The sequence below is a fragment of the Streptomyces sp. NPDC045956 genome (assembly GCF_056430705.1).
On sequence record NZ_JBWKKZ010000003.1, the window covers coordinates 121,363 to 225,039 of the forward strand.

Below are 103,677 nucleotides of genomic sequence, written 5' to 3' on the forward strand. Positions count from 1 at the left end.
ACGTTGGCGAGGATCAGGGCGTACGTCACCCACGGGGTGTGCCGCACGGGGTTCACGTCATGTACCGGGATGACCACGAGAGCCATGTGCCCGCCTCGCGGACGGTGAACCGGCGGGTCCCCTGAACGCCGCGGCCGGGGTGCGCGTATCTCCCTGCAACCGCCCGCGGTCCGGGGAAGGCGGGGCGCGGGGACGACGTGAGGAACAGGCGATGAGTGAACGGGTCACACCGGCACCGGTGATGCACGCCCTGCCCGACGGCGAGGCCGAGGTCGCCCTCGTGCTGCGGCTGCCCTGGGAGGACGTCGCCCGGCTCGGTCAGGAGGCCGGGCGGCTGGCCGCGCGGATGCAGCGGCCGGTGACGCTGGACGAGGCGGTGAGCCACCGGCTGCGCTCCGCGCGGGGCGCGGCGCACGCCAGACCGGCCGGCGAGCAGCCGCCCGTGGCCGGCGGCCCGGCGCCGCTGCCCGCACAGGCGCCGGCGACCGCCCCGGCGTCGGTCTCGTCCCTGCCGTCACGACCCCCCGCCGAGCAGGCCCGGCAGGCCATCGACCGGATCAACGGCACGGCGTAGCGGACCTCTTCAGGTCTGCTGCCCCACCGCCCTGGTCGCCTTGCGGGCGGCCACCAGCACGGGGTCCCAGACCGGGGAGAAGGGCGGCGCGTAACCGAGGTCCAGGGCCGTCATCTGCTCCACCGTCATCCCGGCCGTGAGGGCCACCGCGGCGACGTCGACGCGTTTCCCCGCGCCCTCGCGGCCGACGATCTGGACGCCGAGCAGCCGGCCGGTGCGCCGCTCGGCGAGCATCTTCACCGTCATGGACGAGGCCCCCGGGTAGTAGCCGGCGCGGCTCGTGGACTCGATGGTGGCCGTGACGAACCGCAGCCCCGCCCGCAGCGCGTCCTTCTCGCGCAGCCCGGTCCGCGCGATCTCCAGGTCGCAGACCTTGCTGACGGCCGTGCCGACCACGCCCGGGAAGGTGGCGTAACCGCCGCCCACGTTGGTGCCGATGACCTGCCCGTGCTTGTTGGCGTGCGTGCCGAGCGGGATGTGCCGATCCTGCCCGGAGACCAGGTCGAGCACCTCCACGCAGTCGCCGCCGGCCCAGATGTTCTCGTGCCCGCGCACCCGCATGGCCCGATCGGTCAGCAGCCCTCCGTGCGCCCCGAGCGGAAGACCGGCCGCCCCGGCGAGCGCGGTCTCGGGGCGCACGCCGATGCCCAGCACCACCACGTCCGCCGGGAACTCGGCGTCCTCGGTGGCCACCGCGCGGACCCGGCCGTCGTCGCCGGTGAGCACCTCGGTGACCTCGGTGCCGTTCACCATGGTGATGCCGAGGCCCTCCATGGCCTCGTGCACCATGCGGCCCATGTCCGGGTCGAGGGTGGACATCGGCTCCCGGCCGCGGTTGACGACCGTCACCTCGTACCCGCGTTTGATGAGCGCCTCGGCCATCTCCACGCCGATGTACCCGGCGCCGACGACCACCGCGCGCCGGCCGCGCGTGTGGTCCAGCGTGTCGAGCAGCGCCTGCCCGTCGTCCAGGGTCTGCACCCCGTGCACGCCGGGCGCGTCGACGCCCGGCAGACCGGGGCGGATCGGGCGGGCGCCGGTCGCGATCACGAGCTTGTCGTACGGCGTCCAGGCCTCCGCCCCGGAGTCGAGGTCCCGCGCGCGCACCCGCCCGCCGGCGACGTCGATCTCCGTGACCTCGGTGCGCGTCCGCAGGTCGATGTCCCGGGCGCGGTGCTCCTCGGGAGTCCGGGCGATCAGCTGGTCCCGGTCGGTGACGTCGCCGCCGACCCAGTACGGGATGCCGCAGGCCGAGTACGAACTGAAGTGGCCCCGCTCGAAGGCGACGATCTCCAGTTCGCCGGGGTCCTTCAGCCGGCGTGCCTGTGACGCCGCGGACATGCCCGCGGCGTCACCGCCGATCACCACCAGTCGCTCCCCGGCCCGCCCGTTACCGCTCGCAGCGTTCATGCTCATGAGGAACACGCTACGGGGGCGGGGCATGTCAGTCCTGGCCGCCGGTCCCCTCCCGGCGGCCGGGGCCGCCCTCCGGCGCGGGACGGGCCGCCGGCAGCGGCGCCGGGGCCGCGGGAACCCCGGCGGCGGGCACCGCGGGCTCCGGCGCCGCGCGGCGCGGCAGCCGGGGCCGCAGCACCCGCAGCCACAGCAGCACCAGCACCGCCGCCACCACGGCGAACGGCAGCACCGCGCCGAGCGCCACCGCGAGCCAGCGCAGCATCGTCACGAAGGCGTCCCAGCCGCCGGCCAGCGCGTCGGTGAAGCCGGGGTCCTCGTCCTCGTCCGCCCGCTCGACCGGCGTCTCGGACAGGGAGAGGGTCAGAGTGGCGAGGGCGGTGCGGTCCGCCAGGGCCGCCTGCCGGGCGAGCAGCGCCTCCAGCTCCGCCTGACGGGTGCTCAGCTCACCCTCCAGCGTCACCACGTCGGCGAGCTTCGTCGCCCGGTCCATCAGCTCACGGACGCGGGCCACGCTGGCGCGCTGCGACTTCACGCGGCTGTCCACGTCCACGACCTGGTCGGTGACGTCCTCCGCCTTCGCGCGGCGTTCGAGGAGCTTGCCTGCGCCTTCCAGCTCCTCGAGCACCTCCTCGTAGCGCTCCACGGGCACCCGCAGGACGACCCGGGTCCGCTCGTGGCCCTCCTCGTCCCGGGTGGTGGTCTCGTCCCCGACGTACCCGCCGGCGTCCTCGGTGGCGGTGCGGGCCGCGGCCAGGGCCTTCGGCGCGTCCTCGACCTGGACGGTCAGGGAGGCGGTGCGGATGACGTGGGCGGGCGCGAGCCGCGGCGGCGCGGTCTTGGCACCGTCGGCCTCGCCGCCCGCCGCGCCCGCCCGGTCCTCGGCACCGCCCTTGGCGTACGAGCCCTCCTGGGGCGCGGCCGCCTTGGCGTCACCGCCCGCGTCGGAGTCGGCGCCCGAGCCGGTGCAGCCGGTGAGGACGAGGGCCGCGGCCAGCAGCAGGCCGGCCAGGGCGCGGGCGGGCGGCGCGGAACGCCGTACTGCTCGTCGTGCGTGCATGTGGGTACCCCCCGGGGTGTGTGACGACTGACGCTCCTTCGACGCGCGGAGGGCCCCCGGCGACGGCGCGGAACGGTCCCGAACAGGTCACGGTCCGGACTCGCGGGGCCCGAACGGGCTACCGGCCTGGCGGCGGCGCCGTCGGTGCGGTCTGAGACGCTGGGTGCATGTACGAGAGCGAGACCGGCGCGGACGCGACCTCCGCGGACCCGGGGCATGTCGTCGTCGTCGGAGCCGGCATCGCCGGACTGGCCGCCGCCCACCGCCTGCTGGCCCGGGGTGCGCGGGTGACCGTGCTGGAGGCGTCGGACCGCGTCGGCGGCAAGCTGCTGCCCGGCGAGATCGCCGGTGTACGCGTCGACCTCGGCGCCGAGTCGCTGCTGGCCCGCCGCCCGGAGGCCGTGGGCCTGGCCCGCGAGGCGGGCCTCGCCGACCGCCTCCAGCCCCCCTCGACCGCGTCGGCCTCGCTGTGGACCGGCGGCACCCTGCGGCCCATGCCCAAGGGCCACGTCATGGGCGTCCCCGGCACCGCGGCCGCGCTGTCCGAGATCCTCTCCGCGGAGGGCCTCGCCCGCATCGAGCGCGACACCGAACTGCCCCGTACCGAGGTCGGCGACGATGTCGCGGTGGGGGAGTACGTGGCGGCGCGCCTCGGCCGCGAGGTCGTCGACCGCCTCGTCGAACCGCTGCTGGGCGGCGTCTACGCCGGCGACGCGTACCGCATCTCGCTGCGCTCGGCCGTGCCCCAGCTCTTCGAGGCCGCCCGCACCCACACCTCCCTCACCGAAGCGGTCCGCGCCATCCAGGGCAGGACGGCCGCCTCGCCCGCGACCGGCCCGGTGTTCATGGGCATCGAGGGCGGCATCGGCACCCTCCCGCTCGCGGTCGCCGAGTCGGTGCGCGCCCGGGGCGGCGAGATCGTCACGGGCGCCCCCGTGACGGAGCTGCGCCGCACCGCCCCGGACGGTTGGCGGATCGTCGCCGGCGACCGGGTGCTGCACGCCGGCGCGGTCGTCGTCGCCGTCCCGGCCGGCCCCGCCGCCGAGCTGCTGCGCGCCGAGGCCCCCGCCGCCGCGGCCGAGCTGGCCGCCGTCGAGTACGCCTCCATGGCCCTGATCACCCTCGCCTACCGCCGCTCCGACGCCGCCGCCCTCCCCGACGGCAGCGGCTTCCTCGTGCCGCCGGTCGAGGGACGGACCGTCAAGGCGTCGACCTTCGCCTCCCGCAAGTGGGGCTGGATCGCCGACGAGGACCCGGACCTGGTCGTCCTGCGCACCTCCGTCGGCCGCTACGGGGAGACGGAGATCCTCGGCCGCGACGACGCCGGCCTGGTCGCCGTCTCCCGGCACGACCTGGCGGCGGCCACGGGTCTGACGGCCGAGCCTGTCGCCACCCGCGTCACCCGCTGGCAGGACGGCCTGCCCCAGTACCCCGTCGGCCACCACGCCCGCGTGGCTCGTGTCCGCGCGCACGTGGGCGCGGTCCCGGGACTCGCCGTGTGCGGCGCGGCCTACGACGGCGTCGGGATCCCGGCGAGCATCGCGAGCGCCTACGCGGCCGTGGACCGGCTCGGGGGCGACCCGCGGGGTGTGGAGCGGCTCACCGCCCACCCGGTGCAGAGCCTGCACGGCGGAGCGGGAGAATAGGGCCATGAGTGACGACGCCTCCACCCCCGCCGCCGAGCGCATCCCGAACAAGGGCAAGCTGGCCAAGGACCTCAACGAGGTCATCCGCTACACCCTCTGGTCCGTCTTCCGGCTGAAGGACACGCTGCCGGAGGACCGGGCGGGCTGGGCCGACGAGGTCCAGGAGCTGTTCGACCAGCTCGCCGCCAAGGACGTCACCGTCCGCGGCACCTACGACGTGTCCGGTCTGCGCGCCGACGCCGACCTCATGATCTGGTGGCACGCGGAGACCGCCGACGAGTTGCAGGAGGCGTACAACCTCTTCCGCCGCACGAAGCTCGGCCGCGCCCTGGAGCCCGTCTGGTCGAACATGGCGCTGCACCGCCCCGCCGAGTTCAACCGCTCGCACATCCCGGCGTTCCTGGCCGACGAGACGCCCCGCGACTACATCAGCGTCTACCCGTTCGTGCGCTCCTACGACTGGTACCTGCTGCCCGACGAGGACCGCCGCCGCATGCTCGCCGACCACGGCAAGATGGCCCGGGGCTACCCGGACGTGCGCGCCAACACGGTCGCCTCCTTCTCGCTGGGCGACTACGAGTGGATCCTCGCCTTCGAGGCCGACGAGCTGTACCGCATCGTCGACCTCATGCGTCACCTGCGCGCCTCCGAGGCCCGTATGCACGTCCGCGAGGAGGTCCCCTTCTACACCGGGCGCCGCAAGGACATCGCGGAGCTGGTGGCCCAGCTCGCCTGATCAGGACGCCGTCGCCGCGGCCCCGGCCGGCCGCGGCGCCGGACGCGGGGCGCACGACGCGTCCCGCGCCGGGAGGCGGCCCTCCAGCAGGTACGCCTCCAGGTGCCCGTTGACGCACGCGTTCGCCCCGCCGGCGATGCCGTGCGTACCGGCGTCCCGCTCGGTCACCAGCACCGAGCCCGACAGCCGCCGGCGCAGCTCCAGCGCGCCGTCGTACGGCGTGGCCGCGTCCCGCTCGGCGGCCAGGACCAGCGTCGGCGGCAGCTCACCCGGACCGGTGCGCACGTCCAGGGGCCGCTGCCGGGGAGCCCGCCAGTAGGCGCACGGCAGATTGGTCCACACGTTGTCCCACGTCTCGAACGGCGCCCGGCGCGCCAGCCGCGTGTTGTCCCGGTCCCAGACCTCGAAGTCGGTGGGCCAGGGCGCGTCGTTGCACTCGACGGCCGTGTACACGGCGTTGGAGTTCTCCGCCCCGACGGCCCCCTCCGCGGTGCGGCTACCCGCCTGGTCGACCAGCGGCCCCGGGTCCCCCCGCAGATAGGCCGACAGCGCCTCGGCACGGCGCGGCCAGTAGTCGTCGTAATACCCGGCCCGCAGGAACGCCCCCTGCAACTGCGCGGGCCCCACCGTCCCGCCCGCCGGCTCCGCGGCGAGCCGCTCGTTCGCCTCCTCGTAGCTGTTCTGCACCTCCCGCACCGAGTCCCCGAGCCCGTACACGGCGTCGTGCTCGGCCATCCACTCCTTGAAGTCCGTCCAGCGGTCCTCGAACGCCTCGGACTGCTCCAGGTTGTTGCGGTACCAGACCTGCTCCGGGTCGGGGTTCACCACCGAGTCGAACACCATCCGCCGCACGCGCGAGGGGAACAGCTCCGCGTACAGCGCCCCCAGGTAGGTGCCGTAGGACGCGCCCACGAACGTGAGCCGCCGCTCACCCAGCGCGGCCCTTACGACCTCCAGGTCGCGGGCGTTGTTGAGGGAGTGGTAGTGGCGCAGCGCCCGCCCGGCCCGGTCCGCGCAGGCGCGCGCGTACGCCTCGGCCTCGGCGGCGCGCTCCCGCTTGTAGGCGTCCGACGGCCGCGTCGGGGCCGGCCGGGGCCCCTTGAAGAAGTCGCCGGGGTCCTGGCAGGACAGCGGCGCGGAGGGCGCGACCCCGCGCGGGGCGTACCCGACCAGGTCGTACGCCGCCGCGATCCGCTTCCACTCGGGCACCGTCCCGACCAGCGGGAAGTACAGGCCCGAACCGCCGGGACCGCCCGGGTTGTACAGCAGCGCGCCCTGGCCGGGCACCTTGCGCCTGCCGTCGTCCGGGTCCTCGTGAGTGGCCCGCACGCGGCTGACGGTGAGCCGGAGCTGCTCCCCGTCGGGGTCGGCGTAGTCCAGGGGCACGGTGACCGTGCCGCAGCGCACGATGGGCGGCAGGCCCTCGGCCTCGGGGCACCCGCCGAAGTCGATGCCGGCCGCCGCCGCGCGCTCGGCGGCCACGGCGGTGCCGCGCGTCTCGGCGGCACCGGGCGCGGCCGGACCCGCCTGCGCCGGACCGGCGGTCAGGGCGGTCAGCAGCAAGGACCCGGCGGCCGAGTAGAGGGCGGCAGCTCGCATCGCGTATCCCTTCCATGCACACGGGGTGACACAAGGGATGGTTGGTTCGAGGGCGGGGCGGGGCAAGCACCGACGACGGGTGTCGCCCGCGCGTGCGCCCGTGCGCCCCCGGCGCGTCAGCCCCGCGGGTCGCCGTGCCCCTCGGGGTGCCCGCCGACGTGGCGCTCGCGGTGGGCGAAGGCCGCGCGCAGGTCCGGTTCGCCGATCGCGTGGACCCCGCGCACGGCGACCGAGGTGAGGTACGTGCGGTCGTCGGCGGTGCCGTCGGCCTGCCGCACCAGGCTGCCGATCAGCCGCTGCCCGGCCGGTGAGGCCCACCGGGAGTACGGGTGGACCTCCATCCGCGTGATGGCAAGGCACCCGAGGGTCAGGGCGAGGGGCAGCGCGAACCACAGGGCGATCAGCAGGCGCGGCTGGTCGGCGGGGAGCGGCAGCGCCAGCGCGGCGGCGCCCAGCGCGCACACGGCGAGGGCGGCGACGCGCACCCGCCGCACCCCGGCCGCGATGCCGCGCCCGTCGTCCGGCACGGCGAGGCCCGCGCCGACCAGCCGGTCGGCCAGGACCCGCACCGCGTCCGCGGTGGCGGCGGTGGACCGCACCGGCGCTATCCGGGACTGCCCGCCGGGGCCTATCGCCCCTATCACCGACCGCTCCATGTCGTCGCGCCCGCACGGGTCGACGACGGTCGCCCAGCCGGTGTGCGCGAGCAGCAGGCGGCGCTGGCGCGCCATGGAGACCAGGGTCAGGTCGGCGACCCGCCCGGGGCCGCCGGAGAGGAACGCCGCCTCGTACAGCGTCAGCGCGTGCTCGCGGTCGGCGGTGTGCGGACCGACGGCCGCCGCGCGCACCGCGGCCAGGCACAGCCGCAGGCACGCCAGACCGGCGATCGACCAGGCCAGCAGGAGGAGAAGCACCCAGAACATGCCGTACTTCTATGCCACAGGCTTTCGCCGGCGCCATGGCCTGTTCACATTTCGGGACGCAGTGTTGTGGGTATGTGACGTTCCGTTTGAGATGTCGGGCGCCCTGTGAGCGACCTGTCAGCGACGCAGCAGAACCCGCCTGGTCGCACGGGCCAGCCGGGCCCCGGGCCGTCCCGCGCGCGGCACCGGCCCCGACCGCTCCAGCCACCACCGGCGCAACGCCTGGCGCGCCCGTTCGTCCTCCGGCCGGCCGTCCCGCAGCAGGTGCTCGGCGAAGTCGAGGGCGTCCCGACGGTAGCCGCCGGTCATCGGCCGGCGCTGGGCGTGGGCGAGGAAGGCCGGACGGTACTCCGCGCCGAGGATCACCGGCAGTTCGGGCGCGACCTTCGCGACCACGTCCGCCCGCTTGGCGGCGAGCGCCCGCGCCTGGACCCCCAGCCGCACCCGGTCGAACCCCTCGGGCACCGGGGTGCCGGCGACCAGGGCGGACAGCAGCGCGGTCTGCGCGAGGGCGAGCCGCTGCCGTACGGCGTCGGTGGCACCGCGCTCGGTGGCCGCGGGGCGCGGCGGGGCGGGCCGCTCCGCGCCGGGCCGCCCGTCGGCCGCCCGGCCCTTGCCCACCGCGACCCGGATCGCCTCGACCTCGCCCTCCAGCTCCGCCGCGTCGGGGAAGTTCTCGTCACGTTCCAGCAGGACGCCGGGCGGTGCGACGCGCGAGGCGAGGTCGGTGAGGATGTCGAGCACCGGCTGCGGCACGGCATGGGCGTGGCTGTCGTGCCAGACGCCGTCCCGTTCGAAGCCGCCCGCGACATGGACGTAGGCGAGGGCTTCGAGGGGGAGTTCGGCGAGGGCCCGGGCGGGGTCCTCGCCGCGGTTGACGTGGTTGGTGTGCAGGTTCGCCACGTCGATCAGCAGCCGCACCCCCGTCCGGTCGGCCAGCTCGTACAGGAACTGTCCCTCCGTCATCTCCTCACCCGGCCAGGAGAAGAGCGCGGCGATGTTCTCCACGGCGAGTGGCACGGGCAGCGCGTCCTGGGCGACGCGCACGTTCTCGCACAGCACGTCCAGGGCGTCGCGGGTACGCGGCACGGGGAGCAGGTGCCCGGCCTCCAGCCGCTCGGACGCGGTCATCGGCCCCCCGGCCCGGACGAACGCGATGTGCTCGGTGACCAGCGGCGACCCCAGCGCCTCGGCCCGCTCGGCCAGCGCCGCCAGGCGTCCGGCGTCCGGCCGCCCGGCGTCGCCCAGGCCGAGCGAGACCCCGTGCGGCACCACGGTCACGCCCCGCTCACGCAGGCGCAGCAGCGAGTCGGGCAGATGCCCGGGGCAGAGGTTCTCCGCGACGGCCTCGACCCAGTCGATGCCGGGCATCCGCTCGACGACGTCCGCGATCTCCGGACGCCATCCGACTCCCGTTCCCAGTCGCGTCATGCGATCCATGGTTCCGTCCCCCTCCTGCGAACATGTCGGGGGTATCGCCCACCCCGCCGGGCCCGAACCCCCGCCGGGGCGTCTTCAGAGCAACATCTGAGGTTCGCGGCGGAGGCGCCGGTCAGCGCAGGTCGAGCCGCATCAGCACCCGGGGGTGCCCGGCCAGCACCGAGGTGGTGTCGGCGGCGTGGACGAACCCGGCCCGCTCGAAGTTGCCCCGGATGCCCGCGTACGCCATGGTCAGGTCGACCCGGGCGCCCCCGTTGTCCAGGGGGTACGCCTCGACGGCCGGGGCGCCCCGGGAGCGGGCGAAGCCGGCCGCCCCGGCGATGAGGGCGTGCGAGATCCCCCGCCCCCGGTGACCGGGGCGTACCCGCACGCACCACAGCGACCAGACCGGCAGGTCGTCGATGTGGGGGATCGTGCGGCTGCGTGCGTAGGAGGTGTCCGCGCGCGGCGCCACGGCGGCCCAGCCGACGGGCTCGTCACCGTCGTACGCGAGGACGCCCGGGGGCGGCCCGGCACGGCACAGCTCCTCGACGTACGCGCCGCGGGCCGGGCCGCGCAGCGCGTTGTTCACCTTGGAGGGGACGCGGTGGCTCAGGCACCAGCAGACGTTGGCCGCGGGCGACTTGGGGCCGAGCAGGGTCCGGACGTCCTCGAAGACCGAGGCCGGGCGGACATCTATGGTCATGGGACCCACGATGCCATGGCGCACGGGGCGACGGCCGGGAACCCCCCGCCCCGCTGCCCGCTCACCGCAGCGCCGGATGGTCCGCCACGACGGTGCACGATCCCGGCGCGATCTCCGTGTACCCGGCGTCCCACACCACCGGCAGACCGCTCCTGGTGAGGGCGGTCCAGCGTGCCGGCGCCGGGGTGCGCACCGCCAGGGGGTAGCCGGCGTCCCGCCAGGCGGCCCGGGCCGCGTCGTCCAGCTCCCACCAGGCGAGCTGGGCGCCGTGCCCGGCCTGCGCCATCGCCTTGCCGGCCGACATGTCCAGGCCGGGATTCATCCACAGGACCGGCACGGCGGGGTCGGCGTCGCCCGGCGGCTGCGGGTCGTCGAGGTCGGTGCCGGAGACCTGGAGGCGGGCCAGGTCCTTCGGCCAGCCGTCCAGCGGGACCGGCGGGAAGACCCGCACCTCCGCCGTCCTGCCGGAGACCGTGATGCCGGGCAGTGCCTCGGCCCGCCGCCACTCGGCGCCCCGCGCCCGTCGCACGACCTTGCGGATGCGGGCGTCCTGCCAGTCCCGCATGGCCTCCGCCCACACGCCGTCGCCGCTCGACCGCTCGTCGCCGAGCATCACCAGCACCGCCCGGGCCGCCGTCTCCAGCGCGTCGGTACGGGGCGGCGGTGCGGCGCGCTCGATGCGGACGACCAGCGGCAGGACGAACTGCGGTGCGAGGTCGCGGTCGCCGGGCTCGGGGCGGAAGGGGGAGTCGGGGAGGGGCGTCGTCGGCTCGTTGCTCACGCCCACCAGTCTGCCAAGTGCCCGGGGCGCGGGCGGACGGCCCCGACGATCAGCCCGAGCAGGCCGTCCGCTGGGCCTCCTGCCACTCGCAGCGCGGGCACATGGTGATCCCCTTGTACGACTCGGCGTACTCGGTCGGCTCCCGGCACAGCACGCACTCCGCGTACGGCGGGCCGTCGGCCCTGGGCGGTCGGGAGCCGTCGATCAGGCAGTAGTCGTTCGGGTCGGAGTCGTCGTCACCGCTCATACCTCCAGCGTAGGCCCGTCAGCCGCGGCCGTTGCCGGCGCCGATCAGCTCCGACACCTTCACGAAGCGGTAGCCCCTGCTCCGCAGCTCGGGGACGATCGCGCGCACCGCCTGTTCGGTGACCGGGGCGGCGCTGCGGGTGCAGTGCATGACGACGACCGACCCCGGCCGCACCCCGTCGAGCACCTGCCGGGCCACCGCGTCGGCGTCGGTCGCGAAGGCGTCCCCGCTCACCACGTCCCACTGCACGGCGGTGACACTGGTGGCGGTCAGCGCCTTGAGGGCGCCGTCGTCGTAGCAGCCGCCGGGGAAGCGGAAGTACGGCATCGCGTTCGCCACCCCGGCCTTCCGGAACGCCGTGTACGCCCGCTCCACGTCGGCCCGCATCCGGTCCTCGGGCACGGTCGGCAGGCCGTAGCAGTCGTCGGTGTAGGCGTGGTGGCTGTAGGAGTGGTTGGCGACCTCGAACCGCGGGTCCCGGCCGATGGACCGGGCCGCGTCCGGATACTCCTCGGCCCACCGGCCGGTCATGAACACGGTCGCCGGCACCTTCAGCTTCCGCAGGGCCTCGATCAGCCGCGGGTTGTCGAACCGCTCGCCGGCCGCCGCCCGGGGCCCCTGGTCGGCGGTCATGTCGGCGTCGAAGGTGAGGGCGACGGTCTTGCCCGCGGCCCGCGGAGCGTGCTCGAAGACGGGGGTCAGGCCCGCGGGGCCGGGCGCGAGCGTCGGAGGCCCCGACGGGGCGGCCGCCTTCGAGGGATCGACGGAGGGCGCGGACGGGGCCGGGCGGGGCGCCTGCGGGGCCTCGCCGGTCCCGCAGGCGGCGAGGGCGGCGCCCGCGAGGCAGAGAACGGTGGCACGTCGTACGAGAGCGATCACCGTACGAACGTATGAGTGCGATGTTCGGTATGTATGACTATGCGGGGTGACGTGCCCGGGAGGTCACCCTCCCGGGTCAGATGTCCCGCCGCTCCAGCGGCTTGGTCGCCGGCCCCTCGAGCACCTTGCCGTCCGTGTCGAAACGGGACCCGTGGCAGGGGCACTCCCAGGCGCGCTCGGCCGCGTTGAAGTCGACCAGGCAACCGAGGTGGGTGCAGCGCGGCGAGAGGGCGTGCAGCGCGCCGGCCTCGTCCCGGTAGACGGCGAGCCGGTCACCGCCCGCCCGCACGACGGCACCCTCGCCCGGCGGCAGGGCGTCGACCGGGGGCGCGGGCTTCAGCCGGTCGCCGACGAAGTGTCCTGCCACCTGGGCCTGCGTCTTGAGGAACGTCGGCGCCTCGCGCACCGCCGTGCGCAGTCGGCGCGGGTCGTACAGGGCGCTCCACGCGCACTCCTCGCCGGTGATCTGCGCGGTGAGCAGCCGGCCCGCCATCATGCCGCCGCTCAGTCCCCAGCCGCCGAACCCCGTGGCGACGTACGTGTGGTGCGCGCCCGGGTGCAGCGGGCCCACCATCGGCACGGTGTCCGTGGGGTCGATGTCCTGCGTGGCCCAGGCGTGGGTGAGGTCGACGCCCGGGAAGTGCTCGCGGGCCCACGCGGACAGGCGGTCGAAGCGCTCCCGGGTGTCGCCCGTCCCGGGGGTGAAGTGCTCCCCGGTGACGACGAGCAGCCGACGGCCCGGGTCGTCCAGGGGCGCCGTACGGACCGAGCGCGTGTTCTCGTCGGGCGTGATGTACATGCCCTCCACGTCGCGGCCGGCCTCGACGGTCCCCGCCACCACCAGTTCCCGGCGCGGGGAGAGGCGGGCGAAGAGCAGGGCCCGGTCGAAGATCGGGTAGTGCGTGGCCACCACGACGTCCCGCGCGGTGACCGTCGCTCCCGCCTCCGTCCGCACCCGGCACGGCTCGCCCTCGTCCAGGCCCTGCACGGTGGTGTCCTCGAAGATCCGCCCGCCGTGCGCCTCCAGGTCGTCGGCGAGGGCCAGCAGGTACTTGCGCGGGTGGAACTGCGCCTGCCCGGTGACCTCGACCGCGCCCGCGACCGGGAAGGGCAGCCCCGTCTCCGTCACGAACGACGCCGGCAGCCCCGCCTCCCGCGCGGCGGCGGCCTCGGCGCGCACTTCGTCCACCCGGCTCTCGTCGCGGACGTAGGTGTAGGCGCTGCGGGTCTCCCAGTCGCAGTCGATGCCCAGCTCGGCCACGATGCCGGCCGCGTGCGCGATCGCCTCCGACTGGGAGCGGGCGTACAGGCGCGCGCCCTCGGGACCGCGGGTGCGGCGCAGCTTGTCGTAGACCAGCGAGTGCAGGGCGGTGAGCTTGGCGCTGGTGTGGCCGGTGACGCCGGCGGCCACCCGCCCGGCCTCCAGCACCGCCACGCTCCGCCCCGCCCGGGTCAGCTCCCAGGCCGCGCTGAGTCCGGCGACGCCGGCGCCGATCACGGCGACGTCGACGTCGAGGTCCTCCGCGAGGGCCGGCCGGGGCGCGCCGCCCGGCGCCGTCTGCAACCAGTACGAGCCGTTGACCTGCGCTTTCTCCGTCATGAGGTCCTGAGTACCCCATTGTCACGGCTTCAGTGACCGGGCGTGCGTCCGCCGGGGGCGAGTCCCCCCGGGCGGACGCGTCCGGCGGCCGGCGCGCTCTACCGGCGCCAGGGTCCCGTCACCGCGAAGGTCGTGCCGGGCGTGTAGCAGTTGACGTACATCGTGTCGCCGTCGGGGGAGAAGGTGACCCCGGCGAACTCGCCCCACTCCGGTTCGTCCGGCGTCCCGATGTTCTGGGCGCCGCGGGCCATCGCGTAGACCTCGCCGCGCCGGGTCACGCCGTAGACGTGCTGGGCGCCGTTGCCGTCCTCGCAGACCATGAGGCCGCCGCTGGGGGCCAGGCAGATGTTGTCGGGGGACTCGCCGGGCAGCTGGACGTCGGTGTCCGGGCCGAAGACGATCACCAGGGTCAGGCGGCGCCGCTCGGGGTCGTAACGCCAGATCTGGCCGTAGTGGTCGGCCGCCGACCCCTCCGCGCTGCGGGCGAAGGAGGACACGAAGTACACGCTGCGGCCGCCCCAGTAGCAGCCCTCCAGCTTCTGCGCGTGCGTGACGCCGCCCCGGCCGAAGTCCTGGTGCCGGATGGGCGTCCCGGCGGCCAGCGGGTCGGGTACGTCGATCCACTGGACGCCGTCGAACTCGGCGCCGGTCTCCTGGATCGACGACAGGTCGGGCACCCCGGGCACGCGCATCGCCTGGAGCCGTCCGCCCGCCCGCAGCGAGCCCCTGCCGCCCAGCGGCTTCTCGGGCAGGAACCGGTAGAAGAGGCCGAAGGGACGCTCGAACGCGTCCTCCGTCTCGTACACGACGCCCCGCCGCGGGTCCACGGCGATCGCCTCGTGCTGGAAGCGGCCCATCGCGGTCAGCGGCACCGCGCCCGTGCGGCGCGGGTCGGCGGGGTCGACCTCGAAGATGAAGCCGTGGTCCTTGGTGTAGCCGTTGGTCCCCGCCTTGTCCTCGGTCTCCTCGCAGGTGAGCCACGTGTGCCAGGGGGTGGGCCCGCCGGCGCAGTTGACCGCCGTCCCGGCGATCGCGACCCGCTCGTCGCGGACGTGGCCCCGGGAGTCCAGGGTCAGGGCCGTACAGCCGCCCTTGCCCTCCGGGTCGTACGTCAGGCCCTCGACCGTGGGGACCGGGATGCGGCCGTCGGCGCGGTTCTCGTGGTTGCGCACCAGGTGGACGCCGCCGGGCCGGCCGGTGGAACGCGCGGGGAAGGCCGCCATGCCGTCGTGGTTGGACGGCACCGGGCCCTCACCCGAGCGCAGCTCGTCGCCCTCGCGCGACAGGACCCGGTAGCGGAATCCTTTCGGCAGATCGAGGAGACCGTCGGGGTCGGGGATCAGGGGGCCGTAGCCGGTGTGGCCGAGGGACTGCGCGGCGGCGGTGCCGGCGAAGAGTTCGGAGAGGGCTCCGGTGAAGGCGATGCCTGCGCCGAGGGCGCCGGTGCGGGCCAGGACCTGACGTCGTGTTGCGGACATGGGGCGACCTTCCTGTTGGCGGACAGGACTGTGACCCGCTGTGTCTATCACCTGACCGGAGTCCCGGGAACCACGCGCGTAGAACGTGTCCCCGGTGTCCTCGGTGTCCCCGGTGTCCTCGGGGGTCCTGGGGTGTTCCACGACCTCCGCGGGTGTCTCACCGCTCCACGGAGTGCTCCTGCGCCTTCTCCAGGAACCGGAGCAGTTCCACCGGGAAGGGCAGCACCAGCGTGGAGTTCTTCTCGGCGGCGACCGCCACCACCGTCTGCAGCAGCCGCAGTTGCAGGGCCGCGGGTGTCTCGGACATCTCCCGGGCGGCCTCGGCGAGCACCTTGGACGCCTGGAGCTCGGCGTCGGCGTTGATGACCCGGGCCCGGCGTTCCCGGTCGGCCTCGGCCTGGCGGGCCATGGAGCGCTTCATCGTGTCCGGCAGGGACACGTCCTTGATCTCGACCCGGTCGATCTGCACACCCCAGCCGACCGCCGGACTGTCGATCATCAGCTCCAGGCCCTGGTTGAGCTTCTCCCGGTCGGACAGGAGGTCGTCCAGGTCGCTCTTGCCGATGATCGACCGCAGCGAGGTCTGCGCCATCTGCGAGACGGCGAACCGGTAGTCCTCCACCCGCACCAGCGCGTTGGCCGCGTCGACCACCCTGAAGTACACGACGGCGTCCACCCGCACGGTGACGTTGTCCCGGGTGATGCCCTCCTGGGCGGGCACCGGCAGCGTCACGATCTGCATGTTCACCTTGTGCAGCCGGTCCACGAACGGGACCACCATCGTGAAGCCCGGCTCCCGCACCCGACCCGCGAGCCGCCCGAGCCGGAAGACCACCCCGCGCTCGTACTGCTTGACGACCCGGGCGGCCGAGGCGAGACAGAGGACACCGGCGCTCCCCACGGCGGCGGCCGCGGTCAGCAGTTCCTGGACCATGACGACCTCCTCGTCCTGAGGCGGACGGTGCCCCGTGCCACGTGACGCACAGGAGCCCGTTTCGTCCGTCTTTGACACGATAGGCCCGATGCCCGGTCCGAGGCCATGCCCCGGACCGGGCGCCGTCACCGCAGGGGTGGTCCCGCCGGCGGGACTACACGGCCGCCTTCACCGGTTCGGTGACCTTCACGGGGTCCGTCCCGGTCGCGCTGTGCCGCTCCGCCCAGTTCTCCAGCGCGGTGCGGCAGGCGTGGTCCAGGTGGTGCAGGCCGGACAGGTCCAGCTCGACGGGCCGGTCCTGCGGCAGCGCCTCCAGGCTCTCCAGGATCTTCGGCAGCCGCAGGAAGGTCGCGTTGCCCGACAGGTGCGCCTGGACGGGACCGGCACCCTTGTCGACGACCTCCAGCTTGAGGTGCGAGGCCTCCCAGGCGGTCTTGGCCACGGACAGGGCCAGACCGATGAGCACGCCCTCGAACATGTTCACGGCGACGATGGACACGGCCGTGACGACCAGGATCAGCGCCTCGCCCCGGTGCCCCCGCCACAGCGAGACGACCCCGCGGAAGGGGATCAGCTTCCAGCCGGCGTGGACCAGGATGCCGGCCAGCGCGGGCAGCGGGATCAGCGCCAGCGCGGACGGCAGCAGCGCGGCGAACAGCAGCAGCCACACCCCGTGCAGCACCCGGGACGCCTTGGTCCGCGCGCCGGCGCTCACGTTGGCGGAGCTGCGCACGATGACCGCCGTCATCGGCAGCGCGCCGAGCAGACCGCATACCGTGTTGCCCGCGCCCTGCGCCATCAGCTCCTTGTTGTACTCGGTGCGCGGGCCGCTGTGCAGCCGGTCCACCGCGGCGGCGCTGAACAGGCTCTCCGCCGACGCGATCAGGGTGAAGGCCACGATCGTGCCGAGCAGGCCCACGTTCAGCAGTTCGCCGAAGGCGTCGGCGCCGGGCGGCTGGATGGAGTCCAACAGGCCGTTGACCTCGACGGTCGCGACCGACAGACCGAACGCCGCGGTGACCGCCGTGGCCAGGACGACCGCGGCGAGCGCGCCGGGCACGGTCTGCGCCCGCCGGGGCAGCCGCTTCCACAGCACCATCACCGCGACGGTGCCCGCGCCGAGGGCGAGCGAGGTGAGCGCCGCGGTACTGCCGAGCGCGTCGGCCACGGCCCCGGGCAGCCCGGTGATCTTGTCGAGGCCGGAGGCGGGAGCGGTCAGTCCGGCCGCCGAGTACAGCTGGCCGGCGATGAGTACGAGGCCGATGCCGGCCAGCATGCCCTCGACCACGGACAGGGAGATCGCCCGGAACCAGCGCCCCAGCCTCAGGGCGCCCATCACGAGCTGTATGAGACCGGCGGCCAGCACGATCACGCCGAGCGCGGGCAGCCCGTACGCGTCGACGGCTCCGAAGACCAGCACGGTCAGGCCGGCGGCCGGCCCGGACACCTGGAGGCTGCTGCCCGGCAGCAGTCCGGTGACGATGCCTCCCACGATGCCGGTGACGAGGCCGAGTTCGGCCGGGACGCCGGAGGCGACGGCGACGCCCACGCACAGCGGGAGGGCGACCAGGAACACCACCAGGGAGGCGGTGACGTCCTGCCGCAGGTGCGGGAACCTGCGGAGGTTCTCGGTCATGGTGCTCATGCCGGCGCTCACAGCGTCTCGAACGCGTCGGTGGCCGCGCGGTGCGCGCGCACGGCGCCGGTGTGGACCTCGTAGTACCAGCCGTGCGTCCGCAGCCGGCCCTCCGCCAGGCCGCGTTGCACGCACGGGTAGGAGCGCAGCCGCTGGAGCTGGGCGAGGACGTGGCCCTGGACGGCGTCGGAGACCGTCGGGTCGGCGGGGTCGCACGGCTTCGGCTCGTCCGCGGCGTGCGCGAGCCAGTCGCGCACGGCGGGTACGGCGCTCAGGTCGTCGCCGCGCACCAGCGCGCCGACGGCGCCGCAGTGCGAGTGGCCGCAGACCACGATGTCCGCGACCCCGAGCACCTGCACGGCGTACTCGATGGTGGCCGCCTCGCCGGAGGGGCTCGGGGCGCCGTACGCCGGGACGATGTTGCCCGCGGTGCGCAGCTCGAAGAGCCGGCCGGGACGGGCGCCCGTGATCAGGGCCGGTACGACCCGGGAGTCGGAGCAGGTGATGAACAGGACTTCGGGCGACTGGCCTTGGGCGTGCCCGGCGAACTCCTCAGGGCGCTGTCCGTATGCGCGGGCGTTGTCGATGAGGGGCTGCATGATGCGGTGATTCCTCCTGGCGCGCGGTGGGGAGCGCGTCGGATGGGCAGGACGGTGGTGGGGGGTGCCGCCGGGCCCTCAGCAGCGGAAGACCTGGAGCGCCGCCGGCGAGAGGTCCGCCGCCCGTCTCGGCCGGTACTCGGCGCCGCCGCCGGACGGGGCGGGGGTGGGCTCCGCCGGCGCGGCCTGCCGCGGCGGCGGCCACAGGGCGGCCTCGGGCTGGGGTGCGGCGGCGGTGCGGTGGCGGTCGCGGACGCGCGGGGCGGGGGCCGGTTTCCCGGAGTGCCCGGCGGTGTGGCAGGTGACGGTCTCGTCGTGCGGCACCGTGCCGGAGGGAGTGCTGTCGGCACGAGCATTGGCCACGGCATCGCGTTCTGTGTGCGCGGATGCGAACGATGTTCCGAGGGTGAGGAACGGGAGTGCGATCAGGACGGCGGCGAGGAGCGGAATCAGGGTCCGGGCCGTCGTGCCTCGGAACATGTGCCCCCCTCCAGGCCGTTCGTGCCGCTGGTCCATGACGGCGCAGGGTCAACGGATCGTCAACACAAGGTCAATGCGCGGTCAAGAAGCACGTTAACCCTGCAAAATCGTTTGCAGGGTTAACGGAACGTTACGAGCAGGAGAGAGCCCGAAAATGGCGGGTGGGTTGGCGGGAACCGACCGCTCGTCAGGCCGTTTCGACCAGCCGGGCGGCGTCCCGGGCCAGTGCGGTGAGCCGGGAGATCGCCCGGAAGTACTTCTTGCGGTACCCGCCGTTCAGCATCTCCTCGCTGAAGAGCCGGTCGAAGGGCAGCCCGGAGGCCAGGACGGGCACCTCGCGGTCGTAGAGCCGGTCCGCCAGGACGACGAGCCGCAGCGCCGTCGACTGGTCCGGCACCGGGCGCACCCCCGTGAGGCACACGGCCGTCAGACCGTCGGTCAGGGCGCCGTAGCGGCTGGGATGGACGCGGGCGAGGTGGTCGAGGAGCGCGGGGAAGGCGTCCAGGGAGGCGCCCTGGGCGGTCTGTGCCGCGCGGGTCACCTGCTCGTCGGAGTAGGGCGACGGGGCCTCGGGCAGGCCGCGGTGGCGGTAGTCCTCGCCGTCGATGCGCAGGGCGCGGAAGTGGGCGGACAGGCCCTGGATCTCGCGGAGGAAGTCGGCTGACGCGAACCGTCCCTCGCCCAGCTTGCCCGGCAGAGTGTTGGAGGTGGCGGCGAGCGCCACGCCGGCCTCCACGAGGCGGCCCAGGAGGCTGGAGACGAGGACGGTGTCGCCGGGGTCGTCCAGCTCGAACTCGTCGATGCACAGCAGGCGGTGCCCGGAGAGGGTGCTCACGGTCTGCTGGAAGCCGAGGGCACCGACGAGGTTGGTCAGCTCCACGAAGGTGCCGAACGCCTTGCGGGAGGGTTCGGCGGGGGTGGCGTGCCACAGGGAGGCCAGCAGGTGGGTCTTGCCGACGCCGTAGCCGCCGTCGAGGTAGACGCCGCGGGGGCCGGCGGGGGCCTTGGGGGCCTTGGCACGGCCGAGACCGAAGAAGCCGCGCCTGCCGCCGCCGTCCGTCCTCTCGCCGCCGAGTCCCGTGGCGAAGCCCTCCAGGACCCGTACGGCCTCGCTCTGGCTGGGCTGGTTCGGGTCCGGGATGTACGTGCCGAAGCGGACCGAGTCGAAGCGGGGCGGGGGCACCATCTCGGCGACCAGGCGCTCCGCGGGCACGTGCGGCTCGCGGGCGCACAGGGACAGCGGGGCGGAGGCCGCCCCGGCTATCGGGGTGGGGCCGGAGGGGCTGGAACCGGAAGCGGCGGAAGAGGAGGGCGACACGGTGGTCCATGGTAGGGCCTGTTCACGCTGCGCCCCGCTGGCCACCGGGGCGCGGGGCCGACCCGCACCGGGCGGTGTGCGGACCCGCGGCACCACCCGCCGGCCGCTCCCACCGGCGCGGCCGCCCACGGCCGGCACGCCACGCACGGCCGGCACGCCATGCACGGTCGGCACGGCTGCACACGGCCACGCACGGCCACGCGCGGCCGCCCACGGCGGGGCGGCAGGCGCGGTCGCCGGACGTCGCCCGTCGGCCCGTGCTCCGCCGGTACGGTTCGGGGACCGGCCGCGTGGAACACTGCACCGCATGCGACGCCTGTTCCCTGTGACCGATCAGACAGCCGGCCCGGACCCCGACGGGACCGACCGGGAGTGGAGCCTCGCCGAGCTCGCCGCCGCCTACGCCTATCCCGAGCCCGAGGGGCGGCCGGACGGACGGCCGGGGGCGTGGCTGCGGGCCAACATGGTCTCCACCCTCGACGGCGCCGCCCAGCACGACGGCCGCTCCCAGCCCATCTCCAGCGCGGCCGACATGCGCGTCTTCGGCACCCTGCGCGCCCTGGCCGACGTGGTGGTCGCCGGCGCCGAGACCGTACGCCAGGAGGGGTACCGCCCGGCCCGCGAGCGGGCCGACTTCGCCGAGTCGCGGCGGGCTGCCGGTCAGGCCCCCGTGCCCGCGATCGCCGTGGTCAGCGCCGGTCTGGAGCTGGACTTCAGCCTGCCGCTGTTCACCTCGCCGCTGGTGCCCACCCTGGTCCTGACCGGTGCCGCCGCGGCACCGGAGCGGATCGCGGCCGCGGAGAAGGCGGGCGCCCGGGTGGTGATCGCCGGCGACGGTGTCGGCGTGGACCCCGCCCGTGCCGTCGACGCGCTCGTCGCCCTCGGACACACCCGGCTGCTGACCGAGGGAGGTCCCCGGCTGCTGGGCCAGTTCGTCGCGGCCGGGGTGCTCGACGAGCTGTGCCTGACCGTCTCGCCCCTGCTCACCGCCGGGGACGCGCAGCGGATCGCCGGGGGGCCGTCGGTCGAGGTGCCGCGGCGGTTCGTCCTGGCCTCCCTGCTGGAGGAGGAGGGATTCCTGTTCAGCCGGTACCGGCGCGACCGACCCGGCCTGGACCGACGGGACTGACCCGGCCGGTACCGGCGGGACTGACCCGGCCGGGACCGGGCTGATCGGCGGAACAGGCGGAGTCACTCGTTCCGCCCGGTCCGCGCCGGGCACACTGAATCCGGCAGTACCCGTGCGATCGCGGGGCAGGATGGTTTCCGCAGGGTCCGGTACGGCCTACGGAGGGTGGGCCCCACGGACCCGCGAAGGAGAAGGGGCGCCTGGTGTTCACAAGCGTTTTGATGATCGAGAAGGCCCTGACGTCCGCCGACGTGGAGTTCGTCACCACCTTGCACGGCGAGGAGCGGGTCGCCTTCCACGTGCTGCTCCAGCCGCGCGGCGATCAGGCGGACAGGCTGCTGAGAGCCATCGACGACGTCGCGCTCGGCGAGCTGGACGACGCCGTGCGCGAGGGCGAGACGCCCGAGGGCGAGGAGGCGCAGAGCGTCGGGCAGCGGGCCCTGGAGGTGTCCCTCACCGCCCTGCGCGCGTCCGGCGCCCAGGCGGTGGGCCGGCTGATCGAGGACCACCCGCTGGACTCGCTGAAGTCGCTGGTCACGGAGACCGGGGCCGACGAGGTGATCGTCCTGACCGACCCCCACTACGTGGAGGAGTTCTTCCACCGCGACTGGGCCTCGCGCGCCCGGCACAAGGTCGGCGTGCCGGTCCTGAAACTGTTCTCCCACAGCAAGGCATAGGCTGGGGCGGCGCCCCCGCCCAGGGGGCGCGCCCACCGACAGAGCACCTCTCGTACACCCGTCGCACCTCTGGGGAGAACAGCGCATGGCACCCGGCCTTCCTACCGCCATGGACCGACCGCACTTCATCGGCATCGGCGGCGCCGGAATGTCGGGCATCGCCAAGATCCTCGCCCAGCGGGGCGCCGCGGTGGCGGGCAGCGACGCCAAGGACTCCCCGACCGCCGAGGCGCTGCGCGCCCAGGGCGCGACCGTGCACGTCGGACACGCGGCCGAGCACCTCGCCGACGACGCCAGCTGCGTGGTCGTCTCCTCGGCCATCCGCGAGGACAATCCGGAGCTGGCCCGCGCCGCCGCCCTGGGCATCCCGGTGGTGCACCGCTCCGACGCCCTCGCCGCCCTGATGGACGGCGCGCGCCCGATCGCGGTCGCCGGCACGCACGGCAAGACCACCACCACCTCCATGCTGGCGGTCGCCCTGTCCGAGCTGGGGCTGGACCCGTCGTACGCGATCGGCGGCGACCTGGACGCGCCCGGCTCCAACGCCCTGCACGGCGAGGGCGGGATCTTCGTCGCGGAGGCCGACGAGAGCGACCGCAGCTTCCACAAGTACGCCCCCGAGGTCGCCATCGTCCTCAACGTCGAGCTGGACCACCACGCCAACTACGCGTCGATGGACGAGATCTACGAGTCCTTCGAGACCTTCGCCGGCCGGATCGTCCCCGGCGGCACCCTGGTGATCGCGGCCGACCAGGACGGCGCCCGGGAGCTGACGCGGCGGCTGGCCGGGTCGGTGCGGACGGTGACGTACGGGGAGTCCGAGGACGCCGACGTGCGCATCCTGTCGGTCGTCCCGCAGGGGCTGAAGAGCCAGGTCACCGTGGTGCTGGACGGCACCGAGCTGACCTTCGGGGTCTCCGTCCCCGGCCGCCACTACGCCCACAACGCGGTCGCCGCCCTCGCCGCCGGCGCGGCCCTCGGCATCCCGGCCGCCGAGCTGGCCCCCGCGCTGGCCGCCTACACGGGCGTCAAGCGGCGCCTCCAGCTCAAGGGCGAGGCGGCCGGCGTCCAGGTCGTCGACTCCTACGCGCACCACCCCACCGAGATGACGGCGGACCTGGAGGCCATGCGCGCCGCGGTCGGCGACGCCCGCATCCTGGTCCTCTTCCAGCCCCACCTGTTCTCCCGCACCCAGGAGCTGGGCAAGGAGATGGGTCAGGCCCTGGCCCTCGCCGACGCGTCGGTCGTCCTCGACATCTACCCCGCCCGCGAGGACCCGATCCCGGGCATCACCAGCGAGCTGATCATCGAGGCGGCCCGGGCCGCGGGCGCCGACGTGACACCGGTCCACGACAAGGCGGCGGCGCCGGCGGTGGTCGCGGGAATGGCGAAGGCCGGTGATCTCGTTCTCACCATGGGCGCGGGCGACGTCACCGACCTCGGACCGCGCATCCTGGACGAGCTGTAGAGAACCGCATTCACGAGGGGCTGAGACTCATGTCGTACGACGTCGAGAAGCCGGACGAGCAGTGGCGCGAGGAACTGGCCCCGGCCGAGTACGCCGTGCTGCGCCAGGCCGGTACGGAGCCCGCCTTCACCGGTGAGTACACCGACACCAAGACCGAGGGCGTCTACTCCTGCCGGGCCTGCGGCGCCGACCTGTTCACCTCCACGACCAAGTTCGAGTCGCACTGCGGCTGGCCGTCCTTCTTCGACCCGAAGGACACCGACGCGGTCGAGCTGATCGAGGACCGCTCGCACGGCATGGTGCGCACCGAGGTGCGGTGCGCCCGGTGCGGCTCGCACCTCGGGCACGTCTTCAAGGGCGAGGGCTATCCGACCCCGACCGACCAGCGGTACTGCATCAACAGCATCGCGCTGCGCCTCCAGCCCGCCGAGGGCTGAGCCGGCCGGGTCAGCGGGCGGCGGCCGGCAGCGTCACGGTGAACACCGTCACGCCCGGTCCGCCGCCCAGCTCGATCGTCCCGCCGTGCGCCCGCACCAGCGACCCGGCGACGGCCAGTCCGAGGCCGCTGCCGCCGCGGTCCCGGCTGCGGGCCTTGTCCACGCGGTAGAAGCGGTCGAAGATCCGCTCCCGGTCGGCGGCCGGCACGCCCGGGCCCCGGTCCGCGACGGCCACCCGCGCGGCGCCGGGCGCCACGGACAGCGTGACCGAGACCTCCGTGCCCGGCGGCGTGTGCACGGCGGCGTTGGTGAGCAGGTTGTCGATCACCTGCCGCATGCGCTGCGGGTCCATTCGCAGCGTCAGCGCCGCCGGCCCGGCCGCCACCGTCAGCGGATGCTCCGGATGCCCGGCCCGGAAGGCGTCCGCCGCCTGCCGCACCAGCTCCGTCAGATCCGCCTCCTCCCACCGCAGCGGTGCCTCCACCTCGTCCGCGTCCAGCCGGGCGAGCAGCAGCAGGTCGTCCAGGAGCACGCCCATCCGGGCCGCCTCCGCGCGCAGCCGGGCCAGGTGCCGCTCCCGTTCCCTGGGCTCGTCGGCCGCCGCGTACTGGAAGAGGTCGGCGTAACCCCGCACGGACATCAGCGGGGTGCGCAGCTCGTGGGAGGCGTCCGCGACGAACCGGCGCAGCCGCCGCTCGGCCTCGGCGCGCACCGCCAGCGAGTCGTCGATGTGCTCCAGCATCGTGTTGAACGCGGTCCGCAGCTCGGCCACCTCCCGGCCGCCGTCCCGGCCGTCCACCCGCAGCGGCAGCCGGGCCGCCGACTCGCTCAGGTCGTGCGAGGCGATGCCGTGCGCCGTGCCCGCCATGTCGCTCAGCGGCTTCAGCCCGCGCCGCAGCATCCGCCGCCCGAACACCACCAGCGCCAGCAGGGCCAGGCCGAACGCGACCACCTGCACGGTGACCAGCTGCTCCACGGTGTCCTCGACGTCCCCCAGGGGCGCGGCGCTGACCAGCACCACCCCGGGCTCGACCTCGCAGGCCCGCAGCAGATAGGGGCCGTGCCCGCCGATCCGGACGGTGCGGGTGAGGTCCTCGTCCGAGCGGGCCATCGTCCGCGCGAGAGCGGTGAGCGCACCGCTGTCGGCCGGCACCTCGGCGGGCGTGCGCAGCTCGGCGGAGCCGGCGGAGACGTCGTACACGGCCGTGTACCAGCCGTAGTAGGGCTTGCGCCGGACCGTGCCGTGCTCGGCGGCGTCCTTGGACTGCACCACCTGCACCAGCTTCATCTGGTCGGCGAGCTGGCGCTCCAGGTAGTCCCGCATGTACGCGGTCAGCACCGTGCCGACCACGGCGAACACCACCAGCGACAGCACCCCGAGGCCCAGCGCCAGCCGGGTCCCGAGCCGCAGCCCGCGGTAGGCCCGCCACAGCCGGCGTATCACCGGGCCGGCTGCCGGATCACGTACCCGAACCCCCGCACCGTCCGGATCAGCGGTTCACCGGCGCCGTCGGCGTCCTCGGCGTCACCGAGCTTGCGGCGCAGCCGGCTGACGACCAGCTCCACCACGTTGGACCGGCCGCCGAAGCCGTACTCCCACACGTGGTCCAGGATCTGCGCCTTGGTCAGCACGGCCGGCGACCTGCGCATCAGGTAGCGCAGCACCTCGTACTCGGTCGGGGTCAGCGACAGCCGCCGCTCGCCCCGGCGCACCTCGCGGGTGTCCTCGTCCACCGTCAGGTCCCCCACCCGCAGCACCGACCGCCGGGAACCCGGCCCGGCGCTGCGCCGCAGCACGGTCCGCAGCCGGGCCATCAACTCCTCGACGGCGAACGGCTTGACCAGGTAGTCGTCGCCGCCCCGGGTCAGACCCGCCACCCGGTCGGCCACCCCGTCGCGCGCGGTGAGGAAGACCACCGGCACCATCGTGCCGGCGCCGCGCAGCCGGTCCAGGACACCGAAGCCGTCGACGTCCGGCAGCATCAGGTCGAGCACCACGATGTCCGGACGGAACCCGGCGGCCAGCCGCAGCGCCTGCTCGCCGGTGTTCGCGGTGACCGCCTCCCAGCCCTCGTAACGGGCGACGGTGGCCACCAGGTCGGCGATGGGCGGGTCGTCGTCCACCACGAGCAGTCGTACTTTCTCCACCCGCTCATACTGCGCCACGGTCCTCCCGCACCCCTATACCGCGTGGGCCCGCGGACCGGGATCGACAGGAGAACGACAGGTACCCGGAGGCGGACGCGGAACGCCGGGGCCCGGCACGGCTGGGCCGCCCGCGGCGGGGTAGGTGGCCTCACGCGGCCGCCACGGGCCCGCAACACCGGACGTCTAGACTCTCCCGGCAACGACCCGTAGCGACCTGGCCAGAACTTTCCGCCCACCCGAAGGGTATTCGGCGTTTTGATACGGATGGATTCAGTCACCAAGCGGTACCCGGACGGCACCGTGGCGGTCGACCGGCTGTCGCTGGAGATACCGGACCGCTCGATCACGGTCCTCGTCGGACCCTCGGGCTGCGGCAAGACGACGACCCTGCGGATGATCAACAGGATGGTGGAACCCACCGAGGGCACCATCTCCCTGGACGGCGAGGACCTCCAGCGGCAGCCGGTCACCACGCTGCGCCGGTCGATGGGGTACGTCATCCAGAACGCCGGGCTCTTCCAGCACCGGACGATCCTCGACAACATCGCCACCGTGCCCCGCCTGATCGGCTGGGGCAAGCAGAAGTCCCGGGACCGGGCGGCCGAACTGATGGAGCGGGTGGGGCTCGACGCCTCCCTCGGCAAGCGGTACCCGTACCAGCTCTCCGGCGGACAGCAGCAGCGCGTCGGTGTGGCGCGGGCGCTCGCCGCCGACCCGCCCGTGCTCCTCATGGACGAGCCGTTCTCCGCGGTCGACCCCGTCGTCCGCAAGGGCCTCCAGGACGAACTGCTGCGCATCCAGGACGAACTGGGCAAGACCATCGTCTTCGTCACGCACGACATCGACGAGGCCGTCAAGCTGGGCTCCATGGTCGCGGTGATGCGCACCGGCGGCCTGCTCGCCCAGTTCGCGCCGCCCGCCGAGCTGCTGTCCGACCCGGCGGACGACTTCGTCGAGGACTTCCTGGGCGCCGACCGCGGCATCCGCCGGCTCTCCTTCTTCCCGTCCGCGGGCCTGGAGCCGACGACCGGCCCGGTGGTGCGGATCGACGCCACCGCCGAGCAGCTCGCCGCGGCCGACGCCCCGTACCTGCTGGTGACCGACGCGGACGGCAGGCCGCTGGGCTGGGCCGAGCCGCGGGACCTGACGCCCGGCGCCATCCGGCCCGAGCGCCTCCTGTCGCACGGGCGGCCGTTCCGGCCCGGCACCGACTCGCTGCGGGCGGCCCTCGACTGCGCGGTGCTCTCGCCGACCGGCTGGGCCGTCGCCGTGGACGCCGACGGCCGGGTGACCGGCGTCGTCTCCCAGCAGGCCGTCGGCGACGCGATCCGCGCCGCCCACGTCGCGGGGGACGCGGACGGGAGACCGGCGGCGCGGCCCGCCGCCGTCTCCGTCACCGAGGCCGCCCCGTGAACGGCTTCTTCGACATCCCGAGCGACCTCGACAACACCTACTTCGGGCTGATCGGACTGCACCTGCGCGAGGCGCTGCTCCCGGTGCTGGCCGGACTGCTGCTCGCGCTGCCCGTCGCCCAGCTCTGCGTGCGGTTCCGCTGGCTGTACCCGCCCGTGCTCGGTGTGACCACCGTCTTCTACGCCATCCCCTCGCTGGCGGTCTTCGTCGTCCTCATCGACTACACGGGCCAGACCGAGCTGACGGTGATGATCCCGCTGGCCGTCTACAGCCTGGTGGTGCTCGTCCCGGCGATCGTCGACGGCGTGCGGTCGGTGCCCGAGGAGACCCTCGCCGCCTCCACCGCCATGGGCTTCGGTCCCGTACGGCGCTACCTCCAGGTGCAGTTGCCGATCGCCGTGCCCGCCATCCTCGCCGGGCTGCGCGTGGCGGTGTCGGCGAGCATCTCGCTGGTCAGCGTCGGCGCCCTCATCGGCAACCAGGGCGCCCTCGGCAACCTCCTCGCGGACGCCCAGAAGTACGGCCGCCCCGAACTGGCGGTGAACTCCGTCCTCACCACCGCCGTACTGGCGATCCTGTGCGACGCGGCACTCGTCCTGCTCCGCAACCTGCTGACGCCGTGGATGCCGCGGGGCGGGACCAGGCGCCCCAAGGCAGCCGCCGTCCGGCGGGACCGGCCCGAGACGGAGAAGGCGGCGGCCCGGTGAACGTGATCAACTTCGTCAACGCGTTCTTCAGCGACAGCGCCCACTGGCACGGCTACGACGGCATCCCGCAACGCCTGCTGGAGCACGTCCAGTACTCGCTGCTGGCCCTCGGCCTGGCCGCCGCGATCGGGCTGCCCGTCGGGCTGCTGACCGGGCACACCGGACGCGGTGGCAACGTGGTCGCCTTCGTCGCCACCGCCGCCCGCGCGCTGCCCAGCTTCGGACTGCTGGTGCTGATCGCCGTCGCGGTCGGCATCGGCCTGCTGCCCGTGATGATCCCGCTCGTCGTGCTCGCGGTCCCGCCGATCCTGGTGACCACCTACGAGGCGGTCCGCTCCGTCGACCCCTCCCCGGTGGACGCCGCCCGGGGCATGGGCATGCACGAGTCGAGCATCCTCTTCCGGGTCGAACTGCCCGTCGCCCTGCCGCTGATCCTCAGCGGACTGCGCTCGGCCGCCATCCAGGTCGTGTCGACGGCCACCATCGCCGCGTACGTCAGCCTCGGCGGAATCGGCCGCTACATCATCGACGGGCTCTACCAGCGCGACTACGAGAAAGTGGTCGGCGGGGCCACCCTGGTGGCGCTCCTGGCGCTCGTCACGCTCGCGCTCTTCTGGGCGGCGGGGCGGCTGGCGGTCTCGCCCGGGGTGCGCAGGCGCTGACCGAACGGCAAGGAATCGAACACAGTTGTGGAAAACGTAATCATGCTGTTCTTGACTGAGCGACAAGTGGCTCGTTTGGATCGGTGGATGACTTCCACCGCCAAGAGCAGCAGGTCCAGGACGAGGCACACCGGCGCGGCGGCCGTCGCGCTCACCGCCGCCACGGCGCTGCTCGCGGGCTGTTCCTCCTCCTCCGACGACACCTCCGACAACCCCCTCGCCGGCGAGAAGGCGGAGGCCGGCACCGTCGTCGTCGGCTCGAACAACTTCGCCGAGAGCACCCTGCTCGCCGACATCTACGGGGAGGCTCTCAAGGCCAAGGGCCTCAAGGTCACCTACAAGCACAACATCGGCAGCCGCGAGACGACGTACGGCCTGATGAAGAACGGCTCGGTCACGGTGCTGCCCGAGTACAACGGCTCGCTGCTGGCCTACCTCGACTCCGAGGCCGAGCAGAAGTCCGCCGAGGCGGTGAACGAGGCGGCGAAGGGCAAGCTCGACCAGAAGCTGACGCTGCTGGAGTCGTCGCCGGCGGAGAACAAGGACTCGGTCAGCGTCAACGCCGCGACCGCGAAGAAGTACGGGCTCACCGCGGAGTCGACCCTCGCCGACCTGAAGGAGGTCGCGCCGGACCTGGTGATCGGCGGCTCGCCCGAGTTCCAGACCCGGCAGCAGGGGCTGAAGGGCCTGGAGTCCGTGTACGGCCTGAAGTTCAAGTCCTTCAAGGCGCTGGACGCGGGCGGTCCCCTCACGCAGTCGGCGCTCACCAAGAACACCGTGCAGGCGGCGGACGTGTTCACCACCGACCCGACCATCATCAAGGAGAAGTTCGTCGTCCTGAAGGACCCGGAGAACCTCTTCGGCTACGCGAACGTGACTCCGCTGGTGTACAAGGAGGGGCTCTCCGAGGAGGGCGTCGCCGCGCTGAACGCGGTCTCCGCCGAGCTGGACACCAAGACGCTCCTCGACCTGGACGCCCAGGTGCAGCTGGACAAGAAGGACCCGCTGGACGTGGCCAAGGAGTGGCTCGCGTCGGCCGGACTGGGCTGAGCCCGGTCCCCGGCCGCCGTCACGGCGCCGCGGCCCCGGCCGCGGCGTCGATCAGCTGGTCGATCAGTGCGACGAGGACGTCCCGGCAGGAGGCCCGGTCCCGCGCGTCGCACAGCAGCACCTGCACGTGGGCCGGCAGCGCCAGCGCCTCCCGGACGGCCTCGGCCGGATACGGGTGCCGCCCGTGGAAGCCGTTGACGCCGACGACGAACGGAATGCCCCGCCGCTCGAAGAAGTCGATGGCCGCGAAGCTCGACTCCGGTCTGCGGACGTCGACCAGGACCACGGCGCCCAGGGCGCCGATCGCCAGGTCGTTCCACATGAACCAGAACCGCTGCTGACCGGGTGTGCCGAAGAGGTACAGCACCAGTTCCCGGCCGATGCTGATCCGGCCGAAGTCGAGGGCCACGGTCGTGGCCCGCTTCTCCTCGATCCCGGCGAGGTCGTCCACGTCCAGGCCCGCCGCGGTCAGCGCTTCCTCGGTCCGCAGCGGCGCGATCTCGCTCACCGACCCGACCATGGTGGTCTTGCCGACGCCGAAACCCCCGGCGACGAGGATCTTCACGGCGTCGGGCGCGGCGGCCGGGGGCGCGGGTGCCGTGGGCGCCGGAGCGGTGCGGTCAGAGCCGGCCAAGGCCGTCCCTCACTTTCTGCAGCAGGTCCAGATCCGGGTGGGCGCGGGAGACGAGGTGCGGCGGCCGGGCGGTGATCCGGCCCGCCTCCAGCAGGTCGCAGAGGAGGATCACGACCACGCTCACCGGCAGGTCGAGGCGAGCCGCGACCTCCGCGACGGCGACGGGCTCGGCGCACAGCCGCAGTATGCGCAGGTGCTCGGGCTGCGGCCGGGCGGCCCGGGTGGGCTGCGGATCGACCGCGGTCACCGTCGTGATGAGGGTGAAGTCGGCGCGGCTGGGCCGGGTCCGGCCGCCGGTCAGGGTGAACGGCCGCACCAGCCGGCCCCCCGCGTCGCCTCCGGTCACGTCACTCGCCGGGGGCGGCGGTGGCCCGCGGTGCCGCGCTCAGATGCTCGCCGATCTTCTTCACCAGCATGTTCATCTGGTACGCCACGACACCGACGTCGGCGTTGGGTCCGGTGAGGACGACGAGGTGGGCGCCCGGACCCGCCGAGGTGAGGATCAGGTAGCCGCCCGCCATCTCGATGAGTGCCTGGCGCACCGGGCCGCCGCGGAAGTCCATGCTGACGCCCTTGCTGAGGCTCATCAGCCCGGACGCGGTCGCCGCCAGCCGCTCGGCGTCGTCGCGCAGGAAACCGGTGGACTTGCTGACGACCAGTCCGTCCTCGGAGAGCACCACCGCCTGGTTCACGTCGGCGACCCGCTCCACGAGTCCGGTGAGCAGCTGGTCCAGCTCGGTGTGCGTGGCGGGGGAGGGTCGGGTCATGGCGTGTCCTTGATCGGCGGTCGTCGGTCGGCGGTCGGGGTCGGGGTCGGGGGCGGGGGCGCGGCGGAGGGGAGAGCCTGCTCGTCGTCGGGGAGACCGGCGGCGGTGTCGCCGACGGTGGTGTCGTCCTCGGCGGCCTGGGCCCGCAGGGTGCCGCGCTGGAAACCGGCGAGGGACGAGGCGGCGCGCTCGGCGGTGAAGTCGGCGTAGCCGTCGTCGGCGGCGTCCGGGCCGTCCGGGCCGGCGACGGGGCCCTCGTCGCGGAGTTCGGCGGCCAGGCTCGTCTGCGGCACCCGGCGGGGCAGCGGGACGAGTCCGTCGGCCTCGGCGGGCGAGGCGGCCGGCACCGGACGGGCCGGCGGCGAGGTCCGCTTCACGGGAAGGGGACGGCCCTCCCCGGCACCGGACGCCACGCTCGCGAGAGCCTCGGGAACCGGCGCTCCGCCGTCGGTGCCGGACTCCGCGACCGGGTCCGGCACCACGATGTCGTGCGGGACGAGCACGATGGCGGTGGTCCCCCCGTACGGCGAGGAGCGCAGCGTCACGGTGATGCCGTGCCGGTGGGCGAGCCGGGCGACGACGAACATGCCGAGCCGCAGGTCGTCCGCGAGCGCCACGACGTCGAACTGCGGGGCCACGGCGAGCTGGGCGTTGAACGAGGCGTAGTCCTCCTCCGACAGCCCCAGGCCGCGGTCCTCGATCTCCACGACCAGGCCCTTGGCGACCATCGCGGCCCGCACCCCGACCGGCTGGGGGGCGGGGGAGTACGCGGTGGCGTTGTCGATGAGTTCGGCCAGGAGGTGGATCACGTCGGCCACCGCGGGCGGGGCGAGGGCCACCTCCTCGTCGGTGTGCAGCTCCACCCGCTGGTACTCGGCGACCTCGCCGACGGCGCTGCGCAGGATGTCGACCAGCGCTACGGGCTCGCGCCAGGTGCGCCGCGGCTGCTCGCCGCTGATGATCACGAGGTTCTCCTCGTACCGGCGCAACTGGCTCGCGGTGGAGTCCAGTTCGTAGAGACCCTTGAGGATCTCGGGGTCGGTGTGCTCGCGCTCCAGGGCGTCCAGCTTGCCGAGCTGCATGTTGACGAGGTTCTGGCTCTGCCGGGCGATGCCGAGGATCACCTTCTGGAAGCCGCGCCGGGTGTCGGCCAGTTCGACGGCGGTGTGCACGGCGGTGCGCTGCGCCGTGTTGAACGCCTGTGCCACCTGGCCGAGTTCGTCGCTCCCGTAGTCCAGCGGCGGGGTCGCCGACTCCACGTCGACCTTCTCGCCCCGCTCCAGCCGGGCCACCACCTCGGGCAGCCGCTCCTCGGCCAGGCTCAGGGTGGCGAGCCGCAGCCCGCGCAGCCGGCGGGAGAGCGAGCGGGTGATGCGCCAGGACATGCCGACGCACAGCAGCAGGGCGACCAGGCCGCCCGCGCTGAGGGAGGCCGCGGTGATCAGCAGTCCGCGCGCCTCGGCGGCGCTGCGGTCGAGCAGTCCGTCCGTCTGCTGCCGGATCAGTGCCGCGTACTGGTCGGAGACCTTGTCCAGGGCGGTCGTCCAGCGCTGCCGCGCGTCCGGCAGGTCGATCCGCCCGTCACCGCCCGGCGCGCGGGCCGCGAGCACCTGGTCCTCGACGGACTGCACGGCCGCCCACTCGGGGCTCGCGAGGATCCGCTCGGTCTGCGCCTTCGCCTCACCCCGCAGGGAGGGGACGATCTGGTCCTGGACCAGCCAGCGCCGGGTGTGGACCAGCTGGGCGAACTCCGCCCACTCCTCCTCGCCCATCCGGTCGGACGGCCAGGCCAGGGTGAGCCGGGCGTCCTCCTGGGACACCAGTTCCGCCGCGTGCTCCAGGGCGACCAGCGGTCCGGCCTGCGAGGTGAGGTCGCCGTCGTCGACCTGGGAGAGTTCCTCGAAGGCGTGGATCTGCTCGTCGATGATCGACGTGTACTGGTCGAGTGCCTGGTCGGCGGTGATGTCACGGGGGTCGTCGACCTGGTCGCGGTAGTACTCGAGGCTGCCCACCGAGCCCAGCACCGAGTACAGCCGGTCCGCGACCCGGTCGGGCGCCTGCTCGATCGTCTCCGACCGGCCGACCAGCTGGGCCACCGCCGCGTCCGACTTCTTGCGCTGGGCGTCCAGTTCGGTCCGGTCGCCGCCGGGGCCCGCGAGCCACGCCGCCGACAGACTGCGCTCCTTCTGCAACGCGAGCGCCGCCTCGGTGCCCATGGCGCCGGTGGACCGGCTGAGTTCCGTCTGCGCCCGCAGCCGCAGGCCCTCGGAGAACATCTGGATCGTCGTCACCCCCCACACCGTGGCGAGGGTGACGCCCGGGACCAGGGCCAGGAGGATCAGGGAGAGACGTATGGAGCCGAGGCGGCGCCGGGCACCCGTCCGTGCAGACATCGTCGTCCTAGGCGATCAGTGGGGAAGGCTGTCAGGTGTGCGCCGACGCGTGCGGCCGCGGGGCCCGGTCACCGGGTGCCGCCCGCGGCGAAGCGTGCGACCGCGTCGGCGTTGGCCCGGGTCACGAAGGCGGGGCCGGTCAGGACGGGCGCCACTCCGCCGCCGCTGACGTTGCCGTTGGTGCGGTACAGCCAGAGCGCGTCCACCGCGAGGTACCCCTGGAGATACGGCTGCTGGTCCACCGCGAACTGCACCTCGCCCCGCTTGACCGCGGCGACCAGGTCCTCGTCCAGGTCGAAGGTGGCGACCCGGGCCCTGCTGCCCGCCTCCGCCACGGCCTCGACCGCGGTGAGCGCGAAGGCCGCGCCGTTCATGACGACCTGGTCGATGCTGGAGTCCTGCCGCAGCCGCGCCGTGACGGCCGCGCCCACCGCCTCCATGTCGGTGCCCTCGACGTAGAGCATCTCGGTCTCGCCCCCGAAGGTCTTCTTCACCCCGGCGCAGCGGGCCTCCAGGGCGACGTTGCCCCGCTCGTGGATGACGCACAGGGCGTGCCGGGCCCGCAGGTCGTCCAGCTTGTCGCCGACGGCCCGGCCCGCGACGCTCTCGTCCTGCCCGAAGTACTGGAGGAGCCCGGTCGACCGCCAGGCGTCGATACCGGAGTTGAGCCCGACGACGGGGATGCCGGCCGCCTCCGCCTCGGCGATCGGCCCCTTCATGGCCTGCGGTTTGGCCAGGGTCACGGCGATGCCGTCGGCTTTCTCGCGAATCGCGTCCCGCACCAGGCCGGCCTGGTCGGCGGTGTCGGCGTCACCGGCGTACGTCAGGTCGACGCCGTCCTTCGCGGCGGCCGCCTCGGCGCCCTTGCGCACCCGGTCCCAGAAGGCGTCGCCCTCACCGCCGTGGGTGACCATGACGATCTTCATCGGGTCGCCGCCGGACCCGGCCGCGGCGCCGGTGGCCGAGCCGTCCTCGTCCGCGCCGAGGGCGGAGCAGCCGGTCGCCAGCAGGCAGAGCGCCGCGGCGAGGGCGGCGGCGCGCAGACGTCCGGGCGTGGGGGTGGACGGGGGAGGAGTACTCATGGGGGTCGCGGCACCTCGCTGTGCGGCCGAGCAGGAGGAACGGGGCGAGGGGGACCGGAGCCGCGTGAGGGTGCGCCAACCGGGTGAATCTCGCCTGGCCGGAGCAAACCGTGTGTGACCGCCGGTAGTCAAGTGACCCGCGACCTGCCACCAGTTGTCGGTGCCGCATCGTGATGAACGGGACGGGTGAAACGTGAGTGAACGGATGAGGTCGCTCGACGCCCCTCGTCCGCGCCCCGGCTCCCGCGGTGGCGCACCCGGTGTCGAGGTCCGGACCACCGGGGGGCCAGGAAGGGGCAGCTGACGGTGCGTTATCTTGTACGGGGGGTTAAGACAGGCGGCACGGCCTGTTGAGTTCCAGCCCGGAAGGTCCAGCCGATGGCGAGGCAGCTACGCGCCGAACAGACCCGCACGACGATCATCGGGGCCGCCGCCGAGCTGTTCGACCGTCAGGGCTACGAGTCGACCAGCCTGAGCGAGATCGTGGCCCACGCCGGAGTGACCAAGGGCGCCCTGTACTTCCACTTCGCGGCGAAGGAGGACCTCGCGCACGCCATCATGGAACTCCAGTCCCTCACGTCGCGCCGGCTCGCCACGGAGCTGGACGGCAGGGGGTACACCTCCCTGGAGGCGCTGATGCGCCTGACCTTCGTGATGGCGCGGCTGTGCGAGGAGGGGCCGGTGCTGCGGGCCGGTCTGCGGCTCGCCACCGGGGGAGTGACGGTGCGCCCGCCGCTGTCGCACCCCTTCACCGAGTGGCGCGAGATCGCCTCGTCCCGCCTCCTGGACGCCGTCCGGCAGTCCGACGTGCACCCGGACATCGACGTCGACTCCGTCGCCCACACCCTCGTCTGCTCCATCGTCGGCACCCGGGTGGTGGGCGGCACCCTGGAACCCGACGCGCGGCAGCCGCGCCGCCTGGCCGGGATGTGGCGCCTCCTCATCCGCGGCATGGTGCCGGTCACCCGGCGCGCGCGCTACCTCACGCTGGCGGCACGCCTGGAGCGGGATCTGACCTCCGCCTGACCTCGGCGGCCGTCTTGGGCCCGGGACGGCCGGCCCCCTCGCCGTGCCCCGCCGCGGCCCCCTCGCCGTGCCCCGCCGCGGCCACCTCGACGGTGCCGCCCGGCCCGAGCCAACGGTCCGGCCGGTCCCGGACGGCGATACGGTGAGCCGCATGCCCGACACCCCGCCGGAGTCCGCCCCGGTCATCCTCGGCAACGCACCGGGGTCCTTCCCCCACAGCGTGCTGGCCGAACGGCACCCCGCCATCGTCCGCCAGGTGCGCGAGGCGTTCCCCTACGACCCCGAGCGGCAGGCCGCCCTCGACGCGCTGCTCGCGAGCTGCGCCGACGGGGCGATCGAGCCGCTGCCCGACACGGCCGACGCCGCGGACCGCCGCCGCTGGGCGGAGTGGGGGACGGACCGGTACGCGGGCCGCTCCTGGTTCGACGTGCCCTGGCTGTGGGCCGAGAGCCACTTCTACCGCCGGCTCCTCGACGCCGTCGGATACTTCGGCCCCGGTCCCTGGCGAGGCATCGACCCCTTCCGGCCCGCCAAGCTCGCCGAACTCCGGTCCGCGGAGACGGACGAGGAACTGGCCGCCCTCGACGACCTCGCCGGCCTGCCCGCCGAGGAGCGGTCCCGGGCACTGCTGCACGGCTCGCTCTGGGGCAACCGCGCGGACCTGAGCTTCCGCCTCTCCGGCAGTGGCGGCCGCGCCGAGGACCGGGCGGCGGCCCTGGTCGCCGACGACGGCGACGCCCTCTGGTCACTCCTCCCGCCCCCGGCGCCCGGCACCCCGGCGCCCGGCTCCCCGGCCCCGGCCACCCTGTGCCTCGTCGCCGACAACGCGGGCCGCGAACTCGTCCCCGACCTGCTGCTCATCGCCCACCTCCTCGCCGAGGGCCGTGTCGGACGGGCGGTCCTGCACGTCAAACCGCACCCCTACTACGTCTCCGACGCCACGCCCGCCGACGTGCTCGACGCCCTGCGGCGGCTGGTGGCGGCGGGCGGAGCTGCCGCCTCCTACGGCGAGGGACTGTGGACCGCACTGGCCGACGGCCGCGTCACCGTCCGCGCCCACCCGTTCTCCTGCGCCCCGTTGCCGTACGCCGACATGCCCGGCGACCTGCGCGCCGAGTTCGCCGCGGCGACGGTCACCGTCCTCAAGGGCGACCTCAACTACCGCCGCCTGGTGGGCGACCGGTACTGGCCGGCGACGACGCCCTTCGCGGACGTGACCGGCTGGTTCCCGGGCCCCGTCGCCGCGCTGCGCACCCTGAAGTCCGACGTGGTCACCGGCCTGACCGCGCGGACGGAGGCCGCGCTGGAGGCGAGCGGGGAACGGCGCTGGCGCACAAGTGGCACCCATGCGCTGATCCAGGTCAAGGGCTGAGCGGACGGCGGCGCGGGCTGAGCGGACGGCGGCGCGGGAAGGACGGACGGCGGCGCCGGAAGGACGGACCGGCGAAAGTTCCCGCCGTCCGCCCTGATTCACGCGATGGTGTGATCATGTGCCGCTGCGCGGATGTGCCCGCGGGGCCATGGGTAGGGCCCGGCCATGACGCAACAGCCCTTCGCACTCCCGCACTTCTACCTGCCGCATCCCGCGCGGCTCAACCCGCATCTCGACGAGGCCCGCGCCCACTCGGCGACGTGGGCGCGGGAGATGGGCATGCTGGAGGGCTCCGGCGTCTGGGAGCGGTCCGACCTCGACGCGCACGACTACGGCCTGCTCTGCGCCTACACCCACCCCGACTGCGACGGGCCGGCGCTCTCCCTCATCACCGACTGGTACGTGTGGGTCTTCTTCTTCGACGACCACTTCCTGGAGAAGTTCAAACGCACCCAGGACCGCGTCGGCGGCAAGGCCCACCTCGACCGGCTCCCCCTCTTCATGCCGCTCGACGTCTTCGCCCCGACGCCCGAACCGGAGAACCCGGTCGAGGCCGGCCTCGCCGACCTGTGGAGGCGCACGGTGCCGGCGATGTCGGCCGACTGGCGCCGCCGCTTCGCCGTCGCCACCGAGCACCTGCTCAACGAGTCCCTGTGGGAGCTGTCCAACATCAACGAGGGGCGGATCGCCAACCCCGTCGAGTACATCGAGATGCGCCGAAAGGTCGGCGGCGCCCCCTGGTCGGCGGGGCTCGTCGAGTACGCGACGGCCGAGGTGCCGGCCGCCGTCGCCGGGTCGAGGCCGCTGAGGGTGCTGATGGAGACGTTCTCCGACGCCGTGCACCTGCGCAACGACCTCTTCTCCTACCAGCGGGAGGTCGAGGACGAGGGTGAGCTGAGCAACGGGGTGCTGGTCCTGGAGACCTTCTTCGGCTGCACCACCCAGGAGGCCGCCGAGCTGGTCAACGACGTGCTCACCTCCCGGCTGCACCAGTTCGAGCACACCGCGTTCACCGAAGTGCCCGCGGTGGCCCTGGAGAACGGCCTGACCCCGGCCGAGGTCGCCGCCGTCGGGGCGTACGCCAAGGGCCTCCAGGACTGGCAGTCCGGCGGCCACGAATGGCACCTGCGCTCCAGCCGGTACATGAACGAGGGCGCCCGGCCCACCGTCGGCCCGCAGGCGCTGACCGGCCCCGGCACCTCCGCCGCTGACGTCGGCGCACTCCTCGCCGCGGCGGCCGCCGGACGCGCGCGCCCCTACGCGCACGTGCCCTACCGGAAGGTCGGCCCCTCGGTGATCCCCGACATCCGGATGCCCTTCCCGCTCGGCCTGAGCCCGGCACTGGAGGGCTCCCGGCGGCACCTGTCCGAGTGGTGCCACGCGACGGGCATCCTCAGCGAGGGCGTCTGGGACGAGGACAAGCTCGCGAGCTGCGACCTGCCCCTGTGCGCCGCCGGCCTCGACCCGGACGCCACCCAGGAACAGCTGGACCTCGCCTCCGGCTGGCTGGCCTTCGGCACCTACGGCGACGACTACTACCCCCTGGTCTACGGCCACCGGCGCGACCTGGCCGCCGCCCGGCTCACCACGGCCAGGCTGTCGGCCTGCATGCCCCTCGACGGTGAGCCGGTCCCGCCGCCGGCCAACGCGATGGAACGCTCCCTGACCGACCTGTGGACCCGCACGACCGCCGGCATGACCCCCGACCAGCGGCGCCCGCTGAGGGCAGCCGTGGACAAGATGACCGAGGCCTGGGTGTGGGAGCTGGCCAACCAGATCCAGGGCCGCGTCCCCGACCCGGTGGACTACCTGGAGATGCGGCGCGCCACCTTCGGCTCCGACCTCACGCTGGGCCTGTGCCGCGCCGGACACGGCCCGGCCGTCCCGCCCGAGGTCTACCGCAGCGGCCCCGTCCGCTCCCTGGAGAACGCGGCGATCGACTACGCGTGCCTCGTCAACGACGTCTTCTCGTACCAGAAGGAGATCGAGTACGAGGGCGAGATGCACAACGCGGTCCTCGTCGTGCAGAACTTCTTCGGCGTCGACTACCCGGCCGCGCTCACCGTCGTGCAGGACCTGATGAACCAGCGCATGCGCCAGTTCGAGCACGTCGTCGCGCACGAACTGCCCGTGGTGTACGACGACTTCCGGCTCGGCGACGAGGCGCGCGGCGTCATGGAGGGCTATGTGACCGACCTGAAGAACTGGATGGCGGGCATCCTCAACTGGCATCGGGAGGTGCCGCGGTACAAGGCCGAGTACCTGGCCCGGCGCACCCACGGCTTCCTCCCGGACCGGATCCCGGCCGTGCCGGTGCCCCGGCGCAGCCCCGTCCCGACGGTCTGACCGGCGTCCAGTCTCACTCGTTCGTGGCTCGTCACGCGCCGGTGCGCCGGGTAGAGCACCAGCCGGAGGCGATCCATGGAACAGACAGCGTTGCGACCCAAGCCGATGCCCGGGCGGGAACCGCGGGCCGGTGCCGCGTCCGCCGACGTCCGGCGCCCGCACACCGGCCGTCGGCGCCGCCGGCGGCTCACCACCGTGCTGCTCGGCGTGTGCGCCGCCACCGCCCTGCTTCTGGCGGGCGTGGGACTCGGCACGGTGGGCGCCACGGTGATCGGCATGAGCGAACTGGCCGAGATGCGGCGGCAGGCGGGCGTCCCGGGATCGGCGGCGGGGGCCCCGGCGGACCCCCGGGCCGCCGGGACGCAGCCGCTGGGCGGTCGGTCCCCTTCCCCGGCCCCGGCCACCGCGACCCTCGGAGTGGAAGCCGTGGACGCCGAGAAGCCGGGGGCCCTGGTCGTGGGCGTCCACGTGCCCGGCCCCGGATACGCGGCCGGCCTGGTCCGGGGTGACGTGCTGCTGGCCGTCGGCACGGACCGCGTCGACTCGGCGGCCGACCTCGCGCACGCCGTGGCCCGCGTCCGACCGGGCAAGGAGGTCAAGCTCACGGTGCGCCACCGCAGCGGCGGCTACCAGCAACTGACGGCCTCGCCGGGCGTCGTCACCTGAGCCCCGCGGGCCCGCTCCCGGCGCGAGCCCCGCGGGCCCGCTCCCGGCGCACCCTTCCCGCGCACGCTCCCGGGCAGCCGGGCAACCCACCTGCCGTCCGGCACGGACCCGGCGTCCCCCGCGTCCGCGGGGCCCGCGGCGCACCGCACGCGCCCGGTCGCCGGGGCGTCCGAGGGCCCGGACGGTGCGCCCCGGACGCCGTGGGCCCTCCCGCGCCCGGTCGCCGGCGTGCGATTACCCGTGCGAATCGGCTCGCGCCGCTCCCGCGCCGAGGGCAGGATGCTGCTCACAGCCCCATCCTCGTCGCCCAGGAGGCCCGGATGACCGGCAGCACGCCCGCTGCTCACTTCACCACCGACGACTACCGGGCCCGCATGGAGCGCGCCGCACGGACGGCCGCCGACGCGGGCCTGGCCGGGTTGCTGGTGGCGCCGGGACCGGACCTCGTGTGGCTCACCGGCTACGCGCCCACCGCGGCCACCGAACGGCTCACCCTCCTCGTCCTCGTCCCCGGACAGGACCCCGTCCTCGTCGTGCCGACCCTGGAGGCCCCCGACGCGGAGAAGGCCGTCGGCGCGCCCGCCCTGACCCTGCGCGACTGGACCGACGGCAAGGACCCCTACGCGGCCACCGCCGCCCTCCTCGCGGACTCCGGGCGGTTCGGCATCAGCGACAACGCCTGGGCTATGCACCTGCTGGCCCTCCAGCGGGCGCTGCCGGGCACGTCCTACGCCTCCCTCACCGAGGCGCTGCCCATGCTGCGGGCCGTCAAGGACGCGGCCGAACTGGAACTGCTCGCCGCCGCGGGCGCCGCCGCGGACGCCGCCTTCGAGGAGATCCGGACGGTCCGCTTCGGCGGGCGCCGGGAGTCCGAGGTCGCCGCCGACCTCGCCGGTCTGCTGCGGCGGTTCGGGCACTCCCAGGTGGACTTCACCATCGTCGCCTCCGGTCCCAACGGCGCCAACCCGCACCACGAGGTCGGTGACCGCGTCATCGAGGACGGCGACATGATCGTCCTCGACTTCGGCGGCCTGAAGGACGGGTACGGTTCCGACACCTCGCGCACCGTCCACGTGGGCGAGCCCACCGACGAGGAGCGCCGGGTGCACGACCTCGTCCGCGAGGCGCAGGAGGCGGGTTTCCGGGCGGTGCGGCCCGGTGTCGCCTGCCAGGAGGTGGACCGGGCCGCCCGCGCGATCATCGCCGAAGGAGGCTACGGCGAGTACTTCATCCACCGCACCGGGCACGGCATCGGCGTCACCACGCACGAGCCGCCGTACATGATCGAGGGCGAGGAGCAGCCGCTCGTGCCCGGGATGTGCTTCTCCGTCGAGCCCGGCGTCTATCTGCCCGGCCGGTTCGGGGTACGCATCGAGGACATCGTCACCGTCACCGACGACGGTGGCCGCCGCCTCAACGACACCACGCGGGAGCTGGTCACAGTGGAGTGAGCGGCGACCGAGAGAGCCCGAAACGCCCCGGCGGTACCCGCCCGCCCCGGCAGACCCGGAAGACGACGGCGCGACCATGACCCAGGCACCGACACCCACCGCGGACACCGTCCGCCGACTGGTCCGCTCCCTGCTGGGCGGGGACGCGGAACCCGCGGCCGTCCGGCCGGCCGCGGAGGGCACCGTCTCCGCCACCTGGTGGGTCGGCGCCCGGCACGTGCTCCGTCTGGCGCCCGACCGCGAGGCCGCGGTGCGGCAGCGACGCGAGCTGCGGCTGCGCGAGCTGGTCCGCCCGTACGTCCCGGTCGCGGTGCCGGTCAGCGTGGCGCACGGCGAGTGGGCGCCGGGCCTGACCTACACGCTGGACGCCAGGGTGCCCGGCGGATCGGGCGCGGAGCACGAGGTGTCGGCGCTGGGGGAGGCCGACCTGGCGGCGCTGCTCGGCGGGCTGCGCGAGGTGCCGGCCCGCCAGGCGGAGACCCTCGGCGTGCCCCGGGCCGCCCCGCGCCCGCTGGAGACGCTGCGGCAGGCCGCCGAGCGCGTCGCCCCGCGCCTGGCGGAGGCCGACGAGTTCGACCCCGCCCGGCCGGAGCGGCTGACCCGGGCGGCCACGGCCCAGCTCGCCGCCCAGCCCGGCGCGGCCGTCCTCGTCCACCGCGCGCTGGCCGGCGAGCACCTCGTGGTCGGCGCCGACGGCCGGGTGCGCGGTGTCCTCGGCTGGTCCGAGGCGGTCCTCGGCGACCCGGCCGAGGACATCGCCGCCCTCGCGCTGTCCATCGGTTCGCCGGCCGCCGTCCGCGCCGCCACCCTCGCCGGTTACGGCGCCCGGCCCTGCCTGCGCGGCCTGTGGCTGGCCCGCTGCGACGCCCTCGTCGACCTCGCGGACGCCCTGCCGGGCGGGCCGCCGACACCGACGGGCGCGGGCAGGCGGACCCCGCCCCTGTCCCCGCTCAGGCTCCGCCTGCGGCGGGCCTGGGAGCCGATCCTGCTGGAACGGGTGACCGAGCTGCGCGAGGACGACGACGGCACGGGCGGCACCGGCCCGGGGAAGTGACGCGGGCGACGCCTCACTCCTGCACGAGCACCACGCTGGACTCACCGGGCAGGCGCAGCACCCCGTCCGCGCCCGGCCCCTCCACGGGCTCCCACGCGGCGAGCACCCGCGCCGGGCGGGCACCCAGCGGGATCGCCACCGGCGCGGAGCCCAGGTTGACGGCCACCCGCAGATCACCGCGCCGGAAAGCCAGCCAGCGCGCGTCGGCGTCGTACGCCACCCTGGTGTCGGCCAGATCCGGAGCGGTCAGGTCCGCCCGCTCGCGGCGCAGGGCGATCAGCCGGCGGTACCAGTCCAGTACGCGCGCGTGCGGCTCGCGTTCCGGCTCGGACCAGTCGAGGCAGGAGCGCTCGCGCGTCGCCGGGTCCTGGGGGTCGGGCACGTCCTCCTCGCGCCAGCCGTGCGCGGCGAACTCCCGGCGCCTGCCGCCTCGCACCGCCTCGGCGAGTTCCGGGTCCGTGTGGTCGGTGAAGAACTGCCACGGTGTGCCGGCGGCCCACTCCTCGCCCATGAACAGCATCGGCGTGAACGGCGCGGTCAGCACCAGCGTCGCCGCGCAGGCCGCCAGCCCGGGGGAGACCAGCGCGGCCAGCCGGTCGCCCTGGGCGCGGTTGCCGACCTGGTCGTGGGTCTGGCTGTAACCGGTCAGCCGGTGCGCGGCGACGCGGCCCCGGTCCAGTTCCCGGCCGTGCCCCCGGCCCCGGAAACTGGAGTAGGTGCCGTCGTGGAAGTAGCCCCGGGTCAGCGTCTTGGCGAGCGCCGCCAGCGGATCCCGCGCGAAGTCGGCGTAGTAGCCCTGCGCCTCCCCGGTCAGCGCGGTGTGCAGGGCGTGGTGGAAGTCGTCGTTCCACTGCGCGTGCACGCCCAGGCCGCCCTCCGCGCGCGGGGTGATGATCCGCGGGTCGTTGAGGTCGGACTCGGCGATCAGGAACAGCGGGCGCTCCAGGTCGGCGGCGAGGCCGTCCACCGCGGTCGACAACTGCTCCAGGAAGTGGCACGCGCGGGTGTCGACCAGGGCGTGCACCGCGTCCAGGCGCAGTCCGTCGAGCCGGTAGTCCCGCAGCCAGGCCAGGGCGCTGTCCACCAGGTAGGCGCGGACCTCGTCCGAGCCGGGGGCGTCCAGGTTGACGGCGACGCCCCAGGGAGTGTGGTGGGTGTCGGTGAAGTACGGGCCGAAGGCGGGCAGGTAGTTGCCGGAGGGTCCGAGGTGGTTGTGCACCACGTCCAGGACGACGCCGAGGCCCAGTTCGTGAGCCCGGTCGACGAACCGTTTCAGCGCCTCGGGCCCGCCGTACGGCTCGTGCACCGCCCACAGCGAGACGCCCTCGTACCCCCAGCCGTGCCGGCCCGGGAAGGGGCACAGCGGCATCAGCTCCACGTGTGTGACCCCGAGCCCGGCCAGGTGTTCCAGTCGCGCGGCGGCGGCGTCCAGGGTGCCCTCGGGCGTGTACGTGCCCACGTGCAGCTCGTACAGGACGGCACCGGACAGCGGGCGCCCCGCCCACTCGGTGCGCCACGCGTACCGTCCCTGGTCGACGACCGCGCTCGGTCCGTCCGGTCCGTCCGGCTGCCTGCGCGATCGGGGGTCCGGCAGTACCGGCCCGTCGTCCACCGCGAACCCGTACCGCGAGCCGTCGCGCGCCTCGGCCTCCCCGCACCACCACCCCGGCCGCTCGGGATCGCGTTCCATCGCCCGCGTGACGCCGTCGCACTCCAGCGTCACCCGGCCGGCCTGTGGTGCCCACACCTCGAACTGCACGGACGGTTCCCCTTCGTCTGCTCACCGTGATGTAGCCCGTCCATGGTCCTGCAAAAGCGATCTCCCCGCTGGTGAAAACCGCCGTTCGCGCCAGGTGTCGTGTCGCGCCGGGGGCCGGGCGGCCTTTTCCCGTCTCCTGGACACCCCGGCCCGGCTGACCGACAATCACCAGCGTGACGTCGTCCTTCGAGTTCAACACGTACCCCGCGCGGTTGTCCGACGCCGAGCGCGACCAGGCGTTGAAGGTGCTCCGGGACGGCGTCGTCATGGGGCGCCTGTCGCACGACACGTTCGTCCGCAGGATGGAGCTGGCGCTCGCCGCCCGCCGTCTGGAGGAACTCGCCGCGCTCACCGCCGACCTGCCCACCGAGGGCCGGCTGTCCAGGATGGTGTTCGGCACCGTCGAGGCGGTGTCCGGCTTCGGCGTACGCCTGCGCAGGGCCTGGCAGGCCGAGCGGCTGCCCAAGCTGCTGCTGCCCCACCCCGGCACCGGTCATCCGCTGCGCATAGGGCGCGACCCGGCGAACGGGCTGCGGCTCACCCACGAGACGGTCTCCCGCGTGCACGCCGAACTGAGCCGCCAGGGCGGCATGTGGGTGCTGCGCGATCTGGGCTCCAGCAACGGGACCACGGTCAACGGCCGGCGGGTCATCGGTGCGGCGGTGGTCCGCGAGGGCGACCTGATCGGTTTCGGCCAGATGGCCTTCCGTCTCGCGGCGACCTGAGCCGGGGACGGGGCGGTCGAAGCCCAGCTCTGGCCTGGACCTCACTCGGAGTCGCGTGTTCCGGTGAGCCGGGCCGATGGCGCAAATGCCTTTGCCTGTAGCGGTGTTGACGTGCCCCGCAAGTCGTGACTGACTGTGCGTACACCGCGCACGCCAGGTGAACCGACGGACCGCATCGTGGAGGTGTGCCCTGCCGCCCCTCCTGCGCTACCCGACCGTGGACGAGCTGGGCGCCCGGGCCGCCGCGCTCGTCGCCCGCCACCCCCGGCAGGCCCGTCTGCGCCGCGTCGGCACCTCCCGCGGGGGCACCCCGCTGCTGCTGCTCTCCGTCGGCCACGGCAGCCGCCACGCCCTCGTCGTCGCCGGACCGCACGCCAACGAACCCGTGGGCGGCGCCACCGTCCTGCGGCTCGCCGAACGGGCCCTGGCGGACCCCCGCCTCACCGAGGGCGCCGACGCCACCTGGAACCTGCTGCTCTGCGCCGACCCCGACGGCCTGCGCCGCAACGAGGGCTGGCTGGCCGGCCCGTACACCCTCGGCCGCTACGCCCGGAACTTCTTCCGGCCCGGCTTCCTCGAACAGCCCGAGTGGCTGCCCGACGGCCCGGACCACGCCACGCTGCCGGAGACCCGCGCCCTGCTCGCCCTCCAGGACGAGCTGCGGCCCTTCCTGCACTGCTCGCTGCACGGCGTCGACGTGGGCGGCGGCTTCGTCGAGCTGACCCACAACCTGCCCGGCATGGCCCAGCGCATCGCCCATGCCGCGGCCCGGCTCGGCATCCCCCGGGAACTCGGCGCCTACGACACCCTGTACTGGCCCGACCTCGGCCCCGCCGTCTACCGCATCCCACCGCCCCGCCGCGGCGACCTCACCGCGGCCATCACCGAGGCGGCCGTCGAGTCCACGTGGTGCCATCCCCGGCGGTACGGGACCGTCACCGCCGTCGTCGAGGCGCCCATGTGGGGCGTGGCCGCCGTCGCGGACGGCTCGATGCCGGCCGACCGGGACGCGGTGCTGCGCGCCGTGAGCCGCACCCTGCGCCAGGACACCCGCCGGCTCCAGCGCGTCCTCGCCCGCATCCGGCCGCACGTCGCCACCGACCCGGACGCGGCCCACCTGCTCGCTCCCGTCGACGACTACCTTCTGGTCTGCCCCCGGCTCGCCGACGCGTGGGACCCCGACACCGACGACGGTTCGGGCCGGTCCCTCCCGCCCATGAGCACCGCCCACCTGGTCGCCCTGCGGCTGGCCGGCCGGCGGCTGGCCCTGCGGACCGCGGGGCTGCTGCACCAGCTGGTGACCCGGACCGGGGACGATCCGACGGGCGTCCTGCCCGAACTGGACCGGCTCGTCGACGAGGGCTGCGCCGACTACCGCGACGGCTGTGCGGCCCACTGGATACCGGTCGCGCGCCAGGTGGAGTACCAGACACGGGTCGTCCTCGCCGCGTTCGAACTGGCCGCACGGCGCCCCACCACGGTGTCCCGTTCGGGTGAGCCGGGCCGGGGTCCCGAGGCCGCGGTGCCGATGCACCTGGAATGACCCGTACGCCTACGGCGGGCCGGTGACCCGCCGGTGCGGCGGACGGCGTCGACCGCCCCCCGCCGCGCCGTGACCGCCGCTCAGCCCTCTTCCTCCTCCGTCGCCCCCACCCGCTCCAGCAACGCCACCGGTACGCCCGCGAAAAGCTCCTCCACGCGCGCGTGCCCGGAGAACTCCCGCCCGGGTGTCAGCGCGTCGGCCCACCGGCCGGGCGGCAGCGGCAGCGTCGTACCGTGCCAGCCGCCCGCCTCCGCCAGCCGCAGGGACAACCGGGTCACGGCGGTCACGACCTCCCCGGACCGGGCGAACGCCAGGCAGTGCGCCGCGGCGGGGCCCTCGGCGGCGAGCGGCTCGTACGTCGCCGCCTCGCCGAACACCTCCGGTCGCCGCGCCCGCAGCGCCAGCGCCGCCCGGGTCACCGCGTCCTTCGTCCCGGCGGTCCCGCGGTTCTCGTCGGCACCGGTCGTCCCGGTCGCCCCGTCCGCGGGGGGCGGGAAGCGTACGGGCCGCCGGTTGTCCGGGTCCACCAGGGCCAGGTACGCGTGCTCCGTGCCCTGGTAGAGGTCCGGCACCCCCGGCATCGTCAGGTGCGTCAGGGCCGTGCCGAGGACGTTCGCCCGGATGTGCGGCTCCAGGGACTCCCGGAAGGCGGCCACCCGTTCCCCCGGCGTGCCGCACGGACCCGCCGTCACGAACGCGGCCACCGCGTCCTCGTACGCCGGCTCCTGCTCCGTCCAGCTGGTGTACATGCCCGCCTCGCGGACGTGCTTCAGCAGTGCCTCCCGCACCCTCCCGCCCTCCGCGGGCCCCAGCCCGAAGACCGTCTGCCAGGCCGCCCACGCCAGCTGGCCGTCCGGCACGTCCTCGCCCGAGCGGGCGGCCTCCGTCAGGACCTCCGCCCAGCGCTCGGGAGCCTCCGTGAGCACCGCCAGCGCGGCCCGCACGTCCGCGCTGCGCTTGGTGTCGTGGGTCGAGACGACCGTGCCGGTCGCGGGCCAGTCGCGCTGCACGCGCGCGCAGTACGCGTGGAACGCGTCCGGGGACAGAGCCGGGTCGCCCGGGTTCCCGCCGACCTCGGTCGCCGACAGCAACGGCACGTAGCGGTAGAACGCGGTGTCCTCGACGGACTTGGCGCGCAGTGCCGATGCGGTCTGGGCGAACCGGTTCCGGAACTCCGCGTGCTCCGGCCCCTCCCCGTACCGCCCGAGCACCAGGTCCCGTACGACGTCGACCGCCCCGCCCTCCTCCCGCACCGGGAACGCGCGCCGCGCCTCGGCCGCCGCCTCCTCGGTGAGGACGGACGCCGCGTCCACCGAGCCGTAGGGCCGGTACACCTCCAGCCGGATCAGCAGTTCCCGCAGGGCCGTGCGCAGCGCCCACGGCGCCCGGTCGCGCAGGGCGGGCTCCGGGGAGGCGACGCACAGCCGGTGCGCCACCCGCGTCAGCCGGTCCATCTCGGTGGCCAGCTCGAACGAGAGCACCTTGTGGGCCGCGCGTCGCACCGTCGCCGCCCAGTCCCCGCCCCGGTCCGCCTGCGGGGTGGCGAACCGGCGGTAGTGGCCGAGGAGTTCCCCGTACCCCGCCGGGTCCACGAAGAGCGCGTCGATGTGCCGCAGGGCGTCGTAGCCGGTCGTGCCCGCCACGGGCCAGGCCGCCGGCAGCCGTTCGCCGTCCGCCAGGATCTTCTCCACCACCGTCCACCGGCCGCCACTGGCCTCGTGCAGCCGCCGCAGGTACGTGCCGGGGTCGGCGAGGCCGTCCGGGTGGTCGACGCGCAGCCCGTCGAGCACGCCCTCGTGCAGCAGCCGCAGCACCGTGGAGTGCGTGGCCTCGAAGACCTCCGGGTCCTCCACGCGGACGCCGATCAGCTCCGAGATGCTGAAGAAGCGCCGGTAGTTCAGTTCGGTGCGGGCGAGCCGCCACCACACCGGGCGGTACCACTGCGCGTCCAGGAGCTGCGGCAGCGGCAGGTCTCCGGTGCCGTCCCGCAGGGGGAAGGCGTGGTCGTGGTAGCGCAGCACGTCACCGTCGACCCGGAGGTCGTCCAGCACCTCGCCGACCGGGGCGCCGAGCACCGGGAGCAGCACCTGGCCGCCCTGCGCCTCCCAGTCGATGTCGAACCACCGCGCGTAGGGCGACTTCGGGCCCTCGCGCAGCACCTCCCACAGGGCGCGGTTGTGGCGGGGGGACATCGCCATGTGGTTCGGCACGATGTCCGCCACCAGGCCGAGGCCGTGCTCCCGCGCGGTGCGCGCCAGCGCCCGCAGTCCCTCCTCGCCGCCGAGTTCCGCGCGCACCCGCGCGTGGTCCACGACGTCGTAGCCGTGCAGTGATCCCGGCACGGCCTCCAGCACCGGGGACAGGTGCAGGTGCGAGACGCCGAGCGAGGCCAGGTACGGCACGGCCGCCGCCGCGGCCGAGAAGGGGAAGTCGGGCTGCAGCTGCAGCCGGTACGTGGCTGTGGGCACCGTCGGTTCGGGTCGCTCAGGTGTCATGGAAACCTACGTACCCGTCTCACCGCCTTTCGTGTCATCGGCCCCTCCACGGGTGGACGCGCGCGTGACTAGCTTCGAGCGATGGGAACCAACCGGAGCACGGGTCGGAGCGGGGCGCTGGAGTCGTACCGGGAGGTGATCGGCCTGACGGGGCCGCTGCTGCCCGTGGTGTCCTTCCTGGGGCGGCTGCCGACGGCCACCGTCCAGTTCGGCAGTGTCCTGCTGGTCGCCCGCACCAGTGGCTCGCTGGCCGCCGCCGGGCTGACCGGGGGAGCGCTCGCCGTCGGGCAGGTCGCCTGCGGTCCGCTGGTCGGCCGGCTCGCGGACCGGCACGGACAGCGCACCGTCGTCCTGGTCTTCTGCCTGGTCAACGCCGTCGCCATCGGCGCTCTGGTGGCGGGCGCGCTCGCGGGAACGACGCCGCCGCTGCTGGCGCTCCTCGGTGCGGCGGCGGGGGCGAGCACGCCCCTGATCGGCCCGCTGGCCCGGGCCCGCCTGGTGGCGCTCGCCCGCCGGGCCGATGCTCCGGAGCCCACCGTGGGTGCCGCGCTCTCCTTCGAGAGCACCCTCGACGAGGTCTCCTTCGTCCTCGGCCCGGCGCTGGTGGGCCTCGCGGCGGTCCTGGCCCACCCGGCGTACGCCCTGACCGGTGCGGCCGTCCTGGTCGCCGGGTGCGGCACCGCCTTCGCCCTGCACCCCACGGCCCGGGCCACGGCCTCCCCGGCCACCGGGACGCCCGGCGGCCCGCGCGCCCGCCCCCGCATGCCCCGCGCGGTGCACGCCCTGCGGGTCTCGCTCGCCCTCCAGGGGGCGATGTTCGGGGCCTGCCAGGCGGGGATCACCGCGCTCACCGAGCGGCTCGGGAAGCCGGAGCAGGCGGGGCTCGTCTATGCCGCCATGGGAGTGATGAGCGCGGTCGCGGGGCTCGCCATGGCCGCCGTGCCCGCCCGCCTCGGGCTGCGGGCCCGCTGGCGGGCCGCCACGGCCGTCGCGTGCGCCCTGTCGCTGCCGCTGCTGTGGACGGACGGCCTGACCGGCCTCTACCTGGTGGTCACCGTCCTGGGCGTCGCCTACGCCCCGCACCTGATCACCGTGTTCGCGCTCACCGAGCGGGCGGTGCCGCGGGCCCGGCTCGCCGAGGCGATGGCCTTCGCGACCAGCGCCCTCGTCGCCGGCCAGGCCCTCGCCCTCGCGCTCACCGGCCGCCTGGCCGAGTCCCACGGCCCGGTGGCGGCGTTCGCGACGGCGAGCGGGGCCGCCGCGCTCGCCTGCGCCACCGCGCTGGCCGCGCGCCCGGCACCGTACGCCGGACCCGCGGGGGAGGCCCGGCACGCGCGCGTGGACGACGCGCGCGACCGGGCGCCCTCCTAGACGGGGCGCTGGAGGACCGTCATGCTCCGGTCCACCAGGGTCAGCCGGTCCCCGGCCTGTACCTTCGTCCCCGTCTCCCGCGGCACGCCCTCGGCCCGCGCGGTGTCGACGACCACCTCCCACTGCCGCCCGTGGTCGACCGGCACCACGAAGTCCAGCGGTCTCGGTGAGGCGTTGAACATCAGCAGGAACGAGTCGTCGGCGATGCGCTCCCCGCGTGGTCCCGGCTCGGAGATCGCGTTGCCGTTGAGGAACACCGTGAGCGCCGAGGCCCGGGCCGAGTTCCAGTCCCGCTGGGTCATCTCCCCGCCCTCGGGGGTGAACCAGGCGATGTCCGACAGCTCGTCGTGCGTCCCCTCCACGGGCCGGCCGTGGAAGAAGCGCCGCCTGCGGAAGACCGGGTGGTCCTTGCGCAGCCACACCATCGCGCGGGTGAACTCCAGCAGCTCGCGACCCACCCCGTCGTCCTCGGGCCACGCCACCCACGCCAGCTCGTTGTCCTGGCAGTAGGCGTTGTTGTTGCCCCGCTGGGTGCGGGCGAACTCGTCGCCGTGGCTGATCATCGGCACGCCCTGGGAGAGCAGCAGCGTGGCGATGAAGTTCCGCATCTGGCGGGCCCGCAGCTCCAGCACCGCGGGGTCGTCGGTGTCGCCCTCGACGCCGCAGTTCCAGGACCGGTTGTGGCTCTCGCCGTCCCGGTTGTCCTCGCCGTTGGCGTCGTTGTGCTTCTCGTTGTACGCCACCATGTCGTGCAGGGTGAAGCCGTCGTGGCAGGTGACGAAGTTGATGGAGGCCAGCGGACGGCGGCCGTCGTCCTGGTACAGGTCGGACGACCCGGTCAGCCGGGACGCGAACTCGGCCAGCGTGCGCTGCTCACCGCGCCACAGGTCCCGCACCGTGTCCCGGTACTTGCCGTTCCACTCGGTCCACAGCGGCGGGAAGTTGCCCACCTGGTAGCCGCCCTCGCCCACGTCCCAGGGCTCGGCGATCAGCTTCACCTGGGACACCACCGGATCCTGCTGGACCAGGTCGAAGAACGACGACAGCCGGTCCACCTCGTGGAACTGCCGGGCCAGGGTGGCCGCGAGGTCGAAGCGGAACCCGTCGACGTGCATCTCGGTGACCCAGTACCGCAGCGAGTCCATGATCATCTGAAGGACGTGCGGCGACCGCATGAGCAGGCTGTTCCCGGTCCCCGTGGTGTCCATGTAGTAGCGGGGGTCGTCGGTCAGCCGGTAGTAGGAGGCGTTGTCGATGCCCTTGAAGGAGAGCGTCGGGCCCAGGTGGTTGCCCTCGGCGGTGTGGTTGTAGACGACGTCCAGGATGACCTCGATGCCGGCCTCGTGCAGCGCCTTCACCGCCGACTTGAACTCCAGCACCTGCTGGCCGCGGTCGCCCCAGGAGGCGTACGCGTTGTGCGGGGCGAAGAAGCCGATCGTGTTGTAGCCCCAGTAGTTGTTCAGGCCCATGTCCACCAGGCGGTGGTCGTTGACGAACTGGTGGACCGGCATCAGCTCCAGCGCGGTCACCCCCAGCTCGGTCAGGTGCTCGATCACCGCCGGGTGCGCCAGGGCCGCGTAGGTGCCGCGCAGCTCCTCGGGCAAACCCGGGTGCCGCATGGTCAGGCCCTTCACGTGGGCCTCGTAGAGCACCGTGTGGTGGTACTCCGTCCGGGGCCGCCGGTCGTCGCCCCAGTCGAAGTAGGGATTGACCACGACCGAGGACATCATGTGGGGCGCGGAGTCGAGGTCGTTGCGCCGGTCGGGGTCGTCGAAGTGGTAGCCGTACACCTCCTCGCCCCACTGGATCGAGCCGCTGATCGCACGTGCGTACGGATCGAGCAGCAGTTTGGCGCTGTTGCAGCGCTGCCCGCGCTCCGGGGCGTACGGCCCGTGCACGCGGTAGCCGTACCGCTGCCCGGGCATCACGCCCGGCACGTACGCGTGCCGGACGAACGCGTCGCTCTCCCGCAGCTCGACCGCGGCTTCCGAGCCGTCGTCGTGCAGCAGACACAGCTCTACTCGGTCGGCGGCCTCCGTGAAGACCGCGAAGTTGGTACCGGCGCCGTCGTACGTGGCACCGAGGGGATATGCCTCTCCAGGCCAGACCTGCATGAACACGACTCTTTCAGGTGTGGGGCGCCGGTGCGGACGCCATGGCTCCGAGTCTCCCCGAAAGTGAGGCGACCACCTAGCACGTACGTCCTCCTACCCACCCGTCGGCGATGTGCTCGATCCACGCCCCGGGGAGGGCGCCAGGGATTCTTCCCCGTACCGTGCGGCGTCACCGCTATGAATCCGCTCACTCCACGGTGTCCGGGTGACCGGAACGCGCGTGTGGATCACGGAGGTTGGGGAAACCGGCCCGTCCATCGGGCTGCACCGCGGACCGCTCGCGGAGTACCCTTCCTTGATCGTTGGGACGGGGTCTCCCCGAAGGTGCTCCGGGGGAGCGGAAGGCGGTGCGCGGGTGGGCTCGGGAGGGCTGGAGCTGCCTCCTGGTGACGACGGTCACCAGGGGACCTCCACGGACGTCCCGCCCGGTGCGGTGTCCCTGGCACGGCCGATGAGCGCGGGCGCGATCGGCCCGGAGCTGGACTGGGACGCCGACTCCTGGCACGAGGTGCGCACCCGCGCGCAGCGTGCGGGCCGGGCCTACATCTGGCTCAACCTCGTCGAACAGCGGCTGCGCGCGGTCGTGGCCGCCGTCCTCCGGCCGGTCTACGAGCCCGTCCACGGCGACGACTGGGTGGTCGCCGCGGCCGGACCGGCGGGCCAGGAGTGGGTGCAGCGGGCCGTCGCCGTCCGCGAGGTCAGCCGCCGCAAGGGCTACCTGCTCGACCCGGCGGACGACAACGTCCTCAGCTTCCTCACCCTGCCGCAGCTGCGCGAGCTGATGGTGCAGCACTGGCCCTGCTTCGAGCCCTACGTCGACGAACGCCGGGACGTGGAACTCGCCCTCGACGAGCTGGAGGTCACCCGCAACGTCGTCTCCCGCAACCGCGCGCTGTCCGAGGCCGTCCTGAACCAGGCCGAGCGGGCGTCGGCGCGGCTCCTGGAGGTGCTGGGCGCGGGCAGCGACGTGCCGTCCGCGCGGCGGCTGCCGGTCGACGCGGTGGAGGACCTGGTCGGCGACCGGTACGCCGACGTGGTCGCGGTCCACTCGGACCGGGTCCGGCTGCTGCGCCAGTTCCCCGCCGAGGACCTCTTCGGCAACGCGCGCCGGGTGGACGCCCTCGGTATCGGCCTCAACCTGCTCGTGCAGAACTTCTCCGGCCGGCGCCTGCTGCGGCTGGCCGAGTCCGGCGGACGGGTGCGGCTGCTCTTCCTGAACCCGGCGTCGAGCGCGATCAAGCGCCGCGAGCGCGAACTCGGCATCAAGCGGGGCGAGCTGAGCCGCGCCGTGGAGATGAACATCCTGCACATGCGCCGGGTACGCGCCCGGCTGCGGGACCCGGGCGCGTTCGAGATCCAGGTCTTCGACGAGACGCCCCGCTTCACCGCCTACCTGGTCGACGGGGACGGCGTCGACGGGATCGCCGTCGTCCAGTCCTATCTGCGCCGGACGCGGGGAATGGAGGCGCCGGTGCTGGTGCTGCGCAACGGGCGCAACGGCGGCAAGGTCGTGAAGTCGGACCAGCTCGACGAAAGCGGACTTTTCCCCACCTATCGCGAGGAGTTCGAGCTGATGTGGGCGGATTCGCGACCCGTTTCGTGAACGCCGACGCCGGGCCGGGCGCCGGCGCAAGCGGAATGCGATCCTCTGATTGTCAGTGGCCCGTGGGAAGGTGGGGACCACTGGGGGACGCACCACCAAGAAGGGGGACCGCCCATGGGCTGGCACCGACAGCTGCTGATCGGCTTCGACCTGGAGACGACGGGCACCGACCCGCGCGAGGCGCGCATCGTCACGGGGGCCGTGATCGAGGTCGTGGACGGGGAGCCGCGCGGACGCCGGGAGTGGCTGGCCGACCCCGGCGTGGAGATCCCGGCGGACGCGGTGGCGGTGCACGGCATCAGCAACGAGCGGGCGGCCACCGAGGGCCGCCCCGCCGACCAGGTCGCCGACGCCATCGCCGGTGTGCTCGCCGACCACTGGCGGACGGGGGTCCCGGTCGTCGCCTACAACGCGGCCTTCGACCTCACCCTGCTCTCCGCCGAGCTGCGGCGCCACGGACTGCCGTCCCTGCGCGACCGCTTGGGCGGCCTGGACCCGGCCCCCGTCATCGACCCGTACACCATCGACCGCTCCGTCGACCGGTACCGCCGCGGCAAACGCAACCTGGAAGCGGTCTGCCAGGAGTACGGCGTCCCGCTCGACGCCGCCCACGACGCCACGGCCGACGCCCTCGCCGCGGCCCGCCTGGCCTGCGCGATAGCCGACCGGCACCCCAAGGTCGCCTCCCTCGGCCCGGCCGACCTGCACCACCGTCAGATCGAGTGGTATGCCGAGTGGGCCGCGGACTTCCAGAGCTTCCTGCGCCGCAAGGGCGACGCCACGGCCGTCGTCGACGGCAGATGGCCGGTGCGCGAACCGGCCGACGAACGGGTCTGAGCCGGCCCCGGCGGGCGAGGAGGCGTCAGAAGGGGTGCCAGCGCACCGCAGGATCGCCGTCCCGCAGCGACGCCACCCGGCGTTCGAACTCGGCCAGGGCCCTGGGGTTGCCCGGTGCGTGCTGGGCGACCCACGCGCAGCTGGCCGTCTCCCGGGCGCCGCGCAGCACCGCGCAGCCGTCCCACTCGCGCACGTCCCAGCCGTAGGTCCCGGTGAAGCCGTCGTACGCCTCCGCGGGCAGCCCGTAGCGGTCCCGGCTGAGGGCCATCACCACCAGATCGTGCTCGCGCAGGTCGCTGGAGAAGGTCTCCAGGTCGACCAGGACCGGACCGTCGGGGCCGACGTGCACGTTGCGGGGCAGGGCGTCCCCGTGGATCGGGCCCCGCGGCAGGCGGGGGGTGAGCGCGGCGGCGGCCGTCGCGAAGCCGTCGCGCCGCTCGCGCAGGAACGCGGCGTCCGCCGGGTCGATCACGTCACCCGCCAGCCGCAGCCAGCGTTCCACGCCGCCCAGCAGTTCGCGGGGCGGCAGGTCGAAGGAGGGGGAGGGCAGCGCGTGGACCAGCCGGAGCAGGGCGGCCACGTCCCGCGGCTCGGTGGGCCGCACCGGGTCCGGCAGCCGTCGCCACAGCGTCACCGGGTGCCCGTCGACGAACAGCGCCGCGGGGTCGGCCGCCCGCACCGCCGGCACACCGGCCTCCTCCAGCCACACCGCCACGGCCAGTTCCCGGCGCGCCCGGTCGAGCAGCTCGGCGTCGCGGCCCACCTTGACCGCCAGGTCACCGGCGACGAACACCGCGTTCTCGCCCAGGGCGAGCAGCCGCGCCTCGCCCACCGGCCCGGAGAGCACTCCCGCCGCGGCCAGCACCTCCCGAGCCCGTGCCTCGTCCATCGTCCCGCGCCTCCGTGTCCGTGTCGTCCGTCGGGTCCGCCGTGCCGGCCGGGTCCGTCCGGCCCGCGGGGCCCGTCCGGTCCGCCGCAATCCCGCCATCCGTCGGCCAGTGTCGCATTCGCACAGGTGGGAGGGTATGTCCGGGCCCTTGACGGGGCCCGGCGCCTTCACGACCATGGCCAGGCCCGTCCCGGCCGCGCGAAGGGGCTGATCATGTGACACCGGTGACCGATCCGAGGGGCCCGGCGCGCCGCGCGTCCGGCCCGAAGCGGCCCCGGCCCGGTCCCGACCACGGCGCCTGGTTCCTGGTGCTGCCCGCCCTGATCCCCATCCTGGTGCTCAGCGTCGGGCCGCTGCTCTACGGCGTCCTGCTGGCCTTCACCGACGCGCAGTCGGGGCGTACGGAGCCCACGCAGTGGATCGGCGCCCTGAACTTCCAGGACCTGATGCACGACACCCTGTTCTGGGAGTCGTTCCGCATCGGGCTGGTGTGGGCCGTGGGGGTGACGGTGCCGCAGTTCCTGCTCGCCCTCGGCCTCGCCCTGCTGCTCAACCAGAACCTGCGGATGCGCTGGCTGGCCCGGGCCCTCGCGATCGTCCCCTGGGCGATGCCCGAGGTCGTCGTCGGCATCATGTGGCGGCTGGTCTACAACCCGGACGCGGGCATCCTCAACGAGACGCTGCGCGACCTCGGTCTCGGCGACGGCCGTGACTGGCTCAGCGGCCTCGCCACCGCCCTGCCCGCCGTCATCGTCGTCGGCGTCTGGGCCGGCATGCCCCAGACGACGGTCGCCCTGCTCGCCGGGTTGCAGAACACCCCGCGCGAGCTGCACGAGGCCGCCGCGGTCGACGGCGCCGGAGCCTGGCGCCGCTTCCGCACGGTCACCTGGCCCGCCCTCAGACCCGTCGCGCTCGCCATCACCGCGCTCAACCTGATCTGGAACTTCAACGCCTTCGCCCTGGTCTACGTGCTGACCAGCGGAGGCCCGGGCGGCCGGACCCGGCTGCCCATGCTGTTCGCCTACGAGGAAGCCTTCCGGTACGGGCAGTTCGGCTACGCGGCGGCGATGGGCTGCGTCATGGTGGCCGTCGTCTCGGTGCTGCTGGCGGTCTTCCTCGCCGGCCGGCTCAGGGGCGGACCCAAGGAAGGCGGCGTCGCATGAGGACCTCGACCGGTGCCCGCGCCGGGCAGTACGCCGCGCTGCTCGCCTACCTCGTCTTCCTGGTCTTCCCGTTCCTCTGGCTGATCTCCACCGCGTTCAAACCGCCGCAGGAGCTGGCCAGTCTGCACCCCACGTGGATCCCCAAGGACCCCACCCTCGACAACTTCCGGCAGGCCTTCGACGAACAGCCGCTGCTGCGCGCCGCCCTCAACTCCCTGGGGGCCGCGCTCGGCGCCGCGCTGATCGCCGTGGTGATCGCCACCCCGATGGCGTACGTCATGGCCCGCCACCGCTCCCGGCTCACCAGGGCGGCGACGGGGTGGGTGGTGGTCAGCCAGGCCTTCCCCTTCGTCCTGGTGATCATCCCGCTCTTCCTGGTGCTGAAGAACCTTCAGTTGATCAACTCCGTGCCGGGACTGGTGATGGTGTACGTCGTCTGGTCGCTGCCCTTCGCGCTGTGGATGCTCACCGGGTACGTCCGGGCCGTGCCTCCCGAACTGGAGGAGGCGGCGGCGGTGGACGGCGCCGGTCGGCTGCGCACGCTCGTCTCGGTCACCGCGCCGCTGCTCGCGCCGGGCATCGTGGCCACGGCGCTGTTCGCGTTCATCACCGCGTGGAACGAGTTCTTCTTCGCGCTGGTGCTGCTGAAGACGCCGGAGAAGCAGACCCTGCCGGTGATCCTCACCCACTTCATCGGCGCCGAGGGCGTCGCCGACCTGGGCCCGCTCGCGGCGGCGGCCTTCCTCGCGACGCTGCCCTCCCTGCTGGTCTTCGCCCTCATCCAGCGACGGATCACCGGCGGCATGCTGGCCGGGGCGGTGAAGAGCTGATGCGCACGAGGACCGCGACCCTGCTGCTCGCCCTCGCCCTGCTGCTCTCCGGCTGCACGGACGGCGGCGACGACCCGGCGGACGGCCGCGTCACGCTGCGCTTCCAGTCGCTCGCCTGGCAGGAGGAGTCCGTGGCGGCCACCAAGGAGCTGGTGCGCGAGTGGAACGCCACGCACCCGGGCGTGCGGGTCGAGTACGTCCAGGGCAGCTGGGACAGCGTCCACGACCAGCTCCTCACCTCCTTCGAGGGCGGCGAGGCGCCCGACGTCATCCACGACGCCTCCGACGACCTCGCGGACTTCGCCTACGGCGGCTACCTCGCCGACCTCTCGGACCTGCTGCCCGAGCGGCTGGAGGCCGACATCCCGCGGCGGACGTGGGAGACGGTCACCTTCGGCGACGGCGTCTACGGCGTGCCCTTCCTCCAGGAACCGCGCGTCCTGATCGCCAACGCCGACCTGCTGCGGGAATCGGGCGTGCGGATACCGACACCCGAACGCCCCTGGACCTGGACGGAGTTCCGGCGGGTCACGAAGGAGCTGAGCGGCGACGGGCGGTACGGCGTGGCCTGGCCGCTCAAGGAGCCGGTGTCGGCCACGCTCAACCTGTCGCTGTCCACCGGCGGACAGCTCTTCCACCGCGGCGCCGACGGCAGGGTCACCGTCCGGTTCGAGGAGGCCGACCAGGTCGTGCCCCGCACCGTCCGCGACCAGGTCGGCACCGACCGCAGCGCCTCCGCCACCACCCTGGGCAGCGGCGGCTCCGACACCCTCCCCGGCTTCTTCGCGGGCAAGTACGCGATGGTGCCGCTCGGCTTCGCCTACCGCCAGCAGATCGAGCAGCAGGCACCCGACGGCTTCGACTGGCAGGTGCTGCCCGCACCGGCCGGCGCCGAGGGGCTCGACCAGGGCGTCAGCCCGCAGACGCTGTCGATCGCCGAGGACAGCCCGCACAAGGAGGAGGCCGCCGCGTTCCTCGACTTCCTCCTCCGACCGGAGAACATGGTGCGTCTCGCCCTCGGCGACTGGATGCTGCCCACCGGCACCGAGGCCCTGAAGGACCCCGCCCTGCACACGTCCGAGCACGGCTGGGCCACCGGCACCGCCCTCGCCGCCCACCTGCGCCCGGCGCCCGCCCAGTCCGTCCGGGGCTATCCCGAGTGGAAGGACAAGGTGGCGACCCCGGCGCTCCAGGAGTACTACAGCGGGGCGATCGGCCTCGGCGAGCTGCGCGGGAGGCTGGAGGACGACGGCAACCTGGTCCTCGCCCGCTACCAACGCTGACCGTCCCGTGCCCGGCCGTCCCGTGCCCGGCCGTCCCGTGCCCGGCCGTCCCGTTCCCGGCCGTCCCGTTCCCGGCCGTCCCGTTCCCGGCCGTCCCGTTCCCGGCCGTCCCGTGCCCGACCGTCGACCGTCGGCCGTCGGTCACCGGTCGTCGGATATCGGCCGTCGGCGGCCGTGACGCGGATATTCCGTTGCCCGGCCGCCGGGGCACCGCCTAGGGTCGGCTCCGTGGGAGCCTTCAACGCGATCTACAACTCCGGTCCCGGCCGGGGCTGCACGCACTCCGTCAGGATGCGTCGCCGTCCCGGAGCCCTGACCGGCCCGGGGACCCCCCGCCGCTGACTCCGCGCGGCGCGGCTGAGCCTCCGCATCTCCTTTCCCCTCGTCTTCCGGTCAGGGCCTTCGCATGCCCTTTTCCCTGCACGGAAGACAAGGACCGCAGGCCATGGCCCGCCCCACCCAGCGTGCCCGCACGCTCTCGCAGAACTTCCTCGCCGACCGCGCCGCCGCCGGACACGTCGCCCGGCTGACCGCCCCCGATCCCCGGCACCCGCCGCTCGTCCTCGAAGTGGGCGCCGGCAAGGGCGCCCTCACCGAGCCGCTCGCCCGCCGCAGCCGGGAGCTGCACGCCTACGAGATCGACTCCCGGCTCGTCCCCGGGCTGCGCACCCGCTTCGCCACCACACCCCATGTCCGTGTCGTCGAAGGCGACTTCCTCGCCGCGCGAGCCCCGCGGACGCCCTTCTCGGTCGCCGGGAACGTGCCCTTCTCCCGCACGGCGGACATCGTCGACTGGTGCCTCGGCGCGCCCACCCTCACCGACGCCACCCTGATCACCCAGCTGGAGTACGCGCGCAAGCGCACCGGGGACTTCGGCCGGTGGACCCTCCTGACGGTCCGCACCTGGCCCCGCCACGAGTGGCGCCTGGTGGGACGCGTCGGCCGCTACGGATTCCGCCCGGCGCCCCGCGTCGACGCCGGCGTCCTGCGGATCGAACGCCGCCCCGTCCCCCTGCTCCCCGGTGCCGCCCTGCCCGGCTGGTGGGATCTGGTCGAGCTGGGCTTCTCGGGGGTCGGCGGCTCGCTGCACGCGTCCCTGCGCCGGGCGTACCCCCGGCGCCGGGTCGACGCGGCGTTCCGGGCGGCCCGGCTGGACCCCGGGGTGCTCGTCGGCGAGGTGGCACCGGCGCGGTGGCTGCGGCTGCACGAGGAGCTGACGGCGTGAGAGGAAGCGATTTGCACGAGACGTATCGTCTTGACTACGCTCCGCGCATGCATGATCCCGCTCATATCGCCATGTTCTCCATCGCCGCGCACGGCCACGTGAATCCCAGCCTGGAAGTGATCCGGGAACTCGTCGCCCGAGGGCACCGGGTGACCTACGCGATCCCGCCGCTCTTCGCCGAGAAGGTCGCCGAGACGGGCGCCGAGCCCAAGCTGTGGAAGAGCACGCTGCCCGGCCCCGACGCCGACCCGGACGCCTGGGGGACCACACTGCTGGACAACGTCGAGCCGTTCCTGGACGACGCGATCCAGGCCCTCCCGCAGCTCGTCGAGGCGTACGAGGGCGACGAGCCGGACCTGGTCCTGCACGACATCACCTCGTACCCGGCCCGCGTCCTCGCCCACCGCTGGGGCGTCCCCGCCGTCTCGCTCTCGCCGAACCTGGTCGCCTGGGAGGGGTACGAGGAGGAGGTCGGCCGGCCGACGTGGGAGGAGCCGCTGAAGACCGAGCGCGGCCGGGCGTACGACGCCCGCTTCCGCGGCTGGCTGGAGGAGAACGGGATCACCGAGGACCCCGACCCCTTCGTCGGCCGTCCCGACCGGTCGCTGGTGCTCATCCCGAAGGCGCTCCAGCCGCACGCCGACCGGGTCGACGAGGAGAGGCACACCTTCGTCGGCGCCTGCCAGGGCGACCGCGCCGCCGAGGGCGACTGGCGGCGTCCCGAGGGCGCGGAGAAGGTCGTCCTCGTCTCGCTGGGGTCCTCCTTCACCAAGCGGCCGGCGTTCTACCGGGCGTGCGTCGAGGCGTTCGCCGAGCTGCCCGGCTGGCACGTGGTGCTCCAGATCGGCCGGCACGTCGACGCCGCCGAGCTGGGCGACGTACCGGGCAACGTGGAGGTCCGTTCCTGGGTGCCGCAGCTGGCGATCCTGAAGCAGGCCGACCTGTTCGTCACGCACGCGGGCGCGGGCGGCAGTCAGGAGGGCCTCGCCACCGCCACGCCGATAATCGCGGTACCGCAGGCCGTGGACCAGTTCGGCAACGCGGACATGCTCCAGGGGCTCGGCGTCGGCCGCCACCTGCCCGCCGAGGAGGCCACCGCCGAGGCGCTGCGCACCGCGGGCCTCGCCCTGGCCGGGGACCCCGAGGTGGCACGGCGGCTGAAGGAGATCCAGGCCGGGATGGCCCGGGAGGGCGGCACCCGGCGGGCCGCCGACCTGATCGAGGCGGAGCTGGCGGCGGCGAAGGCCTGACCGCAGCGCAGGAGGGGACGCCGAGGGCCCGCCGGTTCCACGGAACCGGCGGGCCCTCGCCGTGGTGCCGGGACGCTCAGACCCTGATCCGCTCGCCCCGCTCCCCGCGCTCGCCCTCGTCGTCCCGGGCCGCGGGCACGACCGCCGCGGGCGACTCGTCGTGGGTGAGGTCGGGCAGCCGGTGCAGCCACTTCGGCAGGTACCAGTTGCGCTCGCCCAGCAGGGCCATCACGGCCGGCAGCAGGACACCCCGGATGACCGTCGCGTCGATCAGCACCGCCGCCGCCAGGCCCACGCCCATCTGCTTCATGGACTGCATGGACAGCGTGCCGAAGATGGCGAACACGGCGACCATGATGACCGCGGCACTGGTGACGACGCCGGCCGTGGTGACCACCCCGTGCCGGATGGCGTCGCCGGTGGTCCGCCCGCGCAGCCGCGCCTCGCGGATCCGGGAGACCACGAACACGTGGTAGTCCATCGACAGGCCGAACAGGATCACGAAGAGGAACAGCGGCAGCCAGGAGATGATGGCGCCGACCCCCTCCGCGCCCACCAGCGAGGCGCCCCAGCCGTGCTGGAAGACGGCGACCAGGATGCCGTAGGCCGCGCCCACCGACAGCAGGTTGAGCACGATCGAGGTCAGCGCGATCGTCAGCGAGCGGAACGACAGCAGCATCAGCGCGAAGGCGAAGATCACCACGAAGACGAAGACGGGCAGGACCGAGCCGACGATCTGGTCGTTGAAGTCCTTCGACCCGGCGACCTGACCGGTGATCGGGGCCTCGACGCCGTCGACCTCGCCGAACGTCGCCGGCCGTACCTCGTCCCGCAGCCGGTCCAGGCTCTCGCCCGCCTTGTCCAGGTCCGATCCGCCGACCAGCGGGACGTACACCAGGGCGACGTTCCGCTCGTCGTGCATGACGACGTCGACCGGGCCGCGCGAGGCCCCGGAACCGACCGCACGCTCACGGAACTCGGCGAGCGCGTCCCTGACCTCGGGCGCGTTGATGTCGTCGGCCTTCACGACCACCTCGGCCGGGTCGGAACCGCCGGGGAAGGCCTCGTTGACGCGGTCGTACGTCTGGACGATCGGCAGCGAGTCGCCGAACTCCTGGTCCAGCGTCAGGTTCTGCGTCTTCATGCCGAGCGCGGGCGCGGCGACGGCCAGCAGCGCGCCGGTCGCCACGGCGGCGGCGAGCACCGGCCTGGCGAGCACCCGGTCCAGGACGGCTGTCCAGAACCGGCTGCCCTCGGCGGCGCCGTCCTTCCTGCGCCGGCGCAGGAAGGGGAGGCGGCCCTTCTCGACCCGCTCACCCAGCAGGGAGAGCAGCGCGGGCAGCACCGTCACCGAACCGACCATCGCGACCGCGACGACCATCAGCGAGGCCAGCCCCATCGCCTGGAACTCGGCGATGCCGGTGAAGAGCATGCCCGCCATCGCCACGCAGACCGTGACACCGGAGACGACGATCGCCCGGCCGCTGGTGGCGGCGGCGATCCGCAGGGCCGTCTGCGCGTCCCGACCGGCGGCGCGCTCCTCGCGTTCGCGGCGCAGGTAGAACAGGCAGTAGTCGACGCCGACGGCCAGACCGACCAGCAGCATCACCGAGTTGGCGGTCTCGCTCATCGGCTGGAAGTGGCTGATCAGTCCCATCAGGCCCATCGTCGCCATGATCGCGGTGATCGCCAGCGCCACCGGGACCAGCGCCGCCACCAGCGCGCCGAACGCGACGAGCAGGATGCCGAGGGCCACCGGCACCGCGGAGTACTCGGCCTTCTTGAAGTCGTCGCCGAACGCGTCGTCGAACGTCTTCATCATGCTGGCGCTGCCGATCTCCTCGATCCGCAGTGAGCCGTGCTCCTCCTGGACGCCCTCGACGGCCTTCAGCACCGGCTCGACCCGCTCGCCCGCGGTGTCCGCCTCGCCGCGCATGTCGAACTGGACCAGCGCGCTGCGGCCGTCCCGCGAGATCGTCTTCGTGTCGTACGGGGAGGACACGCCGGTGACCTCGCCGGTGTCCTCCACCGCCGCCATCACCGCGGTCACCGCGGCACGGAACTCGGCGTCGGTGGCCTTCAACCCGCCGTCCTCCGCCTGGACCAGGACGGTCTCCCCGGCCGGCTCCTCGATCCCGGCGTCCTCGATGATCCTCGCGGCGGTGTGCGTCTCCCCGCTCAGCTGGTCGCTGTCCTTGACGTCGACCCGCCCGGCCGCCGAGCCGAGCCCCATCGCCAGGACGACGAACAGCACCCAGATCCCCACGGCAGCCCATCGGTGCCGGGCGCTCCAGCCGCCGGCCCGGGCGGCTATGCCCCGCACCCGTGTTTCTCCGTTCCCCATGACGGGCTTGCCCCCTTGTGAGCGGTGACAGCCCCCTGCCGTCACCTTCCTCCTCGAAGGTAGGGGCCGGATAAAGCCATCTCGTCGTGCTCCCCGGTGACCCGCGGCGGCGCCGGCTCATCCCCTTGTACCGACGTTCCTCACCGCTGAGGAGGACATGGTCCCCTACATCTATCGGGACCGGTCCGGGTGGTGACGGGGGCGTGGCGCCTCCCCGGCCTCTTTCGAAGAGTTGTTGAATAAGTCACAGGCGCGCGTAGTGGTTGAAGCCCGCGCACCGCATCGGCGAGAGTGGCGCGCACGTCCGCTCGGCGCGGACGCGGCCGTCGTGCCCACCCCCACGGGGCACGACGGCCGCCCTATGGTGTGCGCATGACGACGATGTACGCGGCGCTGCTGCGCGGGGTCAACGTGGGCGGCGCCAGGAAGCTTCCGATGGCGGAGCTGCGCGCCCTCCTGGCGGAACTCGGCCACGACCGCGTGAGCACCCATCTCCAGAGCGGGCAGGCCGTGTTCGCGTCCGGCGTCGGCGACGAGGATTCCCTGGCCGCGGAGTTGTCGTCGGCGATCGAGAAGCGCTTCGGCTTCGCCGTGGACGTGCTCGTGCGCGACCACGCCTATCTGAAGGGCATCGCGGACGCCTGCCCGTTCCCGGCCGCCGATCTGGAGGCCAAGCAGCTCCACGTCACCTACTTCTCCGCGCCGGTGGACGAGGAACGCTTCGCGGCGATCGACCGGGCGCGCTTCCTCCCCGAGGAGTTCCGCCTCACCGACCGCGCCCTCTACCTCTACGCACCCGAGGGCCTCGGCCGCTCCAGGCTCGCCGAGGCACTCGCCAGGCCCCGCGTGACCAAGGGCCTGACCGCCACCACCCGCAACTGGAACACCGTCGTCAAACTGGTGGAGATGACCGCCGCCTAGCGCACCGAAGGCCCCCGCATCCGTGCGGACGCCAGGTCAGGCGCCCACCGCCGCCAGCACCGGCACCCGCGCCCGGTCGTACCGGCGCAGCAGCACCCGCGCCACCTCCGGCGAAGGGCCGAGGACGTCCGCCAGCACGTCGGCCCCGGCCGCGCCCCGCGCGATGCGGTCCGGAAGGAACCCGGGGGCCAGGACGTAGGGGGCGACGGCGACGCGCGGGCAGCCCAGCTCCCGCAGTTCCCGTACCGCGTCCTCGGTGCGGGGAAGGGATGCGGAGGCGAACGCAGGCCGCACGGCGCACCAACCGGTGTGCCGCCACTCCCGCGCGATTTCTGCGATCACTGCGATCGCCTCCGGGTCGGAGGACCCCGCCGAGGCCAGCACGACCCCGGTCGAGGACTTGTCGGCGGGCGTCAGGCCCGCCTCGTACAGGCGCCGTTCCAGCGCCGACAGCAGCAGGGGGGAGGGGCCGAGCACGTCCGCCTGCCGGATGCGCAGGCGCGGCGGCGCGTCGGCGAGGACCGCCGGGATGTCGGCCTTGGCGTGGAAGGCGCGGGTCAGCAGCAGCGGCAGCGCCACCACGTCCCGCACGCCCTCCGTCTCCAGGGACTCCAGCACGCCCTGCACCGAGGGCACGTTGAAGTCCAGGAAGCCGGTCTCCACCCGGACGTCCGGCCGCAGCGCCCTGACCCGGCGGACCAGGGCGTGCACGGTCGCGGCGTGCCGCGGGTCGCGGCTGCCGTGGGCGATGACCAGGAGGACCGGAGTGGACACGACCGTCGTCAGCCCTTCACCAGCAGGCCGCGGCTGCGCAGCACCCACCGCTCCAGCGGGCTGAAGATCAGCAGGTCGATGGCGATGCCCACGGTCAGGATCAGCAGGATGGCCTCGAAGACCATGGCCATGTCGCTGGCGTTGCGGCCGTTCTCCAGCAACTGGCCGAGGCCCACCCCGAGGTCGGGGAAGGAGGCGATGATCTCGGCGGCCATCAGGGACCGCCAGGAGAACGCCCAGCCCTGCTTCAGACCGGCGACGTAACCGGGCAGCGCCGCCGGGAGGACGACGTGCCAGGTGCCCTTCAGCCCCGTCGCACCCAGCGTGCGGCCGGCGCGCAGGAAGAGCGGGGACACCTGGTCCACGCCCGACACCAGGCCGTTGGCGATGGACGGCACCGCGCCGAGCAGGATCACCGCGTACATCATCTTGTCGTTCAGGCCCAGCCAGATCACGGCCGGCGGCACCCAGGCCACCGAGGGCAGCGACTGGAGCCCGGACAGGATCGGGCCGATCGCCGCGCGCACGAACTTCACCCGTGCCACCAGCAGCCCCAGCGGAGTGCCGATCAGCAGCGCGAGGCAGAAGCCGAACAGACCGCGCGAGACGCTGGTCCAGATGTAGCCGAGCAGCTCGCCCTCCAGCCACGCCTGGTGGACCACGTCCCACACCGCGGACGGGGCGGGCAGCTTGGTCGGGTCGTCGACCACGTCGAAGGAGACGAGTCCCTGCCACACCGCCAGCACCAGCAGGACGGCGAGGGCGGGCGGCAGGATCTTCTCCACGAAGGTCTGCCGGAAGGGCTTGCGGCGCTGCTGCACCGTCTCCAGTGCGTCCAGGCCGGCCTCCAGACCGGCGAGGTCGCCGCCGTCCCCGGCGCCGGCCCCCGTGTCCTTCGCCGGGCGGGTCGTGTCAGTGCTGGCCATGGCGGCGGATCTCCCCACGCAGTTCTTCGGTGATCTCGACGGACAGCTCCGCCACCTCGGTGTCCTCGATGCGGCGCGGGTGCGGGATGCCGACCGTCCACTCGCGGGCGATGCGCCCGGGGCGGGAGGAGAGCAGCACCACGCGCTCCGCGAGCCGGACGGCCTCGCGCACGTTGTGCGTGACGAACAGGACGGACAGCCGCGTCTCGCGCCAGATCCGGGTCAGCTCGTCGTGCAGCACGTCCCGGGTGATGGCGTCCAGCGCCGCGAACGGCTCGTCCATCAGCAGCAGCTTGCTCTCCTGGGCGAGTGCCCGGGCCAGCGCCACCCGCTGGCGCATACCGCCCGACAGTTCGTGCACCCGCTTGCCGTGGGCGCCCTTGAGCCGGACGAGTTCGAGCAGCTCCTCCGCCTTCTCCCGGCGTTCGGCCTTGGGCACGCCCCGCAGCTTCAGGGCGAGTTCGATGTTCTTGCCCGCGGTCAGCCACGGGAACAGCGCGTGCTCCTGGAACATCAGGGCCGGCCGCCCGTCGGTGGAGATCGCGCCGGCGCTCGGCCGGTCCAGCCCCGCCACCAGGTTCAGCAGCGTGGACTTGCCGCAGCCGGATGCCCCCAGGAGGGTGACGAACTCGCCGGGCGCGACATCGAGGGTGATGTCGTCCAGCACGAGCTGCTGCCCGGCGGGGCCCGGGAACGACTTCGAGACGTGCTCGATCCGGGCCGCGTGCGTGACCGCCGCGGTACCCTCGTCGGCCTTGGCGAGCGTCGTGGTCGTGGCCATGGTCGTCACCTCCTGGGGATGGTCGGGATCCGGCTACTTCGCGCCGAGACCGGCGTCGTCGACCGCGGGCCTGCCCTTGGCCCCGAGGACCTTGTTGAGCGGCCGCAGGTCGTAGATGCCCTGAAGGCTGGGCTCGTCCAGCAGGCCCGCCTTCACGGCGTGCTCGGCCTGGGCGTCGAGGGTGGCGGCCAGCGGGTCGTCGGTGACCTCGATCGACTGCCACGCCGGGTCCAGGACCTCGGCCGGCAGGGCCTTGCCCGTGTCCTTCTCCAGCTGCTTGTTGGCCGCGGCCTTCGCCTCGTCCGGGTTGGCCTTGATCCACTCGTTGGTGTCGACCGAGGCCTTCAGCACGGCCTCGACGGCCTTCGGGTGCTCCTTGAGGAACTTCTGCGACACGATGATGTTCGTGATCACGAACTTCTCGTCCGGCCACAGCGTCGACTCGTCCAGCAGGACCTTGCCGCCCTCGGCGACCAGCTTGGACGCGGTCGGCTCCGGCACCCAGGCGCCGTCCAGGGAACCCGCCTTGTAGGCGTCGGGCGTGACCTTGTTGTCGCTGCGGACGACCGTCACGTCGCCCTTGCCGCTCTGCGCGTCGACCTTCCAGCCCTGCTCGGCGACCCAGTTGAGGAACGCCACGTCCTGGGTGTTGCCCAGCTGCGGGGTGGCGATGCGCTTGCCCTTGACGTCCTTCAGCGACTTGATCTTCTCGGGGTTCACCACCAGCTTCACCCCACCCGAGGCCGAACCGCCGATGATCCGCAGGTTCTTGCCGCCCGACTTGGTGTACCCGTTGATCGACGGGGAGGGGCCGATCCAGCCGATGTCGATGGACCCGGAGTTCAGGGCCTCGATCTCGGACGGGCCGGCGTTGAAGGTCGCGTACTTGGCCTCGGTGGCGCCCAGCGCCTTCTGGAAGAAGCCCTTCTGGTTGCCGACCAGGGCGGTGGCGTGGGTGACGTTGCCGAAGTAACCGATGCGGACGGAGTCGAGACCGTCGATCTTCTCGGCGCCGGCGGCGACCTTCGCGGTGTCCTCGTCCTCGGCCTCGGAGCCGTAGCCGCAGGCGGCGAGGGTGAGGAGGGGCAGGGCGGCTATGACCGCGAGGGTGCGGCGCAGAGCGGTGTTGGCAGGCACGGGAGGCTTTCCTCTCGTTGGCCCGGCGGTCACGCCTGTCGGTGGGTCCGAGGTGTCAGGTCGTGGCCGGGAGGTCGGCATGTCTTCGGCTGTGCGGGTGGGGGGTGTGGGCGCGCGAGCAGTGCGCGTACGTCACCGCGCACATCGCCCGACCCCGCCCTGCCCGCTGCCGAGGGAGCCGCTGCCGACGCGGCCGCCCTCCTTGGCGAACGTGGAGTAGAAGTCCGGGGAACGCATGGTCAGAAGTCCCACCCGTCGTCGTCCGCCGCGTCCTTGACCGGCTCCGGGGCGGCGAAGGACTCGCCGACCATCCCGGCGGTGAGCGTGGTGCCGTCGCTCGGGTCGATCAGGATGAACGACCCGGTGCGGCGGGAGTCCGCGTAGGAGTCGGCGGGCAGCGGCTCCGCGGTGCGGATCTTCACCCGGCCGATGTCGTTGGCGACGAGCTGTCCGGGGTGCGGGTGCAGGGACAGGTCGTCCAGCGTGAGCCGGGCCGGGATGTCCTTGACGATCGCCTTCACCGTGCGGGTGCCGTGCTTGATGAGCACGCGGTGGCCCACGGTGAGCGGCGCGTCGGCGACGTGGCAGACCGTGGCCTCGACGTCCTGGCTGGTGGCGGGGGCGTCCTCGCTCGGCACGATCAGGTCCCCGCGCGAGACGTCGATGTCGTCCTCCAGCAGCAGCGTCACCGACTGCGGCGTCCACGCGGTGTCGACCGCGTCGCCGAGCACGTCGATGCCGGACACCGTCGAGGTGCGGCCCGACGGCAGCACGGTGACCGGGTCGCCGACGCGGAAGGTGCCCGCGGCGATCTGGCCCGCGTAACCGCGGTAGTCGGGGTGCTCGGCGGTCTGCGGCCGGATCACGTACTGCACGGGCAGCCGGGCGTGGCAGTGCGCCAGGTCGTGGCTGACCGGGACGGTCTCCAGGTGCTCCAGCACCGTCGGGCCGCCGTACCAGTCCATGACCGCCGAGGGCTCCACCACGTTGTCGCCCGCGAGCGCCGAGATGGGGATCGCGGTGACCTCCGGGACGCCCAGCTCGGTCGCGTACGCCGTGAACTCCTCGGCGATGGCGGCGAACACGGGCTCCCGGTAGTCGACCAGGTCCATCTTGTTGACGGCGAGGACGACGTGCGGGACCCGCAGCAGGGCGGCGATCGCGGCGTGCCGGCGGGTCTGCTCGACCACGCCGTTGCGCGCGTCGACCAGGATCACCGTCAGCTCGGCCGTGGAGGCGCCGGTGACCATGTTCCGGGTGTACTGCACGTGCCCCGGGGTGTCGGCCAGGATGAACCGGCGGCGCGGGGTGGCGAAGTAGCGGTAGGCCACGTCGATGGTGATGCCCTGCTCCCGCTCGGCCCGCAGGCCGTCGGTGAGCAGCGCGAGGTCCGGGGCCTCCTGGCCGCGGCTTGCGGAGGCCCGCTCCACGGCCTCCAGCTGGTCGGTGAGGATCGACTTGGAGTCGTGCAGCAGACGGCCCACCAGGGTGGACTTGCCGTCGTCGACGGACCCGGCGGTGGCGAACCGCAGCAGGGTGGTCTCGGACAGCTGCTCGACGGAGAGCGGCTCGACGGGTTCGGCGGTGCTGGTCATGGCTAGAAGTACCCCTCGCGCTTGCGGTCTTCCATCGCGGCCTCGGACATCTTGTCGTCGGCGCGTGTGGCGCCGCGCTCGGTGAGCCGGGAGGCGGCGATCTCGGCGATCACCTTCTCGATGCCGTCGGCGTCGGAGTCGACGGCTCCGGTGCAGGACATGTCGCCGACGGTGCGGTAGCGGACCCGCCGCTTCTCCACCGTCTCGCCGTCCTTCGGGCCGCCCCACTCGCCGGCCGTCAGCCACATCCCGGACCGGGCGAAGACCTCCCGCTCGTGGGCGTAGTAGATCTGCGGCAGCTCGATGCCCTCGCGGGCGATGTACTGCCACACGTCCAGCTCGGTCCAGTTGGACAGCGGGAAGACCCGGACGTGCTCGCCGGGGGCGTGCCGGCCGTTGTACAGGTTCCACAGCTCGGGGCGCTGGCGGCGCGGGTCCCACTGGGAGAACTCGTCGCGCAGCGAGAACACCCGCTCCTTGGCGCGGGCCTTCTCCTCGTCGCGGCGCCCGCCGCCGAAGACGGCGTCGAACCGCTCCGCCTGGATCTTCTCGGTCAGCGGGAGGGTCTGGAGCGGGTTGCGGGTGCCGTCCGGACGCTCCTTGAGCACACCCCGGTCGATGTAGTCCTGGACGGAGGCGACGTGCAGGCGCAGTCCGTGCCGCTCCACCGTGCGGTCCCGGTACTCCAGCACCTCGGGGAAGTTGTGCCCGGTGTCCACGTGCAGCAGCGAGAAGGGGACCGCCGCGGGGGCGAACGCCTTCAGCGCCAGGTGCAGCATGACGATGGAGTCCTTGCCGCCGGAGAAGAGGATCACCGGCCGCTCGAACTCGCCCGCCACCTCGCGGAAGATGTGCACCGCCTCGGACTCGAGGGCGTCGAGGTGGGAGAGGGTGTACGGGCCCGCCGTCCCCTCCACCGCTGCGACGGTCGTCGTCATGCCAGTCCCCTTTCGGTGAGCAGGGCGTGGACCGCCGCGGCGGACTCCTGCACGGTCTGGTCCTGCGACTCGATCCGCAGGTCGGGCGCGACGGGCTCCTCGTACGGGTCGTCGACCCCGGTGAGCCCGGTCAGCTCGCCCGCGGCCTGCTTGGCGTACAGGCCCTTCACGTCGCGCACCGAGCAGACCTCGACCGGGGTCGCCACGTGCACCTCCACGTACGCCGTGCCGTTCGCCTCGTGCCGCTTGCGGACGGCGTCCCGGCTGTCCGCGTAGGGGGCGATCACCGGGACCAGCGCGGTGACGCCGTTGCGGGCGAGCAGTTCGGCGACGAAGCCGATGCGCTGCACGTTGGTGTGCCGGTCCTCGCGGCTGAAGCCGAGGCCCGCCGAGAGGAACTCGCGGATCTCGTCGCCGTCGAGCAGCTCCACGCGCCGGCCCGCCGCCCGGAGGCGGTCGGCCAGCTCGTACGCGATGGTGGTCTTGCCGGCACTGGGCAGACCCGTGAGCCAGACGGTGGCTCCGGTCGTCACAGGGTTCTCCTGAAGATCGGTGGTCGTCGTCATGTCAGCCGTGCAGTCCGCACTCGGTCTTGGAACGGCCCGCCCAGCGGCCGGCGCGGGCGTCCTCGCCCTCCAGCACGCGGCGGGTGCAGGGCGCGCAGCCCACGGAGGCATAGCCGTCCGTCAGCAGCGGGTTGGTGAGGACTCCGTGCTCGTCGACGTACGTTTGCACATCTTCCTGTGACCACTTGGCGATGGGGGAGACCTTCACCTTGCGCCGCTTCTCGTCCCAGCCGACGACGGGGGTGTTCGCGCGGGTCTCCGACTCGTCGCGGCGCAGGCCGGTCGCCCAGGCCTGGTAGCCCTTCAGACCCTCCTCCAGCGGCTTGACCTTGCGCAGCGCGCAGCACAGGTCGGGGTCGCGGTCGTGCAGCCTCGGGCCGTACTCGGCGTCCTGCTCGGCGACCGTCTGCCGCGGGGTGAGCGTGATGACGTTGACGTCCATCACGGCCTCGACCGCGTCCCGGGTGCCGATGGTCTCCGGGAAGTGGTAGCCGGTGTCGAGGAACACCACGTCCACGCCGGGCAGGGCGCGGGAGGCCAGGTGGGCGACGACCGCGTCCTCCATGGAGGAGGTCACGCAGAAGCGGCCGCCGAAGGTGTCGGCCGCCCACCGGAGGATGTCCAGCGCGGAGGCGTCCTCCAGCTCGCGGCCCGCCCGCTCGGCCAGTGCCTTGAGTTCCTCGGTCGTACGCTCTTCCTGAACCGCCGTCATATCGGTTCCCCTCCCGTGGAGTTGGGCTGAAGACCCCGGGCGAGGAGCCCGAGGAACTTCAACTGGAATGCGCGGTTGCACGCCCCGCATTCCCAGGCGCCGTGTCCTTCCTCGTGGGGACGCAGGTCCTCGTCGCCGCAGTAGGGGCAGTAGAACGGCGCGGCACGCTCGCTCATGACAGGGCCTCCTCGGTGGCGCGGGCCGCCCAGGTGGCGAAGCGCTCGCCGTCCTCGCGCTCGGCCTCGTAGCGCTTGAGCACGCGCTCCACGTAGTCCGGCAGCTCCTCCGCCGTGACCTTGAGTCCGCGCACCTTGCGGCCGAAGCCGGGCTCCAGGCCGAGGGCGCCGCCCAGGTGGACCTGGTAACCCTCGACCTGCTCGCCCTCGGCGTTCAGGACCAGCTGGCCCTTGAGACCGATGTCCGCGGTCTGGATGCGGGCGCAGGCGTTGGGGCAGCCGTTGAGGTTGATGGTGAGGGGCTCGTCGAACTCCGGGAGCCGGCGCTCCAGCTCGTCGATCAGCGAGGCGCCGCGCGCCTTGGTCTCGACGATGGCGAGCTTGCAGAACTCGATGCCGGTGCAGGCCATGGTGCCGCGCCGGAACGTGGAGGGCCGGGCGGTGAGGTCCAGCGCCTCCAGGGACTCCACCAGGGAGTCGACCTGCCCCTCCTCGACGTCGAGGACGATCATCTTCTGCTCGACCGTGGTGCGCACCCGGCCCGAGCCGTGCGCCTCCGCCAGGTCGGCGACCTTGGTGAGGATCGTGCCGTCGACGCGACCGACGCGCGGGGCGAAGCCGACGTAGAAGCGGCCGTCCTTCTGCCGGTGCACGCCGATGTGGTCGCGCCAGCGGCTGGTGGGGTCGGCGGGCGCCGGGCCGTCGGTCAGCTTCCGCTTCAGGTACTCGTCCTCCAGCACCTGGCGGAACTTCTCCGGGCCCCAGTCGGCGACCAGGAACTTCAGGCGGGCGCGGTTGCGCAGCCGCCGGTAGCCGTAGTCACGGAAGATCGAGATGACGCCCTCGTAGACGTCCGGCACGTCCTCGATCGGCACCCAGGCGTTCAGGCGCACGCCCAGCTTGGGGTTGGTGGACAGGCCGCCGCCGACCCACAGGTCGAAGCCCGGCCCGTGCTCGGGGTGCTCGACGCCGACGAAGGCCACGTCGTTGATCTCGTGCACCACGTCCAGTACCGGCGACCCGGAGATCGCGGTCTTGAACTTGCGCGGCAGGTTCGAGTACGCCGGGTTGTTCAGGACCCGGCGCTTCATCTCCTCCAGGGCCGGCGTGCCGTCGATGATCTCGTCCTCGGCGATGCCCGCGACCGGGGAGCCGATCATCACGCGGGGCGTGTCGCCGCAGGCGGTGACCGTGGACAGGCCGACGCCCTCCAGCCGGTTCCAGATCTCGGGGACGTCCTCGATCCGGATCCAGTGGTACTGGACGTTCTGCCGGTCGGTGATGTCGGCGGTGCCGCGCGCGAACTCCTGCGAGATCTCGCCGATGACGCGCAGCTGCGCGGTGGTCAGCGCGCCGCCGTCCACGCGCACGCGCAGCATGAAGTAGCTGTCGTCCAGCTCCTCCGGCTCCAGGACGGCCGTCTTCCCGCCGTCGATGCCCTGCTTGCGCTGGGTGTACAGACCCCACCAGCGCATGCGTCCGCGCAGGTCACTGGGGTCGATCGAGTCGAAACCGCGCTTGGAGTAGATCGTCTCAATACGTGTCCGCACGTTGAGACCGTCGTCGTCCTTCTTCACCTGCTCGTTGCCGTTGAGCGGGGTGAAGTGACCGGCCGCCCACTGACCCTCGCCGCGGTGACGGCTCACCTTGCGGCGGGGGGTCGCGGCAGCAGGATTCGGCGGCGTGGCGGCCATGGATGACACGTCCTTCGGGGCAGGCGGAAATGCGGCTCTGACCTGCGCGTGTGCGCGCACGGGCATGGATGCGCGGCGTTGCGCGGGAATGAGGCGACTGCGGGGATCCGGTAGTGCTGGAGAAAGCTCTCAGCGGCCCGGACAGATGGCGCTGGACATGCGGCCGAGGTCGACGTGCCGCCGACTCACCAAGGCAATTCCAGTTCCAGGCATGGCGGAAGCCTGGCACGACGATCTGAACACCGTCCAGCTTTGTCCACGATGCAGACACCCTTGTCTCGTACGGCGAGACAAGGGTGGTGTGGGTCACATGGTCGTCGGTCCTCGCCGGTGCTGGTCAGGACCGGCGCGCGGTCAGGCCGGGAACGCCCTGGGCCACGGCCCGGGAGTGGCGACGTCCGGTTCCTCCTCGACCTTGGTGTCGAAGAGGCGGAAGCCGCGGCGCTGGTAGTTGTCCATCGCGAACGCGCCGTCCTTGCTGCACGTGTGCAGCCACACCCGCTTGGTCGTGGCCAGGCCCGGCCAGCGGTCCGCCAGGTCCCAGGCGCGGGCGGTGCCGTACGAGAGCAGGTGACCACCGATGCGCCGGCCGCGGAAAGCCGGAATCAGGCCGAAGTACTCGATCTCCACCACCCCGTCGTCGCCGGACGACAGCTCCACGTACCCGGCGGGGGTGCCGTGGTCGTGGGCGACCCAGGTCTCCACCCCGGGCCGCTCCAGGTGCTCCCGCCACCGCGCGTGACTCCAGCCGAGCCGGTCCGTCCAGCGGATGTCCCCGCCGACCGAGGCGTACAGGAACCGGCTGAACTCGGGGGAGGGCACCTCGGAGCGGACGATCCGGACGTCCCCCTCCGGCGCGGCGGCCGGCAGCAGATCGGTCGGCGCCGTCTGCTCCAGGGACCAGGTGGTCACGGCGATGTTGGTCATGCCGGTCAGGGAACCATCCGCTCCGCGGATCTGTCATCTCCCGTCCGGACCCCCGGGGGCGGGCGTCAGTCGAGCGCGTCCTCGATCGACGTCAGCGGCACCGCGAACAGCATGCGGCCCGACTGGGACCAGACCTCACCGGTCGCGTCCCAGTACGACAGGGAGCCCGCCTGTCCGCTCCAGCACCGCTGCGAGCGGTCCGCCCCGCACTCCGCGGCCCGGGCCGCCTCCGCGTCCTGGCGCCACAGGGTCCCGCGCCCTTCGTCCCCGCCGGCCGCGCGGCCCAGGTACCAGTCGGCTCGCGCCGCGCCGGGCGGGCGGTGCGAGAGGACGCCGCCCACCTCGGCCGCCCCCGTCTCGAAGGCCTCCACCGCGTCGACGTGTCCCGCGGAGTCGACGGCCGGCAACCCGGCACGGGCGGGATCGGCGCTGAACGCGTAGCGCCAGAGCCGGGTGGGGCGGTCGCCGTCGGCGGGCACCCGCTCGCTCGCCACCAGGCTGACCGGGGCCGTGCCGCGGTCCAGGGAGATCGCGGCGGGACGCGCCGCGCCCGAGGTGTCGGGGAGCCGGTACGAGGCGACGGCGGGCAGGACGTACGGGTGGCCGTCCGCCGCCCAGCCCCCGGGCACCCGGCCGACCGCGTCAGCGTCGGTGGTGGCGCGCTGGATCAGGTCCAGGTCGTACACGTACAGCGCCTCACGACCACCGGCGCCGGTGGTGACCAGCAGTTTGTCCTGGTACCAGACCATGCCGGAGACCGGGGAGGCGAGCCCCCGGTAGTCGTGGCCGCGGTCGACCGGGACGGCGAGGAGGGCCGAGGCGTAGCCGGGCCGGTCGGGAGCGTCCGCGTCGACGAAGGAGACCCGGGCGAGGCCGCCCTCGGGCGTGCCGTCGTCGCGGGTCCACGCGGAGAGGACCACGCGGTGGGCGCCCCAGCGGCCGTCCGCCCCGGCGTCCCCGGAGGTGGTGACCGCGCCGGGCCGCCAGCCCTCGGTGTCGTCCTGGTCCCAGCAGTAGGCCCGGGTGGCCGCGGGGAAGACCGGCAGCGCCTCCCGCTCACCGGTCGTGCACTCGGCGGCGTCGCGCAGGGTGCGGTCGGCGGAGCCGAGGACGGTGGAGACGCCCACCGGTTCGCCCATCGCGTCGGAGAGGCGGTCGAGCCAGGGGCGCGGTACCCGGTGCTCGGTCAGGCGCAGGGCGTCGGTCCGGGCGGCCGAGGTGAGGGGCTCGAGGGCGCCGGGGTCGTCGGCGACCGTGGCCTGCGAGGCGCTGATCATCGTGGCGGCGCCGGTCAGCGCGAGAGCCGCACCGGCCAGGGCCGCGCGCAGCGCCCGGCTCCGCCTGCGTCGGCGGTGTCTGCCGCGGTGCTTCATCAAACCTCCACAGGCACCGGACCAACTGGGCTCGACGGTGGTCGCGTTGACCGGTGAGCGGCTGGCGCGGTCCGTAGAGGATGCTACGGCAGACGGGCGGGTCCGCGGACGCGGACGATGCAAATATGCGGAAACGTAGCGTCTCGGCACCCCGGGCGGGCGTGCTCGGCGTGCCGGACGCCCGGCGGGCGGGCGTTCCGCCGGGCCGAGGCGGGCGGTCAGGGCGCCGGGCGCGTGGCCCGGTGCGCCGTCACCGTCGGGGCCGTGGAGTGGGGGAGGAGGTCGCGGGGGTCGTCCGGGAGGACGAGTTCCACCTCCGCAGCGGCGCAGAAACGATACGGCCGGTGTTCCAGATAGGCCCCGAGGTACCTCCGCACCCGGGACATCTCGGCCCGCACCGTCACCGTGCGCGCCGGGTCGCCGAACAGGTCCTCGGCCAGCTCCGCGGCACTGCGGCCGGCGCGGTGGACGGCCAGCAGGTACAGCAGCTCCGCGTGCCGGGCGCTCAGTCCCCGCGTCCACGCCTCCGCGCCTCCCAGCACCCGGACCGACCAGCGGCGCGGCTGCCCGAGGTCCAGCACCACCCGGACGCCCCCGCTCACCGCCGGCTCCTCGGCCGCCCGCACCAGCCAGCCCTCGCCCAGCGGCTCCACGGTGCACGCGCCGAGCGACGGCAGCCACCGCCGTCCCGCCACCGGGGGCCCGGGCAGCACCACCCGGTCCAGGTACGGCATCCCCGTCACCGCCGCCGTCCAGCCCTCCCGGTCCGTGACCAGGGCCCGGCCGCCGAGCCGGGCCAGCACCGGCGCCGCCACCGCCCGCAGCCGCTCCAGGGACCGGGCGTGCAGCTCGCGCAGCCGGGCCTCGGCGAGCTTGGCGACCGAGTCGACCCAGGCGAGCGTGGCCGGATGCATCGTCGTCAGCGGCCCGCTCACGTCGACCACGCCGAGCAGCCGGCCGCTGCGCGGATCGCTGATGGGCGCGCCGGCGCAGGTCCAGGTCGCCTGGGACCGCACGAAGTGCTCGGAGGCGAACACCTGGACGGGCCGCCGGGTGACCGCCGGCGTCCCCACGCCGTTGGTCCCGACCACCTCTTCGCGCCAGTCCGCCCCGAGTTCGAAGCCCAGCCCGTCGGCCTTGCGCAGCACGGGCGCGCTGCCCTCCCGCCACAGCAGCCGGCCCTCGTCGTCGGCGACCACCATGATGTGCTGCGCGACGTCCGCGACGGACAGCAGGCCCTCGCGCAGGACCGGCAGCACGTGCCGCAGCGGCGAGGCCTCGCGGCGCCGCCGGACCTCGTCCGGGGGCAGCAGCCCCGCGCGGAAGTCGTGCTCCGGGTCGACGCCGCTGCGCAGCATCCGCTCCCAGGACTGCTCGATCACCGGACGCGGCGCCACCGGGGCCCGTCCGCCCGAGAGCCGCGCGGAGCGGACCTCGCTGAGCATGCGCGCCGCGCTCCTCGTGTCGACGGCGGCGAGCCGCGTCACGTCCATCGGCGAGAGCGCCACTGGTCCCGTCCTTCCGGAAGCCGGATGTCCATCTCGTGGGGGCCCGCCTGCCCGTGCCCCGCGGAACACGGTCCGCACACGGCCGACGGCAAGTTGCAACCCCCTGCAACCCTGGTGGACCGCCCGGCCGGTGTCCAAACTGGAGTCACGCCGCCCCGTGCGGCGAACGCGGCCCGAACAGGCCCGTGTGGTGGGGGTGGTGCCGTGTCGGCGCAGCACCACCCCCGCGCCACACGGGCGCGATCAGGCCACCGGGCGGGCCCGCTCCACGATCGACGCCAGATCGAGCGTGGGCGGCAGCGTGCCGAAGGCCATGCCCCCGTCGCCGCCCAGCCGGGCCGCGCAGAACGCGTCGGCGACCTCGGGCGGCGCGTACCTCACCAGCAGCGAGCCCTGGAGCACCAGCGCCAGCCGCTCCACCAGCCGCCGCGCCCGCCCCTCGGCGGCCCCCAGATCGGCCAGTTCCGTCAGCAGTCCCCTGATCGCGGCGTCCAGGCGGTGGTCGGCGCCGCGCGCCAGGCCCACTTCCGTCAGGTAGGCGTCCATCGCCAGCGGTTCCCGTCCGAGCGCCCGCAGCACGTCCAGCGCCTGTACGTTGCCGGCGCCCTCCCAGATCGAGTTCAGCGGCGACTCGCGCACCAGCCGGGGCATCCCGGACTCCTCGACGTACCCGTTGCCGCCCAGGCACTCGGCGGCCTCCACCGCCACCGGCGCGCACCGCTTGGTCACCCAGTACTTGGCCACCGGCACCGCGAGCCGCAGCAGCGCCCGCTCCCGCTCGTCACCGCCTCCGGCCGCGTCCTGGGCCGCCGCCAGCCGCACCGCCAGCGTGGTCGCCGCCTCCGACTCGACCGCGAGGTCCGCGAGGACGTTGCGCATGAGCGGCTGGTCGACGAGGGGCGCGCCGAACGCCTTCCGGTACGTGCAGTGGTGCACCGCCTCGGCGACGGCCCGCCGCATCAGTCCCGCCGACCCCAGCACGCAGTCCAGCCGGGTCGCCGCCACCATGCCGATGACGGTGCGCACCCCGCGCCCCTCCTCGCCGACCCGGCGCGCCCAGGTCCCGGCGAACTCGACCTCGGCGGAGGCGTTGGACCGGTTGCCCAGCTTGTCCTTCAGCCGCTGGATCAGGAACGCGTTGCGGGTCCCGTCCGGCAGGACGCGGGGCACCAGGAAGCAGGTCAGCCCGCCCGGGGCCTGCGCCAGCACCAGGAAGCCGTCCGACATCGGCGCCGAGCAGAACCACTTGTGCCCGGTCAGCTCGTACGCGCCGTCCTCGGCCAGCGGACGGGCGGCGGTGCTGCCCGCCCGGACGTCGCTGCCGCCCTGCTTCTCCGTCATGGCCATCCCGAACAGCACCCCGGCCTTCAGCGGGGCGGGCCGCAGCTCCCGGTCGTACACCCGCGAGGTCAGCCGCGGCTCCCACTCCGCGGCCAGCTCCGGGTCGGCGCGCAGGGCCGGCACGGCCGCGTGGGTCATCGACAGGGGACAGCAGGTGCCGGCCTCCACCTGGGTCCACATCAGGAACCCGGCCGCGCGCGTCACCTGCCCGCCCGGCCGGGACCGGGCGTCGGTCAGGCCCGCGGCGACGCCCTTGCCGAGCAGCCGGTGCCACGCCGGGTGGAAGTCGACCTCGTCGACGCGGTGGCCGTAGCGGTCGTGGGTGCGCAGTCTCGGCGGGTTCTCGTCGGCCTGTACGCCCCACTCCCTGCTCTGCACGGACCCGCAACTGCGGCCCAGGCCCGACAGCTCGGCGCGGGCCTCCTCGCGCAGTTCCGGTGCCAGGTGCCGCTCGACCGCCGCCGTCAGCACCCGGTCGGTGGTGAAGACGTCGTGGCCGACCAGCGGCGGGGCCTGATTCGTCACGGTGTGGGTACTGCCTGCCATGACCGTGAACCTACCGTGCCGGGGACCGGCGCGGAGGCGGCACCGGCCGACGGGCGTCCGCGGATGAGTGCGGCCCCCCGCTGCGGATACCTTTAGGGCGTGCAGCCAGCAAGTGAATCCCCCGAACGGCCCTCCGGCCGGCTCCATCGCGTCCGGGTCCTGTACCGGAACGTCTCCAAACGCAGGACCGCCTGGCTGCTGCTCAAGGACACCGTCAACTCGTGCATGGAGTACCGCATCCTCGGCCTGGCCGCCGAGGCCGCGTTCTTCACCCTGCTGTCGGTGCCGCCCCTGCTGCTGTCCGTCCTCGGCCTGCTCGGGTACGTCGACCTGTGGATCGGCGCCGACACCACCGAGAGCCTGCGCACCAACATCCTGGACGCCTCCCGCGCGGTGCTCTCCGAGCGGGGCGTCCAGCAGATCACCGAGCCGATCCTGGACGACGTGATGAAGGGCGGCCGCCCGGACGTCATCTCCATCGGATTCCTGTTCGCCCTGTGGTCGGGCTCCCGCGCGGTGAACGTCTTCATCGACACCATCACCGTGATGTACGGCCTCGACGGCGTCCGGGGGATCGTCAAGACCCGCCTCATGGCCTTCCTGCTGTTCCTGGTGGCCCTGCTGATCGGGTCGGTCGCGCTGCCGCTGATGGTGGCCGGACCCGACGCCGTGGTCCGGATCGTGCCGTGGTCGACGACGGTCGTCCAGGTGCTGTACTGGCCGGTCGTCATCATCCTGTCCGTCGCCTTCCTGACCACGCTCTACCACGTCTCGGTGCCCGTGCGCTCCCCGTGGATCGAGGACGTGCCCGGCGCCCTGGTGGCCCTCGCGATGTGGGTGCTCGGCAGTTTCCTGCTGCGCATCTACCTCACCAGCACCGTCGAGGGCCCCACCATCTACGGGTCGCTCGCCGCGCCCGTCGCCGTGCTGCTGTGGATCGGTGTGTCGGCGTTCGCGGTGCTGGTCGGAGCCGCTGTCAACGCGGCCATCGACCGGGTGTGGCCCGCCGCCGCCACCGCGGCCGCCCGCGAGGCCAACGAGCGGCTGCGGCAGGCCCAGGTCGCCGAGTACGTGGCCCGGGCCGCCGCGAGCGGCGAGGCGGACCCCGACATGCCCTCCGAGTTCCCGGAACGCTGGTCCCGCTTCCTGCCGCCCGAGGACGTCACGGCCCGCCTGCGGACCCACGTGAAGAACCACCCGCCCGCGAACCACGACAAGCCGGAGGCCTCCTGACCGGCCGAGGCCGTCCCCGAGGCGTGAAGACCCACATGCCGGCGCCCCGGGGCCCGTCCGACACCCCCTAGGCGCGGCGACCGGACGTCCCCGGCTTCCACGTCCCAGCGGCCACCCCCTCGCGCACGAAGTCGCCGAAGTCCCTCGGCGCGCGGCCCAGCACCTCCCGCACCCCCTCCGACAGCCGGGCGTTGCGGCCGTCGAGCAGCGTGCCGAACAGCTCCACCAGGAACGCCGCCTCCTGCTCCGGCACCCCGAAGCCGACGAGGTTCCCGCCGTACTCGCGGGCCGCGACGGTCCGGTACGTCAGCGCGCGGCCCGTCCCCTTCGCGATCTCCGCGACCGCCTCCGCGAAGGTCAGCAGCCGGGGCCCCGACACCTCCAGCACCCGCCCCGCGTACCGGTCGCCGGACACCAGCGCCGCCACCACCACGTCGGCCACGTCCCGCAGGTCCACGAACGGCTCCCGGGCCGCGTCACCGGCCGGGAACACCAGCTCCCCGCTCCCGCGCAGCTCCTCCGCCAGCGGGCCCTCGCCGAAGTTCTGCGCGAACCAGGCGGCCCGCACGACCGTCCACCGTGGGCCCGCCCCGGCCAGCGCCTCCTCGGCGGGCCGCGCCTGCTCCTCGCCCCGCGCCGACAGCAGCACCAGCCGCCGCACGCCGAGCCCGGCCGCCTCCCGCGCGAAGGCCCCGACCGTCTCCGCGGCGTCGGGGGGACCGACGTCGGCGGGGTGGACCACGAAGGCCGCGTCGGCGCCGCGCAGGGTGCCGGCCCAGGTCGACCGGTCCCACCAGTCGAACCCGGTCGCCCGCGACGCGGCCCGCACGGTCAGCCCGGCCGCCCGTGCCGCTCCCGCCACCCGGCTCCCGGCCCGCCCGGACGCCCCCGTCACGACGACCGTCATGTCCTCTTGCGCACTCGTCCTCGTCATGGCACCAGTCAACGGCCGGGCGCCCCGCCTTCCCATCGCCGAACGGCTCGCCCGCATATGCGTGCGTCTACGCTGTGACGCCATGGACGCACTCGCCGGCCTGCTGGAGGGCCCCCGCGCCCGGGGCGCGTTCATGATCCGCGCCTGCTTCGACCCGCCCTGGGCCGTACGCGTCGAGGACCGGGCACCGCTCACGGTGATGCTGATGGTCCGCGGCGACGCCTGGATCGTGCCGGACACGGGGGAGCGGCTGCGGCTGCGCGCGGGCGACCTCGCCATCGCCCGCGGCCCCGACCCGTACACCTGCGCCGACGACCCCGGCACCCCGCCGCAGGCGGTGATCCTGCCGGGCGGCGCGTGCAGCTGTCCCGACGGCCGCCCCCTCAACGGCTCGATGGACCTCGGCGTGCGCACCTGGGGCGACCGGGCCGACGGCGACGCCGTGCTGCTGATCGGCACGTACCTGGTGCGCGGCGAGATCGGCGGCAGGCTGCTGGACGCCCTGCCCCCGCTGCTGTCCCTCACCTCCGACCAGTGGGACTGCCCGCTGACGCCCCTGCTGACGACGGAGGTCACCCGGGACGAACCGGGTCAGGCGGTCGTCCTGGACCGGCTCCTCGACCTGCTGGTCATCGCCGCGCTGCGGGCCTGGCTCGCCGGGCCCGAGGCCGAGCCGCCCGCCTGGTACCGGGCACTGGGTGACCCGGTCGCGGGCCGGGCGCTGCGGCTGCTCCAGGACGACCCGGCGCACCCCTGGACGGTGGCGTCGCTCGCCGGGAAGGCCGGCGTCTCCCGCGCCGCGCTCGCCCGGCGCTTCACCGACCTGGTGGGCGAACCCCCGATGACCTACCTCACCGGCTGGCGCCTCGCCCTCGCCGCCGACCGGCTGCGCGACACCGAGGACACCCTCGGCGCGATCGCCCGGCAGGTCGGCTACGGCAGCGCCTTCGCCCTGTCCACGGCCTTCAAACGGGTGTACGGCGTCAGCCCCCAGGAGTACCGGACACCGGCGTAGCCTGGCAGACGTGTACGCGGAACGGGCCTCCCGGCTGACCGGCGCGATGGTGTGGACCGACTCCCCGGTCGAGCCCGGCACCGGACGTGTCCTGCCCGACGGCTGCATGGACCTGCTCTGGCACGACGGCCGGCTGCTGGTCGCGGGCCCCGACACCCGCGCCCACGTCACCGACGGCGCCCCCGGCCCCTGGGCGGGCGTCCGCTTCGCCCCCGGCACCGCCCCCGCCCTGCTCGGTGTCCCCGCCCACGAACTGCGCGACCGGCGGGTGGAGCTGACCGACCTGTGGCCCACCGCCCGGGCCCGGCACCTGGCCGCCCGGGTGAACGCGGCCCCCGACCCGGCGAGCGGCCTGGAGGAGGCGGCGCTGTCCCGGGCGGCCGGCACCGGGCCCCCCGACCCGCTGCTGCGCCGGATCGTGGCCGCCCTCGAAGCGGGCCGTCCGGTCGCCGCGACCGCCGACGAGCTGGGCGTGGGGCCCCGCCAGTTGCACCGGCGTTCCCTGGCCGCCTTCGGCTACGGGCCCAAGACCCTGGCCCGCGTGCTGCGGTTCCAGCGTGGCCTCGCCCTGGCCCGCGAGGGCGTGCCGCTCGCCGATACGGCCGTCCGGGCCGGTTACGCCGACCAGGCGCATCTGGCGCGGGACGTCAAGGAGTTGACGGGGCTGCCGCCGGGGCGGCTACTCGGCCGGGGCGGGTAGCGGCGCGAACAGGTCGACGCCGTGGCCGTCCGGGTCGTTCAGCACGGCGTACCGCTGACCCCAGACGGCGTCCCAGGGCCCCCGCTCGCCGTGGCAGCCGGCGTCGGTCAGCTCCTCGTAGAGCGCGTCGACCTCGGCCGGCGTGTCGCACAGCAGGGCGAGCGAGTGCCGCCCGCCCCCGGCCGGCGGCTCCCAGCCGGGCATGAAGGAACGGACGGACGCCTCCGTGTCGAGCAGCAGCCGGGTCCCGCCCGGCAGTACGGCCTCGGCGTGGGGCTGGTCCCCGGCGTCCTCGGGGAACGCGAAACCGAGCCGGCGGTAGAAGGCCACGGAGGCGGCCATGTCGGAGACGATGATGCTGAGGGCGTCGAATCGTGCGGTCATGGGGCCACCGTAGGCGGGGCGCGCGGGGCCGGTCTTGAAGGAATCGGACACGCGGCGGCCGTCGGGCCAACGCCCGGGACCGGCGGGGCCCGCGGTCGGCCGGGCCTGACGGGGGGAAAGCGGATGCGGCAGGATGGGCACATGCCTCGTCCCCCGCGCGTCCTGCCGGTGCTGCTGCTGGCGCCGTTGCTGCTCACCGCCTGCGGCTCCGAGAAGGCGGACACCGAGACCGTGGCCGTCTCCTCCGCCGGGGCCCGTGGGGCCACCGGTCCCGGCACCGGCCGGGGTGAACTCGACGCCCGCGCCCGGGCGCTGGGCGTGGCCCCCGAGCTGGTCCGCGTCGTCGAGGCCCCCGGCTTCACCCTGGCCCAGCAGTCGGTCGGCGTCCTCGGCGACGACGGCTTCTCCGCCACCTGGGTCTCCGCCGGGAGCGGAGCGCACCTGCGCCTCGCCGTCGACCGGGGCTCGATCACCGCCGGCACGTGCCCCGAGCAGCCGGTCGGGGACATGTCCGGGGAGCGCACGACGTGCGCACGCGACGGCGCCGCCTGGTACCGCACCGGCGCCGGCCGCCACGAGTACGCGGTGCCGGGCGAGGGCCACGTCCTGCGCGTCTCCGCCGAGGAGGGCGCCGTCCCGCGTGACGTGCTGCGCGAGGCGGCGCTCACCGCCCACCGCCCCGACGCCGCGGAAGCCGCCCGGCTGCTCCCCTCCGCCGACCCGGCGCCCGGCACCCCGGTCGAACGCGGCGACCTGCCCCCGGTCGGCGACGGAGCGCCCGACAACGACGTCGACGCGGGCGGATGACGGGGCCCGGCGGCGGGGCCGGGGACCGCGCCCCGGCGCCCCGGCTGCTCGTCTGCACGCGCACCACCGCCTACCGCCACGACTCGATCCCGGACGGGGTCCACGCCCTGCGCACCCTGGGGGAGTTCGAGGTCGATCACACGGAGGACCCGGCGGTCCTGGAGCGGCCCCTCGACCGGTACGGCGCCGTCGTCTTCCTCTCCACCAGCGGCGAGGTGCTCACCCCGGCCGGACGCGACCGGCTCGCCGGGTACGTCGAGGAGGGCGGCGGCTTCGTCGGCGTGCACGCGGCGGCCTGCACCGAGGAGGACTGGCCGTACTACGGCGAGCTGCTCGGCGCCCGCTTCGACCGGCACCCCGCCTGCCAGCCGGGCCGGGTGCTCGTCGAGGACCCCGCCCATCCGGCGACCCGGGAGCTGCCGCCGGTCTGGGAGTTCACGGACGAGTGGTACGACTTCCGCACCAACCCGCGCGGTGCGGTCCGGGTGCTGGCCCGCGCCGACGAGTCGTCGTACGAGGGCGGCGGCATGGGCGCGGACCATCCACTGGTCTGGTGCCGCGAACAGGGCGCGGGCCGCGTCTTCTACACGGCCCTCGGCCACACCGCCGACGCCTACCGCGACCCCCTCTTCCGCGCCCATCTGCGGGGCGGCGTCGAGTGGGCGGCCCGCACGGCCCGGGGCGGCGGGTAGCAGTCCCCGGTCCTCAGCGCCCATCGGGCCCGGCTATCCGGGCAGCGCCCCGCTCCGTTCCGCCGCGCGGTGGCGCGAGGCCAGGCGGGAGCCCGACTCGCGGCGGGCGGAGCGGCGCAGGAGGGGCAGCGCGAGGAGGAAACCGAGCACCGCCCAGGCGCCCAATACCAGGGCCACCATGGGAAGTTCCCAGGAACCGGCCGCCTCGGCGGTCCGCGCCGAGTCCGGCAGCAACGCCGAACGCAGGCCCTGAGCCATCCACTTGAGCGGGAAGACGGAGGCCACCTGCTGCACCGGCACGGGCAGCGAGGTGATCGGGAACACCGCCCCGGAGGTGACCAGCAGCCCCATGGTGGGCAGCATGATCAGCGCCAGCGCCTCGCGCGGATTGGGCAGCACGGCGCCGATGGCCGCGCCCAGCGGCACGACGGCGAGCAGCCCCAGCGTGGTGACCCACAGCAGCGTCAGCCAGCCGGCCGGCCCGTCCGGCAGCGGCCCGTCCACCAGGAGCGCCGCGCTCGCCAGGAGCAGGACCAGGGTGCCGGTCGCCGTGGCGGCCACCAGCAGGCACTTGGCGACGAGGTAGGCCGGTATCCCGCCGGGTGTCGCGCGCAGCCGCAGCAGCGCACCCTCCTCCCGCTCGGTCACCAGCATCTGCGGGACGTTGACCAACCCGATCTGGAAGAGCAGGTAGGCCGCGAAGCCCGCCAGCACCAGGTGGGCCATCGGGGTCTCGGTGCCGGGCACGTCGTCGCCGATGTAGGCGGCGATCACCAGCGCGACGACCACGTTGGTCACGTGGCCGGACATCTCCTTGGGGTTGAGCAGGAGGTGCCGCAGCTCGATGCCGCCGCGCAGGAACCCGGCCCGCCAGGGGCGGCGGTGCGGGCGGCGGGATGCCTGCGGGGCGACGGTGCCGATGGTGCCGATGGTGCCGTCCGCCTCGTGGGCGCTGTCCGTCACGTGTGTCTCCCTCATGCGGCCTGTGCCTCCCCGTCCGGGGAGTCGTCCGGCGTCCCGTCCGGGCCGTCGGCGGACCCGTGCAGCATGTGCAGGTAGGTGTCCTCCAGCGTCGGGCGGCGCACCTCGAGCCCGGGGATCGGGCCGTCCGCGTCCCGGTGCAGTTCCCAGACCAGCCGTGAGGGGTCCTCCGTGCGTTCGCGGCGGGGTGTCCCGTCGTCGGCGGTCCAGCGGACCTCCGCCTGCGAGGCGGCCCGACGGGCCAGTTCCGCGGGGGTGCCGCAGGCCCGGATGCGGCCGCCGACCAGCATGGCGATCCGGTCCGCGAGGCGTTCGGCCTCCACCAGGTCGTGCGTGGTGAGCAGGACGGTGACGCCCTCGTCGCGGGCCAGCCCCTCGACGAGCAGGTGGAAGTCGTGCCGGGCCTGCGGGTCGAACCCGGTGGTCGGTTCGTCCAGGAAGAGGAGTTCGGGACGGCCTACGATGCCCAGCGCGACGTCCAGCCGCCGGCGCTGCCCGCCGGACAGCCGGTCCACCTGCCGGCCGGCCTGGCCGGTGAGACCGACCAGGTCCAGCAGCTCGGCCGGGTCGCGCGGGTCGGGGTAGTACGTCGCGAAGTGACCCAGCAGCTCGGCGACCCGCCAGCGGCGGTGGTCGCGCCAGGACTGCAGGACCAGTCCGATCCGGCCGCGCCAGGCGTCGTCGCCCCGCTCCGGGTCCGTGCCGAGGACGTCGACCTCGCCGGCCGAGCGCCGTCGGAAACCCTCCAGGATCTCCACCGTGGTGGTCTTCCCGGCGCCGTTGGGGCCCAGCAGGGCGAAGACCTCGCCGCGGTGGATGTCCAGGTCGATGCCGTGCAGGACGGCGGTGCTGCCGTACGCCATGGCCACGTCACGCGCGTGGATCACGGGCCGGCCGGACGGGTGCCGTGTCATCGCCCCGCCTCCGAGTGCTGCCGCGGGGGCATCGGTTCGGCCGCGGCCGGGGGGCCGGCGGCGTCGACGATCGCCCGGAGCGCCGCCACGTGCCCCTCGAAGGCGGTGCGGCCGCGGTCGGTCAACCGCACCTTCGTGCGCCGCCTGCGGCCGCCGCCCTCCTTGAGCAGTTCCAGGTACCCGGCCTCTTCCAGGGTGTGCAGCTGCTTGGAGAGCGCCGAGTCGCTGAGCGAGAGGCTGTCGCGGACGAACGCGAAGTCCGCCCACTCGGTGGCCGCGAGCAGCGCGACCACCGAGAGCCGGGTCGCGGGATGGATCAGCTCGTCGAAGCCGGAGGGGATGCTCATCGCCCCGCCTCCGGGCCCGGTTCCGTCGCGCCCCGGCCGCGCAGGGCACCGGCCGCCCAGCGGCTCGCCGGGCCCACGAACAGGACGAACACCGACGCCGACACCGTGGCCTGGACCAGGCCGGCGGGCAGCGGCGCCAGGGGCTCGACCAGGCGGCCGGACAGCAGGACCGTCCCACCGGTCACCACCGCCCCCGCGACGAGCGTGGCGACGGTCCGCCAGGTGAAGCGGGAGTGGTGCAGCAGCAGCCGGCTCCCGCGGTGGTGGAGGACGGCCAGGCCGCCCAGCAGCGCCACGTACGCGGCGACGGCCAGCCAGACGCCCCACGTGGGCGGGTCCAGGCGCAGGCCGGCCAGGAACACCCACATGATCGCGGCGGTGGTCCAGGTCGAGGCGAGGCTCCCGCCCGCCGCCCGTTCGACCTCGTCGTACACCCGCTCCTGCGGCACCCGGATGCGCTGCAGGTCCTTCCATGCCTGTTCGGCATCGACCGGTGTGCTCACGGCCCTCGCCCTCCCTGCCTGGCTTACTTTCCTACTGGGAAAGTAAGCGATGACTTTCCCAGTAGGCAAGTCGGTGGGGTGTCGGACCGTCCTGGACCGCCTTGGGCCGGGCGCGGGGCCGAGGCCGTTCTAGGCGACGAAGGTGGCCACGCTGTCCAGCCCCGCGTGCCGCAGGGTGCGGTGCACCGCCGGGCGGGCGCCGCGGACGGTGAGGGCGGCGGGTTCAGGGGCCCGCGTGGCGGCGCGCAGCAGCGCGTATGCGCAGGCGAGGTCGACATGGGTCAGATCGCTCATGTCCAGGGTCCATGCGCCCGGTCGCCGCAGGCGGGGGTCGAGGAGCAGCTCTTCCAGGAGGCCCAGCGCGGGCGCGTCCAGGGCACCGGAGAAGGCCAGAACGGCGTGCCGCTCGTCGGCCTCGGTGATCGTCACGGGGGCGGACCGGCTCGGGCGTGGGGGATCGACGGTCACGACGGCCTCCTCGGCGGCACAGTGCGGGCGGGCGTGTCTCCCATTGTCACCCCGTGGCGCCGAGCGGGACGGGTCGAGGTCACCGGGGGAGGAGCGCGGCCCGGGCCTCCGGTGCGGTGGGGATCGGGCCGGCGGTCAGGACGTCACCTCGGAGTGGCTCAGGACCAGCGTGTGTGCCCCCTCGAGTGTCCAGGTGCTGACCCTCTTTCCCGAAGGGCAGCAGTTGGCGTCCGACTGCCGGTACCAGAGTTCGGTCATGGTGGCCTTGCCCGGCGTCAGCTTCGTCGTGGACACCAGGGGCGGATGCTCGGCGGACGACTCCTGCTGGGTGGGAAGGGTGCCCAGCGCGTACAGCCGGCCGTCGCGCGCCGTCAGGACGATGCTCGCGAAGGCCAGCTGCCCGGCCGCGGTGCCTCCCCCGTTGTCACAGCCGACTGCGAGGGCGGCCTCGTCGCGGCCGTCCCCCGTGACGTCCCCGTACGTCGTGAGGTCGGGGAGCTGGGCCACGTGGACCCGGCCCCAGGTCTTCGAGTCGGCCTCGCCCTCGTTGTCGGTGAGGGTCACCGTCCCGGCGATCTGGCAGAAGTCGCCGGGCAGCACCGCGCGCGTCCAGTCGACGTCCCGCAGGTCGTCGGGGGCGGGCCCGAGCGCGGGGCCCGGGGCCTGGGGAGAGACGGTGGGCAGCGGAGCCGAGGCGCTGGGAGCGGCCGGCGCCGGGGTGACGCGGGGGCCCTGGTCGGGGGTCGAGCAGGCCGCCGCGACCGCTGCGGCAGCGACGGTCAGCAGAGCCTGTGACACACGTCTGTTCATGCACTCGTCTCCACGGTCGGCTTCGGTTCGACGCACGGCGGGCTGTACGTCCGGTCGGGCAGGTACTGGGCCCACTGCCCACGCGTGATGGGCTCCGACTGGGCACACAGCCGCTGCTGGATCGTCGAAGGCTCGGCCTCCCACAAGTGCGTGGCAACGCCGGTCGACACGGCGAGGGTGTGGCCGTCCTGACTGAACGCCATACCGTCCGTTCCCGCCCCCACGTCCAGTACCGCGGACTCTCGCAGGTTCCCGGGAGCGGACACGTCCCAGATGCGGACGGACCCGTCGGCTCCGCCGCTCGCGGCCGTCGCGCCCTGCGGATGGACGGCGAGATCCTCGACCGCCGTGCTGTGCCGGTTGCTGGAGCCCAGCCGTTCGGCCCGGTCACCGCGGACACGCCACGCCGTGACCGCGCCGTGGGAATCCCCGACGTACAGGGTTCCGTCGGATGCCGCCAGGGAGGTGGGGCGTGCGGCGCCCGTCCGGAGAGTGGCGGCCTTCCTGGGCTCGGACGGGGTGGAGACGTCCCAGACCTGCACGGCGTCCTGGGCCCTGGTGACGGCCGCGAGGCTCCTGCCGTCGTCGAGGAAGACCGCGGGGGACCGGGTCGCCGCCGGCAGCAGCGCCAGCCGTCGGGGCTCGTCCCCGGTGCTCCACAGGCCCAGCCGATCGTCCTCGTCGGCGGCCACGAGGTCCCCGTCGGGGCTGAACAGCACGATGTCCGCTCCTTGGGTCAAGGCGGTGGTCGTGAGTTCGCGAGGGGCCACGGGGTCTGAGGTGTCCCACATCCTCAGGGGTGTTCCGGTGGCGAGCGTCGTGCCGTCCGGACCGAAGGAGACCTGCTGTCCGCCCTGGTTGAAGGTGGTCAGCGTCGCCAAGCGGTACGGCTGGGCGGCACCGTCGACCCACCACAGCGTCGAGGGCGAGCCGAGGGCGAGTACGTGGCCGTCCTTGCCGAAGGGCTGTCCCGACATGTGGCCTTCCGGGAGAAACACCCGGGAGGACGAGCGTTCCGCCCCGGCCACTCGCCACAGCCGGACGGTGCCGTTGAGGTCGTCGGAGCCGTCGGCGGCGCGGGTCGCGCCGTCCGAGGCCGCGGACGCCAGTGTCCGGCCGTCCGGCGCGAAGGCCAGGCCCCGGACCGTTCCGGAGTGACCGGTGAGCCGTGCTCCCTGCGCGGGACGCAGCGGGTCGGTCATGTCCCACAACTGGATCGTGCCGTCCCCCGCTCCGGTCGCGAGCGACTTGCCGCTGGTACTGAAGGCGACGGAGTCGACGCCCAGGGTGGAGCGCGCACTGAGCAGCGCCGCCTGACGCGGCCTGGAGGGGTTGCTCACATCCCACAGACGTGCGGAGTCCTCCTCGCCGCCGGCGGCGAGGAACTGGCCGTCGGGGCTGAACGCGAGCGCGCGGGACGGGCTGGTCGTGGTGGACTCCACGGTGAGCCGGCCCTCGTCGGTGAGGCTCATGAGCCTCACCTTGCCCCCTTCGTACGATGCCGCGACGAGGGTCCCGTCGGGGCTGACGGCGATGGCCTCGGTGATCCCCGCCAGTGTCGTGCCCGGCAGCGAGTCCGTCACCTCCGCGTCCGGCTTCTCGAAGTCCACGATGTGGGGCACGGCGCCGTCGGTGATGACCGCCAGCCGCAGCGTCCGCCCGGCGAACGCCAGGCCTCCCACGCCACCGTCGTCCGGTCGTACCGCCGAGAGCAGCCGCGGCTCGCCGGGCCGGTTCACCGACCAGAGGCGTACGTGGCCGAAGGCGTCGCCCACGGCGAGCACACCGCAGTCCTCACCGAACGCCACGGCGGTGGCGGAGCCCTTCTCCGTCCCGACGAGACCCAGACGCCGGTTGCCGTCGGTGCTGTACAGCGTCACGCCGTTGTCCGCGGCGGAGGCGAGCAACCCGCCGAACGGGCAGTAGGCGACTCCGTGTGAGGAGCCGTCGGTGGGCAGCACGTCCGGGATGGCGGTGCTGGCGACGAGGGCCCCGTGCGCCTGGGCGGTCGGGGCCATCCGATAGGCCTGTACGAGCAACTGTCGGGCGAGGTCGGGCTGGGTGTCCTGGATCGAGGCGGCCTCCGCCACCAACTGTCGGGAGGTGGCGACGAGCTGGCGCTCGGCGGCCCGGTCGCTTTCCTCGTTCGCCCTCACCACGCCGACGACGGCGATGCCGAGGAGCACGGCCAGGACGACGCTGATGCCGGTCACGGTCTGTCTGAACCGCAGTTGACGCCGCAGATGGGCCCCGATCAGCTCGGTCTTCGATCTCGCCCGCACCGGGGCGACGAATTCCGCGACCGCCTGAACGAGTTCGGTGTGGCGCGGGGAGATCCGCTTGTGCTCGCGCAACCACCTCAGGTCGACCCAGCGGGGCTCCTGGGTGAAGGCTCCGGCCACCTCCTCCCGGGGCAGGCAGTCCGTCCTCTCCCAGTCGAAGTCACCCCGTTCGGCGTCCCAGGCGATGGTGCCGGCGGTCAGCGCGATCAGGATGCGGTCGCTGCTCCGGTGTTCGAGCCACCACCTGATCTCCTTACGAACCCACGGTGAACCGGCCGCCTTGGGGGACGCCATGACGATAAGCCAGGCGGACTCTCCCAGCGCCTTCTCGATGTCCGCCCACAGGTGGGGGCTCGCGGACAGGTTCGTCTTGTCCCGGAAGACGCGCAGGTCGCGGGAGCGGTAGAACGGACGGCCGAAGTGCTCGACGGCTGCCTGGAAGGCCGTGGCGGGCCCGTCGTCCAACTGGTGGCTGTACGAGATGAAGACGTCGTGCTGATGGACACGTTCGCCGACCTGCTCCATGCCGTTCCCCCTTGCGCGCGGCGTCCCCCGACGACCGCCCCTGCGCGTGCCAGGAGAGTAGCCCCTCCATCGCCCCTCATACAGTGATATGCCGCGAACTCCGCCCTCGTCCCACGGCGCACGCCGGGCTTCCGTGACCCCTGCCGCGTCGCCCCCGGCCTCGTCTACAGTTCGCCCAGGGCACGCACACGGACGGTGAGGTGGGGGGATGGCCGACGCAAGGGCGGCCAGGGTCACGGGGACGCTGGTCTTCCGGGCCCTGGTGTCGATGGTGATCGGCGCCGGACTGGGGCTCGGTGTCTACTCCGTCAGTCATGCCAACGGCACCTACCTCTTCGCCGTGACCGGAGGGCTGACCGGGGTCGTCGTGGCACTCGGACTCGACGCCTACCGGCGGGCGGGCCGGTTGACCGAGGTGCGGGTCACCGTGCCCCAGCTCAGCGAACTCACCTTCGTGGTCAACAACGACTCGCGGCAGGTCTCATGGCAGCTGTTCATCGAGTCGGTCACGCGGGTGTCGGTCCAGCCCCTGGACGACGACGAGGGCCTGCTGCGGGAGGCGCTGACGTCGCTGTACGGGCTGTTCGCCACGACCCGGGAGACCCTCAAGGCGGGTCGGCCGTCGGTCCACGCGAGCAACGGGCTGACCGTCGAGCACCTCGCCGTCACGTTCCTCAACAACGAACTGCGACCGTTCCTCACCAAGTGGCACCCACGCCTCCAGGCCTTCGAGCAGAGCCATCCCCAGCGTCCCGAGGAGGAGTGGCCGGGGGCGGCCGACTGCCGCGCGGATCTCCGCCGCGTGCAGGCCAACGTCCGTCAGTACGTCCTCGCCTTCGCCAAACTCGCCGGCGTGAGGGACGCGCAGGCAATGATCGAGGGGTCCCGGATCCACCCCTGACCCCCGCCCGTTCAGCGAGTCACCAGGCGAGGAACGCGGCCCAGGTCTCCGGGGTGACGGTGATGCGGGGGGCGGTGGGGGTGTCGGTCTTGGAGTCGCGGATGTGGATGGTGGCGGGTTCGTAGGCGACCTCCAGGCACTGGCCGCCCTCGCTGCCGCTGTAGCTCGACTTGAACCACTCAAGTGCGCTGCCGCTGCTCATGCTTCTCCCAGGAGACGGTCCAACAGGGCTCTTGTGTCCTCGGTATTCAGGGCCTGCGTTCGCAGCATCGCATATTTCTGGGTCAGGATGCCCACCCCGTCGGGGTCGGCGATCAGCTGGCTGCCGCGCTGGGTCTCCATATAGGCGAGTCGCTGGTAGTCGGGAGTCTCCAGGAGGACGAACGGGCCGTCGAGCCCCGCGTGCGAGGTGCGGCCGAGGGGCAGGACCTGGAGGGTGATGCCCGGTACATCCACGCATTCACGCAGCTTCCGTACCTGCTCCCTGTACACCGCCTCCCCGCCCAGGCGATCCCGCAGGGTGGCTTCCCAGATGACGAAGCTCGTGGTGGGCGGCACCTTGCGGTGCAGGATCTCCTGGCGCTCCATTCGCTTCGACACCAGGTGCTCGATCTCGTCCGCGTCGTAGACGGGCACGCGGCTGCGGAACACCGCCCGGGCGTACCCGTCGGTCTGCAACTGGCCGGGCACGGCCAGGCTGTCGTAGACCGAGATGGCGATCGCCTCCCGCTCCCGGTCCAGGAACTCCTCCGCCCACAGCGGGACGAGGTCCACCTCCGGCATCCTGCTCAGCGCGGTCGACAACGCCCCCTTGGTGTCGAGGAGTTCGTCGAGCTGCTCGGCGAGGTCCGGCTTCAGTGGGCGTCTGCCCTGCTCGATCGACGCGATCTGCTGCTCGCCGATGACGAACCGTTCGCCCAGCGACCTCTGGGTGTGGCCGGCGGCCTGGCGGTAGAGGGCGAGCAACGCGCCCACCATCTTCATCGCGGAGGCGTTCCTCCGTGTCGTCGTGCTCATGAGGTCGAACTCCCCACCCGGGCGCGTACGTTCACCGTCGCGCACTCGTACGGACCGGCTGTACGGCTGTGCGCACTGTCTCATGATGAGCACGGAGCGTGACCCTCGTCACGTGAACGACGAAACTCGATCCCCCTCCCCACGTCAGCGCTTCTTCACCCGGGAGCGTCGGTCCGTACCCGCCGCGCGGGCGTTCGCCCGCGAGGCGCTGGACGCATGGGGCGTGCGCGGGCGCACGGGCGACGTGGTGCTGTGCGTCAGCGAACTGGCGACCAACGCCCTGGTGCACGGTGTGCCGCCCGGCCGGGGTTTTCTGCTGCGGCTGCTGCTCCTCGGCGACGTGGTCCGCGTCGAGGTGCACGACAGTGGGGGCGGGGTGCCCGCGGTGCCGTCGGGGCCCGGCGGGGAGTCCCGGGAGGGTGGGCGCGGGCTGCTCCTCGTCTCGGAGCTGGCGGACAAGTGGGGCGTGGGGGAGCGGACCCCCGGCAAGATCGTGTGGTGCGAGCTGGGTGCCGCCCGGGGTGGGGGATGAGTGGCCCCACGGCCACGTCCTGTCGACGCCCGGGCCACCGGCAACCGGTCACACCGGCGCCAGCGCCGCCGCGACCGACCTGATGGTCCGCGGCCCCACCCGGCAGCAACCGCCGATCAGCCGGGCCCCGGCCGCCCGCCACCGGCGGACCTGCCCGGCGTCGAACGACGAAGGCCCCTGCCAGGACCGAGTCTCAGCGTTCCAGGCCTCGCCGCTGTTGGGGTAAACGACAACTGGCTTTCCGGTGACACGCCGAGCGGTCTCCACCGCGCCGGGAACGTCCTCGGGCGCGCAGCAGTTCACGCCCACCGCGACCACCTCCGCAGCGTCCGCGGCCAGGGCGAAGGCCTCCTCCAGCGGCTGACCGGCGCGGGTGCGGCCGCCCGCGACGGTGTACGACAGCCAGGCCGGCACGCCCAGTCCACGTACCGCCCGCAGCAGCGCCTCGGCCTCGGCGGTGTCGGGGACGGTCTCCAGGGCGAACACGTCCGGCCGGGCGGCGGCCAGCGCCTCCAGCCGGGGACGGTGGAAGCGTTCCAGCTCCGCGACGCCGATCCCGTACCGGCCCCGGTACTCGGAGCCGTCGGCGAGCATCGCCCCGTAGGGGCCGACGGAGGCCGCCACCCACAGCGGACGGTCCGCCCGTGCCCGGCGGGCGGCGGCCCGCACCGACTCAACGCTCAGCGCGAGCAGTCCGGCCGCCCGCTCCGGGCCGATCCCGCGCCGGGCGAAGCCCTCGAACGTGGCCTGGTAGCCGGCGGTGATGGCGACGTCCGCCCCCGCCTCGAAGTAGGCCAGGTGGGCGTCGACGATCGCGCCGGGGTCCTCCGCGAGCAGCCGCGCCGACCACAGGTCGTCCCTCAGGTCGTGGCCCGCCGCCTCCAGCTGGTTGGACATCCCGCCGTCGAGCACGAGGGGGCGGCCGGAGGCGAGGGTGCCGGTGAAATCGCTGGTCATGGAGACGAGGCTAGTCGGGCTGTCGCAGACCCGCTGAACGGTCCCGACCGGCGCACCCGCGCTCCGGAGGTCAGGCCCGCAGCCGGTGCCGCATCTGCGTCAGGCGCCGGTCGAAACGGACGTTGTACCAGGCCAGCCACCCCACGGTGACGACCGACAGGACGAGCATCCCGCTCCCGGCGGTGACCGACCCGGCGGCGAACCACAGGGCGGATGTGCCGAAGAAGATCAGGAACAGGAGCGGGAAGGCCCACCAGCGGTGGCGCCGCAGCCGTCGCTGACGGGAGTCGACCAGCGCCGCCATGGCCTGCCGGCTCCCCGAATCCTCGGGAGGCGGTCCGCCCTTGAGGATGCGCCGCTCCATGGCGGGTACGTCGTCGGGCTCGGCACCGGTGTCGCGCGCGTCGTTGCGGCGGCGGCGCCGGACCAGGAACACGACCCAGGCGCTCATCGCGGCGGCGCCGACGAGGGCCGACGGCCAGGCCCCGGCCCCGTTGAACAGCAGCCGGACCACGAGGCCCGCGGCCAGCGCCCCCAGACCGATCACCCACAGGCTGTCCCGCCGGAGCCGCCGCGGACGGCCGGCGTCCCGCTCAGGTCTCTCCATGCCCAACCCCCCATGTCCGAGCACCTCTTGGTGGCCTCACGTGCGGGTGCGGGTACCCGCACGGGGGGCGGGGACACTTCGGCCGGCACCGAAGCGACGGGCCCCTAGCGTCGGGGACATGAGCGACACGAACACCGCCCCTCGCACACCGGCCGCCCCCACGCCCGCCGACACCGTCACCGGAATGGTCGACCACGTCCTCGCGCTCGCCGCCACCTGGACCGCCTGGGACGGGCGCCCCGTACACGCCGGCGGCCGCGTGTACACTCCGCACAAGGCGATCCGGCGCGTCGCCGACCACATGGTCGACCACCTCGCCGAAATGGAGGCCCGGTCGGCCGGCGAGGAGACGCAGCCCGACCACTGGCACGCCTCCCTGGTCACCACGGAGGCGGACCGCGCCCCCTTCACGCGGGAGGACCTCGACGAGGCCCGCAGCCGCCTCACCCGGCTCGCCCGCATCTGGGCCAACCGCCTCGACGCGCTCACCGACGGGCAGCTCGACCACTCGCCCGGCGAAGGCTGGAGCTTCCGCGAACTCGCCGCGCACCTCGCGGAGTCCGTGTACTACGCCGACGCGGTCGGTGACCTCTCGTGAACGCCTTCGCCGCCCCGCACCGCGCCGGCCCACGACGAGCTACGGGCCCTCGTCAGGTGACGCCGGGTTCTTCGCGCGGCCAGTGGACCAGGGCCGTGTGCAGGGCGTCGACCACCTTGTCCCAGGAGGCCCGCACGTCGCGCGGGGCGCCGAAACCGCCGGCCGCCTCCAGGGCGCAGTACCCGTGGAAGGTGCTGCGCAGCAGGCGTACGGCGTCCGTGAGGTCGGGCTCGGTGAGGCCGTAGGCGCGGAGCATCCCGTAGGTGATCTCGGCGGTGCGGCGCAGGGCGGGGGAATCGGCGACGAGGTCCTGGTCGACGCGGATCTGGGTCGCGGCGTAGCGGCCGGGGTGGCCCAGGGCGTACGAGCGGTAGGCGCCCGCGAAGGCGGCGAGGGCCTCCCGGCCGGCCCGGCCGGCCACCGCCGCGGCGATCTCCTCGATCAGCTCGCCGCCGGCCAGCAGCGCCACCCGGACGCGCAGGTCCTGGAGGTTCCTGACGTGCGTGTACAGGCTGGCGTCCTTGACGCCGAAGTGCCGGGCGAGCGCGGAGACGGTGACGTTCTCGAACCCGGCCGTGTCGGCGAGGTCGGCGGCGGCCGCGACGACACGGTCGGTCGTCAGACCCGCTCGGGGCATGGGCCACCTTCCGGCTTCCTAGGGTTCCTAGGTTTCATGCTAGGGCAGGCAGGGCGGCAGGCGGGGCTCACCCGGGAGTCGTTCAACGTTCACCTTCTGCCTCGATCCTCCTCACAGCCGCGCACCGCGGCGGTATCCAGGAGGACGTCATGGGGCACGGACACGGACACGGCCATCACCACCACGGGCACGCGCACCCGCACGACCACGGCGACGGAGCCGCGCCGGTCCTGCCCGCGGCCTTCGACACCAGCGTCCCCGACGAGGCCCTGAGCCCCGCACAGCAGTCGCGCCGGGGCCTGCTGCGCCGCGCCGGCCTGCTCGGCGCCGGACTCGCCGCCGGTACCGTCCTGACCCAGACCGCGCACGCCGCCCCCGCGCGGGCCGCGGGCAACGGCCGCTCCAGGAAGGGCTTCCTCTGGCTCGCCGGAGACCACCACATCCACACGCAGTACAGCAGCGACGGCAAGTACCGCGTCGTCGACCAGGTCCGCCAGGGCGCCCGCAACGGCATGGACTGGCTGGTCATCACCGACCACGGCAGCACCACGCACGCCAGGATCGGCGTCGAGAAGGTCAACCCGGACATCCGCGCGGCCCGGGCCGCCCACGAGGACACCCTCGTCTTCCAGGGCCTGGAGTGGAACATCCCGGCCGCCGAGCACGGCACGGTCTTCGTCCACCCCGGCCGCAACGAGGTCTCCGTCCTCAAGCAGTTCGAGACCGACTACGACGGCAGCGTCAAGGGCGCCGGCGACTCCACGCCCGCCAACGAGGCCCTCGCCGTCGCCGGCCTCTCCTTCCTCGCCGACCAGGTGAAGCGGCGCAAGGTCAAGGACGCCCTGATGCTCGCCAACCACCCGGCGCGCAAGGGCATCGACTCCCCGCACGAGATCCGCGCCTGGCGCGACGCCACCTCCGCGCACCACCAGATCGCCGTCGGCTTCGAGGGCGCCCCCGGCCACCAGGCCGCCGGCCTGCCGAAGCCGCTCGGCGCCGGCGGGGCCCGCGGCATCTACGACGGCAGCCCCGGCGTCAACTCCTTCCCCGGCTACCCGCTGGAGAGCTACCGCACCTGGGGCGGCTTCGACTGGATGACCGCCACCGTCGGCGGCCTGTGGGACAGCCTCCTCGCCGAGGGCCGCCCCTGGTGGATCACCGCCAACTCCGACTCCCACCAGGTGTACGCCGACACCGCCGCCCGCGGCGGCGGCGACTTCAACGCCAACGGCCGCTACGACGACCCCGTCTACGCCGGGAAGATCGACATCGGCCAGGGCGACTTCTGGCCCGGCCAGTACAGCCGCACCCACGTCGGCTCCGACGGCTTCTCCTACGCCGCCGTCATGGACGGCATCCGCGCCGGCCGCGTCTGGGTCGACCACGGTCAGCTCGTCAGCGGCCTCGACGTCCGGGTCTCCGGCGGCGGCCGGTGGGCCACCCTCGGCGGCGCCCTGCACGTCCGCAAGGGCACCCGGGTCACCCTGTCGATCGACGTGGCCCTGGCAGGCGGCCCCAACTGGGCCGGATTCACACCGAAGCTGGCCCGCGTGGACGTCATCCAGGGCGACGTCACCGGCCCGGTCGCCGACCAGGACACCTTCACCGCGCCGACCGCCCGGGTCGTCAGGTCGTACGAGGTGAACAAGGACTCCGGGACCGTCCGCCTCACCTACGACCTCGGCCGCGTCGACCGCCCCGTCTACCTGCGCACCCGCGGTACCGACGGCAACCGGTCCGCCGTCGGCGCGCTGGGCGCGAAGGTCGACCCGGCGGGCCCCGCCATCGACGTCGTCGGCGACGCCGACCCGTGGCGCGACCTGTGGTTCTACTCCAACCCGGTGTGGGTCCTGCCCTCGTGACACCGCCCCGGCCGCCGTACGCCATCGGCATCGACACCCGCGCGACGACGCTCCGCGAGGCCGACCGCCTCCTCCAGGCGCTCGCGTCGGAACTCGCCCTCCCCGAGGACGTCTTCGGCTGCACGCACCTCGTCCGGGACGGCCGCCCGCGGGTCGTCCTGTCCCTGGCCGCCGATACGGAGCCGGTCCTGCGCGCCGCCCAGGACCGGCTCACCCTCCAGGGGTACGACGTATCGGACGGCGCCCCGGACGCGGTCGGCCGCGCCGTCCTCTTCCCGGGGGCGGCCGGCCTCACCGGCACGCTGACGCTCGCCGAGCTGCTCGCGCGCACCGCGATCGACGAGGTGACCGTGCTGGGTACGCCGGACGCGCCGTCCCCGGACACCCGGCTGGTCACCCGGGAGCACGTCCGCCCGCAGTGGCGGGACGGACGCCTCGTCCTGACCGCCATGCCCGCCGCGGGCGGCACCCTGGTGCCCTTCGAGGACCCGGACCCGACGCCGTGCTGCGCGGACCACTGAGGTCCGGCGGCTACCGGGAACGGGTCCCGGTGCGCAGTTCGGCGAAGAGCCCCCGCGCCCGGGTCCCGTCCGGCAGGGCCCAGGAACCGGCGACGTGGCCCGCCGTCCCCGGCACCGGGTCGGACGCGCCGTCCGCGGTGGCGCGCAGCACCCGGTGCAGGCGCAGGACCGAGCCGTCCGACGCGTGCAGCTCGGTGCCCGACGCGTCGTCGGTGGGAGGAGTGCCGAAGTCCGCGGGGACGGGACCGGCGCCGGTCCAGGAGCGGGTGACCTCCCGGTCGGGGACGTCGCTGGTGTCCTGGTCCTGAGCCGACACCCGGCCCTCGATCAGCGCCGGCAACTGCGCGGCCAGCACCGGGTCGTGGCAGCCGTCGTATGCCCAGCGCCGCCCCAGCACCCCGTGCTCCATGGTGCCGACGAGGGCGTCCCCGGCCCCGTCCAGAGGGGCGCCGCGATAGGTGAGCGGCACCAGGTAGGTGGACGGGCGGGGGCCGGAGGTGTCGGTGACCACGAGGAACTCGATCCCGACCGCGCCCTGCGGGTCGTCCAGCCGGAAGCCGCCGGCCCTGGTCAGTTCCGGTTCACCCGCGCCGGAGTACCACGGCCGGGACGGCAGCCAGGCGGCGAGCAGTTCCAGCTTGGTCGGACTGAGCGAGGTGCGGTGGATGACGGCCATGCCGGCAGTCCCCTTTCGTCTTTCGTCGACCGGAGGTGGTGATCACACCCTGCCATCCGGCAGGGCGGCGCGGACGGGAGCCGCTCAGCCGCCCAGCACCCCGCGCACGAACGCGTTGGTGAACTTGCCCGCCGGGTCCAGGGACGCGGCCAGCGCCCGGAAGTCGTCCAGCCGCGGATAGAGGGCGCGCAGCTCGTCCGCCGGCGTGGTGAACACCTTCCCCCAGTGCGGCCGGGCCGCGAACGGGGCCAGCGCCTCCTCCAGCCGCCGCACCACCGGCAGCACCGCCGCCGTGTCGTCCACCCAGGTGAAGTGCACCGCCACCGTGTCCCGCCCGTGGGCCGGGCTCAGCCACTGCCCGTCGGCGGCGACCGTGCGCACCTCGCAGGTCTGGAGCACCGGCGCGACCGTCGCCCGTATCGCGTCGATCGCCCGCAGGGCCGCCACGGCGTGCTCGCGGGGCATCAGGTACTCGGACTGAAGCTCGGCGCCGCTGCTGGGCGTGAACGCGGCACGGAAGTGCGGCAGCCGCTCGTGCCAGGGCCCCGGCACACCGAACTGCTCCGTGCAGTTGACCGCCGGCATGCCCGGCACCGGATGCATCTTCTCGGCCGCCGGAGCGGCGTACGGGAACGCCGGCAGCGGCTGGTCCGTGCGCCGCTTCAGCCACACCTGCCGGAAGCCCGGCGCCCGCCAGTCGGTGAACAGGCTCACGCTGTACGCCGCCGACATCACCGCGTCGAAGGCCGCCGCGTCCAGCCCGTCCAGCGGCAGCTCGGTGAAGACGTACTGCTCGACCTCGTAGGCCGCCTCCAGATCCAGGGTGAGCGAGGTCACCACGCCGAGCGCGCCGAGCGAGGTCACCGCGCCGCCGAACCGCTCGTCGCCGCGCGCGACGGTCACCGTCGACCCGTCCGCCGTGACCAGCTCCACCTCACGCACCGCCGACGCCAGCGAGCCGTTGCCCACCCCGGAGCCGTGGGTGCCGGTCGCCACCGACCCGGCGACCGAGATGTGCGGCAGAGAGGCCATGTTCGGCAGCGCCAGCCCGTGCCCGTGCACCCGCCGCGCCAGCTCCGCGTAGCGCACGCCGCCGCCCACCCGGACCGTACGGGCCGCCGTGTCGACGTCCACCTCGGCCGGCATGTCGGCCAGTGACAGCAGGACGCCCCCGGCGCCCGGCTCGGCGATCTCGTTGAAGGAGTGCCCGCTGCCTAGCACCCGGACCCGTGCGCCGTCCGCGACCAGGGCCCGCAGCGCGGCCGCCGAACGCGGCCGCGACAGTTCCCCGGCGGTGAAGGTGATGTTGCCGGCCCAGTTGGTCACGGTGATGTCGCTCATACCGCGGAAACCTACCCGGCGCGCCTGAGGGGGCCCCGGGCGGGAAGCCGCACCGGCGGGGGCATACCGTGAGAAGTCGAACGCCTGAGCCGGGAGGAGACACGGATGGGCAGCGGCAACCGCACCGCGCTGGTCGAGGATCTTATGGAGCGCTTTCCGCACGTACCGCGGGAAGCCGTCTTCAAGGAGGACCTGCTCCGCGGCGGGGTGGCCTTCGATCCCTCCGCGCTGAGTGACAACGAGGACGGCGAGGTCAAGCCGAAGTCGTACTTCATCTTCTCCTTCGACCACGGCACCCTGCCCGAGCTGGGCGAGGCCGCGCTGCGCCGCCCGCCCGAGGAGATCATCCTCACCGGCGGCCCCTACGACCTGCGCCGCACCGTCGTCTCGGTCCGCGTGAACCCGTCCTCCCCGTACCGCGTCGCGGCCGACGAGCACAACCAGCTCGGCCTGTACCTCGACGGCAAGCGGATCTCCGACGTCGGCGTGCCGCCCATGCCGGAGTACTACCGGCACAAGCTCGCCAACGGGAAGTCGGTGATGGAGGTGGCCCCCACCATCCAGTGGGGCTACCTGATCTACCTGACCGCCTTCCGGGTCTGCCAGTACTTCGGCGCCAAGGAGGAGTGCCAGTACTGCGACATCAACCACAACTGGCGCCAGCACAAGGCGGCGGGCCGCCCGTACACCGGTGTGAAGGACGTCGACGAGGTCCTCGAGGCGCTGGACATCATCAACAGGTACGACACGGCGAAGACGTCCACCGCCTACACCCTCACCGGCGGCGCGATCACGTCGAAGGTCCAGGGCCTGGACGAGGCGGACTTCTACGGGCGCTACGCCAAGGCCATCGAGGAGCACTTCCCCGGCCGCTGGATCGGCAAGGTCGTCGCGCAGGCCCTGCCCAAGGACGACGTGCAGCGCTTCAAGGACTACGGTGTCCAGATCTACCACCCCAACTACGAGGTGTGGGACGAGTACCTGTTCAAGATGTACTGCCCCGGCAAGGAGCGCTACGTCGGCCGCGACGAGTGGCACAAGCGCATCCTCGACTCCACCGAGGTCTTCGGCGCGCGCAACGTGATCCCGAACTTCGTGGCGGGCGTGGAGATGGCCGAGCCCTTCGGCTTCAAGACCGTCGACGAGGCCATCGCCTCCACCACCGAGGGCCTGCGCTTCTTCATGTCGAAGGGCATCACGCCCCGCTTCACCACCTGGTGCCCCGAGCCCACCACCCCGCTGGGCAAGACCAACCCCGACGGTGCCCCGCTGGAGTACCACATCCGGCTGCTCCAGGCCTACCGGCAGACGATGGAGGAGTTCGGCCTCTCCTCGCCCCCCGGCTACGGCCCGCCCGGCGCCGGCAACGCGGTCTTCTCCGTCAGCTCGTTCATGGACAGCCTGCCCGAGGACGCGCCCGTCGAGGTGTGAGCCGGCGTGGGGGGGGGGGGGGGGGGGGGGGGGGGGAGAGGGGGTGGGGGAGGGGGGGGGGGGGGAGGGGGTGTCACAAGCAGGCCGCCCGCTGTCCGCAGGTGGAGGTGGCTTGTCCGCGTTCCGCCACAGCTGGTGACCGCCGC

The 103,677-nt window shown here is 73.7% G+C and carries 99 protein-coding genes (1 of these 99 only partly in view); 39 read left to right on the plus strand and 60 right to left on the minus strand.

Translation table 11 applies throughout. The features are described from left to right. Positions 1-77: the 5' end (the start) of a rhomboid family intramembrane serine protease gene (locus AC07FV_RS09525; protein ID WP_479086634.1), read on the minus strand. It extends 742 nt beyond the left edge of the window; only the first 77 of its 819 coding nucleotides appear in the window; it begins with the start codon at positions 75-77; the stop codon falls past the left edge of the window. Positions 78-211: 134 nt separating this feature from the next. Between AC07FV_RS09525 and AC07FV_RS09530 the strand changes: the two genes are divergently transcribed. Then, entirely contained in the window at positions 212-574 is a 363-nt protein-coding gene (locus AC07FV_RS09530; protein WP_479085917.1) for a hypothetical protein, read from the plus strand. Between the two features lie 9 nt (positions 575-583). Here the strand turns inward: AC07FV_RS09530 and AC07FV_RS09535 are convergent, their stop codons facing one another. Beyond that, entirely contained in the window at positions 584-1,990 is a 1,407-nt protein-coding gene (locus tag AC07FV_RS09535) for an FAD-dependent oxidoreductase (protein ID WP_479085919.1), read from the minus strand. A gap of 28 nt (positions 1,991-2,018) precedes the next feature. Then, on the minus strand, positions 2,019-3,047 hold the full coding sequence (locus tag AC07FV_RS09540) for a DUF4349 domain-containing protein (RefSeq protein WP_479085920.1): 1,029 nt from the start codon (positions 3,045-3,047) through the stop codon (positions 2,019-2,021). A 167-nt stretch (positions 3,048-3,214) separates the two neighbouring features. Between AC07FV_RS09540 and hemG the strand changes: the two genes are divergently transcribed. Next, positions 3,215-4,693 carry a protoporphyrinogen oxidase gene (hemG, locus tag AC07FV_RS09545; protein ID WP_479085922.1) on the plus strand — a complete coding sequence of 493 codons (1,479 nt, stop codon included), beginning with the start codon at positions 3,215-3,217 and terminating at the stop codon, positions 4,691-4,693. Between the two features lie 4 nt (positions 4,694-4,697). After that, complete coding sequence (hemQ, locus tag AC07FV_RS09550) at positions 4,698-5,429, plus strand: hydrogen peroxide-dependent heme synthase (protein ID WP_479085923.1); 732 nt, start codon at positions 4,698-4,700, stop codon at positions 5,427-5,429. Here the strand turns inward: hemQ and AC07FV_RS09555 are convergent, their stop codons facing one another. The 14 genes from AC07FV_RS09555 to zapE form a co-directional block, all read right to left on the minus strand. Next, complete coding sequence (locus tag AC07FV_RS09555; protein WP_479085924.1) at positions 5,430-7,028, minus strand: alpha/beta hydrolase; 1,599 nt, start codon at positions 7,026-7,028, stop codon at positions 5,430-5,432. It lies immediately after the preceding gene. Between the two features lie 116 nt (positions 7,029-7,144). Continuing rightward, positions 7,145-7,951, minus strand: a complete 807-nt coding sequence (locus AC07FV_RS09560) for a TIGR04222 domain-containing membrane protein (protein ID WP_479085926.1) — start codon at positions 7,949-7,951, stop codon at positions 7,145-7,147. Positions 7,952-8,068: 117 nt separating this feature from the next. After that, positions 8,069-9,382: a multinuclear nonheme iron-dependent oxidase gene (locus tag AC07FV_RS09565; protein WP_479085928.1), complete on the minus strand. Its 1,314-nt coding sequence runs from the start codon at positions 9,380-9,382 to the stop codon at positions 8,069-8,071. Between the two features lie 121 nt (positions 9,383-9,503). Continuing rightward, a complete protein-coding gene (locus AC07FV_RS09570) occupies positions 9,504-10,076 on the minus strand; it encodes a GNAT family N-acetyltransferase (RefSeq protein ID WP_479085929.1) in 573 nt (190 codons plus the stop codon). A gap of 61 nt (positions 10,077-10,137) precedes the next feature. After that, the gene (locus AC07FV_RS09575) at positions 10,138-10,857 is read right to left on the minus strand and encodes a peptidyl-tRNA hydrolase (RefSeq protein ID WP_479085930.1); all 720 of its coding nucleotides are present in this window, start codon (positions 10,855-10,857) and stop codon (positions 10,138-10,140) included. A gap of 49 nt (positions 10,858-10,906) precedes the next feature. Continuing rightward, on the minus strand, positions 10,907-11,104 hold the full coding sequence (locus tag AC07FV_RS09580) for a hypothetical protein (RefSeq protein WP_479085932.1): 198 nt from the start codon (positions 11,102-11,104) through the stop codon (positions 10,907-10,909). 18 nt (positions 11,105-11,122) lie between these two features. Then, positions 11,123-11,983, minus strand: coding sequence for a polysaccharide deacetylase family protein (locus tag AC07FV_RS09585; RefSeq protein WP_479085933.1), 861 nt, complete (start codon positions 11,981-11,983; stop codon positions 11,123-11,125). Positions 11,984-12,059: 76 nt separating this feature from the next. Further along, the gene (locus tag AC07FV_RS09590; RefSeq protein WP_479085934.1) at positions 12,060-13,583 is read right to left on the minus strand and encodes an FAD-dependent oxidoreductase; all 1,524 of its coding nucleotides are present in this window, start codon (positions 13,581-13,583) and stop codon (positions 12,060-12,062) included. Between the two features lie 98 nt (positions 13,584-13,681). After that, complete coding sequence (locus AC07FV_RS09595; RefSeq protein ID WP_479085936.1) at positions 13,682-15,061, minus strand: PhoX family protein; 1,380 nt, start codon at positions 15,059-15,061, stop codon at positions 13,682-13,684. Positions 15,062-15,218: 157 nt separating this feature from the next. Next, complete coding sequence (locus tag AC07FV_RS09600) at positions 15,219-15,995, minus strand: slipin family protein (protein ID WP_479085937.1); 777 nt, start codon at positions 15,993-15,995, stop codon at positions 15,219-15,221. A 154-nt stretch (positions 15,996-16,149) separates the two neighbouring features. Further along, on the minus strand, positions 16,150-17,631 hold the full coding sequence (locus tag AC07FV_RS09605) for a SulP family inorganic anion transporter (protein ID WP_479086636.1): 1,482 nt from the start codon (positions 17,629-17,631) through the stop codon (positions 16,150-16,152). A gap of 17 nt (positions 17,632-17,648) precedes the next feature. Continuing rightward, complete coding sequence (locus AC07FV_RS09610; protein ID WP_479085939.1) at positions 17,649-18,230, minus strand: carbonic anhydrase; 582 nt, start codon at positions 18,228-18,230, stop codon at positions 17,649-17,651. Positions 18,231-18,308: 78 nt separating this feature from the next. Continuing rightward, entirely contained in the window at positions 18,309-18,710 is a 402-nt protein-coding gene (locus tag AC07FV_RS09615; RefSeq protein WP_479085940.1) for a hypothetical protein, read from the minus strand. A gap of 187 nt (positions 18,711-18,897) precedes the next feature. Next, positions 18,898-20,028 carry a cell division protein ZapE gene (gene zapE, locus AC07FV_RS09620; protein ID WP_479085941.1) on the minus strand — a complete coding sequence of 377 codons (1,131 nt, stop codon included), beginning with the start codon at positions 20,026-20,028 and terminating at the stop codon, positions 18,898-18,900. Between the two features lie 307 nt (positions 20,029-20,335). Between zapE and AC07FV_RS09625 the strand changes: the two genes are divergently transcribed. From AC07FV_RS09625 to msrB, 4 genes are all read left to right on the plus strand, one after another. Beyond that, a complete protein-coding gene (locus AC07FV_RS09625; RefSeq protein WP_479085942.1) occupies positions 20,336-21,157 on the plus strand; it encodes a pyrimidine reductase family protein in 822 nt (273 codons plus the stop codon). 203 nt (positions 21,158-21,360) lie between these two features. Then, on the plus strand, positions 21,361-21,834 hold the full coding sequence (locus AC07FV_RS09630) for an indole-3-glycerol phosphate synthase (protein ID WP_356607518.1): 474 nt from the start codon (positions 21,361-21,363) through the stop codon (positions 21,832-21,834). 85 nt (positions 21,835-21,919) lie between these two features. After that, entirely contained in the window at positions 21,920-23,302 is a 1,383-nt protein-coding gene (gene murC, locus AC07FV_RS09635; protein WP_479085944.1) for a UDP-N-acetylmuramate--L-alanine ligase, read from the plus strand. 29 nt (positions 23,303-23,331) lie between these two features. Beyond that, positions 23,332-23,739 (plus strand): peptide-methionine (R)-S-oxide reductase MsrB, encoded by a 408-nt coding sequence (gene msrB, locus AC07FV_RS09640; protein WP_356607514.1) that lies wholly within the window; start codon positions 23,332-23,334, stop codon positions 23,737-23,739. A 10-nt stretch (positions 23,740-23,749) separates the two neighbouring features. On the opposite strand, the gene AC07FV_RS09645 is transcribed toward msrB, so the two are convergent. Continuing rightward, entirely contained in the window at positions 23,750-25,183 is a 1,434-nt protein-coding gene (locus AC07FV_RS09645) for a sensor histidine kinase (RefSeq protein ID WP_479085945.1), read from the minus strand. After that, positions 25,180-25,887, minus strand: a complete 708-nt coding sequence (locus tag AC07FV_RS09650) for a response regulator transcription factor (protein ID WP_479085947.1) — start codon at positions 25,885-25,887, stop codon at positions 25,180-25,182. The genes AC07FV_RS09645 and AC07FV_RS09650 overlap by 4 nt, the downstream gene beginning before the upstream one ends. A gap of 264 nt (positions 25,888-26,151) precedes the next feature. Here AC07FV_RS09650 and AC07FV_RS09655 point away from each other — a divergent pair, with 264 nt between their 5' ends. From AC07FV_RS09655 to AC07FV_RS09670, 4 genes are all read left to right on the plus strand, one after another. Beyond that, complete coding sequence (locus tag AC07FV_RS09655; protein WP_479085948.1) at positions 26,152-27,300, plus strand: ABC transporter ATP-binding protein; 1,149 nt, start codon at positions 26,152-26,154, stop codon at positions 27,298-27,300. Then, positions 27,297-28,007 carry an ABC transporter permease gene (locus AC07FV_RS09660; RefSeq protein ID WP_479085950.1) on the plus strand — a complete coding sequence of 237 codons (711 nt, stop codon included), beginning with the start codon at positions 27,297-27,299 and terminating at the stop codon, positions 28,005-28,007. The genes AC07FV_RS09655 and AC07FV_RS09660 overlap by 4 nt, the downstream gene beginning before the upstream one ends. Next, positions 28,004-28,669 (plus strand): ABC transporter permease, encoded by a 666-nt coding sequence (locus AC07FV_RS09665; RefSeq protein WP_479085951.1) that lies wholly within the window; start codon positions 28,004-28,006, stop codon positions 28,667-28,669. Before AC07FV_RS09660 ends, AC07FV_RS09665 begins: the two co-directional genes overlap by 4 nt. Positions 28,670-28,756: 87 nt before the next feature. Further along, positions 28,757-29,719, plus strand: coding sequence for an ABC transporter substrate-binding protein (locus tag AC07FV_RS09670; RefSeq protein WP_479085952.1), 963 nt, complete (start codon positions 28,757-28,759; stop codon positions 29,717-29,719). A 19-nt stretch (positions 29,720-29,738) separates the two neighbouring features. On the opposite strand, the gene AC07FV_RS09675 is transcribed toward AC07FV_RS09670, so the two are convergent. The 5 genes from AC07FV_RS09675 to AC07FV_RS09695 form a co-directional block, all read right to left on the minus strand. Then, on the minus strand, positions 29,739-30,353 hold the full coding sequence (locus AC07FV_RS09675) for a GTP-binding protein (RefSeq protein ID WP_479085953.1): 615 nt from the start codon (positions 30,351-30,353) through the stop codon (positions 29,739-29,741). Continuing rightward, complete coding sequence (locus AC07FV_RS09680; protein WP_479085954.1) at positions 30,340-30,699, minus strand: DUF742 domain-containing protein; 360 nt, start codon at positions 30,697-30,699, stop codon at positions 30,340-30,342. Before AC07FV_RS09680 ends, AC07FV_RS09675 begins: the two co-directional genes overlap by 14 nt. A gap of 1 nt (position 30,700) precedes the next feature. Continuing rightward, on the minus strand, positions 30,701-31,120 hold the full coding sequence (locus tag AC07FV_RS09685) for a roadblock/LC7 domain-containing protein (RefSeq protein ID WP_383638956.1): 420 nt from the start codon (positions 31,118-31,120) through the stop codon (positions 30,701-30,703). Then, entirely contained in the window at positions 31,117-33,513 is a 2,397-nt protein-coding gene (locus AC07FV_RS09690; RefSeq protein ID WP_479085957.1) for a sensor histidine kinase, read from the minus strand. Before AC07FV_RS09690 ends, AC07FV_RS09685 begins: the two co-directional genes overlap by 4 nt. A gap of 68 nt (positions 33,514-33,581) precedes the next feature. Continuing rightward, positions 33,582-34,595, minus strand: a complete 1,014-nt coding sequence (locus tag AC07FV_RS09695) for a substrate-binding domain-containing protein (protein WP_479085959.1) — start codon at positions 34,593-34,595, stop codon at positions 33,582-33,584. A 378-nt stretch (positions 34,596-34,973) separates the two neighbouring features. Between AC07FV_RS09695 and AC07FV_RS09700 the strand changes: the two genes are divergently transcribed. The 6 genes from AC07FV_RS09700 (at position 34,974) to AC07FV_RS09725 (ending at position 42,510) form a co-directional block, all read left to right on the plus strand. Further along, complete coding sequence (locus AC07FV_RS09700; RefSeq protein WP_479085961.1) at positions 34,974-35,621, plus strand: ScbR family autoregulator-binding transcription factor; 648 nt, start codon at positions 34,974-34,976, stop codon at positions 35,619-35,621. 151 nt (positions 35,622-35,772) lie between these two features. Then, complete coding sequence (locus AC07FV_RS09705) at positions 35,773-36,993, plus strand: damage-control phosphatase ARMT1 family protein (RefSeq protein ID WP_479085962.1); 1,221 nt, start codon at positions 35,773-35,775, stop codon at positions 36,991-36,993. A gap of 165 nt (positions 36,994-37,158) precedes the next feature. Next, entirely contained in the window at positions 37,159-39,339 is a 2,181-nt protein-coding gene (gene cyc2, locus AC07FV_RS09710; RefSeq protein WP_479085963.1) for a germacradienol/geosmin synthase Cyc2, read from the plus strand. 75 nt (positions 39,340-39,414) lie between these two features. Continuing rightward, positions 39,415-40,005: a PDZ domain-containing protein gene (locus tag AC07FV_RS09715; RefSeq protein WP_479085965.1), complete on the plus strand. Its 591-nt coding sequence runs from the start codon at positions 39,415-39,417 to the stop codon at positions 40,003-40,005. Between the two features lie 320 nt (positions 40,006-40,325). After that, positions 40,326-41,456: an aminopeptidase P family protein gene (locus tag AC07FV_RS09720; protein WP_479085966.1), complete on the plus strand. Its 1,131-nt coding sequence runs from the start codon at positions 40,326-40,328 to the stop codon at positions 41,454-41,456. A 76-nt stretch (positions 41,457-41,532) separates the two neighbouring features. Then, positions 41,533-42,510 carry an aminoglycoside phosphotransferase family protein gene (locus AC07FV_RS09725; RefSeq protein ID WP_479085967.1) on the plus strand — a complete coding sequence of 326 codons (978 nt, stop codon included), beginning with the start codon at positions 41,533-41,535 and terminating at the stop codon, positions 42,508-42,510. Between the two features lie 13 nt (positions 42,511-42,523). Here AC07FV_RS09725 and treZ read toward each other — a convergent pair whose 3' ends face one another. Then, positions 42,524-44,269: a malto-oligosyltrehalose trehalohydrolase gene (gene treZ, locus AC07FV_RS09730; protein WP_479085969.1), complete on the minus strand. Its 1,746-nt coding sequence runs from the start codon at positions 44,267-44,269 to the stop codon at positions 42,524-42,526. 173 nt (positions 44,270-44,442) lie between these two features. Between treZ and AC07FV_RS09735 the strand changes: the two genes are divergently transcribed. Next, positions 44,443-44,994 (plus strand): FHA domain-containing protein, encoded by a 552-nt coding sequence (locus tag AC07FV_RS09735; RefSeq protein ID WP_479085970.1) that lies wholly within the window; start codon positions 44,443-44,445, stop codon positions 44,992-44,994. 217 nt (positions 44,995-45,211) lie between these two features. Further along, positions 45,212-46,537: a M14 family zinc carboxypeptidase gene (locus AC07FV_RS09740; protein WP_479085971.1), complete on the plus strand. Its 1,326-nt coding sequence runs from the start codon at positions 45,212-45,214 to the stop codon at positions 46,535-46,537. Between the two features lie 80 nt (positions 46,538-46,617). Here the strand turns inward: AC07FV_RS09740 and treY are convergent, their stop codons facing one another. Beyond that, positions 46,618-49,032, minus strand: a complete 2,415-nt coding sequence (gene treY, locus AC07FV_RS09745) for a malto-oligosyltrehalose synthase (protein ID WP_479085973.1) — start codon at positions 49,030-49,032, stop codon at positions 46,618-46,620. Positions 49,033-49,113: 81 nt separating this feature from the next. Here treY and AC07FV_RS09750 point away from each other — a divergent pair, with 81 nt between their 5' ends. Beyond that, positions 49,114-50,403 (plus strand): MFS transporter, encoded by a 1,290-nt coding sequence (locus AC07FV_RS09750; protein ID WP_479085975.1) that lies wholly within the window; start codon positions 49,114-49,116, stop codon positions 50,401-50,403. Here AC07FV_RS09750 and glgX read toward each other — a convergent pair. Next, a complete protein-coding gene (gene glgX, locus AC07FV_RS09755; RefSeq protein ID WP_479085976.1) occupies positions 50,400-52,517 on the minus strand; it encodes a glycogen debranching protein GlgX in 2,118 nt (705 codons plus the stop codon). The two genes, AC07FV_RS09750 and glgX, sit on opposite strands and share 4 nt — an antisense overlap. Positions 52,518-52,872: 355 nt before the next feature. On the opposite strand from glgX, the gene AC07FV_RS09760 reads away from it, so the two are divergent. Both AC07FV_RS09760 and AC07FV_RS09765 read left to right on the plus strand, forming a co-directional pair. Continuing rightward, on the plus strand, positions 52,873-54,120 hold the full coding sequence (locus AC07FV_RS09760) for an SAV2148 family HEPN domain-containing protein (RefSeq protein WP_356607465.1): 1,248 nt from the start codon (positions 52,873-52,875) through the stop codon (positions 54,118-54,120). A gap of 114 nt (positions 54,121-54,234) precedes the next feature. Continuing rightward, entirely contained in the window at positions 54,235-54,957 is a 723-nt protein-coding gene (locus AC07FV_RS09765; protein WP_479085977.1) for an exonuclease domain-containing protein, read from the plus strand. A gap of 25 nt (positions 54,958-54,982) precedes the next feature. Here the strand turns inward: AC07FV_RS09765 and AC07FV_RS09770 are convergent, their stop codons facing one another. After that, positions 54,983-55,846, minus strand: coding sequence for a phosphotransferase enzyme family protein (locus tag AC07FV_RS09770; protein ID WP_479085979.1), 864 nt, complete (start codon positions 55,844-55,846; stop codon positions 54,983-54,985). A 215-nt stretch (positions 55,847-56,061) separates the two neighbouring features. Here AC07FV_RS09770 and AC07FV_RS09775 point away from each other — a divergent pair, with 215 nt between their 5' ends. The 5 genes from AC07FV_RS09775 (at position 56,062) to mgt (ending at position 61,597) form a co-directional block, all read left to right on the plus strand. Continuing rightward, the gene (locus AC07FV_RS09775) at positions 56,062-57,009 is read left to right on the plus strand and encodes a carbohydrate ABC transporter permease (RefSeq protein ID WP_479085980.1); all 948 of its coding nucleotides are present in this window, start codon (positions 56,062-56,064) and stop codon (positions 57,007-57,009) included. Then, positions 57,006-57,839, plus strand: coding sequence for a carbohydrate ABC transporter permease (locus tag AC07FV_RS09780; protein WP_479085981.1), 834 nt, complete (start codon positions 57,006-57,008; stop codon positions 57,837-57,839). Before AC07FV_RS09775 ends, AC07FV_RS09780 begins: the two co-directional genes overlap by 4 nt. Continuing rightward, on the plus strand, positions 57,839-59,122 hold the full coding sequence (locus AC07FV_RS09785; RefSeq protein WP_479085982.1) for an ABC transporter substrate-binding protein: 1,284 nt from the start codon (positions 57,839-57,841) through the stop codon (positions 59,120-59,122). Before AC07FV_RS09780 ends, AC07FV_RS09785 begins: the two co-directional genes overlap by 1 nt. Positions 59,123-59,567: 445 nt before the next feature. Beyond that, a complete protein-coding gene (gene erm(O) / locus AC07FV_RS09790) occupies positions 59,568-60,347 on the plus strand; it encodes a 23S rRNA (adenine(2058)-N(6))-methyltransferase Erm(O) (RefSeq protein WP_479085983.1) in 780 nt (259 codons plus the stop codon). Between the two features lie 47 nt (positions 60,348-60,394). Beyond that, positions 60,395-61,597, plus strand: a complete 1,203-nt coding sequence (gene mgt, locus AC07FV_RS09795; protein ID WP_479085984.1) for a macrolide-inactivating glycosyltransferase — start codon at positions 60,395-60,397, stop codon at positions 61,595-61,597. 76 nt (positions 61,598-61,673) lie between these two features. On the opposite strand, the gene AC07FV_RS09800 is transcribed toward mgt, so the two are convergent. Continuing rightward, positions 61,674-63,941 carry an MMPL family transporter gene (locus AC07FV_RS09800; protein ID WP_479085985.1) on the minus strand — a complete coding sequence of 756 codons (2,268 nt, stop codon included), beginning with the start codon at positions 63,939-63,941 and terminating at the stop codon, positions 61,674-61,676. Between the two features lie 372 nt (positions 63,942-64,313). Between AC07FV_RS09800 and AC07FV_RS09805 the strand changes: the two genes are divergently transcribed. After that, entirely contained in the window at positions 64,314-64,862 is a 549-nt protein-coding gene (locus AC07FV_RS09805; protein WP_479085986.1) for a DUF1697 domain-containing protein, read from the plus strand. A gap of 36 nt (positions 64,863-64,898) precedes the next feature. Here the strand turns inward: AC07FV_RS09805 and AC07FV_RS09810 are convergent, their stop codons facing one another. The 15 genes from AC07FV_RS09810 to AC07FV_RS09880 all read right to left on the minus strand — a co-directional run bounded on the left by AC07FV_RS09810 (position 64,899) and on the right by AC07FV_RS09880 (position 79,856). Then, the gene (locus AC07FV_RS09810; protein ID WP_479085988.1) at positions 64,899-65,636 is read right to left on the minus strand and encodes a sirohydrochlorin chelatase; all 738 of its coding nucleotides are present in this window, start codon (positions 65,634-65,636) and stop codon (positions 64,899-64,901) included. Between the two features lie 8 nt (positions 65,637-65,644). After that, positions 65,645-66,562, minus strand: a complete 918-nt coding sequence (locus tag AC07FV_RS09815; RefSeq protein WP_479085989.1) for an ABC transporter permease — start codon at positions 66,560-66,562, stop codon at positions 65,645-65,647. Beyond that, positions 66,549-67,343, minus strand: coding sequence for an ABC transporter ATP-binding protein (locus AC07FV_RS09820; protein ID WP_391968600.1), 795 nt, complete (start codon positions 67,341-67,343; stop codon positions 66,549-66,551). The genes AC07FV_RS09815 and AC07FV_RS09820 overlap by 14 nt, the downstream gene beginning before the upstream one ends. Positions 67,344-67,376: 33 nt before the next feature. Then, a complete protein-coding gene (locus AC07FV_RS09825; RefSeq protein ID WP_479085991.1) occupies positions 67,377-68,480 on the minus strand; it encodes an aliphatic sulfonate ABC transporter substrate-binding protein in 1,104 nt (367 codons plus the stop codon). Between the two features lie 239 nt (positions 68,481-68,719). Then, a complete protein-coding gene (locus AC07FV_RS09830) occupies positions 68,720-70,075 on the minus strand; it encodes a sulfate adenylyltransferase subunit 1 (RefSeq protein WP_479085992.1) in 1,356 nt (451 codons plus the stop codon). Between the two features lie 2 nt (positions 70,076-70,077). Beyond that, complete coding sequence (cysD, locus tag AC07FV_RS09835) at positions 70,078-71,013, minus strand: sulfate adenylyltransferase subunit CysD (RefSeq protein ID WP_384691782.1); 936 nt, start codon at positions 71,011-71,013, stop codon at positions 70,078-70,080. Then, positions 71,010-71,579, minus strand: a complete 570-nt coding sequence (gene cysC / locus AC07FV_RS09840; protein ID WP_479085993.1) for an adenylyl-sulfate kinase — start codon at positions 71,577-71,579, stop codon at positions 71,010-71,012. Before cysC ends, cysD begins: the two co-directional genes overlap by 4 nt. 1 nt (position 71,580) lies before the next feature. Further along, the gene (locus AC07FV_RS09845) at positions 71,581-72,291 is read right to left on the minus strand and encodes a phosphoadenylyl-sulfate reductase (RefSeq protein ID WP_383639048.1); all 711 of its coding nucleotides are present in this window, start codon (positions 72,289-72,291) and stop codon (positions 71,581-71,583) included. After that, the gene (locus AC07FV_RS09850) at positions 72,288-72,467 is read right to left on the minus strand and encodes a hypothetical protein (RefSeq protein WP_053138995.1); all 180 of its coding nucleotides are present in this window, start codon (positions 72,465-72,467) and stop codon (positions 72,288-72,290) included. The genes AC07FV_RS09845 and AC07FV_RS09850 overlap by 4 nt, the downstream gene beginning before the upstream one ends. Next, positions 72,464-74,161: a sulfite reductase SirA gene (gene sirA, locus AC07FV_RS09855; protein ID WP_384691792.1), complete on the minus strand. Its 1,698-nt coding sequence runs from the start codon at positions 74,159-74,161 to the stop codon at positions 72,464-72,466. Before sirA ends, AC07FV_RS09850 begins: the two co-directional genes overlap by 4 nt. Before the next feature lie 129 nt (positions 74,162-74,290). Further along, positions 74,291-74,374 (minus strand): putative leader peptide, encoded by an 84-nt coding sequence (locus AC07FV_RS09860; protein ID WP_309475039.1) that lies wholly within the window; start codon positions 74,372-74,374, stop codon positions 74,291-74,293. A gap of 141 nt (positions 74,375-74,515) precedes the next feature. Continuing rightward, positions 74,516-75,088, minus strand: coding sequence for a GNAT family N-acetyltransferase (locus AC07FV_RS09865; RefSeq protein WP_479085994.1), 573 nt, complete (start codon positions 75,086-75,088; stop codon positions 74,516-74,518). 65 nt (positions 75,089-75,153) lie between these two features. Next, positions 75,154-76,461, minus strand: a complete 1,308-nt coding sequence (locus AC07FV_RS09870) for a hypothetical protein (RefSeq protein WP_479085995.1) — start codon at positions 76,459-76,461, stop codon at positions 75,154-75,156. Between the two features lie 218 nt (positions 76,462-76,679). Then, positions 76,680-77,969 carry a helix-turn-helix domain-containing protein gene (locus AC07FV_RS09875; protein WP_479085996.1) on the minus strand — a complete coding sequence of 430 codons (1,290 nt, stop codon included), beginning with the start codon at positions 77,967-77,969 and terminating at the stop codon, positions 76,680-76,682. Between the two features lie 243 nt (positions 77,970-78,212). Continuing rightward, a complete protein-coding gene (locus tag AC07FV_RS09880; protein ID WP_479085997.1) occupies positions 78,213-79,856 on the minus strand; it encodes an acyl-CoA dehydrogenase family protein in 1,644 nt (547 codons plus the stop codon). A 99-nt stretch (positions 79,857-79,955) separates the two neighbouring features. On the opposite strand from AC07FV_RS09880, the gene AC07FV_RS09885 reads away from it, so the two are divergent. Further along, a complete protein-coding gene (locus AC07FV_RS09885; protein ID WP_479085999.1) occupies positions 79,956-81,089 on the plus strand; it encodes a YihY/virulence factor BrkB family protein in 1,134 nt (377 codons plus the stop codon). Between the two features lie 67 nt (positions 81,090-81,156). On the opposite strand, the gene AC07FV_RS09890 is transcribed toward AC07FV_RS09885, so the two are convergent. After that, complete coding sequence (locus AC07FV_RS09890; RefSeq protein WP_479086000.1) at positions 81,157-82,023, minus strand: Rossmann-fold NAD(P)-binding domain-containing protein; 867 nt, start codon at positions 82,021-82,023, stop codon at positions 81,157-81,159. Positions 82,024-82,105: 82 nt separating this feature from the next. Here AC07FV_RS09890 and AC07FV_RS09895 point away from each other — a divergent pair, with 82 nt between their 5' ends. Together AC07FV_RS09895 and AC07FV_RS09900 are read left to right on the plus strand one after the other, a co-directional pair. Further along, positions 82,106-83,038, plus strand: a complete 933-nt coding sequence (locus AC07FV_RS09895; protein ID WP_479086002.1) for an AraC family transcriptional regulator — start codon at positions 82,106-82,108, stop codon at positions 83,036-83,038. Between the two features lie 10 nt (positions 83,039-83,048). Further along, positions 83,049-83,738, plus strand: a complete 690-nt coding sequence (locus tag AC07FV_RS09900) for a helix-turn-helix domain-containing protein (protein ID WP_479086004.1) — start codon at positions 83,049-83,051, stop codon at positions 83,736-83,738. On the opposite strand, the gene AC07FV_RS09905 is transcribed toward AC07FV_RS09900, so the two are convergent. Beyond that, positions 83,718-84,122, minus strand: coding sequence for a VOC family protein (locus AC07FV_RS09905; protein WP_479086006.1), 405 nt, complete (start codon positions 84,120-84,122; stop codon positions 83,718-83,720). The two genes, AC07FV_RS09900 and AC07FV_RS09905, sit on opposite strands and share 21 nt — an antisense overlap. A gap of 141 nt (positions 84,123-84,263) precedes the next feature. Between AC07FV_RS09905 and AC07FV_RS09910 the strand changes: the two genes are divergently transcribed. Then, the gene (locus AC07FV_RS09910) at positions 84,264-84,929 is read left to right on the plus strand and encodes a hypothetical protein (protein WP_479086007.1); all 666 of its coding nucleotides are present in this window, start codon (positions 84,264-84,266) and stop codon (positions 84,927-84,929) included. Next, positions 84,926-85,621 (plus strand): ThuA domain-containing protein, encoded by a 696-nt coding sequence (locus AC07FV_RS09915; protein ID WP_479086008.1) that lies wholly within the window; start codon positions 84,926-84,928, stop codon positions 85,619-85,621. Before AC07FV_RS09910 ends, AC07FV_RS09915 begins: the two co-directional genes overlap by 4 nt. A 33-nt stretch (positions 85,622-85,654) precedes the next feature. Here the strand turns inward: AC07FV_RS09915 and AC07FV_RS09920 are convergent, their stop codons facing one another. The 7 genes from AC07FV_RS09920 to AC07FV_RS09950 form a co-directional block, all read right to left on the minus strand. Beyond that, on the minus strand, positions 85,655-86,599 hold the full coding sequence (locus AC07FV_RS09920) for an ABC transporter permease (RefSeq protein ID WP_479086009.1): 945 nt from the start codon (positions 86,597-86,599) through the stop codon (positions 85,655-85,657). After that, positions 86,596-87,516 carry an ABC transporter ATP-binding protein gene (locus tag AC07FV_RS09925; RefSeq protein ID WP_479086010.1) on the minus strand — a complete coding sequence of 307 codons (921 nt, stop codon included), beginning with the start codon at positions 87,514-87,516 and terminating at the stop codon, positions 86,596-86,598. Before AC07FV_RS09925 ends, AC07FV_RS09920 begins: the two co-directional genes overlap by 4 nt. Beyond that, positions 87,513-87,863, minus strand: coding sequence for a transcriptional regulator (locus AC07FV_RS09930; protein WP_479086012.1), 351 nt, complete (start codon positions 87,861-87,863; stop codon positions 87,513-87,515). The genes AC07FV_RS09925 and AC07FV_RS09930 overlap by 4 nt, the downstream gene beginning before the upstream one ends. Next, a complete protein-coding gene (locus tag AC07FV_RS09935; protein WP_479086014.1) occupies positions 87,860-88,366 on the minus strand; it encodes a hypothetical protein in 507 nt (168 codons plus the stop codon). The genes AC07FV_RS09930 and AC07FV_RS09935 overlap by 4 nt, the downstream gene beginning before the upstream one ends. Before the next feature lie 129 nt (positions 88,367-88,495). Further along, complete coding sequence (locus tag AC07FV_RS09940; protein ID WP_479086015.1) at positions 88,496-88,834, minus strand: STAS domain-containing protein; 339 nt, start codon at positions 88,832-88,834, stop codon at positions 88,496-88,498. A gap of 135 nt (positions 88,835-88,969) precedes the next feature. Next, positions 88,970-89,644, minus strand: coding sequence for a hypothetical protein (locus AC07FV_RS09945; RefSeq protein ID WP_479086016.1), 675 nt, complete (start codon positions 89,642-89,644; stop codon positions 88,970-88,972). Then, positions 89,641-92,451 carry a toll/interleukin-1 receptor domain-containing protein gene (locus tag AC07FV_RS09950; protein WP_479086018.1) on the minus strand — a complete coding sequence of 937 codons (2,811 nt, stop codon included), beginning with the start codon at positions 92,449-92,451 and terminating at the stop codon, positions 89,641-89,643. Before AC07FV_RS09950 ends, AC07FV_RS09945 begins: the two co-directional genes overlap by 4 nt. A gap of 208 nt (positions 92,452-92,659) precedes the next feature. On the opposite strand from AC07FV_RS09950, the gene AC07FV_RS09955 reads away from it, so the two are divergent. Beyond that, positions 92,660-93,352 carry a hypothetical protein gene (locus AC07FV_RS09955; protein WP_479086019.1) on the plus strand — a complete coding sequence of 231 codons (693 nt, stop codon included), beginning with the start codon at positions 92,660-92,662 and terminating at the stop codon, positions 93,350-93,352. Positions 93,353-93,371: 19 nt separating this feature from the next. On the opposite strand, the gene AC07FV_RS09960 is transcribed toward AC07FV_RS09955, so the two are convergent. Both AC07FV_RS09960 and AC07FV_RS09965 read right to left on the minus strand, forming a co-directional pair. Continuing rightward, positions 93,372-93,554: a DUF397 domain-containing protein gene (locus AC07FV_RS09960; protein ID WP_479086020.1), complete on the minus strand. Its 183-nt coding sequence runs from the start codon at positions 93,552-93,554 to the stop codon at positions 93,372-93,374. Then, the gene (locus AC07FV_RS09965) at positions 93,551-94,369 is read right to left on the minus strand and encodes a helix-turn-helix domain-containing protein (protein WP_479086022.1); all 819 of its coding nucleotides are present in this window, start codon (positions 94,367-94,369) and stop codon (positions 93,551-93,553) included. The genes AC07FV_RS09960 and AC07FV_RS09965 overlap by 4 nt, the downstream gene beginning before the upstream one ends. A gap of 112 nt (positions 94,370-94,481) precedes the next feature. Between AC07FV_RS09965 and AC07FV_RS09970 the strand changes: the two genes are divergently transcribed. Further along, a complete protein-coding gene (locus tag AC07FV_RS09970) occupies positions 94,482-94,901 on the plus strand; it encodes an ATP-binding protein (protein ID WP_479086024.1) in 420 nt (139 codons plus the stop codon). A 48-nt stretch (positions 94,902-94,949) separates the two neighbouring features. Here AC07FV_RS09970 and mmuM read toward each other — a convergent pair whose 3' ends face one another. Then, complete coding sequence (gene mmuM / locus AC07FV_RS09975) at positions 94,950-95,858, minus strand: homocysteine S-methyltransferase (RefSeq protein ID WP_479086026.1); 909 nt, start codon at positions 95,856-95,858, stop codon at positions 94,950-94,952. 70 nt (positions 95,859-95,928) lie between these two features. Continuing rightward, the gene (locus tag AC07FV_RS09980) at positions 95,929-96,465 is read right to left on the minus strand and encodes a hypothetical protein (protein ID WP_479086028.1); all 537 of its coding nucleotides are present in this window, start codon (positions 96,463-96,465) and stop codon (positions 95,929-95,931) included. Positions 96,466-96,583: 118 nt separating this feature from the next. Between AC07FV_RS09980 and AC07FV_RS09985 the strand changes: the two genes are divergently transcribed. Beyond that, on the plus strand, positions 96,584-97,063 hold the full coding sequence (locus AC07FV_RS09985) for a hypothetical protein (protein ID WP_479086029.1): 480 nt from the start codon (positions 96,584-96,586) through the stop codon (positions 97,061-97,063). A gap of 52 nt (positions 97,064-97,115) precedes the next feature. Here AC07FV_RS09985 and AC07FV_RS09990 read toward each other — a convergent pair whose 3' ends face one another. Further along, complete coding sequence (locus tag AC07FV_RS09990; protein WP_479086031.1) at positions 97,116-97,700, minus strand: TetR/AcrR family transcriptional regulator; 585 nt, start codon at positions 97,698-97,700, stop codon at positions 97,116-97,118. Positions 97,701-97,849: 149 nt separating this feature from the next. Between AC07FV_RS09990 and AC07FV_RS09995 the strand changes: the two genes are divergently transcribed. Together AC07FV_RS09995 and AC07FV_RS10000 are read left to right on the plus strand one after the other, a co-directional pair. Continuing rightward, positions 97,850-99,562 carry a PHP domain-containing protein gene (locus AC07FV_RS09995; RefSeq protein WP_479086032.1) on the plus strand — a complete coding sequence of 571 codons (1,713 nt, stop codon included), beginning with the start codon at positions 97,850-97,852 and terminating at the stop codon, positions 99,560-99,562. Then, positions 99,559-100,083 (plus strand): hypothetical protein, encoded by a 525-nt coding sequence (locus AC07FV_RS10000; RefSeq protein WP_479086033.1) that lies wholly within the window; start codon positions 99,559-99,561, stop codon positions 100,081-100,083. Before AC07FV_RS09995 ends, AC07FV_RS10000 begins: the two co-directional genes overlap by 4 nt. A gap of 10 nt (positions 100,084-100,093) precedes the next feature. Here the strand turns inward: AC07FV_RS10000 and AC07FV_RS10005 are convergent, their stop codons facing one another. Together AC07FV_RS10005 and AC07FV_RS10010 are read right to left on the minus strand one after the other, a co-directional pair. Further along, on the minus strand, positions 100,094-100,759 hold the full coding sequence (locus tag AC07FV_RS10005; RefSeq protein WP_479086034.1) for a maltokinase N-terminal cap-like domain-containing protein: 666 nt from the start codon (positions 100,757-100,759) through the stop codon (positions 100,094-100,096). 84 nt (positions 100,760-100,843) lie between these two features. Next, positions 100,844-102,100 (minus strand): FAD-binding protein, encoded by a 1,257-nt coding sequence (locus AC07FV_RS10010; protein WP_479086036.1) that lies wholly within the window; start codon positions 102,098-102,100, stop codon positions 100,844-100,846. A 105-nt stretch (positions 102,101-102,205) separates the two neighbouring features. On the opposite strand from AC07FV_RS10010, the gene AC07FV_RS10015 reads away from it, so the two are divergent. Then, on the plus strand, positions 102,206-103,531 hold the full coding sequence (locus tag AC07FV_RS10015; protein WP_479086038.1) for a radical SAM protein: 1,326 nt from the start codon (positions 102,206-102,208) through the stop codon (positions 103,529-103,531). Positions 103,532-103,677 lie beyond the last annotated feature (146 nt).

Bases quoted from the DNA above. Each gene is read 5' to 3' on its own strand.
- AC07FV_RS09905 (WP_479086006.1), bottom strand. From the start codon at position 84,122: ATGACCGCACGATTCGACGCCCTCAGCATCATCGTCTCCGACATGGCC.
- AC07FV_RS09750 (WP_479085975.1), top strand. From the start codon at position 49,114: ATGGGAACCAACCGGAGCACGGGTCGGAGCGGGGCGCTGGAGTCGTAC.
- AC07FV_RS09535 (WP_479085919.1), bottom strand. From the start codon at position 1,990: ATGAGCATGAACGCTGCGAGCGGTAACGGGCGGGCCGGGGAGCGACTG.
- AC07FV_RS09915 (WP_479086008.1), top strand. From the start codon at position 84,926: ATGACGGGGCCCGGCGGCGGGGCCGGGGACCGCGCCCCGGCGCCCCGG.
- mmuM (WP_479086026.1), bottom strand. From the start codon at position 95,858: ATGACCAGCGATTTCACCGGCACCCTCGCCTCCGGCCGCCCCCTCGTG.
- sirA (WP_384691792.1), bottom strand. From the start codon at position 74,161: ATGGCCGCCACGCCGCCGAATCCTGCTGCCGCGACCCCCCGCCGCAAG.
- AC07FV_RS09725 (WP_479085967.1), top strand. From the start codon at position 41,533: ATGACCCAGGCACCGACACCCACCGCGGACACCGTCCGCCGACTGGTC.
- AC07FV_RS09595 (WP_479085936.1), bottom strand. From the start codon at position 15,061: ATGTCCGCAACACGACGTCAGGTCCTGGCCCGCACCGGCGCCCTCGGC.
- AC07FV_RS09705 (WP_479085962.1), top strand. From the start codon at position 35,773: ATGCCCGACACCCCGCCGGAGTCCGCCCCGGTCATCCTCGGCAACGCA.
- AC07FV_RS09995 (WP_479086032.1), top strand. From the start codon at position 97,850: ATGGGGCACGGACACGGACACGGCCATCACCACCACGGGCACGCGCAC.
- AC07FV_RS09530 (WP_479085917.1), top strand. From the start codon at position 212: ATGAGTGAACGGGTCACACCGGCACCGGTGATGCACGCCCTGCCCGAC.
- AC07FV_RS09580 (WP_479085932.1), bottom strand. From the start codon at position 11,104: ATGAGCGGTGACGACGACTCCGACCCGAACGACTACTGCCTGATCGAC.
- AC07FV_RS09805 (WP_479085986.1), top strand. From the start codon at position 64,314: ATGACGACGATGTACGCGGCGCTGCTGCGCGGGGTCAACGTGGGCGGC.
- AC07FV_RS09720 (WP_479085966.1), top strand. From the start codon at position 40,326: ATGACCGGCAGCACGCCCGCTGCTCACTTCACCACCGACGACTACCGG.
- AC07FV_RS09820 (WP_391968600.1), bottom strand. From the start codon at position 67,343: ATGGCCACGACCACGACGCTCGCCAAGGCCGACGAGGGTACCGCGGCG.
- AC07FV_RS09690 (WP_479085957.1), bottom strand. From the start codon at position 33,513: ATGTCTGCACGGACGGGTGCCCGGCGCCGCCTCGGCTCCATACGTCTC.
- AC07FV_RS09860 (WP_309475039.1), bottom strand. From the start codon at position 74,374: ATGCCTGGAACTGGAATTGCCTTGGTGAGTCGGCGGCACGTCGACCTC.
- mgt (WP_479085984.1), top strand. From the start codon at position 60,395: ATGCATGATCCCGCTCATATCGCCATGTTCTCCATCGCCGCGCACGGC.
- AC07FV_RS09830 (WP_479085992.1), bottom strand. From the start codon at position 70,075: ATGACCAGCACCGCCGAACCCGTCGAGCCGCTCTCCGTCGAGCAGCTG.
- msrB (WP_356607514.1), top strand. From the start codon at position 23,332: ATGTCGTACGACGTCGAGAAGCCGGACGAGCAGTGGCGCGAGGAACTG.
- AC07FV_RS09570 (WP_479085929.1), bottom strand. From the start codon at position 10,076: ATGACCATAGATGTCCGCCCGGCCTCGGTCTTCGAGGACGTCCGGACC.
- AC07FV_RS09950 (WP_479086018.1), bottom strand. From the start codon at position 92,451: ATGGAGCAGGTCGGCGAACGTGTCCATCAGCACGACGTCTTCATCTCG.
- AC07FV_RS09700 (WP_479085961.1), top strand. From the start codon at position 34,974: ATGGCGAGGCAGCTACGCGCCGAACAGACCCGCACGACGATCATCGGG.
- AC07FV_RS09695 (WP_479085959.1), bottom strand. From the start codon at position 34,595: ATGAGTACTCCTCCCCCGTCCACCCCCACGCCCGGACGTCTGCGCGCC.
- AC07FV_RS09815 (WP_479085989.1), bottom strand. From the start codon at position 66,562: ATGGCCAGCACTGACACGACCCGCCCGGCGAAGGACACGGGGGCCGGC.
- AC07FV_RS09765 (WP_479085977.1), top strand. From the start codon at position 54,235: ATGGGCTGGCACCGACAGCTGCTGATCGGCTTCGACCTGGAGACGACG.
- AC07FV_RS09930 (WP_479086012.1), bottom strand. From the start codon at position 87,863: ATGAGCATCCCCTCCGGCTTCGACGAGCTGATCCATCCCGCGACCCGG.
- AC07FV_RS09540 (WP_479085920.1), bottom strand. From the start codon at position 3,047: ATGCACGCACGACGAGCAGTACGGCGTTCCGCGCCGCCCGCCCGCGCC.
- AC07FV_RS09980 (WP_479086028.1), bottom strand. From the start codon at position 96,465: ATGGAGAGACCTGAGCGGGACGCCGGCCGTCCGCGGCGGCTCCGGCGG.
- AC07FV_RS09965 (WP_479086022.1), bottom strand. From the start codon at position 94,369: ATGAGCACGACGACACGGAGGAACGCCTCCGCGATGAAGATGGTGGGC.
- AC07FV_RS10015 (WP_479086038.1), top strand. From the start codon at position 102,206: ATGGGCAGCGGCAACCGCACCGCGCTGGTCGAGGATCTTATGGAGCGC.
- AC07FV_RS09850 (WP_053138995.1), bottom strand. From the start codon at position 72,467: ATGAGCGAGCGTGCCGCGCCGTTCTACTGCCCCTACTGCGGCGACGAG.
- AC07FV_RS09920 (WP_479086009.1), bottom strand. From the start codon at position 86,599: ATGAGGGAGACACACGTGACGGACAGCGCCCACGAGGCGGACGGCACC.
- AC07FV_RS09565 (WP_479085928.1), bottom strand. From the start codon at position 9,382: ATGACGCGACTGGGAACGGGAGTCGGATGGCGTCCGGAGATCGCGGAC.
- AC07FV_RS09655 (WP_479085948.1), top strand. From the start codon at position 26,152: ATGGATTCAGTCACCAAGCGGTACCCGGACGGCACCGTGGCGGTCGAC.
- AC07FV_RS09945 (WP_479086016.1), bottom strand. From the start codon at position 89,644: ATGAACAGACGTGTGTCACAGGCTCTGCTGACCGTCGCTGCCGCAGCG.
- AC07FV_RS09985 (WP_479086029.1), top strand. From the start codon at position 96,584: ATGAGCGACACGAACACCGCCCCTCGCACACCGGCCGCCCCCACGCCC.
- hemQ (WP_479085923.1), top strand. From the start codon at position 4,698: ATGAGTGACGACGCCTCCACCCCCGCCGCCGAGCGCATCCCGAACAAG.
- AC07FV_RS09910 (WP_479086007.1), top strand. From the start codon at position 84,264: ATGCCTCGTCCCCCGCGCGTCCTGCCGGTGCTGCTGCTGGCGCCGTTG.
- AC07FV_RS09880 (WP_479085997.1), bottom strand. From the start codon at position 79,856: ATGGCAGGCAGTACCCACACCGTGACGAATCAGGCCCCGCCGCTGGTC.
- hemG (WP_479085922.1), top strand. From the start codon at position 3,215: ATGTACGAGAGCGAGACCGGCGCGGACGCGACCTCCGCGGACCCGGGG.
- AC07FV_RS09560 (WP_479085926.1), bottom strand. From the start codon at position 7,951: ATGTTCTGGGTGCTTCTCCTCCTGCTGGCCTGGTCGATCGCCGGTCTG.
- AC07FV_RS09785 (WP_479085982.1), top strand. From the start codon at position 57,839: ATGCGCACGAGGACCGCGACCCTGCTGCTCGCCCTCGCCCTGCTGCTC.
- AC07FV_RS09685 (WP_383638956.1), bottom strand. From the start codon at position 31,120: ATGACCCGACCCTCCCCCGCCACGCACACCGAGCTGGACCAGCTGCTC.
- AC07FV_RS09960 (WP_479086020.1), bottom strand. From the start codon at position 93,554: ATGAGCAGCGGCAGCGCACTTGAGTGGTTCAAGTCGAGCTACAGCGGC.
- AC07FV_RS09865 (WP_479085994.1), bottom strand. From the start codon at position 75,088: ATGACCAACATCGCCGTGACCACCTGGTCCCTGGAGCAGACGGCGCCG.
- treY (WP_479085973.1), bottom strand. From the start codon at position 49,032: ATGACACCTGAGCGACCCGAACCGACGGTGCCCACAGCCACGTACCGG.
- AC07FV_RS09605 (WP_479086636.1), bottom strand. From the start codon at position 17,631: ATGACCGAGAACCTCCGCAGGTTCCCGCACCTGCGGCAGGACGTCACC.
- AC07FV_RS10010 (WP_479086036.1), bottom strand. From the start codon at position 102,100: ATGAGCGACATCACCGTGACCAACTGGGCCGGCAACATCACCTTCACC.
- AC07FV_RS09770 (WP_479085979.1), bottom strand. From the start codon at position 55,846: ATGGACGAGGCACGGGCTCGGGAGGTGCTGGCCGCGGCGGGAGTGCTC.
- AC07FV_RS10005 (WP_479086034.1), bottom strand. From the start codon at position 100,759: ATGGCCGTCATCCACCGCACCTCGCTCAGTCCGACCAAGCTGGAACTG.
- AC07FV_RS09590 (WP_479085934.1), bottom strand. From the start codon at position 13,583: ATGACGGAGAAAGCGCAGGTCAACGGCTCGTACTGGTTGCAGACGGCG.
- cysC (WP_479085993.1), bottom strand. From the start codon at position 71,579: ATGACGACGACCACCGATCTTCAGGAGAACCCTGTGACGACCGGAGCC.
- AC07FV_RS09895 (WP_479086002.1), top strand. From the start codon at position 82,106: ATGGACGCACTCGCCGGCCTGCTGGAGGGCCCCCGCGCCCGGGGCGCG.
- cyc2 (WP_479085963.1), top strand. From the start codon at position 37,159: ATGACGCAACAGCCCTTCGCACTCCCGCACTTCTACCTGCCGCATCCC.
- AC07FV_RS09845 (WP_383639048.1), bottom strand. From the start codon at position 72,291: ATGACGGCGGTTCAGGAAGAGCGTACGACCGAGGAACTCAAGGCACTG.
- AC07FV_RS09800 (WP_479085985.1), bottom strand. From the start codon at position 63,941: ATGGGGAACGGAGAAACACGGGTGCGGGGCATAGCCGCCCGGGCCGGC.
- murC (WP_479085944.1), top strand. From the start codon at position 21,920: ATGGCACCCGGCCTTCCTACCGCCATGGACCGACCGCACTTCATCGGC.
- cysD (WP_384691782.1), bottom strand. From the start codon at position 71,013: ATGACGACGACCGTCGCAGCGGTGGAGGGGACGGCGGGCCCGTACACC.
- AC07FV_RS09925 (WP_479086010.1), bottom strand. From the start codon at position 87,516: ATGACACGGCACCCGTCCGGCCGGCCCGTGATCCACGCGCGTGACGTG.
- AC07FV_RS09625 (WP_479085942.1), top strand. From the start codon at position 20,336: ATGCGACGCCTGTTCCCTGTGACCGATCAGACAGCCGGCCCGGACCCC.
- AC07FV_RS09555 (WP_479085924.1), bottom strand. From the start codon at position 7,028: ATGCGAGCTGCCGCCCTCTACTCGGCCGCCGGGTCCTTGCTGCTGACC.
- AC07FV_RS09670 (WP_479085952.1), top strand. From the start codon at position 28,757: ATGACTTCCACCGCCAAGAGCAGCAGGTCCAGGACGAGGCACACCGGC.
- glgX (WP_479085976.1), bottom strand. From the start codon at position 52,517: ATGCAGGTCTGGCCTGGAGAGGCATATCCCCTCGGTGCCACGTACGAC.
- AC07FV_RS09990 (WP_479086031.1), bottom strand. From the start codon at position 97,700: ATGCCCCGAGCGGGTCTGACGACCGACCGTGTCGTCGCGGCCGCCGCC.
- AC07FV_RS09600 (WP_479085937.1), bottom strand. From the start codon at position 15,995: ATGGTCCAGGAACTGCTGACCGCGGCCGCCGCCGTGGGGAGCGCCGGT.
- AC07FV_RS09955 (WP_479086019.1), top strand. From the start codon at position 92,660: ATGGCCGACGCAAGGGCGGCCAGGGTCACGGGGACGCTGGTCTTCCGG.
- AC07FV_RS09610 (WP_479085939.1), bottom strand. From the start codon at position 18,230: ATGCAGCCCCTCATCGACAACGCCCGCGCATACGGACAGCGCCCTGAG.
- AC07FV_RS09780 (WP_479085981.1), top strand. From the start codon at position 57,006: ATGAGGACCTCGACCGGTGCCCGCGCCGGGCAGTACGCCGCGCTGCTC.
- AC07FV_RS09615 (WP_479085940.1), bottom strand. From the start codon at position 18,710: ATGTTCCGAGGCACGACGGCCCGGACCCTGATTCCGCTCCTCGCCGCC.
- AC07FV_RS09890 (WP_479086000.1), bottom strand. From the start codon at position 82,023: ATGACGAGGACGAGTGCGCAAGAGGACATGACGGTCGTCGTGACGGGG.
- AC07FV_RS09715 (WP_479085965.1), top strand. From the start codon at position 39,415: ATGGAACAGACAGCGTTGCGACCCAAGCCGATGCCCGGGCGGGAACCG.
- AC07FV_RS09870 (WP_479085995.1), bottom strand. From the start codon at position 76,461: ATGAAGCACCGCGGCAGACACCGCCGACGCAGGCGGAGCCGGGCGCTG.